The 113,845-nt window shown below is 50.6% G+C and carries 101 protein-coding genes, 7 tRNA genes and 1 pseudogene; 55 read left to right on the forward strand and 54 right to left on the reverse strand.

What is annotated here, in order from left to right; translation table 11 throughout:
• From ACR0QV_RS01975 to ACR0QV_RS02005, 7 genes are all read left to right on the forward strand, one after another.
• Window positions 1-1,069: hypothetical protein (locus ACR0QV_RS01975; protein WP_432634323.1), on the forward strand; the 1,069-nt coding region annotated here is incomplete at its 5' end.
• 97 nt (window positions 1,070-1,166) lie between these two features.
• Window positions 1,167-1,865, forward strand: coding sequence for a lipoyl protein ligase domain-containing protein (locus tag ACR0QV_RS01980; RefSeq protein WP_432634324.1), 699 nt, complete (start codon window positions 1,167-1,169; stop codon window positions 1,863-1,865).
• Window positions 1,865-2,557 carry a M50 family metallopeptidase gene (locus ACR0QV_RS01985; RefSeq protein WP_432634325.1) on the forward strand — a complete coding sequence of 231 codons (693 nt, stop codon included), beginning with the start codon at window positions 1,865-1,867 and terminating at the stop codon, window positions 2,555-2,557. The genes ACR0QV_RS01980 and ACR0QV_RS01985 overlap by 1 nt, the downstream gene beginning before the upstream one ends.
• Window position 2,558: 1 nt before the next feature.
• The gene (locus ACR0QV_RS01990) at window positions 2,559-4,865 is read left to right on the forward strand and encodes an AsmA family protein (protein ID WP_432634326.1); all 2,307 of its coding nucleotides are present in this window, start codon (window positions 2,559-2,561) and stop codon (window positions 4,863-4,865) included.
• Window positions 4,852-5,433, forward strand: a complete 582-nt coding sequence (locus tag ACR0QV_RS01995; RefSeq protein WP_428052949.1) for a phosphoribosyltransferase family protein — start codon at window positions 4,852-4,854, stop codon at window positions 5,431-5,433. Before ACR0QV_RS01990 ends, ACR0QV_RS01995 begins: the two co-directional genes overlap by 14 nt.
• Window position 5,434: 1 nt before the next feature.
• Window positions 5,435-6,607, forward strand: coding sequence for a class I SAM-dependent rRNA methyltransferase (locus tag ACR0QV_RS02000; protein WP_428061162.1), 1,173 nt, complete (start codon window positions 5,435-5,437; stop codon window positions 6,605-6,607).
• A gap of 265 nt (window positions 6,608-6,872) precedes the next feature.
• Window positions 6,873-7,346, forward strand: a complete 474-nt coding sequence (locus tag ACR0QV_RS02005) for a type IV pilin protein (RefSeq protein WP_432634327.1) — start codon at window positions 6,873-6,875, stop codon at window positions 7,344-7,346.
• Between the two features lie 181 nt (window positions 7,347-7,527).
• Here ACR0QV_RS02005 and ACR0QV_RS02010 read toward each other — a convergent pair.
• Window positions 7,528-7,599, reverse strand: a tRNA-Phe gene (locus ACR0QV_RS02010).
• 256 nt (window positions 7,600-7,855) lie between these two features.
• On the opposite strand from ACR0QV_RS02010, the gene ACR0QV_RS02015 reads away from it, so the two are divergent.
• From ACR0QV_RS02015 to ACR0QV_RS02040, 6 genes are all read left to right on the forward strand, one after another.
• On the forward strand, window positions 7,856-8,062 hold the full coding sequence (locus ACR0QV_RS02015) for a 4Fe-4S dicluster domain-containing protein (RefSeq protein ID WP_428052955.1): 207 nt from the start codon (window positions 7,856-7,858) through the stop codon (window positions 8,060-8,062).
• A 21-nt stretch (window positions 8,063-8,083) separates the two neighbouring features.
• Window positions 8,084-9,247, forward strand: a complete 1,164-nt coding sequence (vorB, locus tag ACR0QV_RS02020) for a 3-methyl-2-oxobutanoate dehydrogenase subunit VorB (RefSeq protein WP_432634328.1) — start codon at window positions 8,084-8,086, stop codon at window positions 9,245-9,247.
• Between the two features lie 4 nt (window positions 9,248-9,251).
• The gene (locus ACR0QV_RS02025) at window positions 9,252-9,995 is read left to right on the forward strand and encodes a thiamine pyrophosphate-dependent enzyme (RefSeq protein WP_432634329.1); all 744 of its coding nucleotides are present in this window, start codon (window positions 9,252-9,254) and stop codon (window positions 9,993-9,995) included.
• Window positions 9,995-10,531, forward strand: coding sequence for a 2-oxoacid:acceptor oxidoreductase family protein (locus ACR0QV_RS02030; protein ID WP_428052961.1), 537 nt, complete (start codon window positions 9,995-9,997; stop codon window positions 10,529-10,531). Before ACR0QV_RS02025 ends, ACR0QV_RS02030 begins: the two co-directional genes overlap by 1 nt.
• Window positions 10,532-10,623: 92 nt before the next feature.
• Entirely contained in the window at window positions 10,624-10,953 is a 330-nt protein-coding gene (locus ACR0QV_RS02035) for a hypothetical protein (RefSeq protein ID WP_432634330.1), read from the forward strand.
• 134 nt (window positions 10,954-11,087) lie between these two features.
• Window positions 11,088-11,738, forward strand: a complete 651-nt coding sequence (locus ACR0QV_RS02040) for a type IV pilin protein (RefSeq protein WP_432634331.1) — start codon at window positions 11,088-11,090, stop codon at window positions 11,736-11,738.
• Window positions 11,739-11,912: 174 nt separating this feature from the next.
• On the opposite strand, the gene ACR0QV_RS02045 is transcribed toward ACR0QV_RS02040, so the two are convergent.
• Entirely contained in the window at window positions 11,913-13,115 is a 1,203-nt protein-coding gene (locus tag ACR0QV_RS02045; protein WP_432634332.1) for a spinster family MFS transporter, read from the reverse strand.
• An 86-nt stretch (window positions 13,116-13,201) separates the two neighbouring features.
• Between ACR0QV_RS02045 and ACR0QV_RS02050 the strand changes: the two genes are divergently transcribed.
• The gene (locus ACR0QV_RS02050) at window positions 13,202-13,645 is read left to right on the forward strand and encodes a type IV pilin protein (protein ID WP_432634333.1); all 444 of its coding nucleotides are present in this window, start codon (window positions 13,202-13,204) and stop codon (window positions 13,643-13,645) included.
• A 48-nt stretch (window positions 13,646-13,693) separates the two neighbouring features.
• On the opposite strand, the gene ACR0QV_RS02055 is transcribed toward ACR0QV_RS02050, so the two are convergent.
• From ACR0QV_RS02055 to ACR0QV_RS02065, 3 genes are all read right to left on the reverse strand, one after another.
• The gene (locus ACR0QV_RS02055; RefSeq protein WP_432634334.1) at window positions 13,694-14,152 is read right to left on the reverse strand and encodes a tRNA (cytidine(34)-2'-O)-methyltransferase; all 459 of its coding nucleotides are present in this window, start codon (window positions 14,150-14,152) and stop codon (window positions 13,694-13,696) included.
• 105 nt (window positions 14,153-14,257) lie between these two features.
• The gene (gene glgP / locus ACR0QV_RS02060; RefSeq protein ID WP_432634335.1) at window positions 14,258-16,813 is read right to left on the reverse strand and encodes an alpha-glucan family phosphorylase; all 2,556 of its coding nucleotides are present in this window, start codon (window positions 16,811-16,813) and stop codon (window positions 14,258-14,260) included.
• A 105-nt stretch (window positions 16,814-16,918) separates the two neighbouring features.
• Window positions 16,919-17,983 (reverse strand): DUF1646 family protein, encoded by a 1,065-nt coding sequence (locus tag ACR0QV_RS02065; protein ID WP_432634336.1) that lies wholly within the window; start codon window positions 17,981-17,983, stop codon window positions 16,919-16,921.
• A gap of 102 nt (window positions 17,984-18,085) precedes the next feature.
• Between ACR0QV_RS02065 and ACR0QV_RS02070 the strand changes: the two genes are divergently transcribed.
• The 4 genes from ACR0QV_RS02070 to ACR0QV_RS02085 all read left to right on the forward strand — a co-directional run bounded on the left by ACR0QV_RS02070 (window position 18,086) and on the right by ACR0QV_RS02085 (window position 23,089).
• Window positions 18,086-18,159 (forward strand) — tRNA-Glu (locus tag ACR0QV_RS02070).
• Window positions 18,160-18,273: 114 nt separating this feature from the next.
• Window positions 18,274-19,347: a redox-regulated ATPase YchF gene (gene ychF / locus ACR0QV_RS02075; protein ID WP_428052972.1), complete on the forward strand. Its 1,074-nt coding sequence runs from the start codon at window positions 18,274-18,276 to the stop codon at window positions 19,345-19,347.
• Window positions 19,340-20,560, forward strand: a complete 1,221-nt coding sequence (gene rlmD / locus ACR0QV_RS02080) for a 23S rRNA (uracil(1939)-C(5))-methyltransferase RlmD (RefSeq protein WP_432634337.1) — start codon at window positions 19,340-19,342, stop codon at window positions 20,558-20,560. Before ychF ends, rlmD begins: the two co-directional genes overlap by 8 nt.
• 15 nt (window positions 20,561-20,575) lie before the next feature.
• Entirely contained in the window at window positions 20,576-23,089 is a 2,514-nt protein-coding gene (locus ACR0QV_RS02085) for an ATP-dependent helicase (RefSeq protein WP_432634338.1), read from the forward strand.
• Window positions 23,090-23,877: 788 nt separating this feature from the next.
• Here ACR0QV_RS02085 and ACR0QV_RS02090 read toward each other — a convergent pair.
• Window positions 23,878-24,246, reverse strand: coding sequence for a hypothetical protein (locus ACR0QV_RS02090; RefSeq protein ID WP_177748435.1), 369 nt, complete (start codon window positions 24,244-24,246; stop codon window positions 23,878-23,880).
• 92 nt (window positions 24,247-24,338) lie between these two features.
• On the opposite strand from ACR0QV_RS02090, the gene gatC reads away from it, so the two are divergent.
• The 4 genes from gatC (at window position 24,339) to ACR0QV_RS02110 (ending at window position 27,646) form a co-directional block, all read left to right on the forward strand.
• Window positions 24,339-24,620, forward strand: a complete 282-nt coding sequence (gatC, locus tag ACR0QV_RS02095) for an Asp-tRNA(Asn)/Glu-tRNA(Gln) amidotransferase subunit GatC (RefSeq protein WP_432634339.1) — start codon at window positions 24,339-24,341, stop codon at window positions 24,618-24,620.
• A gap of 4 nt (window positions 24,621-24,624) precedes the next feature.
• Window positions 24,625-26,037 carry an Asp-tRNA(Asn)/Glu-tRNA(Gln) amidotransferase subunit GatA gene (gene gatA / locus ACR0QV_RS02100; protein WP_432634485.1) on the forward strand — a complete coding sequence of 471 codons (1,413 nt, stop codon included), beginning with the start codon at window positions 24,625-24,627 and terminating at the stop codon, window positions 26,035-26,037.
• Complete coding sequence (locus ACR0QV_RS02105; RefSeq protein WP_177748439.1) at window positions 26,034-26,477, forward strand: NUDIX domain-containing protein; 444 nt, start codon at window positions 26,034-26,036, stop codon at window positions 26,475-26,477. Before gatA ends, ACR0QV_RS02105 begins: the two co-directional genes overlap by 4 nt.
• A 500-nt stretch (window positions 26,478-26,977) precedes the next feature.
• Window positions 26,978-27,646 (forward strand): type IV pilin protein, encoded by a 669-nt coding sequence (locus ACR0QV_RS02110; protein ID WP_432634340.1) that lies wholly within the window; start codon window positions 26,978-26,980, stop codon window positions 27,644-27,646.
• A gap of 77 nt (window positions 27,647-27,723) precedes the next feature.
• Here the strand turns inward: ACR0QV_RS02110 and ACR0QV_RS02115 are convergent, their stop codons facing one another.
• The 5 genes and pseudogenes from ACR0QV_RS02115 to ACR0QV_RS02135 form a co-directional block, all read right to left on the reverse strand.
• Complete coding sequence (locus ACR0QV_RS02115) at window positions 27,724-29,109, reverse strand: peptide MFS transporter (RefSeq protein ID WP_432634341.1); 1,386 nt, start codon at window positions 29,107-29,109, stop codon at window positions 27,724-27,726.
• Between the two features lie 71 nt (window positions 29,110-29,180).
• Complete coding sequence (locus ACR0QV_RS02120; protein ID WP_432634342.1) at window positions 29,181-29,504, reverse strand: hypothetical protein; 324 nt, start codon at window positions 29,502-29,504, stop codon at window positions 29,181-29,183.
• The gene (locus ACR0QV_RS02125) at window positions 29,501-30,955 is read right to left on the reverse strand and encodes a RelA/SpoT family protein (protein ID WP_428053004.1); all 1,455 of its coding nucleotides are present in this window, start codon (window positions 30,953-30,955) and stop codon (window positions 29,501-29,503) included. Before ACR0QV_RS02125 ends, ACR0QV_RS02120 begins: the two co-directional genes overlap by 4 nt.
• Window positions 30,956-30,959: 4 nt before the next feature.
• Window positions 30,960-32,105 (reverse strand): annotated as a pseudogene (gene lpxB, locus ACR0QV_RS02130) (lipid-A-disaccharide synthase); the annotation flags it as partial.
• A gap of 8 nt (window positions 32,106-32,113) precedes the next feature.
• Window positions 32,114-33,178, reverse strand: coding sequence for a Gfo/Idh/MocA family oxidoreductase (locus ACR0QV_RS02135; protein WP_428053002.1), 1,065 nt, complete (start codon window positions 33,176-33,178; stop codon window positions 32,114-32,116).
• A 111-nt stretch (window positions 33,179-33,289) separates the two neighbouring features.
• On the opposite strand from ACR0QV_RS02135, the gene ACR0QV_RS02140 reads away from it, so the two are divergent.
• The 4 genes from ACR0QV_RS02140 (at window position 33,290) to ACR0QV_RS02155 (ending at window position 36,636) form a co-directional block, all read left to right on the forward strand.
• Window positions 33,290-33,748 (forward strand): nucleoside-diphosphate kinase, encoded by a 459-nt coding sequence (locus ACR0QV_RS02140; protein WP_087289197.1) that lies wholly within the window; start codon window positions 33,290-33,292, stop codon window positions 33,746-33,748.
• A complete protein-coding gene (locus tag ACR0QV_RS02145) occupies window positions 33,749-34,600 on the forward strand; it encodes an alpha/beta hydrolase (RefSeq protein WP_432634343.1) in 852 nt (283 codons plus the stop codon). It abuts the gene before it with no gap.
• A 13-nt stretch (window positions 34,601-34,613) separates the two neighbouring features.
• On the forward strand, window positions 34,614-35,561 hold the full coding sequence (locus tag ACR0QV_RS02150; RefSeq protein WP_432634344.1) for a glycoside hydrolase family 3 N-terminal domain-containing protein: 948 nt from the start codon (window positions 34,614-34,616) through the stop codon (window positions 35,559-35,561).
• 550 nt (window positions 35,562-36,111) lie between these two features.
• Window positions 36,112-36,636: a type IV pilin protein gene (locus ACR0QV_RS02155; RefSeq protein WP_432634345.1), complete on the forward strand. Its 525-nt coding sequence runs from the start codon at window positions 36,112-36,114 to the stop codon at window positions 36,634-36,636.
• A 60-nt stretch (window positions 36,637-36,696) separates the two neighbouring features.
• Here the strand turns inward: ACR0QV_RS02155 and ACR0QV_RS02160 are convergent, their stop codons facing one another.
• Window positions 36,697-37,047: a YtxH domain-containing protein gene (locus tag ACR0QV_RS02160; RefSeq protein WP_432634346.1), complete on the reverse strand. Its 351-nt coding sequence runs from the start codon at window positions 37,045-37,047 to the stop codon at window positions 36,697-36,699.
• A 135-nt stretch (window positions 37,048-37,182) separates the two neighbouring features.
• On the opposite strand from ACR0QV_RS02160, the gene gltA reads away from it, so the two are divergent.
• Together gltA and ACR0QV_RS02170 are read left to right on the forward strand one after the other, a co-directional pair.
• Window positions 37,183-38,571: an NADPH-dependent glutamate synthase gene (gltA, locus tag ACR0QV_RS02165; protein ID WP_432634347.1), complete on the forward strand. Its 1,389-nt coding sequence runs from the start codon at window positions 37,183-37,185 to the stop codon at window positions 38,569-38,571.
• A gap of 1 nt (window position 38,572) precedes the next feature.
• Complete coding sequence (locus ACR0QV_RS02170; RefSeq protein ID WP_432634348.1) at window positions 38,573-39,427, forward strand: sulfide/dihydroorotate dehydrogenase-like FAD/NAD-binding protein; 855 nt, start codon at window positions 38,573-38,575, stop codon at window positions 39,425-39,427.
• Between the two features lie 112 nt (window positions 39,428-39,539).
• On the opposite strand, the gene ACR0QV_RS02175 is transcribed toward ACR0QV_RS02170, so the two are convergent.
• Window positions 39,540-40,865, reverse strand: coding sequence for a PhoH family protein (locus ACR0QV_RS02175; RefSeq protein WP_432634349.1), 1,326 nt, complete (start codon window positions 40,863-40,865; stop codon window positions 39,540-39,542).
• A gap of 124 nt (window positions 40,866-40,989) precedes the next feature.
• On the opposite strand from ACR0QV_RS02175, the gene ACR0QV_RS02180 reads away from it, so the two are divergent.
• Window positions 40,990-43,359, forward strand: coding sequence for a DUF3536 domain-containing protein (locus ACR0QV_RS02180; protein ID WP_432634350.1), 2,370 nt, complete (start codon window positions 40,990-40,992; stop codon window positions 43,357-43,359).
• 66 nt (window positions 43,360-43,425) lie between these two features.
• On the opposite strand, the gene ACR0QV_RS02185 is transcribed toward ACR0QV_RS02180, so the two are convergent.
• The 3 genes from ACR0QV_RS02185 to ACR0QV_RS02195 are packed head-to-tail and all read right to left on the reverse strand — an operon-like array spanning window position 43,426 to window position 45,941.
• Window positions 43,426-44,046, reverse strand: a complete 621-nt coding sequence (locus ACR0QV_RS02185; protein ID WP_432634351.1) for a tetratricopeptide repeat protein — start codon at window positions 44,044-44,046, stop codon at window positions 43,426-43,428.
• Between the two features lie 7 nt (window positions 44,047-44,053).
• The gene (locus ACR0QV_RS02190) at window positions 44,054-44,722 is read right to left on the reverse strand and encodes an ABC transporter ATP-binding protein (protein ID WP_432634352.1); all 669 of its coding nucleotides are present in this window, start codon (window positions 44,720-44,722) and stop codon (window positions 44,054-44,056) included.
• A gap of 1 nt (window position 44,723) precedes the next feature.
• Window positions 44,724-45,941 (reverse strand): ABC transporter permease, encoded by a 1,218-nt coding sequence (locus ACR0QV_RS02195; protein WP_432634353.1) that lies wholly within the window; start codon window positions 45,939-45,941, stop codon window positions 44,724-44,726.
• 525 nt (window positions 45,942-46,466) lie between these two features.
• Here ACR0QV_RS02195 and ACR0QV_RS02200 point away from each other — a divergent pair.
• The gene (locus ACR0QV_RS02200) at window positions 46,467-47,159 is read left to right on the forward strand and encodes a type IV pilin protein (protein ID WP_432634354.1); all 693 of its coding nucleotides are present in this window, start codon (window positions 46,467-46,469) and stop codon (window positions 47,157-47,159) included.
• 58 nt (window positions 47,160-47,217) lie between these two features.
• Here the strand turns inward: ACR0QV_RS02200 and lysS are convergent, their stop codons facing one another.
• Complete coding sequence (gene lysS, locus ACR0QV_RS02205) at window positions 47,218-48,759, reverse strand: lysine--tRNA ligase (RefSeq protein WP_432634355.1); 1,542 nt, start codon at window positions 48,757-48,759, stop codon at window positions 47,218-47,220.
• 84 nt (window positions 48,760-48,843) lie between these two features.
• On the opposite strand from lysS, the gene ACR0QV_RS02210 reads away from it, so the two are divergent.
• The gene (locus ACR0QV_RS02210) at window positions 48,844-49,464 is read left to right on the forward strand and encodes an ankyrin repeat domain-containing protein (RefSeq protein ID WP_432634356.1); all 621 of its coding nucleotides are present in this window, start codon (window positions 48,844-48,846) and stop codon (window positions 49,462-49,464) included.
• Between the two features lie 241 nt (window positions 49,465-49,705).
• On the opposite strand, the gene ACR0QV_RS02215 is transcribed toward ACR0QV_RS02210, so the two are convergent.
• Window positions 49,706-49,779, reverse strand: a tRNA-Gln gene (locus ACR0QV_RS02215).
• Between the two features lie 97 nt (window positions 49,780-49,876).
• On the opposite strand from ACR0QV_RS02215, the gene ACR0QV_RS02220 reads away from it, so the two are divergent.
• The 10 genes from ACR0QV_RS02220 (at window position 49,877) to ACR0QV_RS02265 (ending at window position 59,054) form a co-directional block, all read left to right on the forward strand.
• Window positions 49,877-49,950: transfer RNA gene (locus ACR0QV_RS02220), tRNA-Ile, on the forward strand.
• 373 nt (window positions 49,951-50,323) lie between these two features.
• Window positions 50,324-51,358: a hypothetical protein gene (locus ACR0QV_RS02225; RefSeq protein ID WP_432634357.1), complete on the forward strand. Its 1,035-nt coding sequence runs from the start codon at window positions 50,324-50,326 to the stop codon at window positions 51,356-51,358.
• Between the two features lie 60 nt (window positions 51,359-51,418).
• Window positions 51,419-51,491: transfer RNA gene (locus tag ACR0QV_RS02230), tRNA-Pro, on the forward strand.
• Between the two features lie 13 nt (window positions 51,492-51,504).
• Window positions 51,505-52,455 carry a C39 family peptidase gene (locus ACR0QV_RS02235; protein WP_432634358.1) on the forward strand — a complete coding sequence of 317 codons (951 nt, stop codon included), beginning with the start codon at window positions 51,505-51,507 and terminating at the stop codon, window positions 52,453-52,455.
• On the forward strand, window positions 52,452-54,182 hold the full coding sequence (locus tag ACR0QV_RS02240; RefSeq protein WP_432634359.1) for an ABC transporter substrate-binding protein: 1,731 nt from the start codon (window positions 52,452-52,454) through the stop codon (window positions 54,180-54,182). The genes ACR0QV_RS02235 and ACR0QV_RS02240 overlap by 4 nt, the downstream gene beginning before the upstream one ends.
• 601 nt (window positions 54,183-54,783) lie before the next feature.
• Window positions 54,784-55,518, forward strand: coding sequence for a type IV pilin protein (locus tag ACR0QV_RS02245; protein WP_432634360.1), 735 nt, complete (start codon window positions 54,784-54,786; stop codon window positions 55,516-55,518).
• A gap of 45 nt (window positions 55,519-55,563) precedes the next feature.
• Window positions 55,564-55,637: transfer RNA gene (locus tag ACR0QV_RS02250), tRNA-Met, on the forward strand.
• 100 nt (window positions 55,638-55,737) lie between these two features.
• Window positions 55,738-56,748, forward strand: a complete 1,011-nt coding sequence (locus ACR0QV_RS02255) for a glycosyltransferase (RefSeq protein ID WP_432634361.1) — start codon at window positions 55,738-55,740, stop codon at window positions 56,746-56,748.
• A gap of 63 nt (window positions 56,749-56,811) precedes the next feature.
• A complete protein-coding gene (locus ACR0QV_RS02260) occupies window positions 56,812-57,879 on the forward strand; it encodes a glycosyltransferase family 4 protein (protein ID WP_432634362.1) in 1,068 nt (355 codons plus the stop codon).
• Complete coding sequence (locus ACR0QV_RS02265; protein ID WP_432634363.1) at window positions 57,876-59,054, forward strand: glycosyltransferase family 9 protein; 1,179 nt, start codon at window positions 57,876-57,878, stop codon at window positions 59,052-59,054. Before ACR0QV_RS02260 ends, ACR0QV_RS02265 begins: the two co-directional genes overlap by 4 nt.
• Here the strand turns inward: ACR0QV_RS02265 and ACR0QV_RS02270 are convergent.
• Window positions 59,051-60,565 carry a lipid II flippase MurJ gene (locus tag ACR0QV_RS02270; RefSeq protein ID WP_432634364.1) on the reverse strand — a complete coding sequence of 505 codons (1,515 nt, stop codon included), beginning with the start codon at window positions 60,563-60,565 and terminating at the stop codon, window positions 59,051-59,053. The genes ACR0QV_RS02265 and ACR0QV_RS02270 overlap by 4 nt on opposite strands.
• A 33-nt stretch (window positions 60,566-60,598) precedes the next feature.
• On the opposite strand from ACR0QV_RS02270, the gene gatB reads away from it, so the two are divergent.
• From gatB to ACR0QV_RS02290, 4 genes are all read left to right on the forward strand, one after another.
• Window positions 60,599-62,044: an Asp-tRNA(Asn)/Glu-tRNA(Gln) amidotransferase subunit GatB gene (gene gatB / locus ACR0QV_RS02275; RefSeq protein WP_432634365.1), complete on the forward strand. Its 1,446-nt coding sequence runs from the start codon at window positions 60,599-60,601 to the stop codon at window positions 62,042-62,044.
• A gap of 306 nt (window positions 62,045-62,350) precedes the next feature.
• The gene (locus ACR0QV_RS02280) at window positions 62,351-62,860 is read left to right on the forward strand and encodes an OmpA family protein (protein ID WP_428053674.1); all 510 of its coding nucleotides are present in this window, start codon (window positions 62,351-62,353) and stop codon (window positions 62,858-62,860) included.
• A 33-nt stretch (window positions 62,861-62,893) separates the two neighbouring features.
• Window positions 62,894-63,598 carry a tetratricopeptide repeat protein gene (locus ACR0QV_RS02285; RefSeq protein ID WP_432634366.1) on the forward strand — a complete coding sequence of 235 codons (705 nt, stop codon included), beginning with the start codon at window positions 62,894-62,896 and terminating at the stop codon, window positions 63,596-63,598.
• A 29-nt stretch (window positions 63,599-63,627) separates the two neighbouring features.
• Entirely contained in the window at window positions 63,628-64,926 is a 1,299-nt protein-coding gene (locus tag ACR0QV_RS02290) for a hypothetical protein (RefSeq protein WP_432634367.1), read from the forward strand.
• A gap of 223 nt (window positions 64,927-65,149) precedes the next feature.
• Here the strand turns inward: ACR0QV_RS02290 and ACR0QV_RS02295 are convergent, their stop codons facing one another.
• The 13 genes from ACR0QV_RS02295 to tpiA all read right to left on the reverse strand — a co-directional run bounded on the left by ACR0QV_RS02295 (window position 65,150) and on the right by tpiA (window position 81,621).
• Complete coding sequence (locus ACR0QV_RS02295; protein ID WP_432634368.1) at window positions 65,150-65,968, reverse strand: RDD family protein; 819 nt, start codon at window positions 65,966-65,968, stop codon at window positions 65,150-65,152.
• Between the two features lie 62 nt (window positions 65,969-66,030).
• Window positions 66,031-66,600 (reverse strand): thymidine kinase, encoded by a 570-nt coding sequence (locus tag ACR0QV_RS02300; RefSeq protein ID WP_432634369.1) that lies wholly within the window; start codon window positions 66,598-66,600, stop codon window positions 66,031-66,033.
• A 3-nt stretch (window positions 66,601-66,603) separates the two neighbouring features.
• Entirely contained in the window at window positions 66,604-68,802 is a 2,199-nt protein-coding gene (gene lptC, locus ACR0QV_RS02305; RefSeq protein ID WP_432634370.1) for an LPS export ABC transporter periplasmic protein LptC, read from the reverse strand.
• Complete coding sequence (locus ACR0QV_RS02310) at window positions 68,799-69,770, reverse strand: ROK family protein (protein WP_432634371.1); 972 nt, start codon at window positions 69,768-69,770, stop codon at window positions 68,799-68,801. The genes lptC and ACR0QV_RS02310 overlap by 4 nt, the downstream gene beginning before the upstream one ends.
• The gene (gene xerA, locus ACR0QV_RS02315; RefSeq protein WP_428053688.1) at window positions 69,767-70,654 is read right to left on the reverse strand and encodes a site-specific tyrosine recombinase/integron integrase; all 888 of its coding nucleotides are present in this window, start codon (window positions 70,652-70,654) and stop codon (window positions 69,767-69,769) included. The genes ACR0QV_RS02310 and xerA overlap by 4 nt, the downstream gene beginning before the upstream one ends.
• Window positions 70,655-70,667: 13 nt before the next feature.
• Window positions 70,668-72,953, reverse strand: coding sequence for a type I DNA topoisomerase (gene topA, locus ACR0QV_RS02320; protein WP_432634372.1), 2,286 nt, complete (start codon window positions 72,951-72,953; stop codon window positions 70,668-70,670).
• A 21-nt stretch (window positions 72,954-72,974) separates the two neighbouring features.
• Window positions 72,975-74,111, reverse strand: a complete 1,137-nt coding sequence (dprA, locus tag ACR0QV_RS02325; RefSeq protein WP_432634373.1) for a DNA-processing protein DprA — start codon at window positions 74,109-74,111, stop codon at window positions 72,975-72,977.
• 1 nt (window position 74,112) lies between these two features.
• A complete protein-coding gene (locus ACR0QV_RS02330; protein WP_432634374.1) occupies window positions 74,113-75,651 on the reverse strand; it encodes a YifB family Mg chelatase-like AAA ATPase in 1,539 nt (512 codons plus the stop codon).
• Window positions 75,652-75,653: 2 nt separating this feature from the next.
• Window positions 75,654-76,760 (reverse strand): hypothetical protein, encoded by a 1,107-nt coding sequence (locus tag ACR0QV_RS02335; RefSeq protein ID WP_432634375.1) that lies wholly within the window; start codon window positions 76,758-76,760, stop codon window positions 75,654-75,656.
• The gene (locus ACR0QV_RS02340; RefSeq protein ID WP_432634376.1) at window positions 76,760-77,209 is read right to left on the reverse strand and encodes a hypothetical protein; all 450 of its coding nucleotides are present in this window, start codon (window positions 77,207-77,209) and stop codon (window positions 76,760-76,762) included. The genes ACR0QV_RS02335 and ACR0QV_RS02340 overlap by 1 nt, the downstream gene beginning before the upstream one ends.
• A gap of 2 nt (window positions 77,210-77,211) precedes the next feature.
• Entirely contained in the window at window positions 77,212-80,202 is a 2,991-nt protein-coding gene (locus ACR0QV_RS02345; protein WP_432634377.1) for a DnaA ATPase domain-containing protein, read from the reverse strand.
• Window positions 80,199-80,843: a deoxyribose-phosphate aldolase gene (gene deoC, locus ACR0QV_RS02350; protein ID WP_432634378.1), complete on the reverse strand. Its 645-nt coding sequence runs from the start codon at window positions 80,841-80,843 to the stop codon at window positions 80,199-80,201. The genes ACR0QV_RS02345 and deoC overlap by 4 nt, the downstream gene beginning before the upstream one ends.
• A 19-nt stretch (window positions 80,844-80,862) precedes the next feature.
• Complete coding sequence (tpiA, locus tag ACR0QV_RS02355) at window positions 80,863-81,621, reverse strand: triose-phosphate isomerase (RefSeq protein WP_428053704.1); 759 nt, start codon at window positions 81,619-81,621, stop codon at window positions 80,863-80,865.
• Window positions 81,622-82,141: 520 nt separating this feature from the next.
• Between tpiA and ACR0QV_RS02360 the strand changes: the two genes are divergently transcribed.
• Window positions 82,142-82,933: a type IV pilin protein gene (locus tag ACR0QV_RS02360; protein ID WP_432634379.1), complete on the forward strand. Its 792-nt coding sequence runs from the start codon at window positions 82,142-82,144 to the stop codon at window positions 82,931-82,933.
• A gap of 3 nt (window positions 82,934-82,936) precedes the next feature.
• Here ACR0QV_RS02360 and ACR0QV_RS02365 read toward each other — a convergent pair whose 3' ends face one another.
• The 10 genes from ACR0QV_RS02365 to ACR0QV_RS02410 all read right to left on the reverse strand — a co-directional run bounded on the left by ACR0QV_RS02365 (window position 82,937) and on the right by ACR0QV_RS02410 (window position 92,129).
• The gene (locus tag ACR0QV_RS02365) at window positions 82,937-83,761 is read right to left on the reverse strand and encodes an LpxI family protein (protein WP_432634380.1); all 825 of its coding nucleotides are present in this window, start codon (window positions 83,759-83,761) and stop codon (window positions 82,937-82,939) included.
• Window positions 83,754-84,548 (reverse strand): acyl-ACP--UDP-N-acetylglucosamine O-acyltransferase, encoded by a 795-nt coding sequence (lpxA, locus tag ACR0QV_RS02370; protein WP_432634381.1) that lies wholly within the window; start codon window positions 84,546-84,548, stop codon window positions 83,754-83,756. The genes ACR0QV_RS02365 and lpxA overlap by 8 nt, the downstream gene beginning before the upstream one ends.
• Entirely contained in the window at window positions 84,541-85,032 is a 492-nt protein-coding gene (fabZ, locus tag ACR0QV_RS02375) for a 3-hydroxyacyl-ACP dehydratase FabZ (RefSeq protein WP_432634382.1), read from the reverse strand. The genes lpxA and fabZ overlap by 8 nt, the downstream gene beginning before the upstream one ends.
• Complete coding sequence (lpxC, locus tag ACR0QV_RS02380; RefSeq protein ID WP_432634383.1) at window positions 85,029-85,853, reverse strand: UDP-3-O-acyl-N-acetylglucosamine deacetylase; 825 nt, start codon at window positions 85,851-85,853, stop codon at window positions 85,029-85,031. The genes fabZ and lpxC overlap by 4 nt, the downstream gene beginning before the upstream one ends.
• A 1-nt stretch (window position 85,854) precedes the next feature.
• Window positions 85,855-86,931 carry a UDP-3-O-(3-hydroxymyristoyl)glucosamine N-acyltransferase gene (lpxD, locus tag ACR0QV_RS02385; protein ID WP_432634384.1) on the reverse strand — a complete coding sequence of 359 codons (1,077 nt, stop codon included), beginning with the start codon at window positions 86,929-86,931 and terminating at the stop codon, window positions 85,855-85,857.
• Window positions 86,932-86,943: 12 nt separating this feature from the next.
• Window positions 86,944-87,933: a hypothetical protein gene (locus ACR0QV_RS02390; RefSeq protein ID WP_432634385.1), complete on the reverse strand. Its 990-nt coding sequence runs from the start codon at window positions 87,931-87,933 to the stop codon at window positions 86,944-86,946.
• Between the two features lie 7 nt (window positions 87,934-87,940).
• The gene (gene bamA, locus ACR0QV_RS02395; RefSeq protein ID WP_432634386.1) at window positions 87,941-90,307 is read right to left on the reverse strand and encodes an outer membrane protein assembly factor BamA; all 2,367 of its coding nucleotides are present in this window, start codon (window positions 90,305-90,307) and stop codon (window positions 87,941-87,943) included.
• A gap of 78 nt (window positions 90,308-90,385) precedes the next feature.
• Window positions 90,386-90,580, reverse strand: a complete 195-nt coding sequence (rpmB, locus tag ACR0QV_RS02400; protein ID WP_177748535.1) for a 50S ribosomal protein L28 — start codon at window positions 90,578-90,580, stop codon at window positions 90,386-90,388.
• Between the two features lie 72 nt (window positions 90,581-90,652).
• Window positions 90,653-91,588 carry a TerC family protein gene (locus tag ACR0QV_RS02405; protein WP_432634387.1) on the reverse strand — a complete coding sequence of 312 codons (936 nt, stop codon included), beginning with the start codon at window positions 91,586-91,588 and terminating at the stop codon, window positions 90,653-90,655.
• A 468-nt stretch (window positions 91,589-92,056) separates the two neighbouring features.
• A tRNA-Thr gene (locus ACR0QV_RS02410) sits at window positions 92,057-92,129 on the reverse strand.
• An 80-nt stretch (window positions 92,130-92,209) separates the two neighbouring features.
• On the opposite strand from ACR0QV_RS02410, the gene ACR0QV_RS02415 reads away from it, so the two are divergent.
• Complete coding sequence (locus ACR0QV_RS02415) at window positions 92,210-93,916, forward strand: metallopeptidase TldD-related protein (protein ID WP_432634388.1); 1,707 nt, start codon at window positions 92,210-92,212, stop codon at window positions 93,914-93,916.
• On the forward strand, window positions 93,913-95,526 hold the full coding sequence (locus ACR0QV_RS02420; RefSeq protein WP_432634389.1) for a metallopeptidase TldD-related protein: 1,614 nt from the start codon (window positions 93,913-93,915) through the stop codon (window positions 95,524-95,526). The genes ACR0QV_RS02415 and ACR0QV_RS02420 overlap by 4 nt, the downstream gene beginning before the upstream one ends.
• A 141-nt stretch (window positions 95,527-95,667) precedes the next feature.
• Here ACR0QV_RS02420 and ACR0QV_RS02425 read toward each other — a convergent pair whose 3' ends face one another.
• From ACR0QV_RS02425 to ACR0QV_RS02460, 8 genes are all read right to left on the reverse strand, one after another.
• On the reverse strand, window positions 95,668-96,663 hold the full coding sequence (locus ACR0QV_RS02425; RefSeq protein WP_432634390.1) for a tetratricopeptide repeat protein: 996 nt from the start codon (window positions 96,661-96,663) through the stop codon (window positions 95,668-95,670).
• Window positions 96,635-97,594, reverse strand: a complete 960-nt coding sequence (locus ACR0QV_RS02430) for a patatin-like phospholipase family protein (protein WP_432634391.1) — start codon at window positions 97,592-97,594, stop codon at window positions 96,635-96,637. The genes ACR0QV_RS02425 and ACR0QV_RS02430 overlap by 29 nt, the downstream gene beginning before the upstream one ends.
• Complete coding sequence (locus tag ACR0QV_RS02435) at window positions 97,591-98,892, reverse strand: TolC family protein (RefSeq protein WP_432634392.1); 1,302 nt, start codon at window positions 98,890-98,892, stop codon at window positions 97,591-97,593. The genes ACR0QV_RS02430 and ACR0QV_RS02435 overlap by 4 nt, the downstream gene beginning before the upstream one ends.
• Window positions 98,893-98,904: 12 nt before the next feature.
• On the reverse strand, window positions 98,905-99,357 hold the full coding sequence (locus ACR0QV_RS02440; protein WP_432634393.1) for a HAMP domain-containing protein: 453 nt from the start codon (window positions 99,355-99,357) through the stop codon (window positions 98,905-98,907).
• Between the two features lie 8 nt (window positions 99,358-99,365).
• A complete protein-coding gene (locus tag ACR0QV_RS02445; protein ID WP_432634394.1) occupies window positions 99,366-100,097 on the reverse strand; it encodes a hypothetical protein in 732 nt (243 codons plus the stop codon).
• Between the two features lie 9 nt (window positions 100,098-100,106).
• The gene (locus ACR0QV_RS02450) at window positions 100,107-100,667 is read right to left on the reverse strand and encodes a hypothetical protein (protein ID WP_432634395.1); all 561 of its coding nucleotides are present in this window, start codon (window positions 100,665-100,667) and stop codon (window positions 100,107-100,109) included.
• Window positions 100,668-100,824: 157 nt separating this feature from the next.
• Window positions 100,825-102,825 (reverse strand): hypothetical protein, encoded by a 2,001-nt coding sequence (locus ACR0QV_RS02455; protein ID WP_432634396.1) that lies wholly within the window; start codon window positions 102,823-102,825, stop codon window positions 100,825-100,827.
• Window positions 102,826-102,927: 102 nt separating this feature from the next.
• Complete coding sequence (locus ACR0QV_RS02460) at window positions 102,928-103,689, reverse strand: trypsin-like peptidase domain-containing protein (protein WP_432634397.1); 762 nt, start codon at window positions 103,687-103,689, stop codon at window positions 102,928-102,930.
• Window positions 103,690-103,780: 91 nt separating this feature from the next.
• On the opposite strand from ACR0QV_RS02460, the gene ACR0QV_RS02465 reads away from it, so the two are divergent.
• A complete protein-coding gene (locus ACR0QV_RS02465) occupies window positions 103,781-104,254 on the forward strand; it encodes a GreA/GreB family elongation factor (RefSeq protein WP_428053744.1) in 474 nt (157 codons plus the stop codon).
• Window positions 104,255-104,357: 103 nt separating this feature from the next.
• Here the strand turns inward: ACR0QV_RS02465 and ACR0QV_RS02470 are convergent, their stop codons facing one another.
• The 3 genes from ACR0QV_RS02470 to ACR0QV_RS02480 all read right to left on the reverse strand — a co-directional run bounded on the left by ACR0QV_RS02470 (window position 104,358) and on the right by ACR0QV_RS02480 (window position 108,228).
• A complete protein-coding gene (locus ACR0QV_RS02470) occupies window positions 104,358-105,590 on the reverse strand; it encodes a hypothetical protein (protein ID WP_432634398.1) in 1,233 nt (410 codons plus the stop codon).
• Window positions 105,591-105,725: 135 nt separating this feature from the next.
• On the reverse strand, window positions 105,726-107,351 hold the full coding sequence (locus ACR0QV_RS02475; RefSeq protein ID WP_428053747.1) for a glycoside hydrolase family 57 protein: 1,626 nt from the start codon (window positions 107,349-107,351) through the stop codon (window positions 105,726-105,728).
• A gap of 1 nt (window position 107,352) precedes the next feature.
• Window positions 107,353-108,228: a DUF4912 domain-containing protein gene (locus tag ACR0QV_RS02480; RefSeq protein WP_432634399.1), complete on the reverse strand. Its 876-nt coding sequence runs from the start codon at window positions 108,226-108,228 to the stop codon at window positions 107,353-107,355.
• 120 nt (window positions 108,229-108,348) lie between these two features.
• Between ACR0QV_RS02480 and ACR0QV_RS02485 the strand changes: the two genes are divergently transcribed.
• Window positions 108,349-108,615 (forward strand): hypothetical protein, encoded by a 267-nt coding sequence (locus ACR0QV_RS02485; RefSeq protein ID WP_432634400.1) that lies wholly within the window; start codon window positions 108,349-108,351, stop codon window positions 108,613-108,615.
• 43 nt (window positions 108,616-108,658) lie between these two features.
• Here ACR0QV_RS02485 and ACR0QV_RS02490 read toward each other — a convergent pair whose 3' ends face one another.
• Window positions 108,659-109,561, reverse strand: a complete 903-nt coding sequence (locus tag ACR0QV_RS02490; RefSeq protein WP_432634401.1) for a DMT family transporter — start codon at window positions 109,559-109,561, stop codon at window positions 108,659-108,661.
• 94 nt (window positions 109,562-109,655) lie between these two features.
• Between ACR0QV_RS02490 and ACR0QV_RS02495 the strand changes: the two genes are divergently transcribed.
• From ACR0QV_RS02495 to ACR0QV_RS02515, 5 genes are read left to right on the forward strand one after another with little or no spacing between them, the layout of a single operon-like run.
• Window positions 109,656-110,543, forward strand: coding sequence for a metal ABC transporter solute-binding protein, Zn/Mn family (locus ACR0QV_RS02495; RefSeq protein WP_432634402.1), 888 nt, complete (start codon window positions 109,656-109,658; stop codon window positions 110,541-110,543).
• A complete protein-coding gene (locus tag ACR0QV_RS02500) occupies window positions 110,531-111,319 on the forward strand; it encodes a metal ABC transporter ATP-binding protein (RefSeq protein WP_432634403.1) in 789 nt (262 codons plus the stop codon). The genes ACR0QV_RS02495 and ACR0QV_RS02500 overlap by 13 nt, the downstream gene beginning before the upstream one ends.
• Window positions 111,319-112,134, forward strand: coding sequence for a metal ABC transporter permease (locus ACR0QV_RS02505; RefSeq protein ID WP_432634404.1), 816 nt, complete (start codon window positions 111,319-111,321; stop codon window positions 112,132-112,134). Before ACR0QV_RS02500 ends, ACR0QV_RS02505 begins: the two co-directional genes overlap by 1 nt.
• Complete coding sequence (gene nth / locus ACR0QV_RS02510; RefSeq protein WP_432634405.1) at window positions 112,124-112,771, forward strand: endonuclease III; 648 nt, start codon at window positions 112,124-112,126, stop codon at window positions 112,769-112,771. Before ACR0QV_RS02505 ends, nth begins: the two co-directional genes overlap by 11 nt.
• Window positions 112,768-113,823 carry a glycosyltransferase family 9 protein gene (locus tag ACR0QV_RS02515; protein ID WP_432634406.1) on the forward strand — a complete coding sequence of 352 codons (1,056 nt, stop codon included), beginning with the start codon at window positions 112,768-112,770 and terminating at the stop codon, window positions 113,821-113,823. The genes nth and ACR0QV_RS02515 overlap by 4 nt, the downstream gene beginning before the upstream one ends.
• The last annotated feature ends 22 nt before the right edge of the window (window positions 113,824-113,845 follow it).

Here is a 113,845-nt window from a genome sequence, read left to right on the forward strand (position 1 = left end):
GGCAGACTCCACGCACGTAACCAGTGCGCCGATACTTAACTTTTGTAATACCCGCTCCAATGTGGGGAATATTGTAATCAAAGGTGCCAATGCTTACTTAAAACAAGTCAACATCCAAAACGGAACCGCGTTAGGCAGTACGAATACGCCCGAATACCGTTTGAGTGAAAAATTAACGGTTGAAAACGGCGGTACAGTAACGGCAGGGCGTATAATGGCGAACAACGTAACCTTTAAGGATACGAATTACCACAAAAGCCAAGTAACTAACGCTATTTATGGAAACGACATCGCGGTAATGGGCGGAAAGACGGACAATATGGAAATTTCCGGCACCGCTAAAATAAACAAAAGCGCGCAGAACGCTGCGAACCTTGGGGAAGAACTGTGGTGGGATAACCAATACGCAAGCGATTACGATTCGTCCGGGAACAAAAAGACAAACGGCAAAACTTACACCTCGTTTTTACTCAAAAGCAAAACAGCGGTTACGCCGGATTCTTATAAATTTAAGGCCGTAATTAAAGATGTACAAGCGGCCAAGATTTGTGGTATGAAATATGGGTCAGATACTTGTGGCGGACATCGTGCAAATAATGTGGGAACGGATGTGTATATATATGCCGATGATATACAGCAGGAATACGATTTAAAATATCATAATTGCGATATGTGCCAATGGGGTAAGCCCCGGGATGTGTGGCAGGGACAAATTAGTATATATAAGACGACCTATACCCACCAATATGGAAGCACCGCGTGCCCGGCAGGCTACACAAATGACCAAATTTGTGAAAATAAGTGTGATTCTTCTAAAAATACTTGCTCGTTTCAATGTGTAAAAGAAGCTGCAAAAATAGACGGATGTGGTAAAAAAATGGACCAAAGAATGTGTATGTGCCCTTGTGGTTTAAACAAAGGTGAGGCGGCCTGTATGGCGGTTTTGGATTTGACCCAATATTGTGATCTGTCTGGAAAGGATGAGTGGAAAACAACCTATATGTACCAATATGTTTACGAGCCTCTTTTGGGCGGCACGGGGCAGATTTTAACCTGCGTAGCCGAATAAGTAGTTTTTGAATAGAAAGCCTCCGCATTATGCGGAGGTTTTTTTTAATATGTTTCCGTGCACCAAAGGGAGCCTTGGAACTGGTAAAATATATCATATGAATTTACTTTTGTCCGCCCCGGCGTTAAACGTGTATGAACAAATGGCGTTAGACGAGAGCCTTGTGCGCACCCGCCCGGAGGAAATCACCCTGCGCTTTTACCGCTGGACGGACGGTCCCGCCGTTACGTTTGGTTATTCCCAATTCGTGCGTGAGGTGCAAAAAACGCTCACGGAGCGTTCCTTTTTGGGCCCGTATGCCCGGCGGCCTACGGGGGGCGGTGTGGTGTTTCACGGGGACGATTTAACCTTTTCCTTGGTGTTTACGTCCGCCGACCGCCCTAGCGAAATTTATAAAAAGTTTCACCATTTTATTTTAGCGGAACTCGCGGCGCGCGGGGTAAGCAGTTTGCCGTTTGATAAGGCCTTGCCCGCTTCCGCCTATGCTCCCAGCGTGAACCATACGGCAAACGCCTGCTTTATAAACCCGGTGGAAAACGATTTGCTGGCCGCGGACGGTCATAAAATTTTGGGCGGAGCCATCCGCCGCTTTGGGCAAACGGTGCTGTACCAAGGTTCCCTGCAAGTGACGGACGGACGCACCAATCCCTTATACAAAAATGCCGTCATCGGCGCGGTGCGTGCCTTTTTAGGGACGGATTTGCGCCCGTGCGGGGCCTCCGCCGCCTTAATTTCCGCGGCGCGCCGCTTGGCTAACGCCCAGTATAAAACACCTGCCTGGACGGAGAAATTTTAATGCTTTGGCGCCCGGTAAAATTTTTATTTGCGCTTGTTTTGCTCCCCACCGCGTTTTTTACGCTCGTGGAAACAGGCAAAATTTTCTGCTCCGTGCTGGGCCATATCGGCGCGGCGGTCAGTTTTATTTTGGGGATTTTGATTTATTGCGGGATTCATTACGGGTATTACAATTTTTCCCGCCCGTATGTCTTTGGGCACGAAATGACCCACGCCCTCGCCGCGCTTGTGTGCGGGTACCGCATTAAGGACGTATCCGTCGGGCAGGACAGTGGATATGTAAAAATGGACAACTGCAACGCCTTTGTGGTGCTGGCTCCGTATTTTGTGCCGCTGTATGTGATTGCGGCGGCCCTTATTTATGCCATAACGGATTTGTTTGTAGATTTAACGCCCTACCGCCAAGTGTTTTTGTTTGTTATCGGCTTTTTAACCGCGTTTCACTTTGTGCAAACCTTTAAAACCTTGTTTGAGGCCGACCAGCCCGATTTAAAAATAGCGGGCGGAAAAGTGTTTTCCGGCGTGATGATTACGCTGGCAAACTTGGTGGTGTTGGCGGTGGTGTTAAAGGCAATGTTCCCGGAAGCGGTACTGCTTACGGAGGCCGGGAAAAATATCTTGGCCGGAACCGTCAATGTCTGGCGAATTATAGTAAACTATATAATAGAGAAGGCTGTAAACTCCGGCAAATAATATGGGTAAGCATAAAAAAACTACAAAAAAGAAAGGATTTTTCCATTGGCTGTGGCGGTTTTTTAAATCGTGCTGCATTTTAAGTTTGCGCACGGTGCTGTTTACCGCTATGTTTTTGATGCTTATCTGCGCCGGGCTGTGGCTGCTTTTTTTAAAAACCTTTAACGCCCAGCACATCAGCGAAATTATCACGGACGAATTGCAACGCCGCCTGGACCGTCCGGTCGTCATTTCCTCACTTGATTTAAAGTTTATTAATACGCTTGAATTAAAGGGCTTTGCCGTGCTGGATACGGACGGACAACCGGGGCGTGCGCTTGTGTCGGCGGACTCGGTAACCCTGCGCTTTAATTTGCTCCCGCTTTTAAACCAACAGTTAATTATTGACGAAGTGTCCTTGAACGCGCCGCGCTTTAACGTGGTGCGCAAAGCGGACGGCACATATAATATGCCGCAAATCCGCGTGCCGGAGGAACGCTCCGTCTATACCAGCGAACTGACGGGCAAAAAGTTTACGGTAAGCGTAGAGGACTGGACGGTCAAAAACGGTGTGGTAAGTTACAAGGATTTGGCGGCCGGGCTTTCCCACGCGGTGTATGGGCTCAACTTGCATTTTGAGCGGCTTCGCTTTAACGAACTTTCGCGCTTTTCGGCGGAAATGGTGCTGCGCAATAAGTGGGGGGATAACATTTCCGATATGGAAATTAAGGGCACGGGGCACGTCAATTTTGCGGATTTTGAGTGGAAGAATTTTGCCCTGCGCAGTTTGCGTACACAAGTGTATTTGTTCCAAAAGCCTGTGGATATTCTGCTGGATTTGGATAATTTAAGAACGCCCTATTTTAATATAAAAGCCTCTATTCCCGCGTTTGAAGATAAGGATTTATCCCTCTTCCACGCTGAAAAGGGCCGTTTTTCCCTTCCAAAATCCACCCTTACGGCTAAGGGCGTGCTGACAAACGATTACCGCCTGTTAAAATTAACCCAACTGACGGCTAACGCGGCGGACGTAAAACTGACCGCTTCCGGCACGGTGGATTTTGAAAAAGCCCCCTTTGCGGCCGATTTGCAGGCGTCCACCAATTTCTTTAATTTAGCCGGAAAAGAAAAATATTATCCGTTTATCGCCAAATATAAACTAACGGGCCAAGGTTCCTTATCGGGCCGCCTGACGCATACGGACGGCAAGTACGCGCTCCCGCTCGTTACCGCACAGGTAAAGGACGCTTCGGCCTTGCTCTACGGCTTTAAGGCCGATGATGTTACCGGCGAGTTCCAGGCTAAAAAAGACTTTGCCGATTTGTACGCCGCCACAACGGCGGGTAAGGTAACGGTGGCCCGCTCGGTATTTGATAAAGTGAATTTAAGCGCCAGTTGGCGCAAGGGCAATCTGTACGCCAATATCGCTTCGTGCGAGTTAAACGGCGTGCCGTTTAAAATGAATTTGTCTGTTAAAAATTTGAAAAGCGCCCGCCGCAAAATCCGTACCTCTATTTATTGGAAACACTTAGACCCGATGGCGTTTATAGAAACGGTGCGCGACTTTGTAACCGTGATTAGCCCGCTTACCAAAAACGGCGGCAAATTTAAGGCCCCGGTGGACGGGCAACTGGCGTGGCTGCGCAACTTCCGCGACCGCCTGCCCGGCTTTATGCCTAACTTTGCGGGCACGCTGACGGCGGATACTTTTTCCACGCAAGTTTTGTCCGGCAACCGTTTTAGCGCGGAGTTTGATTTTACGGGCTTTAAGGCCGGGATGAAGCAACTGACCGGCCCCTTACACGCGCGGTTGGAGGGCGGCGTCATCCACCAAATGGAAAAATGGGCCGAGGAACAGCAAGCGCTTAATATTACGTTCCAGCCGTTTTTAATTATGCACCGTATGGAGCGCGCAGGAAGTTTTAAGGTGGGCCAAGTGCTTAAAGACGTGCCGTTTACCGATATGGCCGCTTCGGTGGAGTTTAACAAAGGGCCGATGACGATTAACAATGCCTATACGGTGGGGCCCACGCTTTCGGCCGCGGTCAGCGGGTGGACTAACTGGGTGGACGAAAATTTTGATATCATAATATGGACGATGTTTACCAATACCTCGCGTTCCGGGGCATTGGCTGAAAACTTGACGGACGAATCGGGCAACCCGGCACTGGCGTTTCGGGTGTCGTCGTCAATGTTAAAGCCCAAACTGGAAATGCTGCGCGCCAAAAAAACGGGCAACACCATACGCGCCGCCCAGGAAAAGGGCGTGCCGACAGATTTTAGTGCCGCAACTAAATTTATCCAAGGAGATTTTAATGCCAAGAAATAATATGGACGTACTGTGCCTGTTGCAAGAACACGGCGCCATTTTAGAAGGACATTTCGTAATGCCGTCGGGGTTCCACAGCCAGACGTATATTCAAACCTCGCTGTTAATGCAGCACCCCAATTTGGCGCAAAAGATTGCGGGGGCGCTGTCGGATAAATTTACCAAACACGCCGACGTCATTATGGCGCTTACGCCGTCAGATTCCGTCTTGGCGCAGGAAGTGGCCCGCGCCCGCGGCGTGCGTGCTATTTTCGCCTCGCGCGACGATAACGGCGAAATGATTTTAAAGCATAACTTTACCGTAAAAGAGGGCGAAAACGTGCTCATCGTGGACGATGTGGCCGTTTCCGGCCGCAAAATCAATAAGGCCATTGACTTGGTGGGCAAACTGGGTGGAAACGTAATCGGCGTGGGCGTGATTGTGGACCGCTCTATGGGGTATTTGCCCTTGTCCGTGCCGCTTCGCTCTCTTTTGTCTTACCCGATGCAAACCTTTACGGCTAAGGAATGCCCGCTGTGCGCGGCCAAATTGCCGGTTACGCCGGTGGAAGAGGTTTCCAAAAACTAATATGACTGAAATTAAATTAAAAGCAAAAGAAGAAAGACGGCTCCTCGCGGGCCATTGGTGGGTGTTTTCCAACGAAATTGACGGCTTGGATACATCTATTGAACCGGGCTCCTTGGTGCGCGTCATCAGCCACGAGGGCAAACAGGTGGGGATTGGCTGTTTTAACCCGCATAGTTTAATTGCCGTGCGCCTGCTGATGAAGGGCGAGGGGGAACTGCCGGAAGATTTTGTATTTGAAAATTTAGACAACGCCTATGCGTACCGCAAGGAAATCGGCGTGCGCAAATATGGCCGTATGTGCTATGGCGAGGCCGACAATATGCCGGGCCTGGTGATTGACCGCTACGGCGACGTGTTGGTAATGGACGTATTGACGGCGGGTATGGAAAAATTGAAGCCCGAAATTACCAAAGCCGTACAAAAGATTTTTAAGCCCAAAGGCATTTATTACAAGAACGACAGCGCCTTCCGCGCGTTGGAAGGGCTGACTAATACGCCCGAAATCATCGGCGAAGTGCCGGAAACCGTGGAAATTGAAGAAAACGGCGTGAAGTATATTGTGCCTATCCGCGGCGGACAAAAGACGGGTTTTTATTTTGACCAGCGCGAAAACCGCGAATTTTTAAAACCGTATTTTAAAGATAAACTGGTCTTGGATTTATATTCCTACATTGGGTCCTTTGGCATTACGGCCGCCTTGGCCGGGGCCAACCAAGTGTGGGGGTGCGATTCTTCCGCCGCGGCGGTAGAATTTGCCAAAAATAACGCGGAGTTAAACGGCGTGTCCGACCGCGTGGTCTTCCACCGCGACGATGCCGAACGCTTGCTCTCGGCGATGAAGAAAGGCGAATTGCCCGACCAGCCCGATATGGTGCTGTTGGACCCGCCCGCCTTTGTCAAAAGCCGCAAGGCGCTTCCGCAGGCCGTGGGGCTTTATGTAAAACTCGTTAAAATGGCCTTAGAGGGCATTAAAACGGGCGGCTACTTGGCGTTTTCCACCTGTTCGCACCACATTTCGCGCGAACTGTTTGTGGATATTATCCGCCAAGGCGTGAGCAAATCGGGCCGCAAGGCGGTGCTGGTGGAACTGCGCGGACAAGCCAAGGACCACCCGGTGCTTATCGGTATGCCGGAAACGGAATACCTGCACTTTGCGCTGATTCAGTTGCGCTAGGAGGAAAGTTTTAAGCAGTAAAAATTTAATCTGTTTTTGGAACCATAGCAGATATGGTGTGTAACCGCTCAGGCGGTACGCAAAGAGGCCAAAAACAGTCGTTTTAGGCCCAAAAATAAAAGGACTAATTACCCTTTTGCTTTTGGGCCGAGTGTTTGCCGTCCTTTGGGCGGCAAACCACGGCTGTTGTGTGGGGCTACCTCTTTGCGGCTCCGTGCAATCAGCCGTTTTTTATGTGCGGAGCCTGGTAAAAAGGAGCGTTCAGATGAACAAGCAAACAGGCTTCACGTTAATAGAATTGTTGGTAGTAGTGCTAATTATCGGTATTTTGGCGGCGGTGGCCCTGCCACAGTATGAAAAGGCTGTAACCAAGGTTCGCTTTACCGAAGCAATTATCAATTTAAAAGCCATAAAACAAGCCAAGGATGTGTATATGTTGTCCGGAGGAGATGTCTATAATCCAGATTGGGATGAATTGGATATTTCCGTACCAACAGAAACTGAAAATTTTGAGTTCTATGCCTTTGACCCTTGGAATGGATATTGCGGGCCCACTGCCGCCTATAAGAAAGAGAAGGTTTGTTTGTGTTACTATGAAGCCACCCCCAATCAAGGCGGTTGCAATGGCACATTGGTCCTGTCGCAAAATCATTCTGAACATTTTGCTGATAAGCCTGCTAGTTTTGACTATGCCAAATTGTTAAATATTCCAGAAAATGATGAGTGTGCGTGTTATTAATGATAGTTGTCTTATTCAGTTGTCATCCCCGAGGGTTTTAGTCGGGGATCTGTCGTGCCGTAAGGGAACGCCAATATCAAACAACAGATTCCCGACTACGGCACTCGGGAATGACAATTAGAATTCGGAACTCTTATAATAAAAAACCCCGCTTTTGGCGGGGTTTTTAACAAAAGGAAAATGCCGAGGGACAGGATCGAACTGTCGACACCCGGTTTTTCAGACCGGTGCTCTACCACTGAGCTACCTCGGCATTACCTAAATATAATACAAAATTTAAGCCGCTTCGGCAATCTTTTTGCACGCTCCGACGAGAAAATATCTTTTTGTGCTACAAATCCAACCGCTTTTTGGCGGCATTTAGGCAACTTTTGCAAACAAATTCGTTTTTTTGCCGTTAAATTATTGTAGCAAAATTAGGGACGTTTATTATTGCGTTTACGCTGGTAAAAGTCATATACTTTATATATGGGTTTTTCCGGTTCTACCCCCGGACCCACAGGAGAATTATGCCAAGAATTGAAGTGGACGCCAACAGATGCAAAGCCTGTTATTTGTGCGTCAGCGCTTGCCCGAAGAAATGCTTGGGCAAAGCCAAAACCATTAGCAAAAAAGGGTATTTCCCTGCCGTTATGGAGCGTCCGCAGGACTGCATCGGCTGCAAAATGTGCTATATGATGTGCCCCGATATTGCCATTACGGTAATTAAAGAATAACGATTTGAGGATTTTTTACCTATGACCGAAAAAACATTAAGAAAAGGCAACGAAGCCTTGGCCGAAGGCGCTATCCGCGCGGGCTGCCGCTTCTTTGCCGGTTACCCGATTACCCCTCAAAACGAAGTGCCGGAATTTATGTCCGCCAATATGGCCGACGCCGGCGGTTCGTTTGTTCAGGCCGAAAGCGAAGTGGCCGCTATCAATATGGTGTACGGTGCCGCTTCCACCGGCACCCGCAGTATGACGTCTTCTTCCTCTCCGGGCGTAAGTTTGAAGCAGGAAGGTATTACCTATTTGGCCAGCGCGGATTTGCCTTGCCTTATCGTAAACGTAATGCGCGGCGGCCCGGGCTTGGGCAGTATTGCAGGTGCGCAGGGGGATTATTTCCAGGCCACCCGCGGCGGCGGTAACGGGGATTACCATATTATTGTTTTGGCCCCGAACTCCGTAGAAGAGTTGGGCAACTTCCCGAAACTGGGTTTTGAACTTGCCGAAAAATACCGTATGCCCTGTATGATTTTGGCCGACGGTATTTTGGGCCAGATGATGGAAAGTATGGCCTTTAATTTTGACCCCATTGACCCCAATAAACTGGGCAAGTTTGACTGGGCCGTGGATATCAACAAAAACGGCAAAAAGAAAAACAACGTCTTTTCCTACAAGGGCGATAATTTGATTGCCGATGTAGTGGAACGCGCTAAACGCTACGGCTTAATTGAACAGACCGAAGCCCGCTGGGAAGAACGCGACGCCGAAGACTGCGATGTGCTGTTGGTGGCGTACGGTTTGTCCTCCCGCGCGTGCTTGGAAGCCGTCAACAAGGCCAAAGAAGAAGGCTTGAAAGTGGGTCTCTTCCGCCCGATTACGTTGTGGCCGTTCCCGTCCAAACGCTTGGCGGAACTGGCCTCTAAGGCCAAGGCCGTGGTGTGCGTGGAACAGAGTTTAGGCCAGTTGGTGCAGGACGTAAAACTGGCCGTAAACGGCAAAACGCCCGTTTATTTAAACGCTTATCCCGCGGGCGGCCAGCCGGACGGTTCCACTATTTTGACCGCCGTGCGCTCCGCGCTTACGGGCAAGAAAGACGGCTTGTTTGATTTGCAGGAACACGCCGCCGGGTTTACCTACAACTGCCAGCGTGATACCACCCTGGGTATGCAGGGCGACCTGAAAGGAGGCAAATAGATTTATGACCATTTTAGCCAAAAAACCCGCCAGTTTAACTGACTTGCCGATGCACTATTGTCCCGGTTGCGGCCACGGCATCGTGCACCGCTTAATGGGTGAAGTGTTTGACGAACTCAACATTGCAGACCGTGTAATCGGCGTAGCCCCGGTGGGCTGTGCCGTGTTTGCGGATTCCTACTTTGCTTGCGATATGGTGCAGGGCGCGCACGGACGCGGCCCGGCGATTGCCACGGGCGTAAAACGCTCCAAACCGCAGGCGATTGTGTTTTCCTATCAGGGCGACGGCGACCTGGCTTCTATCGGTATGGCCGAAATTGTACACGCCGCCGTACGCAGCGAAAACATTACCGTCATTTTTATCAATAACGCCATTTACGGTATGACGGGCGGCCAAATGGCCCCGACCACCTTGGTCGGCCAAGTGGCTACTACCGCCCCCAAAGGCCGCGACCCCAAATTGCAGGGCTGGCCGATTAATATGTGCGAAATGCTCGCGCAGATTACGGGCTCCAAATACTTGGCCCGCGTGGCGGTGGACTGCCCGCAGAACGTAATGAAGGCTAAACAAGCGATTAAGAAAGCGTTTGAAAACCAAGTAAACGGGGTGGGATTCTCTATGGTGGAAGTGCTTTCCCAATGCCCGACCAACTGGCACGCCAGCGTGCCGCAGGCGTTGGAATTTGTGCGTACCAAAATGATGCCGCAATACCCGTTGGGCGTATTTAAAGACGAGGGGGCGAAATAATGTATCAAGGTATCAGAATCGCCGGATTTGGCGGACAGGGTGTTATTTCCGCCGGAATTTTGCTCGCGCAGGCGGGCGTGGAGAACAAAAAGAACGCCAGTTGGCTTCCGTCCTACGGGCCGGAAATGCGCGGCGGTACGGCTAACTGCTCCGTGGTAGTGTCGGACGGAGAGGTTTACACGCCGATTGTGTCCGCGCCGGATACGGTTATCGTAATGAACGAGCCGTCCTTGCCTAAATTTGAGCCCTTGCTCAAAAAAGGCGGGCTGATGATTATCAACAGTTCGCTGATTAATTCCCGCCCCACCCGCACGGATATCAAAGTGGTGTGCGTGCCGTGCAATAAAATTGCCGAAGAGTTGGGGATGGACCGCATTGCTAACCTCGTGGCGTTGGGCGCTTTTATCAAACTGACGGGCGCGGTTACGCTGGAAAGCGTGGCGCACGCAATGAAGAAGGTTTATAAGCGCGCCAAGCCGGAAATGCTGGAACTGAACAAAAAGGCCTTGCAGGCCGGTTTTGATGCGGTAAACTAACTAGAAGAGTTAGCGTTTTTAAGGAGAGGGGCCAAACATTACGTTTGGCCCCTTTTCTATTTATAATTTTTCCCGCCGGGCGTGGAGATTTGTTGTTATTTAAAGGTCATCCTGAATTTAGTTCAGGATCTACCGATTGGGTTGTTGTTTGTTGTCGTTGGACCTTAACGACAACTACCCAAGATGTAGATACTGAAAACCCTGCGGGCCGCCAGTTCAGAATGACCCCCAGTTTTTATAACGGCCTTTTTGTCGTCATCCCGGAAGGTTTTTATCCGGGATCTCGTCGTTTCGTAAGGGGGGACAACAACGGCAAAAACAGATTCCCGACTACAACTTTCGGGAATGACGACCTTTCCTCTTTGTCATCCCCGAGAGTTTCTGTCGGGGATCTGTCGTTGCTTTTCCGTCGTTCTCTGTAAAGGGGTTGTTTCGTTTTTTTTTTTTGTTAAAATTTTGATAAATTGCGGTGGGTGTACCCGGATGTATCCGCCGTATAAAAATGCGTATAAAAGGCCGTTTTGCTCAAATATAAAGGCCTTAACAAGGAGAAGAAATGAAAGGATTTATGAATAGGTTGTTGCCTTTGTCGTCATCCTGGAAAGTCGTAGTCCAGGATCCGTTGTTATTAATAAAGTGGAAAACGACAGATACTGGACAAAAACCTTCCAGTATGACGCTTAATTTTATAAACGCCAGATCCCGGATAACAGCCTTCCGGGATGACGGCTTAACAGCACCCAGCCATAGAATCACAATGGCAGGTTTTACCCTTATAGAACTCCTTGTCGTCGTCCTCATTATCGGCATTTTGGCGGCGGTAGCCCTGCCGCAATACACTAAAGCGGTGGAAAAGAGCCGCGCGGCCAATGTGATTCCTTTGGCAAAGAGCATTAAAGAAGCCGAAGAAGTGTATTATATGGCTAATGGTTCCTATACAAACAATATGGAAGATTTAGATATTTCTGCTACCCCGCCGGACGGGTTTAATATGACGCTTATGCTGGCGGGTGATAACAAAGTGGAATTTGCCCGCCAATCAAGCGAATATCCTTATGTGATTGTGCAAAGTTTTTCAAACCGCGGCGACCGGGGCGATAGCACCTACTGCGCGGCGTTGGCAACGTCTGCAAAAGCCAATAATCTTTGTGCGTCTTACGGGGCAAATTGCTTTGGAAATGACACATATAAACGCTATTGTTTTTAACTAAAAAGGGAAGACGCAATGTCTTCCCTTAATGGCCTAATACATAAGTATTCTTTGGTTTGGTGCATCAACCGGGCGGCTGCGGCGCCAACCACAGCAACCTTATCCCCCTGCTGCTTTGGTTCCCCTTACATCTACTGATAGTATAAGGGGAATTTTCAAATTTTCCTATGGTTAAAAAGGGTTAGTTTCCCGTCGTTCGTACGAGGCCGCAAACCAAGTAAATAAAATCCCGGGCACGGCGGCCAAACAGCATAGCAGCACCGCGGCTTTTAGCCCCCACTCGTCGGACGCTTGCCCGATAAGCACCGGGGATAACGCGTCGCCCAGCGCGTGAATAATAAAAATATTCACGGCAAACGCCATAGAGCGCACCGGGGCTCGCGTGGCCGATACCAAGGCCGCCGCCACCGGGCCTGTGGGCAGAAATAAGCAAATAATACTCAGCCCAAAGCAAACCAGCGCCCAAGCGGCGGATTGGGTTTGTATGCCAATCCATGCCGGAGTCAGTACCCCCGCTAACGCCAGGCCGATTACCCAAAAGTAGGCCTTGGGCGAAAAGTTCAATAATTTGTCGGCACTTTTCCCGCCTAAATAGGTCCCCGCCGCCCCGCAAACTACTACCAGCGCGCCAAAAATCACGCCCGCTTTCGCCACGTCCATTTGCAAATAACGGTGCAAATAAGTGGGCATCCAGGCAGACAAGCCGCCGATAATAAATGTAATCATTGCGTGCGCCAAACAAATAAACAAAAAGGGCTTGTTTTTAAGTAAGGCCAAATAGTCTTTAAAATGCGGAATTTCGGCAGGCTTTTGGGATAAGCGGCGGTTGTCCTGTAATTGGGTAAGTGCCAAAAGCCCCAAAAATACGCCCGGCACGCCCGCCAGCATAAAGGCGGCTCTCCACCCCCAATGCTGGCCGATAAGCCCGCCTAACAGGTAGCCAAGTGCACTCCCGGCCGGAAGTGCAAGGCCAAAGCAGGCCAAGGCGGTGGCGCGTTTTGCTTTGGGGAAATGCTCAGCCAAAAACGGCTGGGCTAGCGTCGTAAAGCCTGCTTCCCCTACGCCTATCATCCCGCGCGTAAAAAGCAGGGAAATATAGCCCTTGGCGGCGGAACAGGCCAAGGTAGCCGCACTCCAAATAAGGGCGCTGGCGCCAATCCATTTTTGGCGCGGGGTCCGGTCCGCAAAATAGCCCACAAACGGGGCATAGCACATATACACCAGCATAAAGGCAGAAGCCAAGGCCCCCAAATGCACATCGTCTAAATGCAGTTCCGCCTGCAAGAGGGGAAAAACGGAATAAAGCACCTGCCTGTCTATATAATTAAACAGGTTGAGCAAAAAGAGAATCCAAAATAATTTTTTCGCGTTCATAGTGCTTTAAGTATTTTATAAAATATATACTATTAAAAGCCGGAGCAAATTTATATAATAAACTATCTTTGTTAAAGGGGAATTTTATGAAGAAAGGTTTTACGCTTATTGAACTATTGATTGTAATGGTGATTGTGGGTATTTTGGTAACGGTCAGCCTGCCCAAGTACCGCGCGTCTATGGAGCGTGGGCGCTCTATGGAAGGCATAAACAATGTGCGCGCTATTAGCGATGCCGTAAATGCCAAATATGTAATGAACGGCAATTCGTATTCGTTGGACGGGTTGGTTAATGGCAGCAACTATGTAACCGGGGTAGATATGACTAAGAGTGTTAATTTTACTACGCCCAAAATGACGCTTTCCGGCGATACGGTAACTATTACCACCACACGCACGGGCAGTTATACGCTTACGGCCACCAACCAAAACGGCGAACTGGTAAGCATTGAGTGTACGGGCGATGCGGAAACCTGCCAAAATATCGGTATGGATAAAAACGCTTCCGGCAGATATTTCTTATCTTTGTAATTGGTAAAAAGCATAAAAAAGCCCGCCTGCTGGCGGGTTTTTTTATGTCTAGTTCAAACGGTTTTGGCGCAAGGCTTCAAAAAGCACGATAGCCGCAGAGGACGACAAGTTAAGCGAACGCACGGGGCCCGTCATCGGGATAGTAAACAAACGGTCCTTGTAGCGTTCGTAGAACTCCTTGGGCAGCCCGCACGATTCCGCGCCGAAAATAAGAAAGGCATCGGGCGGAAAAGAGGCATCCCAATAGGATTTTTTGCCCTTGGTGGAAAGAAAAAACATTTTTTCTTCCGCGGGTTTTTCGGCTTCCAAAAAATTTTCCCACGTTTCGTAGCGGCGGTAATCCAAGTTCGGCCAATAGTCCAGGCCCGAGCGGCGGATTTCCTTGGAAGCGATTTTAAAGCCGAGTTTCCCTACCAGGTGCAGACGCGTATTGGTGGCTACGCACGAGCGGCCAATGTTGCCGGTATTAAAAGGAATTTCGGGGTTTACAAGTACAATGTTTAACATAATTTTTATTGTGTCATTGCCGGTCCACGCCGGCAATGACAGATTAATTAAACGAACACTATAAAAAACGGCCGGAAGAATCCGGCCGTTTTTGTAAGGGTTTCCTTAATCTTCCCAGCGGATAAAGAGCGGCGTTAGTACGCTGGGGATATTTGCATTGGCAGGCAGTACGCGCAAGGCATAGTCCTGGCGGCCGCTGTTAAGCGGAGACATAGACACTTCGTACGTGTAAGCGTCGCCGTCTTTTCCGGTGCAGGTCATATCAATAGCGTCTTCTTTGACGATATCGCCAAGCGTTCCGCGCTGGCCCAAGTAGAGTTCTACCTGGATGTCTTCCGGCGCCAAGCCGCCCAACACTACACGGGCTTTAAAGTTCACTTTATCACCCATTAAAATAGCGTTTTCGGGTTGCGGGGTAACATCGGTTACGCCTACGCGGTACCAGTTATCCGCAATTTTTTTGCGCCACGCGGCTACGGCTTCGGCTTTGCCGGGTTCGTTTAAAATCAGTCCGTAGTTGTTGGCGGGCACATAGAAGCGTTCGTAATATTCCTTTACCATACGGTTCGTATTAAAGAACGGGGCAATATGCTTGACCGATTCCTTCATTAACGAAACCCACGGCAGAGAATAGGCGGAGCCGACTTCTTTGGCGTAGTAAGCGGGGGCAATATCCTGCTCAATTAAGTTGTAGAGCGATTCAGATTCCACGGTGTCGCGTTCTTCGTCGGATTTGTACGTTTCCGGGCCACCAATGGACCAGCCGAAATCACACGGTCCAACCTCGTCCCACCAGCCGTCTAAAATAGACAGGGCAAGTGCGCCGTTTAAGGCGGCCTTCATACCGCTGGTGCCGCTGGCTTCCATCGGGCGGATCGGGTTGTTGAGCCACACGTCCACCCCCTGTACCATATAGCGGGCGACGTTCATATTGTAGTCTTCCACGAATACGATTTTGCCTTTAAAGCGCGGGTCGTTTTGCGTAAGGCCGACAATCAATTTGATAAATTCTTTACCAGCCGTATCCGCCGGGTGCGCTTTACCCGCGAATACGAATTGCACGGGGCGCTGCGGATTGTTGATAATTTTATCCAAGCGGTTCAAATCTTTAAACAGCAAGGTCGCGCGTTTGTAAGTGGCAAAGCGTCGGGCGAAACCAATCGTCAGCACATCGGGGCGCAGTACGCTGGAAGCCTTTTTAACAGCCATTACGTCAAAGCCCTGGCGGGTGAGTTGGCGTTTAAGGCGGCCGCGGACCATATCAATCAGTTTATTTTTGCGCGCGGTGTGCACGTCCCACAATTCGCCGTCGGGGATGTTTGTTACATTTTCCCAGGCTTGCGTATCGGACGGATCCACTTCGCCGGTTTGGTTGTTGCCGAACAGGTACTTGCGGTACAGTTCGTTGAGTTCGTGCGAAATCCAAGAAGCGCTGTGGATACCGTTGGTAATGCTGGTTATCGGCACTTCGCTGATGGGCAGTTCGGGCCAGAGGTTGCGCCACATTTCGCGGCTTACCTTGCCGTGCAGTTTGGCTACGCCGTTGCAGAAGGCGGCCAAACGCAGGGCGACTACCGTCATACAATAGGTAGAGGAGTCGGGCGTTTCTTTACCCAAGGCCAAAAATTCATCCCAAGAGATGCCCATTTCTCTGGCGTAAAAGTCCATATATTTGCGCACGAGGGCGGGGTCAAAGTGTTCGTTACCCGCGATAACCGGGGTGTGCGTGGTGAAGACGGAGGACGCCCACACAATTTCGCGCGCTTGGGCAAAGGTCAAATGCTTTTCGCGCATAATATCAATAATGCGTTGGAAGAGCAAGAACGCGCTGTGTCCTTCGTTAATGTGGTAAACGGTCGGTTTAATGCCCATAGCATCCAAGGCTTTTACGCCGCCGATACCGAGGACAACTTCTTGGCGGATGCGGTTTTCGCGGTCGCCGCCGTAGAGTTTTTCGGTAATGGCGCGCTGGGCGGGGGTGTTTTCCTGCAAGTTGGTATCCAACAAATAAAGCGAGGTGCGGCCCACAGGTACGCGCCAAATGCAGGCTTTAATGTTTTCGTTGCCCAGTTGGATATCTACGGTAACGTCTTTTCCATCCTTGGTTACGCGTTCCACCGGCATATGGGCCCAGTCGTTATCCGGGTATTCTTCGTTCTGCCAGCCTTCACGGTTTAAGACCTGCTGTACATAACCTTGTTTGTAGAACAAGCCTACGCCGATAATCGGCATACCGAGGTCGCTGGCGGATTTCATATGGTCGCCCGCGAGCATACCCAGGCCGCCGGAGTAAATCGGCAAGCCCTCGCCAATACCGTATTCCATAGAGAAATAGGCGGTTAAAAGGTTTCCGTTTTCGTGGCGGTGTTCTTTGTACCAGGTGTGCGGATTGTTTTTATAGTTGTAGTAAGAGGTTTTGACGGCATTTAAATTGTCTAAAAACGCTTGGTCTTTGCTTAATTCTTCAAAGCGTTTCTGCGGTACGCAGCCCAAAAACCATTTCGGGTTGCGTTTGGCGGTAATCCACAGTTTGGGATCTACTTGCACAAAAAGCAAGATAGCGCGCCAATTCCAGGTAAACCACATATCATTGGCCAACTCTTCCAAAAACTTAATGTTTTCGGGCAGGTTGGGCTGTACGTTAAAAGAATGGATTTTCATTACGTTCTCCCCTTGTTATTTCAATATACAGAAATTATATAAAATTAAGGTACAAAAAGGCCGCCTTTCCCAGCGGATTGGCGGCCTTGGTAAAACTAGTTGTTTTTACAGCACTACATTTAAGATGATAAAGCAGGCAATCATCAAGGCCGCGCCCAAGGCTACGGCGTGTTTGGCCCACTCTTTGCTCTTAATGCCCAACTTGGACGCGCAGATAATGTTGGGAATATTGCCCGGGATTAACATCCCGCCCGAGATAATCAAACTCATCAGCAGGAACGTAAGCGTGCGGGTGCTGATGTCCGGCGTTACCTCAATGGCGGCCAAGGTGGCGTTATCCAATACGGCGGAAAGCGCGTTAATCCAGTAGAGCCAGTTGGCGGATAAGTGCGAAATGGTCTGCATCGCAAGCGGTTTTAAACCGTCGCCCAAAAACACCAAGGCCATTACGAACAAATATACTTTGGCCGCGCGGACGACAATACTTTTAATGGTGTGGCCGTCGCCCTCGCTATTTTCGGCGGCTTTGGGGCCCGGAGCCTTTTGGATGACTTCGGCACGGATAGAACTGGCCATACCGGCCATTAATACAACACCGCCAAAGACGTACCAGCCCAAGTGTTCCAATAGGAACCAAAAGTCCGCAAAGTGCGGCGCGCCTTTTAATTTGGAAAGCACCACGGTACCCAACGGTTCCCCAATAGAGGTAAGCACCGCGCCCATACCGATGGCAAAGCACGAAAATACCACCAGGCGTGTGCGGCCCTTGCGTTCCAAGGGAAGCATTACGGTAACTTCCGCCAAGATAAGCGCCGCGATGATAGCGGTAATAATGCTGGACGTGAGGCCAAGTAAAAAGACGATTAAAAACAGCGTCCAGCGCAGGCCGATCGTTTTAACGGCCTTGTGCGTGAGTTTTTGCAAATGTACGTTAAATTTGCGGAAGAGCAGTCCCGCAATTAAAACGGCCAGTGTAATTTTGATTGGGTCTTCCAGCGCAGTCAAAACCAAGTGCCCGCTCCACATTTTGGAAACGGAAACCGCTACAATCCCGCACAGGAACAAAAACGCTTCCAGGTTTTCTTCCACCTTGTGTACGGTAAGCGGCAAGAAGAGAACAACGGCAATAAGCAGCGACAGTAAAGTTGTCTGCCATACGGCTAATTCCATAACAGCCCCCTATAAAGGTAAGATGAAATTATTATATAAAAAAAGCGGAACTTGCGGGGGTGCTTACGCACCGGGGCAAAATATGATAAAATTATCTTACAGGTCCCGTTCGTCTAGCGGTCCAGGACGCCGCCCTCTCAAGGCGGAGATCACGAGTTCGAATCTCGTACGGGACGTTTTCTCCTTTTAACCCCGCATCCGGCGGGGTTTTTTATGCCGTCCCTAGGCCTAGCCTAAAATGCTAAAATATAAATAATCATCCGTTTTATTACATTTAAGGAGTCTTTACTATGGAAATCGGTATCGTCGGTCTGCCTAACGTAGGCAAATCTACCCTTTTTAACGCGCTTACCTGCGCGGGTGCGGAAGCGAGCAACTATCCGTTCTGCACCATTGAACCCAACGTGGGCATTGTGCCTATCCCGGATAAACGGTTAGACAAGTTGTTTGAAATGTTCAAACCGCCCAAGAAAACCGCCGCTTTTATTAAATTTGTAGATATTGCCGGTATCGTAAAGGGCGCGAGCCAAGGCGAAGGGCTGGGAAACAAATTTTTAGCCAACATCCGCGAAGTGGACGCCATTATCCACGTGGTGCGCTTGTTTGAAGACGAAAACGTAACGCACGTGATGAACTCCGTGGACCCCTTGCGCGATATTGAGGTGATCAATACCGAACTGATGCTTGCCGATTTGGAAACGGCCACCAAGGTTTGCGACCGCTTGGGCTCCAACGCCAAGAGCGGCAAGAAAGACGCCGTAGCTGCTTGGGAGCGGATGAAGGAAATCAAGGCCGCACTGGAAAACGGCAAACCCGTCAGTTCCTTGCACTTGGAGCCGGAAGAACTGAAAGATTACCAATTTTTAACCGCCAAACCTGTGCTGTATGTGGGCAACAATTCGGAAAAACGCAACGTGGAAAACGCCGAAAAAGTAGCCAAATACGCCAAGGAAAACGGCGCGGGCTTTGTGGAACTGTCCGTAAAGTTTGAAGCCGATATTGCCGAATTTAGCGAAGAAGAAAAACACGCCTTTTTGGCTGAAACGGGCAACGATTACACCGGCCTTGAAAAAATCGTGCGCGAGGGGATGAAACTCTTGAACCTGTGCACCTATTTTACGGCGGGCAGCGAAGTGGAAGTGCGCAGTTGGCTTATCCCCGTGGGTTGCACGGCGCCGCAAGCGGCGGGCAAAATTCACAGCGATTTTGAAAAAGGCTTCATCCGCGCCGACGTTTACACCTTTGACGATTTAGCCAAGTTCGGCAGCGAAAAAGCCCTGCGCGAACACGGTTTAATCCGTTCCGAAGGCAAAGACTATATTGTAAAGGACGGCGACGTCTGCCTGTTTAAAATCAATGCCTAATATTTCGTGCAAACATTTCGGTAAATGCGGCGGATGCGCCCTTTTGAACTTGCCCTATGCGGAGCAAGTGGCCAAAAAACAGTCCAAACTGCAAGAAACCTTAAAGGATTTTTGGCAAGGGGAAATCCCGGTAACGGTAACGGACGAACCCATTAATTTCCGCAACAAGGTGGAACTCGGTTTTTGCCACCAGGTTAAATGGCGCGACGATTACGATAAAAAGGCTCCCGCCAACAAAACCCGCCCGCTGGAATTTGAAAGCGCGCTCGGTTTTAAATTAAGGGGCCGCTGGGACCGTGCGGTGGATATTGAAGAGTGCTGTTTGTTTAACGATAAACTGATAGCCCTTTTGGACGCTATCCGTGCGTGGGCCAAGGCCGAAAATTTGGAATATTATGACCAGCGCAAACATACGGGCGTTCTGCGCCATTTAATGGTGCGCGAGGGCAAAAACACCGGGGAAGAAATTGTTGTATTGTTTGTAACGGACGATTTTAACGAAAAAACCTTTGTGCAGGCCGTGGAGTCCGTGCTTCCCAACGCCAACATTATGGCCGCTGTCAATAACGGCCTGGCCGATACGGCCGCGCCCGAATCCCTGCGCGTGCTGAAAGGGAAAGATTTTATTTTAGAGCGCATTTTTTTAACCAATGAAAAGGGCCAAAAGGAGCGCGAAGTGGTGTTTAAACTTTCGCCCCAGTCGTTCTTTCAAACCAATACCAAAACCGCGCAAAAAATGTACTCCCGTGTGCGTGCGGTCGTCAAAAAAATTGCCCCCAAACGCATTTACGACTTGTATGGCGGCGCGGGCAGTTTTTCGCTGTCGTGTGCGGACTTGTGCGAAAAAAGTATTTGCGTGGAAAGTGTGGCCCCTGCCGTATATAACGGGATTGAAAATGCCAAAATTAACGGCGTTTCCAATGTGCAGTTCTTCTGCTCCAAGGTGGAAGATTTTGTAAAAGAGCAACCCATTGAACGCAAGGACGCGCTTATCATTTTGGACCCGCCCCGCGGCGGGATGCACCCCAAGGCCGCCAAGGCGGTGGCCGAGTCGGGCGTGGAAAATGTACTCTACATTTCCTGCAACCCGGTTACGCTGGCAAACGATTTAAAAATTCTTACCCAGCATTACGAAATTCTGCACGTGGAAGCCTTTGACTTTTTCCCGCACAGCGAGCACATTGAAACCTTCGTGCAAATGAAGTTGAAATAATTTAGAAGGACCTTTATGACTTTGGAAGAATCGTTAAAATCCCTAAACCCCCAGCAGTTGGATGCCGTCAATTACGACGCCGGCCCGTGCCTGATTGTGGCCGGGGCCGGAACGGGTAAAACCAAAACCTTAACCACCAAAATTGCCAAGTTGATTGCGGACGGTTATCACCCGGCCCGCATTTTGGCGGTAACGTTTACCAACAAGGCCGCGCAGGAAATGCGCGAGCGTGTGGAAGCGTTGGTGCCCGGGGCGGGGAAAAAGGTTTGGATTCATACCTTCCACTCCTTTGGCGTGCGTATTTTGCGCCAAAACGCGCAGGCGCTTGGCTTGTCGCGCGATTTTGCCATTTACGACGATTCCGATCAAAAGAAAGTAGTCAGCCTGATTTTGGAGCAAATGGGCATTAAAGACCCCAAAAAAGAAATCAGCCAAATTGTCAGTTTGATTTCCCGCGCCAAGGACGATATGGTCTCGCCCGAAACGATGATGCAAAGCGCAACAGCCAGCGGGCTGGATTTTAAAATCCGCGCGGCCGAGGTCTATCGCCGCTACGAGCAGAAACTCAAAGAAGCGGGCGCGCTGGACTTTGGCGACCTCTTGGTCAAAACGGTGGTTTTACTGCGCGACCACGAGGATATCCGCAATTACTATCAGGAATTTTTTGAATATATTTTGGTGGACGAATACCAGGACACCAACCATACCCAGTATTTAATTACCAAAATGCTGGCCGCCAAACGCCGCAAACTGTGCGTGGTGGGGGACCCGGACCAGAGCATTTACTCTTGGCGTGGTGCCAACATCCGCAACATTTTGGAATTTGAAAAAGACTTTAAAGACGTAAAAACCATTACTTTGGAGCAGAATTACCGCTCTACCAAGGTTATTTTGGAAGCCTCCAACCGTTTGATTACCAAGAATAAAAAGCGTAAGGAAAAGAACCTCTTTACCGATAAATCCCAGGGCGACCCGATTGAAGTGCGCGAACTTTTAACCGAGGGCGACGAAGCCCGCTGGGTCAGCCAAAACATCAAGGCGTTGGTGGACGAAGGGGCGAGTTTAAAGGAAATAGCCGTCTTCTACCGTACAAACGCCCAGAGCCGCAGTTTTGAAGACTCCTTCCGCCGCTACCAAATTCCGTACCGCTTGGTGGGTACGGTCCGCTTCTATGACCGTAAAGAAATTAAAGACATTATGTGCTACGCGCGCATTTTGATTAACCCCGCCGACAACGTAAGCCTCTTGCGCATTATCAATACGCCTGCCCGCGGGCTGGGCAAAGTGGCGCAGGACCGCTTTATGGCGTACGCGGAGGAGAACCACCTTTCGCTGTATGACGCCCTCAAAAATGCGGCCTATGTGCCGGGCATCAGCGCAATGGCCTTAAAGGCCGCCTTGCGCTTGGTGCAACTGTTTGAAAATTGGCGCGGCGATATGTTACTGACGGACCCGGCGGATATCTTTCACAAAATTTTGGTGGAATCGGGCTATATGGACGCCGTCAAGGCCGAAATGGAGAAGGACCCCGAAGCCGAATCCCGCTTGCAGAACTTGGACGCGCTTATCAACGCTGTAAAGGAATACGAGGACCGTTGCCGCAAGGGCGAAAAGGAGCCGTCGGTGTCGGACTTTTTGCAGGAAATTTCCCTCTTGTCCGGCGAGGACGATTCCAACGCGGGCGAGGGCGGAGCCGTAACGCTGATGACGGTGCACTTGGCCAAGGGGTTGGAATTTAACAATGTGTTTGTAACCGGGCTGGAAGAAAACCTGTTCCCCATTTGCAAGGATAATGAGGACGAACTGGAAGAAGAACGCCGCCTGTGCTATGTGGCAATGACGCGCGCGCGCGAAAAACTCTTTTTGACGTATGCACAATCGCGCCGCAAATTCGGTCAGCGGCAGGACAACTTGCCCTCGCGCTTTTTGTTTGAAAGCGGACTTTTGGACGAAAGCGAAGTGCGCGAAAGCACCCAACCCCGCTATACGGATTATCACTCCAAGTACGGCTTGTACGGTGCGGGTGCGGGCGGTTCGTATTCGGGCGGCAATTACGGCGGGGGATATTCCCGCGGCCGCAATAATTTCGGCGGCAATAACCGCTACCAAAATTTTGAAGGCTACGCCAGCAAGAGCCGCTTCCAAAAACGCTACGACGAGGACGGCTACGAAATTGAGGATAACGATTTGGATTACGAATCGTCTTCCTACAATTCTACGCCTAGTTTGGGTTCGCTCTACTCCCGCCCGATGCCTACCCCGTCGGCGGAGCCGCGGCAGTTTCCCAAGGGGCGCGCGTATCCGTTCCCGGTGGCCAGCCAACAGGCGGCCCCTGCTAAACCGGCTGAGCCGGCCCCCAAAAATGCGGACGGTGTGGCGATTGGCGGACTTGTGAAGCACGGCGTCTTCGGGCAAGGAAAAATTGTCCAAGTGGCCGGGTCGGGCGACAGTGCCAAAATTACGGTACTGTTTGGCAATGGTGTACGGCGTACGTTTATGCTGAAATTTGCCCCGCTGGAACTGTTGTAATTTCGTAATTTGGATAGAACAAGGCCGCCAGGGTGTATTCCCCTAGCGGCCTTTGCGTTTTATAGTAGGTGTTTTGGTCCCGTGCGTGTGGGCTGGTATTATTGTGTTATTATCTAACATGGTCATTCTGGAAGGTTTGCCGGCGCGGAGCGTTCCAGTATCTGTTGTTTTCCTCTTTTTTATAACGACAGATCCTGGATTACGACTTTCCAGGATGACGACAACCACCAACTACCCAAGCAGTAGATTCTGAAAACCCTGCGGGCCGCCAGTTCAGTATAACGGCAACAATAACGACAGATCCCCGACTAAAACCCTCGGGGATGACGACTAAACGATGTAGTTTTTATTGTTGGAGTTTTATTGGTTGGTGGCATTACAAAAAGAGTGTGGCTCTATTAATCAAAGGGGCTCGGACAATCTGCCGTCTGCAAGGCGCGGCGCGTAGTGTGTCGTCATCCCGTAGTGTTTTTATACGGGATCTCGTTGTTATTATTGTCATTCCCGAGTGTCGTAGTCGGGAATCTGTTTTTGCCGTGGTTGTTCCCTTACGCAAAGACAGATCCCCGAACCCTGAGGGTCGCAAATTCCCCGGGGACGGCACAACAACACAATAAAACAAGGTTGTTATAAAATTAGGAGGTCATCCTGAACTTGTTTCAGGATCTACCGATTGTGTCGTTGCTTTTTTATCGTTCTTTTTAAAGGGGTTGTTTCGTTTTTTTGTTAAAAATTTGTTTGCGTTGGATACAAAAAGCCCCGGGCAGGCCCGGGGCGTATAGCATAAATTAGGCAGAAGCCAAAATGGCTGTCAGCAAGGCAAGCAATGTCCCGCCGAAAAACAGCACTAAGAGTAGCGGCACGACGGCAATCCCTACCGTCAGCCACCCAAACAGTCCTGCCCACCAAGCCACGCGCCGGGCTTCGTCCGGCAGATTCGTGCGGGCCAAATCCTGCGCGCGTAAGGATAAAATCATCCCGGCAATCGCCAGCGGAATCGTAAAAAAGCCCGTAAAGCACGAAATAATAACCGCAATGACCGAAAGCGTAAAATGGCTGTTAATGCAGTTTGCGCCATTTAAATTGCATTTGCAGTCATCCGCGTTGCGTTTATCCGGCGTGCAAACAGGTTTATTTTCCTGCGTTTGGTTTTCCATAAATTTCCCCCTTGCCGCCAACCGGGCATAATGCCTAGCCAAACGGCTAAATTATTATATAAAATATATTTTTAAAGGGAGCCCTATATTTTATGGAAATAACTAAAAAAGATGTAGCCTTGGCCGCCAAACTTGCCAAAATGCAAGTAAGCGAACAAGAAGCCGCCATTTATCAAGAACAATTAGAAGCCCTGTTTAAATGGGTGAAGGAACTTTCCGCCGTGAATACGGATTCGGTCAAATTGACCAACGCCAACCACTCGGCGCATATCCGCCGCGACGAACCCGTCAGCGACTTAGACCGTGCCGCCGCCCTGCGCCGGGAATTTGGCGCGCTGGAAGACGACTGCGCAAAAGTAAAGAAGGTGCTTTAATATGATGACCGCTTTGGAAATTGTAAACGCTGTTGAAACGGGTGCAAAGACCGCTGAACAAATTACCCGGGAATCCTTGGCGAAAATTGCCGAGTTGAACCCCAAAATTAATGCTTTGGTAGAAGTTTTTGAGCAGGATGCCCTCGCACAAGCCAAGGCCGTGGACGCCAAAAAGGCCCGCGGCGAAAAACTGGGCCCGCTGGCCGGGGTGCCCGTGGCGATTAAAGATAATATCCTTTACAAAGGCCACAAGGCTACCTGCTGTTCCAAAATGTTGGAAAATTATGTGGCTTCCTACACCTCTGCGGTGGTGGAAAAATTATTGGCCGCCGACGCCGTGATTATCGGCCGCGCCAATATGGACGAATTTGCTATGGGCAGCAGTAACCAAACCTCCGTGTACGGGCCTGTAAAAAACCCCGTGAATTTGGAGTGCGTGCCCGGTGGTTCCTCCGGCGGTTCTGCCGCGGCGGTGGCGGCGGGTATGGTGCCTGTTGCCTTGGGTACCGATACGGGCGGTTCCGTGCGCCAACCGGCGGGTTTCTGCGGTGTCGTGGGTATTAAGCCTGGTTATGGCCGCATTTCTCGCTATGGTATTATTGCGTTTGCGTCCAGCGCCGACCAAGTGGGCGTATTGGCCCAAACGGTAGCCGATTCTGCCCGCGTGCTGGAAGTGTTATCCGGCAAAGACGTGCACGATTCTACCTCTTTGGACGCCGAGGTCCCCGCGTATGAAAAACTGTTTACGGACGGTTTAAAGGGCGTAAAAGTGGGCCTGCCCAAAGGCTTTTTGGACGGGTTAAATGCGGACATTAAAGAAAAAATGGACGCGGCCGCCAAACGTTTGCAAGAATTGGGCGCGGAATTGGTGGAAGTGGAAGTTCCGCACGCCAAATACGCGGCGCCTTGCTACTACATTATCACCAGCGCGGAAGCCAGTTCCAACCTTGGCCGCTTTGACGGTATCCGCTACGGGTACGCCGATAAACAAGCCCAAGATTTAAACGCCTATTACGAAGGTTCCCGCAAACCCTTCGGCTTGGAAGTAAAAAAACGCATTATTATCGGCACTTACGCGCTGACCTCCGGCCGCTACGAAGAGTGCTTTGTAAAGGCGATGAAGGTGCGCGAACTTATCCGCGAAGATTTTAGAAAAGCATTTGAAAAGGTGGATATTTTGCTGACGCCTACCTCACCCACCACAGCCTTTAAACTGGGGGCGCACGACGAGGACCCGTTGGCTCTGTATCTGGCGGATCTGTACACCTGCCAGGGCAATATCGGCGGTTTGGCGGGCATCAGCGTGCCGTTTGGCAAGGATAAAAACGGCCTGCCTATCGGCGTGCAGTTCTACGGGCCGATTTTGCAGGAAGAAAAGATTTTAAACGCGGCGTATAACTTAGAGAAGGGATTATGATTGTTTCCGAATTTTCGTGCGGCGGCGTGATTTTGGACGGGCGGAAGGTGTTGCTTGTCCAAGTCAAAAATATGAAAGGCAAAAAGATTTGGACGTTCCCCAAAGGACACATTGAACAAGGGGAAACGCCACGTCAGGCCGCGCTGCGCGAAGTGCTGGAAGAAACGGGCTATAAGGCCGTTATCGTCCGGCCAATGATTCGGGTGAAGTACGCGTTTACTTTTCAGGGAAATTACGTCAAAAAGATGGTCCAATGGTATTTGATGAAAAAACTGGGGCGCATTGGCAAGCACGATGCTTCCGAGATTATTTCAATCCGTTGGGTATCTCTTTTAAAGGCGCGCGAATTGGTGCAGTATCCGAGCGATATCCGCTTGGTGGATATGCTTCTGGCCAGTTTGCACATTGAGCCCTCCGAGGAACCGGAAACCGAAGAATAGGGGCTGTTTTAGTTAAATAACGGGCGGAGCGCAAAACGTTTGTTTAGGTTTTGCGTTCCGCTTTTTTATGGGCGCGTTTGTGTACGGTGCGCAAGGTGCCGGGCTTTTAATAAAGGGGTCATCCCGGAAGGTTTTTATCCGAGATCTTGTTGTTATTGTTGTCATTCCCGAGTGTCGTAGTCGGGAATCTGTTGTTTGTCGTTCCCTTTTTTATCACGACGGATCCCCGACTAAATTCCTCGGGGATGACGGCAACAAATATTGTTTTTATTGTTGCCATTTCGTTGGTTTGCAACATTACAAAAAGAGTGTGGCTCCATTAGTCAAAAGGGGGAAAAAGATAAGCCGTCCGCAGGACTTACTGTAAAGGGGTTGTTTCGTTTTTTTTTTTGTTAAAATTTTGATAAATTGCGGTGGTCGTACCCGGATGTATCCGCCGTATAAAAATGCGTATAAAAGGCCGTTTTGCTCAAATATAAAGGCCTTAACAAGGAGAAAAAATGAAAGGATTTATTACTATTAGCCGTGCGGCCACTGATGCTAGTGGCGTCATTCTGGAAAGTTGTAGTCCAGAATCTGTTGTTGCGAAACGGCGAGATTCCGTACAGAAACCTTACGGAATGACGTCTGTTTGGGGTGGCCGCACGGCTAATTATTTTTGCGCAGTTAGCCGTGGTTTTACACTTATTGAACTATTAGTCGTCGTGCTTATTATCGGTATTTTGGCGGCGGTGGCCGTTCCCCAATACCAAACGGCAGTGGATAAGGCGCGGTATAGCAAAATTATCCCTATGACCCGCGCTTTAAAGGACGCTACGGAAGTGTATTATATGGCAAACGGTACCTATAATTTTCAAATTGGGGATATTGATATCAGCGGTCCGGCGGGGTGCCAGTTCCCGGCAGGAGATAATATTGTATTGTGCGAGGACTCTTGGTATGATATTTTAAATCAAGCACAAAACGTAATGGGATTTATGGGGGCGCGTTACTCAACTATTACCGAACAAAACGCCTATCGGATTTGGTTGGACAACAATAACAATGGGAAACCGGCGGGGCAACGGGAGTGCGTGGCCTATGACGGAACAGAACGGGCGCACCGCTTGTGTAAGGCAATGGGGGGCGTGCGGGTTAGCGAGTGGTCCAAAGATTATATTTTGCCGTAGCCGTTTGCGAACTGTCGCCAGTATGGCATAAAAAACCCCCGCCCAAAAGAGCGGGGGGTTGATATCGTAATCAAAGATTAATGCACGCCGTGCATCCATTTTTTGATTTTGCCCGTCATAATCCACATAATTACACCGAACAAGGCAGACAAGACCGCCGGAACGGAGAACAAGGTGGAAAGGCTCCACGATTCGTAGTAACTGGCCAGCCAGCCGGCAAGCAGGTTACCAAAGAAACTGGCCGTCAACCATACGCCCATAAACAGGGACATAAATTTAAGCGGCGCGAGTTTGCTTACCATAGAAAGCCCCACCGGGGACAAGCACAGTTCGCCCATCGTGCAGAACATATAGACCAAAATCAGCCAAATCGCGCTGACCGGACCGTTGGCTTGGTACAAGGACGCGCCTACCGCAATAGCGGCAAAGCCGATACCTTGCAGGAACAAACCCCAGCCGAATTTGCACGGAATAGAGGGGTCTTTCGTTCCCATTTTAAGCCACAGTTTGGCGTAAATCGGGGCCAAGAGCACCACGAAAATGGGGTTCACAGCCTGGAAATAAGACGCTTTAAGCGTAATTTCCCCAATGAACGGCAACACCGGGTGCAGGTTGGTGGCTTCTTTGGCAAAGAAGTTCAAGGAAGTCCCGGCCTGTTCAAAGAACGCAAAGAAGAAAATAGCGAAGAATACAAAGGTGAAAATCGCTTTGATTCTGTCCCACTCGTCCTGCGTAAGAGGCTTTTGGGCGGCTTCGGCCTTGGCTTTTTCTTCGGGGTCTTCGTCTTGGATGTTTTTAGTTACGGGGTGCAAGCCGATGTGGCCCAAGTATTTGTTTTGGGAAACCAAATACCAAATAAGGCCGATGACCATACCGATACCGGCAGCCATAAAACCGTATTTCCATTTATAGGCTTCCAACGCGTTAAACGGGTCGGTAGGTTCGCCCAAGAAACCGCAGATGAACGGCGCAAAGAACGCACCTACGTTAATGCCCATATAGAAAATGGTAAAACCACCGTCTCTTCTGACGTCGTTGGGTTCGTACAGTTCACCCACAATAGAGGAGATGTTCGGTTTAAAGAAACCGTTTCCGATAATAATCAGCGTTAAACCCGTGCCCAGTGCAAGAACCGGGTTAATGAGTTCATAAGACGCCAGCGTAAATTGACCCATAGCCATTAAAATAGCACCAATGGTAATAGAGTGGCGTTTGCCGATATAACGATCCGCCAGGTATCCGCCCAAAATGGGGGTTAAATACACCAGGGCCGTAAACATACCGTAAATTTTGCTGGAAGTCGCTTTGGTAAATCCAATTACGGTACTAATCATAAAGAGCGACAGAAGAGCTCTCATTCCATAGTAGTTAAAACGTTCCCACATTTCAACCATAAACAACATATACAGCGCTTTCGGTTGACCGTGTTTGGTAACGTTATGCTTTACTTCATTGTCTGTCATTTATTTCTCCTTGTTTAATTAAAAGGGTACTCTATATTGTACAAAAATATAGGCACACCAGAGAGGGAATATTATAAGGTTGGCAGTCCGCCGTTAAGTAATAGTTGCGTGGCGTCTTGCATTAACAGGAACGCGTGGTAAAAGGCCACCGCCAAATATACGCCCACAAGTAGGAGCAGCAAGGTGTATATCCATTTGGCGGGTGTGGAGATGATTTTGGAAAGCCACACCAGCGGCAGGGCAAACGGTCCCAATACAAGGGCTGCCAGAATTATCCCGGAGTGGGAATAAAAAAATCCGCGCCCGGGCTTTAAACTGCGCCCGCAAAAGCGGCAGTAATTGTCCTTTTCGTCCACCGCGTTGTGGCAATGCGGGCAGGTTTTTACCTCGTTCACAGTTCCACCCCTTTGCTGCGCAGGTAACGTTTGATGTGGCTGCGGGCCCCGGCGGTTTTGGCAAATTCCAGCCAATCGCGCTTGGGCGCGCCGTTCTTGCGCGTGATAATTTCGCACACATCGCCCGTTTTAAAGGCGTAGTCCATACGCACCATACGGTTATTTACCTTGGCGCCTACATAGTGGTCGCCAATGTCGGTATGAATCGCGTAGGCGAAATCAATGGGCGTGGAGCCCTCCGGCAGGGATTTTACGTCCGCGCGCGGCGTAAACACAAAGATTTGCTGTAAGTTTACGTCCGTTTTGAACCCTTCCAAAAATTCGCGCGGGGCGGTTAAATCCTGTTGCCACTCAATCCAGCGGCGGATCCAGTTAATCTTTTCGTCAAAGTTTTTGTCGGGCTTTACGTTGCCCATTTTGTAGCGCCAATGCGCCGCGATACCGTATTCGCAGGTGCGGTGCATTTCCTCGGTGCGGATTTGAATTTCAATAATATCACCCGTGGGGGACAAAACCGTCGTGTGGATACTTTGGTACATATTGGCCTTTGGCGTGGCGATGTAATCGGTAAACGTGCCCGCAATCGGTTTAAAAACGCTGTGCACCAAGCCTAGGGCGCGGTAGCAGTCCTGCAAGGTTTTGGTAATAATGCGCACGCCCAAGGAGTCCTGAATTTCGGCAAAGGTACAATGGTGCTTTTGCATTTTGCGGTAAATGGAATAGTAGTTCTTGGCACGGGCCAAAATACGGAAGTCCAAATTGTCGGCTTTGAGGGCAGGTTCCAATTGCTTTTTAAAGGCTTCCAGCGCGGCCTGACGGTCGGCGGTGCGGGCTTCCACTTGTGCTTTAATGTCGGCATATTCCTGCGGGTGGAGATATTTAAAGGACAAGTCCTCTAAATCCGTTTTAATGGTGAACATCCCCAACCGCTGGGCCAGCGGGGCATAGAGTGAAATGGTTTCATAAGCCTTAAACTGCTGGCGGTCCGGCGGCATAAAATCAAGCGTGCGCATATTGTGGGTGCGGTCCGCGAGTTTGATTAAAATAACGCGCACATCCTCGGCCACGGCGATGAGCATTTTGCGCCAGTTTTCTACGGTTTCCTCGTCGGTGGAGGAAAATTTTAAGTCGCTTATTTTGGTTACGCCTTGCACCATATGGGCGATTTCCGGGTTGAACTCCCGGCGCAGGTCGTCCAAGGTTACGGAGGTATCCTCTACCGTGTCGTGCAGGAGCCCTGCACAAATGGTGTCGGCGTCCAAGTTAAAATCCATTAGAATATTGGCGACGTGGCAACAATGCGTAAAATACGGCTCGCCGCTTTCGCGCTTTTGCTTTTCGTGTGCCTTTTCGGCAAAGTGATACGCCTTTTCAATCAAGGAAGTGTCTTGATTGGGGTTGTATTCTTTAAACTTACGGAGCAAGGCCGGTAAATCGGGAGCGTTTTGCATAAGGTTACTCGTGTTTTAAATCGTTTAAAATTTCCGCCGCGGCACGTTTGGCTACGCCGGGTTCGCCCAAAGACGCGCGCAGTTTGAGCAAGTCCTCGCGCATTGCGGTCAGTTTGGCCGGGTTTTGGAACATTGCCATTGTTTCCGCCGCCAAAGAGTTGGGCGTGGCGTCCTGCTGGATGAGTTCCTTGACCAGTGCGCGGCGCGCAAGCAGGTTGACGAGCGAAATATACGGCACTTTAATCACGCGTTTGGCAATTTCGTACGTCGGCCAGAAGAGTTTGTACGCCACTACCATAGGAATACCGAGCAAAGCGTTTTCCAAGGTGGCGGTGCCGGAGCAGGCCAGCAAAAAGTCCATTTCCGAGCGTTTGGCGTAATGGTTGTCTTTTACAAAATGGAAATTGTCGTGCGGTTTTTCACCGATTAAATCCAAGAACACCTTTTCGTCGGCGTCCGGCAATAAAAACATATACGCCTGCGTATGGGGGAATTCCTTTAACACTTGTTTAAAGGTTTGGTAGAAAACAGGCGTTAAGCGCTTGATTTCGCCCATACGGCTGCCGGGCAGCATACCCAGTTTCCAGGCGTGGTTTTTATGGTCGGTTACGTTGAAATTTTTGTCCTTGGGGGCGGGCAAATAGTCTAACAAGGGATTGCCCAAAAATACGGCGTTTCCGCCAAATTGTTTGTGAAATTCCGGCTCAAAGGGGTAAATGACGAACATTTTTTTCGTCAGGTTCGCCAGTTGTTTGGCGCGGTATTGGCGGCTGGCCCATACCTGCGGCGTTACATAATAGTAGGCCGGGATGTTGCGGTGCTTGGCCATACCCAATACTTGGTGGTTAAAGCCGTAAAAGTCCACTACGATAAGCGCCACCGGGTTTTGCGTTTCCATATAGTCGCGGATTTGGTTTAAAAGTTTAATCCAAAGCGGCATTTTTTTAAGCGGTTCAATAAATCCGCTTGCGCCTTGGCTGGCCAAATCAAACATAAAGGTATCGCTGGCGGACGCTAATTGTTTGCCCCCAATCGCCGTAACGCGCACATCGGGGTCGGCTTCTTTTAAAGCGCGCACCAAGGCGGCGGCGTGGATATCGCCGGATACATCCCCCGCCACGATGAGAATATTTTTAGAAATGGGGGTAATGGTGGACATTATTTTTCGTCTCCTTTAAATTGGCCCAAGGTTTCGTCCAATACGGCTTGGGCGGCGCGGGCAACGGTGCTGATGGCCTGCAACGGTTTGGGCGTATGCAGGTGGCCCGTTTTCGGAATATCAAAACGGTTCATTTTTTCGCAAATTTGCAACGCCAGTTCTAGGGCTTTGGTGCCCTTTTCGCCGCTGGGGGCAGGCGTTCGGGCCGTTTTGATGCAGTCAATAAAGTGTAAAATTTCGGCGGTAATGGGCAACTGCTTTTCCACCTTGGGGTAATTGACCGTCAAATCGTTCATATTATTAATGACGGGTTTGTCCTTGCTGTAAGTTTTTACGCGGGCGTTCATAAAGTCCACAGACACATATCCGCTTGGCTGGAAGAGGTGCATAAAGCGGGCGCGTTCAAAACTGGCGCGGCTGGCGGTTACATCGGCCACGGCACCGTTGGCAAAGTGCAGGCGGACGTTGGCGATGTCCTCGTGCGGAGAAAATACGCTAAGCCCCACTGCGTCCACGTGAACAACCTCGCTGGGGACAATGGTATAGAGTAAATCAATATCGTGAATCATCAGGTCCAGCACTACGCTAATGTTGGCCATACGCCCGTCGTACGGTCCTTGGCGGGTAATGGTGATAAAGCGCGGGTCTTTGATGTATTTTACGGCTTCCACTACGGCGGGGTTAAAGCGTTCCACGTGTCCAACCTGTAAAACCAGGTGGTGGCGTTTGGCGGCTTGGATTAAGTCGCGCGCTTCTTCCATTGTTACCGCAATCGGTTTTTCTACAAGCGTATGCACGCCGTGTTCCAAAAAGTACATACCGATTTGGTGGTGTAACTGCGTAGGAGCCGCCACAATGACGGCGTCCACTTGCCCGACGAGTTCCTCGGGCTTCGTGTAAGGGGTGCAGTTGTGCGCCCACGCGAGTTTTTGCGCGCGCATTACGTCCGGGTCGCACACGCCCACCAGCGTAACCCCTTTCATTTTAGCAAGGGTGCGGGTGTGGAAAGTTCCGATTTTGCCGGCGCCGATAACGCCGAATTTAATAGGTTTATCTTGGACCATAGATCTTTTCTCCGTTATTATCTATTATACCTAATGTGCCCTTGTATTGGGCAAAATCCTTTGCGCGCGCAAAAAAGTTGACAGGCGTTTTAATCTTGGTATAATGTGAATATGAGATATATGGAAAGAACGCTTGTTCTAATTAAACCTGATGCTATTGAAAAACGCATTAGCGGTCTTATCTTGGACCGCCTTGATCACCTCGGCCTGCAAATGACCGGGGCCAAAGTAGTTTCGCTTACGGAAGAATTGGCCCGCGCGCACTACAAAAATTTGGAAGGCAAACCCTTCTTGGAAGAAGTTATCCAATATATGATGGGTGAATTTAACAATGTGCCGAACCATAAAATTTACGCCTTCGTTTTCCAGGGCGAAAACGCTATTGCCAAAGTCCGCCAGGAAATCGGCAGCACGAACCCCGAAAAGGCCGCCCCGTGGACGATCCGCGGCAGTTTCGGCCGCTTTATCGGCGATGTAATGCAGAACTGCGTACACGCCTCCGGCTCGCCGGAAGATGCGGAAAAGGAAATTGCGCTTTGGTTTAAACCCGAAGAGGTGCTGGACCGCTAAATGTTTGTCCGTTTACTTAAAATTGCCGCGCCGGCCTTGGTGCTGGCGTGTTCTTTAACGCCGCTTTTCGGAGCGGAAACGGAAGAAAAGACGGTTTCTTTGTCCACGCAGGACGGTTGGGCGCTTTCCGCCGTGTACCGTCCTGCTTCTTCGCAGGATAAAACCGTTGTCTTGCTGCACGATTTAAATAAAAAGAAAGAAGATTTTTCCTCTTTTAAGGCCGACCTGGCCCGCGCGGGGTTCGGCTATTTGGCGTTGGATTTGCGCGGCTACGGCCAAAGCACGGGCGGCGGCGAAGCCAAAACCTTTGCCAAGGAAGGGGTGGATAACCAATTTAATAAAATGACCCGCGACGTGGACGCCGCGATGAAATTTTTGCAGAAGAAAGGCGTTACCCCTACGGAAACGGTGCTGTTGGGCACAGGCCTTGGCGCCAATGTGGCGGCTAAAAGCGCAAGTTTCTGGCCGGACGTGTCCGCCTTGGCCCTCATCAGCCCGACTACGAATAACCGCGACGTTCTTTCCATACCTGCGATGCGGTTATATAAGGGTGATGTGCTGATTGCCGCGGGTGCGGCCGACAAAAAAATGTTTTTGGAAGCCAGTGTGATCCGCAATGTATCGTTTTTAAGCGCGGGCGAAGGAAAAGTAACCTTTTTAACCGCGTATGATTTAACGTCGCACGAAATGTTGGACAAATATTTGCGCCCGTCGCTTATTCAATGGCTCAAAACGCCGCATAAGCCCGAGGTGCTGCCGGACCCCAAACTCACGCCGGACCCGATTCCGTCGGACGGCGCGTTGGTGGCTCCTTCGCAGACCGAAGATGCGCTGGTTCCGTCCGTACTTTGATTAGGAGTCTTTTGTGAAACCCGCCCGTATTGTTTTTCCCGGTTTTTGGTTTGGAGAAAGCGACTTAAAACAAGCCGAAGAATTGGCGCGCCGCGGCGTGGGGGGCTTTTGCCTCTACGGGGCGACCGCGCGGGAAGCCTACGACTTTACGCGGCGTATGCGCGACGTTTCACCCTACGACCATTTGCTCTTTTGTGCGGACATTGACGAGGAATTAAATGAAATTATTACCGATGCCCCCGCCCTGCCGCCTAATGGTTCGTTGAACCGTTTTCCCTCGCCGCAGGACGGCGCATACCGCAAGGGGAACCTCTTGGCGCGTATGGCGCGCAGTTTGGGGATTGATTGGGTACTGGCCCCGGTGGTGGATTTGGGGTATGCTTCCCCGGCGTTTGCCGATGTGCCGCTGACGGTTACCCATTTGGCGGGCGATTTTATCGCGGGGCTTTCCAACGGCGGAGCCTTAAACTGCGTAAAATATTTCCCCGGGGTTTCCGGGGTTTTAAAGACCTTGGCGCAAATGGAAGATGCCGAATTTGTACCTTATAAACATATCTTCCGCCGCGCAGATGCCATTATGCCCTCGGATATGACGTTCCCCAATATTGATAACGACAACCAGGCGATGCTGTCGGATAAAATGATTAAGGGGCTTCTTAAAAAGCGGCTTAATTACAAGGGTTGTGTGGTAAGTTTCCCGCTGTTTAAGGGGCGGCTTCGCTACGAGGATGCGAGCGTAATCAAAATGTTGCATTGCGGTATTGAGGATATTTTGGCTCCCAAGGATGCTTCGTCCGTGATTGACGCGATTGAGCGCGAAGTGGATAAGGGTTTTTTAATGGACGAGATTATTCACGCCGTTTCCAACCACGAAATGTTTATCAGCAAAGTTTTTATGGGCCCGGAACCGATGGACTACAAGGAAGCCTTTGATATGGCCCGCAGTACCTTTGGAAAATAAAAAAGTTTGTTATTTTCTCAGTCCCCGTACAATTTTTATATGAGGGCTGTGTTTTGTAAGGACAAAACAACTACGAATAACAGATTCCCGCGCGGTTCCACGCCGGCTAAATTAGGAAATGACGACTTTCTGAAAAAGGAGGTCATCCTGAACTTGTTTCAGGATCTACTGCTTGGGTAGTGGCTGTTATCTAAAAGGTCATACTGGAAGGTTTGGCGGCGCGGAGTGTTCCTGTATCTGTTGTTTTCCACTTTTAGAGTAACGACAGATCCTGGACTACGACTTTCCAGGATGACGGCAACGACTAGCGACACAATCGGTAGATTCTGAAAACCCTGCGGGTCACCAGTTCAGGACGACGACCTTATTTTGTTGGGTTTCTTGCCGTCATCCCGGAAGGTTTTTATCCGGGATCTGTCGTTGCTTTTCCGTCGTTTTTTTGTTAAAATTTTAATAAATTGCAGTAGATGTACCCGGATGTGCCCGCCGTATAAAAACGTGTATAAAAGGCCGTTTTGCTCAAATATAAAGGCCTTAACAAGGAGAAAAAATGAAAGGATTTAGTAATGTTGTCCGCCCGGCACCCTCAGGTTTTACACTAATAGAATTATTAGTCGTCGTTCTTATTATCGGTATTTTGTCTGCCGTTGCACTGCCGCAATATACCAGAGCGGTGGAAAAAAGCCGCGCAAGCGAAGCCCGCGCTAATGTGAAGGCTATGTACGATGCCGTGGATATTGCCCGTTTAGCCGGGGCTAGTATTGATGGTATGACTTTTGATCAATTAGATATTACTTTTACTGGGGAATCTGGTGGGGGTAATACTAGTTCGTTAAGTACGAAAAATTTCAATTATATGTTATACGGAGGTTGGTGTCCCAACGGAACTTCGCACGCGGTGAGAGCCACTCGCTTAAATTCGCCTTCCTTTTATTATGAAATTTCTTACTGCCGGGAAACGGGATTAAGATGTGGTGATAAGGGCAATGGCGAGTGCAAGGGGATTGGCTTTTATCAAACAAGTGGTACCTGTTTATCAGGTAATATGGTAAATGGTATGTGTTTTACCGAATAATAACTATTCAAGACAAAAAATCCCCGGAGTTTTGCTCTGGGGATTTTTATCGGTTCAAAATTACTCTTCGTCTTTTTTGAACTTGGCGGCAATTTCGTCTTTGCGGCGGTTAAATTCTTTTACCACTTTGTTTTTGCCTTCTTCCAGTTTTTCGCGTGCTTCTTCGGCACGGTCGGAAAATTTGTGGCGGAAATCTTCTGCGCGGTCTTTAATTTTTTCTTTCAGTTCGCCCGCGTGTTCCAACACATATTCCTTTTGTTCTTCGTAGGTATCGTCCGCCCAGCGTTTAAGTTTGCGGCGGGTAACTTCACCCTTGGCCGGCGCTAGCAACACTCCGGCGGCGGCGCCTACCAGCGCACCCAGCAAGAAAGCGGCAATCCCCGCTCCGGCACATTCGCATTTATGGCACATAACTTCCCCCTCCTTTTGCTTTGCTATAATGTTATATATATTGTACAACAATTAGTAGGAACTGCAATTCCTATACATAGTATAGCCGTAAATTTAGTTTTTGTCAGACCTATTTTTAATTAGTTGGAGGTAACTATGCCAAATCCGTCCGCTCCCCGTCAAAACGGGAAACAACTGGCCCCCGAAGTGCGCAAACGCAACTTTGAAGAAGTGGCCCAAATTTTTACCAAAGAAGAAGCCCAGGCCGAGGCCAACCGCTGCCTGCATTGCAAAAATGCCCGCTGTCAGGCCAACTGCCCGGTGGGGGTGCAAATCCCGGACTTTATCGCCCTGTTAAAGGACGGAAAAGTGGGTGAAGCCGCCAGCAAAATTATGGAAACAAGCCTCTTGCCCGCCATTTGTGGACGCGTCTGCCCGCAGGAAAAACATTGCGAGGGCAACTGCATTTTAAAGGAACGCTTTGGCTCGGTGAATATCGGTATGTTGGAACGCTACACCGCCGATACCGCCCGCAACGAGGGGTTATTAAAGGCCCCGCAAACGGCCAAGCCGACGGGCAAAAAGGTGGCTTGTATCGGTTCGGGCCCGTCCTCTATCGCGGCCGCGGCGGAATTGGCGCGCGCCGGGCACGACGTAACCGTTTTTGAAGCGTTGCACGCCTTTGGCGGGGTGCTCCGCTACGGAATTCCGTCCTTCCGCTTGCCGCGCGAAGTGATTGACCACGAAATTGAAACCGTTAAATCTATGGGTGTTAAATTTGTAACGGACGTGCTCGTGGGCGCGACTGAAAAAATTGCTGACTTGCTTAAAGATTTTGATGCCGTATATGTGGGTAGCGGCGCGGGTCTGCCGACACTGACGGGTATCCCCGGCGAAAACGCCGTGGGCGTATATAGCGCAAATGAATTTTTAACCCGCATTAACTTAATGCAGGCGTTTAAATTCCCGCAAACGGATACGCCTATCCAAGTGGGCAAACACGTCGTGGTGTTGGGCGGCGGGAACAGCGCAATGGACGCGGCCCGCTGTGCAATGCGCCTGGGCCCGGATACGGTTACCATTGCTTACCGCAGAAGCGCGGCCGAAATGCCTGCGCGCGCGGCCGAGGTGGAACACGCCAAGGAAGAGGGCGTTCAGTTTGAATATTTGGTAACCCCCAAAGAGGTGTTAGCGGATGAAAAAGGCCGCGTAACGGGCCTTAAATGCACCCGCAACCAGTTGGGCGAACCCGACGCCAGAGGCCGCCGCCGGCCGGTGGAAATCCCGGGCTCGGAGTTTGTAATGCCTGTGGATACGATTATTGTGGCTATCGGACAAAAGCCGAACCCGATTATCGCCAAAACCACGCCGGAACTTAAAACCACGGAGCGCGGCGTTTTGGTGTTGGACGAAGAGGGCAAAACCACTATGCCGGGCGTATATGCCGGGGGCGATATTATCCGCGGCGGCGCCACGGTACTCTTGGCGATGAAGGACGGCATTGAGGCCGCCAAACGCATTAACGCCTACTTGGAGGGGAAATAGTATGGAAGAAAATACCATTTTAATTAAAGAAAATTTAAGCGACGTGGTGGCGAAGTTCGTCATCTATAAACCGCTGATTGCCAAGGCCGCCAAGGCAGGGCAGTTCGTCATTTTGCGCGGGCGCGAGGGTGGCGAACGCGTGCCGGTTACGCTCGTAGATTGGGATAAAGAAAAGGGAACTATTACCGTGATTATCCAAGCCATCGGCAAGACGACGAGTTTGTTTAACTCCTTAAACCAAGGCGATAAGTTTTTGAACGTGGCCGGCCCGCTGGGTACGCCCGTGGAAATCAAAAATTACGGTACCGTAGCCGTTGTAGGCGGCGGGGTGGGTATTGCCGAGGTGTATCCCATTGCGCGCGCGTTTAAAGAGGCTGGCAACCGCGTAATTGCCGTGTTGGGCGCGCGTACCAAGGATTTGCTTATCTTGGAAAAAGAAATGAGCGCCTTGTGTGATAAAACCGTCAGCACCACGGACGACGGCTCCTTCGGTATGAAAGGTATGGTTACCGACGCTATCCAAAAATTGCACGACGAGGGCGAAAAAATTAACGCAGGCTTTATTATCGGGCCGATTCCGATGATGAAGTTTACCTCTCGCTTAATGGATAAACTGGATATGAACCCGCACGCCAGCCTGAACCCGATTATGTTGGACGGCACGGGGATGTGCGGCTGTTGCCGCGTAACCGTAGAGGGCAAGGTGCGCTTTGCGTGTGTGGAAGGGCCGATGTTCCCGTCTAAAACCATTGATTTTGACGAACTCATCCGCCGCACCGCCGAGTACCGCCCGCAGGAAGCGCAAAGTTTGGAACTTTATAAAAAGGACCACATTTGCAAGTGCGGTCTGCACTAATAGCAAGTTGATTTAAAAACGCCCCGGGTAATATAAAAGCCCGGGGCGTTCCATATAATGGTGCCATAAAAACCCCCGGTTTTTGGCCGGGGGTTTTTCACTTCTGACAGCCTTAAAGCAATTTGGAAGCCAAATCCGCCAGGTGGCTGCGTTCCGTCTTGGTAAACGTAATGTGCCCGTGGCTCTTTTGGCCTTTCAAGCGGTCCACCAAATAGGTAAGCCCGTTGGATTCCACATCCAAGTACGGCGTATCAATTTGGTACGGGTCGCCCGTAACCACAACCTTGGTACCTTCGCCCGCGCGGGTTAAAATGGTCTTCATCTCGTGCGGCGTCAGGTTCTGGGCGTCGTCCACAATCATATACTGGCCCGGGAGCGAGCGGCCGCGCATATGCGTAACGGAGGCAATTTCAATCTTTCCGCTGTCCAACAGGTAATGGGCTTTTTCTTCGCCCTCGTCCGGGTTGCGGCGGTCCGCCAAGAAAGCGAGGTTATCGTAAATGGCGCCCATCCACGCTTCCAGTTTTTCCTCCTTGGTGCCGGGTAAGAAGCCGATGTCCTTGCCGACCGGGACGATAGAGCGGCACACCACCAAGCGGCGGTAGGCGTTTTCGTCCATTGTGCGCTGTAAGCCCGTGGCCAGCGTGATAAGCGTTTTACCCGTGCCCGCCGTACCGACGAGGGTTACAATGTCCAAACTGTCGTCTAACAACAGTTCCATTGCAAAGCGCTGTTCTTTGTTTAGCGGCTTAATGCCCCAAGCCGTCGGTTCCTGGGCGGAAAGCGGGCGCAGTACAAATTCCCCGCTGTTGGCCACGCGCCCGATAGCGGATTTCTTGCTCCCGTCGGACGCTTTTAAAATAATAAACTCGTTAGGATAATAAACCGTCGGGTCCACCGGGAGTTTTTTATCGCGGTAGAACGCGTCAATCTGTTCCGCCGGAACTTCCAGTTCCGCTACGCCCGTATAAAGTTCGTCCACATTTACTTTGTCGGACGTGTAGTCCTGCGACGCCAGGCCCAAGGCTTCGGCTTTCAGGCGCATATTGATATCCTTGGTTACCACAATTACGGGTGCGGCGTTCTTGCGGTAAGCGCCTTCCTTTTTGCTTAACGTATAGGCAATGTTTAAAATGGAGTTATCCGCCTTGTTAAACGCCAAGGACTGCGGCAAAATGTTGGGTTTATCCAACTCAATTTTGAGGATTCCGCCCTTGTCCAGTTTTACGCCTTCGTTCAGCCGCCCGTGGGCGCGCATTTCATCCAGCGTGCGGGACACCATACGCGCGTTTTTGCCGCGGGTGTCGCCCTCGCTTTTAAAGGCGTCCAACTCTTCAATGACGGCCATAGGGATAATAATGTCGTTATCCTCAAAGGCGTGCAGGCAGTTTACATCGTGCAGAAGCACATTGGTATCTAGTATGAATGTTTTTTTCATAAGCCCCTCTTGTAGTGGCCCGTTGTAGGACGGGTTAATTATAGTATAGCCTTTCTTTCGCCGTAGTCAAGGGCTTTTCTCGTCGGTCGGAGCAAAAAATGTATATTTTGGCTAAAATATATATATGAAATATCTTTGCATACACGGACACTTTTACCAGCCGCCGCGCGAAAACGCGTGGCTGGAAGAAATAGAAATTCAGGACAGCGCCGCCCCGTACCACGATTGGAACAGCCGCATTTGCGCGGAGTGCTACGCGCCGAACGCCTTGGCGCGCGTGCTGGACGGCAATAAAGATTTAATAGATTTAACCAACAATTATTCCCGCATTAGTTTTAACTTCGGGCCGACCTTGCTCTCTTGGATGGAAAAGGAAGAACCGCAGGTGTATCAGGCGGTGCAGGAGGCCGACCGTATCAGCCGCAAACGCTTTGGCGGGCACGGCAGTGCGATTGCCCAAGTGTATAACCATATGATTTTGCCGCTTGCCAACGCACACGACAAAGTAACCCAGGTGCGCTGGGGCATTGTGGATTTTGAAAAACGCTTTGGCCGCAAGCCCGAGGCTATTTGGCTGGCGGAAACGGCCTGCAATACCGAAACCTTGGAAGTTTTGGCCGCCGAGGGGATGAAGTTTGTTATTTTGGCCCCCGGACAATGTGCCCGCGTGCGCAAAATCGGCGAAAGCAAATGGCAGGAAGTCGGCTCCCGCGTGGATCCCAAGCGGGCATACCGCTGTAATTTGCCCAGCGGAAAAAGCATTGCGCTGTTCTTTTATGACGGGCCCGTGTCGCAGGGAATTGCGTTTTCGGATACCTTATCTTCGGGCGAAAAATTTGCCGCCCGCTTATTGGGCACTTATAACGCCGGGGACGAAGCGCAGTTAATGCACATCGCCACCGACGGCGAAACGTATGGGCATCACCAGAAATTTGCCGAAATGGCCCTTGCCTACTGCCTTAAAAAGGTGGAGGAAACGCCGGGCGTGGAACTGACGGTTTACGGAGAGTTTTTGGAAAAATATCCGCCGCAGTACGAGGCGCAAATTGTGGAAAATACCTCGTGGAGTTGCTTCCACGGCGTGGAACGCTGGCGCGCAGACTGCGGGTGCAATTCGGGGATGAAGCCCGGCTGGAACCAGAAATGGCGCGGGCCGCTTCGCGACGCTTTGGACTATGTGCGCGACGAAATGGTAAAAACCTTTGAAACTGTGGGTGCTCAGTATTTTAAAGACCCGTGGGCTGCGCGTAATGATTATATTGATTTGATTTTGGACCGCTCCTTGGATGCCCAGCACCGCTTTTTCTTAAAGTACGCCATGGAAAAGGCGTGGCGGGACCGCCCGACGGCATTAATGCTGCTTGAAATGCAGCGCAATGCAATGCTGATGTACACCAGTTGCGGATGGTTCTTTGACGAAATTAGCGGCATTGAAACCGTGCAGATTATGCAGTATGCCGCGCGCGCCATTGAACTTAACCGTGTGATTACGGGCGTGGATTTGGAGCCGGCCTTTATGGATAAATTGGCATTGGCGCCTAGTAATTTAAAGGAACTTAAAAACGGACGCGTGGTGTATGAGCGGTATGTAAAACCGCAGGCAATGCCGATTGAAAAAATTGCATTGGAATTTGTGGTGTCTGCCTTGGCGGACGAAACGGCGAACCCCAAGCGCGCCTACGAGTGCGATGTGTTAAATTATACGCCTATCCGTTTGTCGGTGCCCGGAGTTCACTTGTCCTACGGGGATATTACGCTTAAATCCCGCACGACGCTGTTGGAGCGCAAAATGCACTTTGCCGTTTTTCAGCGCGGTTCGGCGGAGTTTGTCTGCGCGGCGGGCGAAGCGGGCAAAATGGACCGCAACGCGGTTTTTGCCCAAATGGAGCGGTTGTTTAAAGACGGAAAGTACGACGAGTGCGCTGAATTTATCCGCCAATCGTTTGAAAAAACCTATCCGCTTATTTCTATGTTCCAGGATGTCCGGCGCAAGGTGGTGGACCTCGTTTTGCGTAAAATGGATGAGCAAATGGACGCCAAATTTACCGAAGTGTTTGAACGCCAATATCCGGTAGTGCGCGGCCTGCAACTCATTGGCGCGCCGATTCCCAAGCCGTTTTTGCGCGTGGCGGAGTTTGTGCTGTCGGCCGATTTAAAGGCCGAGTTCCGCGCCGCCAATGTAAATGTAAACGCGGTAGAGGAATTAATGGAAGACGTAAAAACCCTGGGGTTGGACGTTTCGCGCGGCCCGGTGCGGGATGCGGTAACCGAAAAGTTGACCTTCTTGGCGTTTTCGTTTGCGCGCAACCCGGCCGATAAAGCCTGTGCGCTCAAACTGGTGGAATTTTTAAACTACGCGGAAATCTTCGGCTTTGAGCCGGACACGGTCAAAGCGCAGGAGTTCGTGTTCTTTGGCTTAAAGGCCCTAGGGGCGGAAGCCAAAACCAAGGATATTTTGCGTGCCTTGGCGCGTAAGTTAAAAATTGCCCTGTAAGTTTTTGGGACAGTAAAAAAGGCCCCGCGCATTGTTTGCGCGGGGCCGTTTTGCATTAAGCCAAAATTACATCGGGTCGCGTTTTAAGGGGAGTTTTTCCATAGCGGCTAATTTCTTTTTAGCCAGCGGTTCCCCTTGTTGTACGGCCATTAAATAATAGTGCAGGGCTTGGCTCGGGTCCTTTTCCACTCCTACGCCGCGCTCGTACAAATCGCCTACTAAGGTTTGGGCCAAGGGACTTTTGTCCTCGGCTGCGGCCTTCATTAATTCAAAACCTTTTTTTTCGTCCTTTTGCGTGCCGATACCGTGCAGATAGCAAATAGCCCAGTTTACGCGCCCCTCAAAATCGCCCGCTTCCGCGGCGGCTTTATACCATTGAAAGGTTTTGCCCAAATTTTGCGGGCAGCCGTGCCCGGCGTTATACAACCCCGCCAGCGCCGTCATCGCGCGCGTATGGCCGTTTTTTGCCGCCGTATCAAACCAATTAAAGGCTTGGCGGTAGTCTTGAATTACCTTTTTGCCTTGGTAATACATTAGGCCCATTTGGTATTGGGCTTCCGGGTCGCCCTGGGAAGCCTTTTGCAGGGTTTGCTTAAAGGGATTATGGGCGTATTGGCGCAGAAAAAATAAAGCCAGCGCCAAAATAAAAATAATCGTTAGCCCTGTGCGCGTTTCAATCAGTTCCATAACGCTCCTATTTGGTTTTTACCAATTTGCGGTTGGTTAAAGTATAGACTTCGTCCGCATAGTCGGCGGCGCGGACGTCGTGCGTAACCATTAAAATAGTAAGGCCTTTATCCTTACTCATTTTGGCAAAATCTTGGAAGACCTGTTCCTTGCGGGCCGCATCCAGGTTGCCGGTGGGTTCGTCCGCCAGCAAAAGGGCGGGCTCGTTGCGAAGCGCGCGCGCAATACTGGCGCGCTGTTTTTCGCCGCCCGACAAGTCCGCGGGCAGTTTGTGGCTGATAGCGCCTAAACCCAAATTTTCCAAAAGTGCTTGGGCCTTTTTCGGGTCCGGCTTGCCGCGCATTAAGGCGGGCATATCCACATTTTCCAAGAGGGAAAATTCGGGCAGTAACCCGTCAAACTGAAAGACAAACCCCATTTTTTTAAGGCGCAAGGTCGAGCGGGCGGCTTCGCTTTTAAGCGCGGTGATTTCTTCGCCGTCCACAAAAATCTTGCCCGAGGTTGGCTTGTCTAGCATAGCAATTAAGTTTAAAAGCGTGCTTTTGCCCGAACCGCTGGGCCCTAATAGAACGGTAAATTTGCCGCGTTTAATGGTAAGCGACACATCCTCCAATACGCAGAGGTCCTCTTCGTCGCCTTGTCCGTAAATTTTAGTTAAATGTTCAAGCGTAATCATGTCATCCGTACCGTATCGCGTCCGTGGGGTGTACGCGCGAAGCCTTTACCGCCGGGTACAAACCCGCCACGAAGCAAATTAAATAACTGCCGCCCACCACGGCTACAATGTCCCATAATTGCATCCGCACGGGGACCTTGGTTAAATAGTAAATGTCTCCGGGGAGTTCCACAATATTAAAGGTGGCAATAATCCAGCAAAGCAGGCACGCCAAAAGCAGCCCCAGTACAATGCCCAGCGTGGCAATAACCATTGCTTCCCACATAAATACTTTGCGGATGAGTTGGGGGCTTGCGCCCATTGCACGCATAATGCCAATATCGCGCAGTTTTTCGGTGCCCAGCAAAATGAGGTTGCCCGCAATATTAAGCGAGGCCACGCCGATAATCAAAAATAAAATGATAAACATCATTGCTTTTTCCAGTTTTAAGGCGGCGTAAAGCGTGCTGTTTAACTGGGCGAAGGTTTTGACGGAGTAGCCATACCCCACCACGGGGCGGATTTGCTCGGCGGCTTTTTCGGCATCGTTAATATTGTGCAGGCGCACGGCTAGGCCGGTGGTGCCCTGTTTGAGCCCAAAGAAATCGCTGGCGTGGCCTAGCGTGGTGTAAGCGATGGTATTGTCAAACTCGTAATACCCGGTGCGCAACAGGCCGCTAATGCGGAATTTCTTCATTTTGGGGAACATCCCCGCCGAAGTGGAAATAGATTGGGGGGAAATGAGTACGACGTCGTCGCCGATGTCGGCCCCCAAATTGGCGGCCAGTTCCGTGCCCAGCACCAAGGGGGGCGGGGCACCTTCGCCCCAATCGGGCGTAAAGGAGCCGTCCACCAGCGAGTCCGCCAAGTTATTAATCTTTTTTTCCTGTTCCGGGTCCAACCCGCGGACGATTAAGCCCACACTTTGCCCGGCATAGGTAATAATGCCCTGCCCGTAAATGTGCGGAGCGGCGGCCTCTACCAAGGGCAATTTTTCCAAGGCGGCAATTTTCTTTTGATAGGTTTCTTTGCTCATACGGCCAAAGATAAGGATATGGCTTTGCGCGCCGATGACTTTGTCTTTGATATCGGTTTGAAAGCCGTTCATAACGGATAAAGTGGTGATGAGTGCGGCCACCCCCACGCTTACGCCTGCCACGCCGATAAGCGTGGTGATAAAGGCGAAGAGCCCTTGGCGGCGTGTTAAGTAGCGCACGGCGATAAAACGTTCAAATTTCATAGTTGTATTTTACCTTATTTAAAGGGCCCTTTGGGAAAATGGGGCTATGACCCTGTGGGGCGGAACATTTGCGGTTGCCTTTTCGTCTGTTTGCAACATTGCAAAAACAGTGTGGCTTTATTAATTAAAGGGTCGCGGACAAGTGGCGGCGCGCAGCGTGCCGTCATCCCGGAGTGTTTTTATCCGGGATCTGTTGTTTTGTAAGAGAACAACAATGACAAAAACAGATTCCCGACTACAACTTTCGGGAATGACGACAACCACCAACTACCCAAGCGGTAGGTCCTGAAACGAGTTCAGGACGACATACTTATTTTGCTGTGCAGTCTTGTTGTCATCCCCGAGTGTTTCTGTCGGGGATCTGTCGTTGCCGTTTTGCCCGTTCTCTGTAAAGGGGTTGTTTCGTTTTTTTTTTTGTTAAAATTTTGATAAATCGCACTTGGTGTACCCGGATGTATCCGCTGTATAAAAACGCGTATAAAAGGCCGTTTTGCTCAAATATAAAGGCCTTAACGAGGAGAAAAAATGAAAGGATTTATTGATGTTAGCCGTGCGGCCACCCCAAACAGACGTCATTCCGTAAGGTTTCTGTACGGAATCTCGTCGTTTCGCAACAACAGATTCCCGACTACAACACTCGGGAATGACGACACCATAATACCTGTCCGCACGGCACCTGCAGGTTTTACCCTTATTGAACTCTTGGTAGTCGTGCTCATCATTGGCATTTTGGCGGCGGTGGCCTTGCCGCAATACAATAAAGCGGTGCAGAAAAGCAGAAATTCGCAACTAAAAACGGTCATTGCCACGATTGCCAAAGCGCAAGAGGTATATGTTATGGCTAATGGGCATATTGCGGCTTCGTTTGGCGAGTTGGACGTGGATTTGCCTTTGGCGGCCCCAGCCGTTTCGGCCGGGATCGGCAATACCTGTAATTTAATTACTGCCGGAGCGGATTCTATCCGCCAGGGGAAGGATTTTTATGTTGTGCTAAATAATGATAGAAGCACCGATTCAACGGGTTCCATAGCTGCGGTGTGGACGGCGGGACAGTATAAGTGCAATGGGTTTATTTATCGGTTAGCAACAACAGAAATGCTTTGCGTGGAAGCCCGCAACGGTACATCCAATATTACCGCAGGCACCTTTTGTGAAAATATTGAAAGTGCCAAATACGTAAGGGACGGACGAGGTTGGCAACAGTACACCTTGCCTTAATAAAAAAACTCCCCGCGCTTGTGTTCTTGGCGCGGGGAGTTTAACATACAAAACAACTTTATTTCTTTTCTTCTTCTTTTTTCTCGTTCTCGTTTTCGTCCAACTTTTTAAGCGTGGGGAACAAGATAATCTCGCGGATAGAGTCTTGGCCGGTAAGCATCATAATGATACGGTCAATACCAATACCCATACCGCCGGTGGGCGGCATACCGCTTTCCATTGCTTCAATGTAGTCGGCATCCAAAATATCGGCGTTGTTGGCGTCTTCGCCTTTGGCTACGGCCTTGGCGGCGGCTTGGTCTTTCAAGCGCTGCAACTGGTCCGCCGGGTCGTTCAACTCGGTGTAAGCGTTACCGAGTTCTTGCCCGTTTACAAACACCTCAAAGCGTTCCACCAGTTCCGGGTCGCCCGGTTTGGTCTTGGAGAACGGGCTTACCGCCGTGGGGTATTCCATAGCAATAACCGGGTTGTGGTAGTCGGCCAACAATTTGCCTTCAAACAGTTCGTCAAAAATGGAGGAATCGCTGTCGTTGGGACCGAATTTTACGCCTTGTTCGCGGGCGACTTCTTCCAGTTTGGCACGGTTAAAGTGGCGGCCGTTTAATACTTCGTGAATATCGTGGCCGAATTTTTCCTTCCACGCCACCGGGATATAGAGGCGTTTAAAGGGCGGTCTTAAATCCACGTCATAGCCGCGGAAATGAATCGTCTCCGCACCGATAGCCTTGGCGGCGTTGCCCAAAATTTCGTCAAACAAATCCGCCATCGTGTTTACGTCCCCATACGCCTGATAGAGTTCCATCATCGTAAATTCGGGGTTGTGGGTCGTATCAATACCCTCGTTGCGGAACATATGGCCGATTTCGTAAATCTTATCCATACCGCCGATGATTAAGCGTTTGTGGTACAGTTCCAACGCAATGCGCATAAAAAGCGGCATCTTTAAGGCGTTGTGGTACGTTTCAAACGGGCGGGCAATCGCGCCGCCGGAATCGGGGTTCAAAATCGGGGTATCTACTTCCAAAAAGCCCTTTTCGTCCAAGGTTTTGCGGATAGACGAAATGATTTTAGCGCGTTTAATAAAAATTTCTTTTACGTCCTCATTGGCGATTAAATCCAAGTGGCGTTTGCGGAAGCGGACTTCGGTATCCTGCAAGCCGTGGTATTTTTCCGGCATCGGGCGGATAGCCTTGGAAAGGAGCGTAAGTTTGGTTACTTTAATGGTTTTTTCGCCCGTTTTGGTAACAAACACGTGCCCGGTTACGGACACAAAATCACCCACCGCAATATGCTTTTTAAAGAACGCGTAGGCTTCGTCGCCCAAGTTGTCTTTGGCGATGTAGAGTTGCACGCGGCCCGAAAAGTCGCGCAGGTGCGCAAAGGCGGCCTTGCCCATTAAGCGCAGTTGCATTAATCTGCCGGCGGTAACGGCTTCGGCCCCTTCGGGGGAGTCCTTGGCTTGCTGGCAGGAAATCTGTTTTTCACAGCGGTTGGGGTAAGGGGTTACACCCAGTTGGCGGATTTCTTCTACTTCCGCATAGCGCCGGGCGATGATTTCGTCCAGCGAATTGTTATGCTGTTGCGTATGTTCGGTTGACATCTGTAAAACCTCTGTATTTTATATTACCTATATTTTAGCAAATTGGAGGGGGTAATAATGATACAATAATCAACGGAGGATTTTATGAAACGGAACACAATTTTATTAATTTTAGTGATTGGTGCGCTGATTAGCGGCGGGTTGTATTACCGTTACCACGGCGAGGAAACCGACGAACGCGGCGCCACCAAATTAATGCAGGCGCTGGAACACGAGGAGCAATTAACTAAGGAAACCGCGCGCTTAATCAAACGCAGTGATGATGTAAACGAACGGGATTTGGCCGGGCAAACCGCGCTGTTTTATGCGGCGCGCCACGCCAAGGACCCGCAAGCCGTGCGCAATTTAATGGCGGCGGGTGCGGATGCGTACATTACGGATAACGAAGGTCGTACCGCACTAATGAACGCGGCGCAATATAACGAGTCTGTGGCGGTGGTAGAGGAACTGGTCAAAAACGCTTCGCATGTTAATTTGCAGGATAAAGCGGGCGAAACGGCGCTGTTGCTGGCGGCCCAAAACAATACGGCGGACGTGATAAAGGTGTTGCTTCGCGCCAAGGCCAACCCGGACCTTGCCGGGCCGGACGGCAAAACGCCCGCGCAGGAACTGGCCGAAAACAAGAAATTGACGGATGAGGAAAAGGCTGATTACCGCCAAGCAATGTTGGTGCTTTCCATTTTACAACCGCAACATTTAGAGTAAAAAAGAGAAAAAAATAACCGCCTTAAAAAAGGCGGTTTAAAAATCTGGTTCCGGTGGAAACTCGGCCACAAGTCCGCTTGCTGACGCGCGCGGCTCGCGGCCCCGCCTCGCGGTATTCGCCTTTGCCTAACGGCAAAACTCATACATCGCTGCGGCTTTCTCGTCCTAACGCGGGCAAAGCAGTTTGCCCGCTCTCCCGGAACAAAAAAATAACCGCCTTAAAAAAGGCGGTTTAAAAATCTGGTTCCGGGACTAGGACTCGAACCTAGAATTAATGCTCCAGAGGCATCCGTGTTACCATTACACCATCCCGGATTAACATAAATATTTTAGCACATTTTAATAAAACGGTGCAATTTTTTCTTATTATCCCGCCCGGCGCTTTAATTTGTTATAATAAAAAATAGATTTAGCGCCTATAGCTCAATCGGTTAGAGCAACCGACTCATAATCGGTGGGTTCCAGGTTCAAGTCCTGGTGGGCGCAGTATTCAAAAGCCTACGCGCAAGCGTGGGCTTTTTTGCGCCCAAGCACACCAACTGCTTGGTGTGCGTCCAGACTTGAAAGGCGGAGCGATGTTTTTGTTTGAAGCGAGGAACGCTGAAAGGCAAAAACCGCGAGCCCGGCCTGCAAGAAAATTCCGTTAGGAATTTTACTGGAAGGCAAGTCCTGGTGGGCGCAGTATTCAAAAGCCTACGCGTAAGCGTGGGCTTTTTTGTGCCCAAGCACACCAACTGCTTGGTGTGCGTCCAGACTTGAAAGGCAAATTATCCCACTGCTCTGCCCGCGTTAGGACGGGAAAACACGCGCACCCCACAGGGGGGATGACATTTTGCGCTTTTTCTGCTACCATACGGGTATGAACCTGTTTTTGCGCGCGATGTGTGTTTTATCCCTTTCTCTTTTTGCGTCCGGTCCGCTGGCGGCGCAAAGCGTGCGCGCGTTTGTGCCCCGAAATATCAAAACATCCTTTAAAGTACAGGTGCCGCGGGCCGTTAAGGTTCCCTCTTTTGCTTCCGTATCTGCCGTACAAGTAATTCCAATGCGCCCGGACGTACAAAAGGCTTTAGCTTCTTGTGTATTAACTCCGGGGATAAAGGCGCGCTTGTCTGCGTTCCATATTAAGGACTTACCAGGTGGCATAACGGAAGTATCGCTCCCTAAAAAATCGCTTTTATTAACCGATACCCACGCCGGCGCCCGTGCCGTGGCTATGGTGCAAAAACATAAAAAATTGTCCAAACCGCAGGCGCTTGTTTGGCTTGCCGAGCACCCCCAAGAGGCCGCACTTATTTACGGGCTTCCGCGCTTTACGGGAAAAGCGTATGTCATCCGCGATTTAAAAACCGTCCAATGGCAGGAAAACCCGTGGGAAGAAACCGCCGCCCTGCGCAATACGCCGTACCCGGCTCCGCGCTATGCGTTTGATTTACTGCGCGGGATGCGTTTGTCCGCGGACGGGAAAGATTTGCGCAATATTTTTAAAAACGGGCTGGATGTAAACAAAGCCTATGACTATCAAACCGCTTGGCCGGTGCTTCACTTTTCCCAAAACCCGGATTTTGCCGTTCGCTTTGCAATGAGCGAGGAAAAGCCCATTTCCATTATGCTTCACGTCGGCGGACTGCTCCCGCCGAACTACCGCACGCAAAAATTGCATATACAGGAATTTACTACGCCTAAAAGTATTCCCACTAAGCAAATTATGCAAATAAGTGCGTTTTTAAAGGTGGGGAAAAAACCTTGCTGGGGCCAGTTGGATTTGCTCCCTAGTGGGAATTTTTTATTCCGCCCGTATGATATTTCTCTTACAAAGGATCCGTCATTTGTGGAGCGCGATTCGCCCTTGCACGAAGTCCTCCCGCAAGACCGTATTCCGCGCAGTTCCAAATAAAACACGCTGGCTTATTTTTTTATAGGGTTTTTAGCCTAAAATTGGTACAATATACACGTTCGGGGCATGGCTCAAGTGGTAGAGCGCCCGCTTTGGGAGCGGGAGGTTCCCGGTTCAAGTCCGGGTGCCCCGATAAAGGTTTTTATATGGCCCAACAGCATTCCTGTATCTTCAATCTTTTGCACACTCCTGCCGATATAGCGGACAAAACGGTAACAGACGGTATCCAAACCGTGGTTTCTCACGTGTTCAAAACGCCGTTTCCCTTTTCATCTTTTGTTTTGTCTGCCGGGTTTCGCTCTCCGGCGGACGGTTGGCTGTTATTGGAAGCGCAGGTGTGCGTAAAGGAAAAATGGAGCGGATTTTATAAGTTGGGGCTTTTGTCCGGCAAAATGAAGAGCAGTTTCCCTGCGCAAGAGGACGCCTTCGGCCGCGTGGCGACGGATGAACTGGTTTTGTCGGCCCCGGCGGAAGCATACCGCTACCGTTTAAAGTTGTTTGGCGGGGCGGAAGTAACCTCGCTGGCGGTAACGGCAGTAAGCGCTTCTTTTGCGTATGACGAAAAAAGCGCCGCCCGTTTGCCCGCAGGTTCGTTTGAACACGAAGTAACCCCGATTTCCCAAATGGAGCAAACCCACCCGGACCGCCGCCGCATTTGCAGCCCCACTTCGCTTTGTATGGCGTTAAATGCGTTAGGTATTAAAACCGCCTTAAAGGATTTTTTGGAAGAGGTTTTTGACCAAACAGCGGGCATTTTTGGCAACTGGGTTTTTAATGTGGCCGCGGCATCGGCCCGCGGGGCGGAGTCGTATGTGCGGCGTTTTAGCGCATTAAGCGAACTCAAAAATTTTGTAACGGAAGACTCCTTGGTGGTGGCCAGTACCAGTTACAACCGCGGGGAACTTACGGGGGCGGCCATAGAGCATACGCCTGGGCACTTGGTGTTAATCCGGGGGTGGAAGGACGGAAAAATTTTAGTGGCGGACCCGGCTGCTTTAAAAAAAGATTTAGTTTTGCGCGCCTACGACGCGCGGGAATTTGCAAAAGCGTGGCTGTGTAATAAAAAAGGCGCCGCGTATGTGGTGAGGAAAAAATGAAGAAATGTTTATTGTTTTTGTGTGCCGTGTTGTTGTTTTCGGCCTGCGCCAAACAAGATATGAAGGATACCTTGGTGGTGGCGCACAAAGGGGAAATGGAATCCCTGGACCCGGTTTATTCCTATGACGGGGTAACCCACGGGCTGTTAATTAACGTGTATGATACCCTTTTAAAGTTTGACGGCTCCTCGCTGACCGATTTGCTCCCGTCCGTTTCTACGGCGGTGCCCAGCAAGGAAAACGGCCTCATTTCCGCCGACGGCCTCACTTATACTTTTCCTATCCGCAAAGGAATTAAATTCCAAGGCGGGGAAGAATTGACACCCGAGGATGTGCGTTATTCGTTGTTGCGCTTTCTGTTGTCCGATGTGTCCGGCGGACCGTCCAGTTTGCTGTTGGAACCGATTTTGGGTGTATCCTCTACGCGCAACGATAAGGGCGAAATTGTCGTCAATTTTAAGGACGCCGCCAACGCCGTCCGCGTGGACGGGGATAACGTGGTGGTAACGCTCAAACGGCCGTTTGCACCGTTCCTCTCTATTATTGCGCGGTGGAGTTACATCGTCAGCAAGGATTGGGCGGTTTCGCACGGCGCGTGGGACGGCACGGAAGAAACGTGGAAGCAGTTTAACAACTTTGCCAAAGATTCCTCTCCGTTCTTTGCGGTTGCCAACGGTTCGGGCCCGTTTAGTGTGGCGCGCTGGGATATTGCCGCCAAACGCTTGACCTTGGCCGCGAACGAAAATTATTTTGAGGGTGCGCCTAAATTAAAATTTATCCATATGCTGACGGTGGATGAACCCTCTACCCTGCGCCTAATGTTGGAAACGGGCGATGCGGACGTGGCGGAAATTTCCACCAAGTTTGCGGCGCAAATTAAGGGAAACCCCGAGGTAACCTTGTATGATAATTTGCCCCGCCTGCGCACGGACCCGGTCATCTTTTTTACGCTTGATATCAATATGCAGGCCAACCCGGATGTAGGTTCCGGCAAGTTGGACGGGCAGGGGATTCCGGCCGATTTCTTTGCCGATAAAAACTTGCGCCAAGCCTTTGAATACGCCTTTGATTATGATTCCTTTTTAAAGGAATCTATGGAAGGCCGCGGCGAGCGCGCTATCGGCCCGGCCCCGGCGGGTTTGGTAAAATACGACAAAGATTTTAAACAATATCCCTTTGATTTAAAAAAGGCCGAGGAACTTTTTAAAAAGGCTTGGGGCGGCCAAGTGTGGGAAAAGGGCTTTAAATTTACCATTACCTACAATACCAGCGGCGATATGCGCCAAATTGCGAGTGAAATTTTAAAACGCAATGTGGAAAGTTTAAACCCCAAATTCCAAATTGACTTGCGCGGTGTAACGTGGCCGTCGTTCTTGGAAAAAACTGCCAAACGCCAAATGCCGATGTGGGCGCGCGGCTGGGTGGCCGATTACGCCGATGCGCACAATTTCTATTTCCCGTTCTTGCACAGCCAAGGGCGTTATGCGCTTTCGCAGGGATACAAAAATCCGCAGGTGGACGCGCTGATTGAGCGGGCCGTGTCGGAAACCAACTTTGCTAAACGCAGTGCGTTATATAAGCAAGTGCATAACTTAATGCACGAGGACGCAATGCAGATTTACACTGTCCACCCCACGGGCCTGTGGGCAATGCGTAAAAATGTGAAGGGCTTTACGGATAACCCGGTGTATATGGGTATTTATTTCTACCCGATGTTTAAAGAATAATTGCGACGGAATTTGTGATTGCGCGCGGGGCAAGGATTTGCATTTCCTTGCCCCGCGCGCTTTTTTAAAAGGAACAGCCTGCCCGCCAGTTCAGAATGACCCCAATTTTTATAACGGTCTTTGTTGCCATTTCGTTTGTTTGCGACATTGCAAACATAGAGTGGCTCCCCTAATCAAATGAGCGCGGACAATCTGCCGCCTGCAAGGTGCGGCGCGCAGCGTGTCGTCATCCCGGAGTGTTTTTATCCGGGATCTGTCGTTGGGTGTTGCCGTTGCCGTCATTCCCGAGAGTTGTAGTCGGGAATCTGCTGTTTGTCGTTTTCCCTTTTAATAACGACAGATCCCCGACTAAATTCCTCGGGGATGACAAGGGAAAAGGCCTCTTATTAAAAAGCGGTCATCCTGAATTTAGTTCAGGATCTACCGATTGGGTCTTTCGTTGTAGTCTTTTTGGCTGTTGTTCATAAAGGGGTTGTTCCGTTTTTTTTTTTTGTTAAAATTTTGATAAATTGCGGTGGGTGTACCCGGATGTATCCGCTGTATAAAAACGCGTATAAAAGACCGTTTTGCTCAAATATAAAGGCCTAAACAAGGAGAAAAAATGAAAGGATTTATCAATAGGTTGTTGCCTTTGTTGTCATTCCAGGGCCCGCATACAATCGGGAACCTGGAATCCAGGAATAAAATAAGGAGTTTTTCTAATAAACAGACTGGATCCCGGGTCCACGCCCGGGATGACAACTACCACGACAGATCCCGTAACCCTGCGGGCCGCCAATTCCTCGGGGATGACAACAACATTGCTAGGGAAGGCCGCGCGGCAACAGCAGGTTTTACCTTAATTGAACTCTTAGTAGTCGTTCTCATTATTGGCATATTGGCCGCGGTGGCGTTGCCCGAGTATCAGGTAGCCGTGTTAAAAAGCCGTCTGTCCAGCGCGATGCCCACCGTCAAAACCATTGCCAATGCGGCCGAGGTGTATTATTTAGCCAATGGCGAGTATGCTTCTGATGATATTACGCTACTTGATATTTCGGATGTAAACGGGTGCAGGCAAGCAGGTAACGGACAATTAAATTGCGGAAATATTTGGTATGATTACAATGCTGGGGAATATTGGCATAATACCAATAAAGAAGACCGTATTGACGGGAGAGTCTATTTAAATGGGCAAGATACTATTCAATATTCGCAGTATTTAGATCATAGTCCTACTTACGCGGGCGAGCGCCATTGTATGGTTAGAGATACTTCTTCCTCTTTGGCGCACCGTGTATGCAAGAGTATGGGCGGTACGTTAATTGGAGGCAGCAGTACGGAATATCGTCTGCCGTAGCCGACAACAATTTGCATTTCCTGTCCCAAAGTGTTATAATAACATTGCGGGGTAGAGAAGCCTGGTATCTCGCAAGGCCCATAACCTTGAGATCACTGGTTCAAATCCAGTCCCCGCAATGTTTTCTATGATTACCGCCCTTACAGGGCGGTTTTTTTATGCCCGTTTTTTATGTACAATAGAAAAGAATTGCATAAGGGTTTATGTTAGGAGGATGAAATGAACGTATGTATTTTTATTGGTGGAAATAAACACTTTACCGCCACTCGCCTGGGGGTAAAACTGGGCGAGGAATTACAGCAAAAAGGCTTTCAGGTTACGCTGGCTTGTGTAAAGGGTAAATTAAAAGCCGCCACGTCTTTGCCTGTTTACGAATATACGGCAACAGCCAAACCCAAAACCTTGGCGGGTGCGCTTAAAAAAGAACACGCCGATTTTGTGATTTCGTTTATGAATTTGCCTGGCTGTGCGGCTGCGCAGGAAATGGGTTTGCCGTTTGCCTATGCCGAAAACGAAGGCTTTAAAGAGGATAAACCGTCCAAAGACAAAAAGACCTTACTCAAAAAGGCCAAACAGGTATTTGTGATTAAAACTTCGGATAAGCCGCTTAATAAAAAGGCTTACACCGGCCTGAAAGTGCAGGAAGTTACCAACCCTGCCGTGTGGGTGGAGCACTATAATTACAACAAGCCCGCCTGCTTTAAAAAGGAAAATAACATCGTGGCCGTGGGCAAATTAGCCAAGGAAAGCGGCTTTGATAACCTGCTTAAAACTTGGGCGCGTTTGGCCCCGGCGCATACAACTTGGCACTTAACTATTGTGGGCGACGGCACCAGCAAGGCCGCCTTGCAAAAATTTATTGCTAAAAATCACTTGCAAGCCAGTACCGAAATTGTGCCCGCGCAAACCGATGTGTATAGCCTGTTGCGCAACGCCGATATCTTTGCGTACCCGGCCTTGAACCCGGCGGAAGCCGATATTCTGCTGGATGCTATGGCCAGCAAATTGCCGTGCGTGGCGTGCGAATCCACTCCCGTTACGGCGTTGGTGGCCAACGGCATTAACGGCCTTATTGTAAACGCGGGTGAAGAAGAACCGTTCACCATTGCCTTGGATGAGTTAATGGTAAACTGGGGCAAGCGTGTGGGCTTGGCGGTGGAAGCCAGCAAATTAAAAGACAAATATCCGTTTGAAGATTTTGTCCGTGCGTTTGCGCAGTTGCTTTATTAATTATGGCCCGGCAAATTTTTAGGCCGGGCTTTTTATACGGAGTTTACCTTGCGGATTACTTGTGTGATAGGAACCTTAGGCGGTGGCGGAGCGGAGCGCGTAATGACGTATTTATGCGCGGGGCTTGCCGCGCGCGGGCACCGGGTAACCCTACTTACATTGGATGATTCCGTGCCGGATTTTTACCAAACGCCCGCTTCTGTGGGGCGCGTGCGGGAGCATTTGGGCGCGTTTAAAGAGTCTGGCTTTTGGGGCGGTTTTCCGCGCTTGTACCGTTTAATGCGCGCAGTAGCGGATACACGCCCGGACGTGGTTATCAGTTTTATGACCATTAGCGTACTGGCCGCCTGCTGGCTTTTGCGCGTGCCGTATATTTACGCTGACCACTTGGACGTGCGGCACTTGGAATATTCGCGCAAATGGCAGGTTTTGCGCAACTTTTTGTTGGCGCGCGCCAGCCGCGTAACGGTGCTGTCCGAGCGGGACCGCAAGTTCTTGGCGATGTATTTCCCAAAGTGGCGCGTAAGCGTGGTTTATAATCCAGCAATGCCCGCGGACCCGCAAACCTATCCGCGCCCCGCCTTTTTTGCGCCCGACAAAAAATATGTGCTGGCTGTGGGGCGGCTCGTCAAACAAAAGGGCTTTGACCGCTTGTTGCAGGCTTGGCGGCGCGTGTGCGACGATTTCCCAAATTGGCGTTTGTGCTTGATTGGGGCCGGGCCGGACGAAGCGGAATTAAAGGGCTTGGCCGATACGCTAGATATTCAAGCCAGCGTGCAATTTGTACCGCCCGTAAAAGGCTTGGCGGCTGTTTACCGGCACGCGGATTTGTATGCAATGTCCTCGCGCGCGGAGGGCTTTCCAATGGTACTGCTGGAAGCAATGGCGGCGGGATTGCCGGCGGTTAGTTTTGCCTGCACGGGGCCGGATGTGATTATCCATAACGGCACAGACGGCTTTTTGGTCAAGCAAAACCATACCGACCAACTGGCCGCCAAACTGGCCGAATTAATGGCGGATACCGAAAAGCGCAAACGCTTTGGCGCACAGGCGCGGGCTGTGGTGGAGCGGTTTTCGCTTGATAACTATTTAAACGCCTATGAAAATTTATGTAAGGATGCTGTAAAATGAATTTTGACGAGCCGCATATTAAAATCAGCCTGTTGGATTTAAAGCAAACGCTTGGCCTGCGCGGGCGGGATAGCCGTTTGGTGCGCTGGGCGATGAAGTGGAGCCAAGAAAAAAAGAATTTCCTTTCTAAATTGCGCCACGGGGGCCGCACGGTTCAGCCGGGTGAAAAATTGCGCGTACTGTTTTGGCTGGCCGGCGGATTAGGAGACGGAGCGTGTGCGCGGCGGCTGGTGCTGGCGTACCGGGAGCAAATGCCCAAAGCACAGTTTTTTATTTATGCGCAACTGCCGGATGTAGCCAAAACGCTGTTTGGCGGAGATGATAACACCACTATTTTGGCGGACGGCAAAATTCATTGGGCGGATTACGATTTGGTTGTTCAGGTTTGTTTGACGGCTAAATTTTTGCACGCGGACGCTGCGCGTATCGCGCGATTAGAGCCCACCTTTCTCCCAGCATTTGAGCGCGCGCAGGAAGCCCAAAACAACTTGGGCGAACTATTAGATGACCCGTTTTTAACCGAGGCCGCCTTGGGCCGTTGGCTGTATGCTTGGGGCGGGCGGCGGTTTGATTTACTGTCCTATACGGGCGGGCTTACCTTGCCGCACGACGAAACGCGTCGTTTGAAAACGGAGCCTAAAATTTTGGAAAAATACGGCTTATCCGGCGTGCCTTATATTACCTTTCACGACGGAACGAGTTCCGCGCAAACGGTGGGGGATAAACGCCCCACGCGCGCTTGGCCGGCGGTGCGCTGGTGCGAGTTCTTCCGTTTGTTTAAGCGGCAATTCCCGCAAATTAAACTCGTGCAACTGGGGGGCAAAAACAGCCCGGTTTATGAGGAAGCCGATTTTAATTTAGTGGGCAAAACGCCGCTTTCGGATGTGCCGTCCCTTTTACAAGGGGCCAAGGCGCATATTGATACGGAGAGCGGGCTCGTGCACCTGGCGCAGTATTTAGACGTAAAAAGCGTGGTTATCTTCGGCCCGACGGACCAAGAGTTTTTTGGATATGCTAAAAATATCAATTTAGCGGCGGGGCCGTGCGGCGGTTGTATGTGGAGCACAGCGGATTGGATGTTTGTTTGCCCGCTGGGGCATAAAACGGCCCCGTGTACCGAAGCCGTCCGCGCGCAAGACGCCTTAAAAGCACTCAAAAAAATATTAGTGCGTTAAAAGCGGTTTTTAAACTGGCGCGTAAACAGTGCCCAGTCGCCGCTTTTGCGGGCCAAAAACCAAAGCGCCCCAAGAAAGATAATCCCGCCGAAAAGAAGTGTAAAAAACCCATTGGTGCGTGGCCCGAAAAACGCATATAAGGCCGAGGGGAAAAGCGCCAAAATGTTTACGGCCACTAACCGTGCCGCCGTCCGCAGGGAATACACATATTCCACTTGCGGAAAATGCTTTTTAAAGAGTAAATAATTAATATACAAACTCACCGCACAGCACCCCGCCTGCGTGTACGGGTACGCATACGCGCCGAACGCGCTCATTGTAAACGGTACCAATACGATAAATAAGATAATTCCCGCCAGCGCATAGGGCAGGCTTTCCTTTACCTTCCGGCCCGCCGCCACCACATTGTTTTGCATTAAAATAGGTCCCATAAACCACATCATTGCCATTAGCGGGCGCAAAAAGTTAGCCGCGCCGTGTACATCTTGCGGGGTAAAGTTTCCGCGCTCAAAAAAGAGCGAAATGATTTCCGGCGCGTAAAAACAAGTAAATACCGATAGCGGCGTAAGTAAAAAAAGCACAAAATGCTGGGTGGTTAAAAAATCCCGGTTTAATTGGTTCCAAGCATTTTGGGCGGCGCTTTCAGTTAATTGGATTTTGGAAACATTGGTAACGCGGAGCGTAAAAATTTCAGTCGGCGAGTCGGACAGTTGCCGCGCATAGTTAAGCGCGCTGACCATCCCGGCGGAAAGTCCGCTGAGTAAATAAAGCGGAAGCACGCTGCTGACGATATTCGCCAGTTCAATGGCTTGGTTGCTAACGAGGTTTGCCGTCAATTTTTTGTGCCAGCCTGCGCCGTGCACGCCAAAGGACCAGTTGAGTTCTTTTTTTAGTGCGCATAAAAAGACGATTGCCTGTACCGCATTGGCCGCCAAAAAGCCGTATATCATACTGACTACGCCACAGGTGCGCCCAAAACACAGCAGGCAAATAAAGGGCAGCAGGGCGTTTAGCGGGGTAAACACGGCGGTGGTAAAGCGGCGGTACATTTCCAACACGGCGGTTAAATAGGCGACTAGCAGTTGCAAACCAAATAACAAAAAGCCAAGCGAAATCAGTCCGCGCTCTGCCGTCAGTTGGGCAAGGTCAAAACGGGATAAAAGTTTTCCTAGCGCCACCGGGCAGAAAAACCCCGCCGCCGTCAGCACAGCCGCCAGTAAAATATAGAAATATAAGAATCTGTTTAAAAGGGCCCGCCCGCCGTTTGGGGTTTTGGCGTCCTGCGCCATTGCCTCCGGGATGATGACGGCGGCGTTCATCCGCTGTAAAAATGTTAGTCCAAATCCCATTATCATAATGAGGTAAAAATATACGTCGGTTGTCTTACCCGCGCCGAAATAAAGGGCAATTAAAAGCGCATTGGCAAACGACACCAGTTTCCACGCCAGCGTGGCCCCCACGGCCAGCGCGGCGCCGAAAGAATAGGAAGTGGGCTTAAAAAGATGAACCATATTTGATATTATAATAATTTAGGAGATATTATCGTGAATACTGAATTTGAACCTGTTATCGGGTTGGAAATACACGTCCAACTCGGAAGCAAAACCAAGTTGTTTTGTTCTTGCCCCAACGGCGTGGGCGATGATACCAAGCCCAACACCGCCATTTGCCCCGTTTGCGCCGGACATCCGGGCGTACTGCCCGTACTGACCGAAGGGGCCCTGGAACTTGCGGTACGCGCGGGGCTTTCTATGAATTGCCAAACGAACGAATATTCCTCGTTCTCGCGCAAACATTATTTCTACCCGGATTTGCCCAAGGGCTACCAGATTACCCAAAACGAAGAGCCGATTAACGGCGCGGGCTATATTGAAATTACGTTCGGCCCCAAAGAAAATTTGCAAAAAAAGCGCATTGGTATTCACCACGCGCACTTGGAAGAGGACGCCGCTAAATCCTCCCACTTTGCAGACCACTCTTTGGTGGACTACAACCGCGCGGGCTGCCCGTTGTTGGAAATTGTGTCTATGCCCGATTTGCGCTCGCCCGATGAAGCCTATGCCTATTTGACCGAAATCAAACGCTTAATGCGCTGGGTAGGCGCTTCCAACTGCGATATGGAAAAGGGCGAATTGCGCGTGGACGTGAACATTTCCTTGCGCCCCAAAGGGCAGGAGAAATTCGGCACGCGCGCGGAAATCAAAAATTTAAACTCGTTTAAAGCCGTCAGAGACGCGCTTAACTACGAAATCAACCGCCAGACGGAAATTTTAAACGCGGGCGAACAGGTAAAGCAGGAAACCCGCCTGTGGGATAAAGAAGAACTGGTTACCAAGCCGATGCGCTCCAAAGAGGACGCATTGGATTACCGCTATTTCCCGGAGCCGGATTTGCCGCCCGTGGTGTTAAAACACGACTGGCTGGAAAATGTAAAGGCCCATATGCCCGAATTGCCGGGTGCCAAGGAAGCACGCTTTATGAAAGCCGGCTTGTCCGCTTACGATGCGGGCGTGCTGACGAGTTCGCGCGAAATTGCCGCCTATTTTGAAGAAGTGGTAAAGGGCGGGAAAGTGTCTTTAAAGACGGCCTCTAACTGGATTCAAACCGACCTGTTGGGCGTGTTAAACGCCGAAAAGAAGGAAATCCAAGATTCACCTATTCCGGCCGCCCGCTTGGCGGAATTGCTGGAATTGGTGGAAAGCGGTAAAATCAACCGCAAACAGGGCCGCGAGGTGTTTGACGAAATTTGGAAGACGGGCGAAGCCCCTGCCGCCGTGGTGCAAAAACGCGGTATGGTGCAGGTGAGCGACGAGGGCCAGTTGGAAGCCTGGGCCAAGGCCGCCATTGAGGCCAACCCCAAGGCCGTGGCCGATTATAAAAAAGGCAACAAGGCCGCCATCGGCGCGCTGGTGGGTGGCGTAATGAAACTCAGCAAAGGAAAAGCCAACCCGCGCATTATCAGCCAGTTGTTAGGCAAGTTGCTCGCGTAAGGAGCCGCCCAGCAAAGTTTAAAAAGCCGGCCTCTTTTGGGGCCGGCTTTTTGTGTGGTGTTATTGCCACATGCCTTTGGAATTTGGGGCATTTGTATTTATAAAGTAATTTCTTGTAACAATAAATCCTGGGGCACTGGGCTTCCAGTTCAACTAACCCAAAACAGGGCGTGCCAAACAGCGCATAAAACGCTACCATAAAAACACACATAAAGGCAGCGCGTAAGAGGGGAATTCTATTTGACCCGGGGGGTTAAAAGTTGCTATCATTTATGTGTAGAAGTAAATACCTATTAGGAGAAAGAAATGAAAAACTTACTCAAAGTTGTTTTGGTTCTGGCCTTGGCCGCTGGCTTGACTGCCTGCAAAAAGAACGTAAAAGATGACGCCAACGCCGACCTGACTGCCGGTGCCGGTACCGAAATGGTAATTGAAGAAACCGAAACGGTAACGGAAGTTCCCGCCCAGGAAGTTTCTTTGGGTGTGGTGCATTTCGCTTTGGACAAATACAGCCTGTCCTCCGATGCCCGCAAAATTGTAGAAGCCAACGTGAAGGCCATTAAAGCCGCCGCGTCTGCCGCTTCCTACCAAGTAACCGTAGAAGGTAACTGCGACGACAGAGGCACCATCGCTTACAACATCGCCCTCGGCCAAAAACGCGCCGACGAAGTGAAAGCGTATTACGTGCGCCTCGGTATTCCGGCCGCTAACATTACCACCGTATCTTACGGCGAAGAAAAACCGGTCTGCTACGAAGCCACCCAGTCCTGCTGGGCGCAAAACCGCAGAGCCGATACGTTGCTTAAAGTCAACTAATCGCTTGTTTTGAATAAGGAGCCCGGACCCAAAATGAAAAATGTTACTAAACTACTTTTTATGGCAGGTTCGGGCTTTTTGTTGTCCGGCTGCATCGCCAGCGAGCGGGATATGAGTACGCTCAAATTGCAGTTGCAAGAACTTAACGCTACGATTGTGCAAATGCAATCCAACCAAGCCGAACTTGCCGGAAAAATGGACGAACTCAACAGCAATTTGTCCGCTTCCAACGAAAATTTGGCCCAGGTAGATGAGCAAATTAACAAATTGTCCGCCAAGTTGGACGATTTGTCCGTTTCTGTCCGTACGGCTCCCGCCGCCGCGGCCCAAGCGGAAAATGCACAAGCCGCCCAGCCAGCCGCCTTGTTGCCCTCGGATTTGTTTGCCGAAGCCAAAAGCCACTTGGATAAAGGCGCTTACGAGCCCGCCGCAATGGGCTTTAAACTCTACATTTCCAAATACCCGGACAGCGAAAACGTGGAACAAGCCTATATGTATATGGGCGATGCGTACATTGCCGCGGGGCAAACCAAGCCCGGGGCGGTTGCTTACGCCACCTTGCTGCAAAAATTTCCGAAAAGCAAATTAATTCCGTCGGCGCGGTTGAAATACGCGCTGTCCATTGTGCCCCTTGGCAAAAAAGACGAAGCCAAACGCTATTTGTCCTCCGTTGTGCAGGATTTCCCGGCTTCGCCCGAGGCTAAAAAAGCCAAAGCCGAGTTGGCCAAAATCAAATAAACGCGTGTAACGCGCGGTTCCTTTTTATTATGAAAAAACTGTTTTCCCTTTTACTTATTGCAGGGGTTCTTATCTCTTTTGCGGGGCGCGTAATGGCGGCCCAGCCCAAGACGGATGTGTATATCGGCATTACCTCGGTGGGGGATAAACGCCTGCCCGCTATCGGTATGCCGCCCTTCCGCTATACGGACGAAAAGGCCCAGCCCGCCGCCGTGCTGGTGCACGACGTAATGCGCGCGGATTTGCTGTTTGCCCGCTATTTTGACGTTACCGAGGACGGCCCGGCCTTTAACTCCCAGCATTTAAGCCAGCAGTTAAACCAATGGGGCGCGGCTCACGCCAGTTATTTGCTGGCGGGCGATATCACTTATGCGGCCCCGTACTTTACAATTAAAATTTACGTTTACGATATTTCTACCCGCACGTCCGTTTTTGCCAAGGCGTTCAAAGGAACCGAAAGCAGCCTGCGCAGACTGGCGCATATCGCTTCGGACCAGATTGTCTCTGCTTTAATGGGCAAACGCGGCATTGCCGATACCAAAATTGCTTTTGCCAATAACTCCACCCGCCACAAAGAAATTTATGTAGTGGATTACGACGGCGAAAACTTGCAGAAATTAACCAACGATAAGAGTATTGCCATTTTGCCTCGCTGGTCCAAGGACGGCAAAATCTTCTACACCACTTATAAATATAAAAACCCGGATATCTTTGCGATTGACTTGCGCGCAGGGAAAATCGCCCCGGTGATTATCCGCGGCGGCTTGTCGCTTATCGGCGGCGTTTCGCCTGACGGCAAGGCCTTGGCCTTTACCAGTTCCGGCGGCACAAACCCGAGCATTTACATTTATAACTTGGAAACGCACGCCAAAACCCGCATTACCAATAAGGCCTCGGTGGACGGTTCCCCGTCCTATTCTCCCGACGGCAAGTATATTACTTTTGTGTCCAACCGCGCGGGCAACCCGCAAATTTATGTAATGGAACTCGCCACCGGCGAAACCCGTCCGCTGACGAAAACCTTTAACTGGTCCGACAGCCCCCAATGGTCTCCCACCGGGGAGTGGATTGTGTTCACGGGGCGTGAATCGCCCTATCACCCGATGGATATCTTTTTGGTGGATTTAACGGGTACGCAAATCCGCCGCTTGACCACCGATGCGGGCTCCAATGAGGACCCGACTTGGTCGCCGGACGGCCGCTTTATCGCGTTCACCACCACGCGCAACGGCAAACGCCAGTTGTATATGATGGATATGGACGGCAGCGCGCCGCACCTGCTCGCGGACTTAAAGGGCGACTCCTTTACACCGCATTGGAGTTTTTAATTTAGTTGGAATATATAAAACCCCCCGGGGCTTTGTGGCTCCGGGGGATTTTTATGCGCAATTTGGGTACAAAATGAGGGGTGTTATGGGGGGCAGCGCTCCAGCCCTCTGGTGCGTCCGCCCAATAGTGTATTTATCCTGGATTTCATTGGGATTGAAAAGTGCCCATAAAAAACCGCCCCCAGCAAAAATGCCAGGGGCGGTGTGCTATATTAAATACTTGTTATTTGCAGACGGAAAGCCCCGTTTCCTCGCAATCGGCGTTGGGGTATTCCTCGCAGCAAGCCTCTTTGGAGCCCTTGGGCAAAAAGATAGTATAGGCGTCATCGTTGACTTCAAAGGAGGCTCTCAAACCGTCCTCGTCTTTGGAGTACCAGATGTCGTTGATATCCATATCTTCCATTTCAGCATTGTCGTCAATAGCCTGCATCATAATAACGGCCTGACCAGCCTTGGTGGCAGGATTTTCCTGTGCAAGCGCACCGACGAGCAACAACGCGCCCAAGCCCAAAATTAAGAACAGGCTGATAATAGCCAACCACCACGGGTGGGACGGGGTATCGGGCAGTTCGTCCCCGGGTTGAAAGTCCGCGCGGACGACATACGTTTCCGCAATGTAATCGTGTAAGGCGCGTTTGCGGTTGGTAAGCCCGGCCATTACATACCCGATGTAAACGGTAACATAGGACAGAATTTTGGCAAAGGTGCGGCCCGTCGCGCGGCCAAAGCCGATGCGCCCGCCGTCTTTACCGATTACCTTAATGCCCATAATGCGTTTGCCGAAGGTGGCCTGTTTGGCGCCGCTTTCCAGCAAGGCAAAGTAAAGCCAGTACGAAATAGCGCCCAATACTTGCCACAAAATGTAAATGGCAACCATTACCGCCAGCGTTCCGGCGGTGGTGTCTTCGGTGGCTTGGCTGAGTTTTACGCCCTGCCAAATCATCAGCGGTACGCAAATGATGGCTGGCGGAATAGCCACTAAAATAGCGTCAATCACAAAAGCGACGGCGCGTTTCCAAAACCCGATATACGGTGCGTTCATAGTTTTTTCTCCTTTTTATGCGGGCCGTGCGTTTTAAAATGCGTTTAACGGCCCCAAATCACTTATTTGCGCGGCTTTTTGTAGCAGCGGCGGCAACGGGCCTGATAGGCGTCTGTCGTGCCTACTACAATGCGCTTTTTGTCTTTGCTGATACGTTGCGTAAAACTGGCCGGGTTGCCGCATTTGGTGCAAACCGCCAAGTTTTTGGTAACGTATTCAGCCTGGGCCAAGAGGGCGGCGGTTACTTCAAACGGTTCGGCGCGGTAGTCGGTATCTAACCCGGCTACAATCACGCGTTTGCCGGCCTTGGCCAGTTTGTTGCATACTTCTACAATACCAAAATCAAAGAAATTAATCTCGTCTATGGCGATAACTTGCGTGTCTTTGTCCACCAGCGGCAAAATTTCGGCGGACGATTTTACACACGTGGCCGCCACCTTGTTTTGGTTGTGGCTCGTAATGCTGTCAATGCCGTAGCGCGTGTCAATCTTGGAATTAAACAACTGCACCTTTTGCCGGGCGATAAGCGCAATGCGCACGCGGCGGATGAGTTCTTCCGTCTTGCCGGAGAACATACACCCGCAGATTACTTCTATCCAACCTTGTTTGTGATATATTAACGGATTAGCCATTTTTTAATCTCTTAAATCTCCTTGTCCGCGCCACGGATACCAATAGGTATCTTCGGGCAGTTGGGCTTGGGCGCGTTTATCGCCCCCGCACAAAATGTTAATGCGGAACGCAAACGATAAGTTTTGGTTGCGGTCGCGCACGGTAAATTCCAGGCGCGCGTCGTGGAAATCGCGCGAAACGCGCACCAGTTTATTAAAGCCTATTAAACTCCCGCGGAACAGTACCGCGTCTATCCCCAGGTCCGCAAACCATTTGCCGCTGGCGGGGCGGATACCCCAAGTGGTGGTAACGGTGTAGCGGTCGGAATTGGTTTCGTACTTGGAACCGGGGTCAATATAGTCGGCAAAGTTGTTGAGCCCTAAGCCGATTAACTGGTTTTTATAGACAAAGTTGGACTGGGCGATAAAACTGACGTTCTTTTCCTCCAAGTCGTACTGGTCCTGCACAAAGAAACTGACCGCGCCGTCGGGCGAGTTATATCCCCACTCCAACAGGAAAGGCTCCACGCGGGATTTTAAGTGCTTCCAGTTTTGCTCGTAGCCGAAGCCGTCCTTTAAACTGTATGTATAGTCCGAAAGGTCAAAGCCCGTTTTAAAGCGGACATAGGTGTTAAAGGTCGGGCGGTAATAGTTGGTTAAATACAGGCGGTTCTTTTCAATGCCTTTGTCGGGCGAAACCTGGTCCGAGGTAATGGTACCCGTGGAAAGGCGTTTGGTAAATTGGTAGCCAAAGTCCGTAGAGCCCAAAAAGGTATGCGTCTGCATATTGAGTTCCGTGCCGATACGGCCTACCCAGGCGTCCTTGCCGTCCTTATATTGGCTGTCGGCAAAGGTAACGGTTTGGTCGTAAAACACCTGCGGCGTAAACGTCAGCCCGCGGGAAAGGCGCAGGGACTTTTCGGTCGTCCACTTGGCGTGGGCTTGGCGTTGATACGGGCCTTCCTCGTTGGGAATACCGTTTTTGTATTGCAAGGTAGAGGTATTGTTAAAATCCATTTCCAGGCGGTGCGCGGCCTTTAACAGCGGGTCGTTAAACGGCAGCAGCGCGTATTTGATTTCCGGCAACACACGCTTTTCCGCCATAAATTCCTTTTTGTTCCAGTCAAAAATATCCTTTTGCTGGTAACTCACGCGCAAGGTGGAGCGGCGGGTTTGGCGCGCCAAGGAGAAGTTGGTCTCTTGGTCCGGCATAAAAATATACGGGTTGCCGCGGAAGAAGGTGTCATAAAAATACGGGTCGGACACCATACGGAACTGCGTTTGAAATTGGTACAGCGCGCCGGTGGGGTTATTGAAATGGTCGGACGAGTCGTACATTTCCCACCAGTAGCCGCCCTGCACGCCCCAGCGTTTCGTGCTGGCGAGGTCTATTTCGTCGTTATCGGCTTTGTCGTTAATGTAATACACTTCGCCGCTTCCGCGCAGGGTGTCGGATTGCACGGCGGTCAGTTCGCCGCCAAAGCCAAACGAGGATTTGGTATAGTAGTCCAAATTCAGTTTAGGGCGCAGTTGCAAAAAGGGCTGGAAGACGGTGGACGTCATAATACCAAAGCCCGTTTTGTTGCTTTGGGTAAATTCTACATAAGTGGTCCACGGTTTTTGGGAATCCAGCGAACGCCAAAATACGGGCAGATAAAATACCGGGAAGCCGTCCAAGCGAAGTACAGCGTTGGTGCCGAACACGCGCTTTTGCGGCGAAACGGTCAATTTGCCGACGGAAAGCGTATAGTGCGGGGCGGCTTTATCACAGCAGGTTACGGTGGCCCCGCGCAGGGTTTGCTTGCCGTTTTGCGAGGACATTTCCTTGGCGGATAAAATGCGCAGGGGGGGATATTCGGTGGAAATATTTTCCGCCGTAAAATCTTTCGTGGTGTAATTAACGGAAATATTATTCCCTTCCAATACGCCGCCCAATCCGTCTTCCACCTTCATCGGGCCGACGGACGTAATTTGCGTGTTGGCTTGGTCCAGCGAAATATTTTCGCCCGTTACGGTGCGTTTTTTGCCGTCTTGGGTCTTTTGGATGACGGTTACGTTGCCCGAAAGATTTACTTTTTTGTCATTGGGTTCCACGGTGGCTTTGTCAGCCGTGAAATAGACGAAGGCGTCGCTGTCGGGCGCGGGCAAAACATTGTCCGAGCCCCATCCGGGCACGACGAAACACAAACAAGCCAGCAAGAACAAAGGAGAAAAGCGTTTCATTGTAAATTTTCTTTTTGGGCGCGGTAAATGGCGTACATTGCCGCCCCTACTCCGCCGATGTTGGGGTTTTGCGAAACAAGCAGTTTCAAGCGTTTAAACGGCGTTTTGAACGGCTGTGCGTCCAATACGCGTTTGACGGCGGGCATAAAATATTTAGCCGCGCCGGACACGCCGCCCGTCAGCACAATGGTATCTACGTCTAGCACGAGCATAAAGTTGGAAAGGCCCACACCCAAGTAATACCCGGTATCTTCCCACACCTTTAAAGCGGCCTTACAGCCTTTTTCGGCGGCGCGGGAGACGATTTCTATTTTAAAATCCGCCTCTTCTTTAACCATTTGGGCCAAAATGGAATCGGGATAGTCCACTATTGCGTCATAGACCCGGCGTTTAATGCCAATCGTGCCGACAAACGCTTCCAAACACCCGCGCGCTCCGCACCCGCATAAGGGGCCGGTGGTTAAATCGGCAATTTTTGTGTGTCCGATTTCGCCCGCGGTACCGTTGGAGCCTTGGTAAAGTTCTTTATTGATAATCATCCCGCCGCCTACACCCGTGCCCAGCGTAACTACGAGGACATTGGTGCCTTGGCGTTTTAAATCGGCTTCATATACGCCCCAAGCGGCCAAGGTGGCGTCGTTGGCGATAACGGGGCGGATACCCGTATGCTTAAACAGTTGTTCCGCCATTGGCCAGTCGGTAACGTCTTTAAATTTTAAGTTGGGGTTATAGCGCAGAACGCCGTTTTGGTTGTCCACATCTCCCGGAGCGCCCACGGCCACGGCTACGCGCTGGTCTGCAAATTCCTTTTGGATAGCGTTGATAAAATCGCCGATTTGCGCAATAAAGCCCTTGGAACCCTTGGAATAATCCGTTTCAATTTTTTCTTTGCGGAAGATTTCCCCGTGTTCGTTCATTACAAATAATTTAACAAAGGTTCCGCCGATATCTACGCCTACGCCAATCATAAATTCTCCTTACTTTCCGGGTGAGCGTGGTTATACACGCTTTTTAATTTTTCAAGCGATACGTGGGTGTAAACCTGCGTAGCCGCCAAACTTTTGTGTCCTAACATCTCTTGTAAACTTCTTAAATCACAGCCGTTATTCAGCAAATGGGTGGCAAACGAGTGCCTTAAACTGTGCGGGGTAACCTTGCGCGCCAAGTGCGAACGGATGGCCGTATTTTTAAAAATGTACGCCAAACCGTCCCCCGTCAGCGGTTTGCCATTTTTGTTTAAAAAGAGCGCATCATCCGGCTGGGGGTTCTTGCGCTGGGCCAAATAGATTTTTAAGGCGTTTAACGCTTCATCCGTTACAGGCACCAAACGCTCCTTGGACCCTTTACCAAACACTTTTACCAAGCCGTTAAAATAGTCCACATCCTTTATGCGCAGGCCCGTTACCTCGCTGCGGCGCAGACCGCTGGAATACATCAGTTCAAAAAGGGCCTTGTCCCGCGCGGCAAAATGTTTGCTGTGGGCGGCGGTGTCTAACAGACGGTCCGTCTCCGCCACGGATAAAAATTTGGGCAAAATCTTTTGCCGTTTGGGGGCGGGCAGCAGTTTGAACGGGTTGCGCTCCAACTTGTCCTCCGCCAGCAAAAACGCCGCAAAACTGCGCAAGGAAGCAATCTTGCGCAAAATAGTATTGCGCGCGGGATCCTCGTGCGTTTGCAGGGCGGCTAAAAAAGAACGGATATTGGCGGAAGTAAAATATTTTAAATCGTTTTGCTTCCGCGCCTTAAAAAAGGCCAAAAACTCCTGCAAGTCCGCGTGGTATGCACGGATAGTGTGGAACGAAAAATTTTTGTTTTCCAAGCGCTTTAAAAACGCGTTAATCCACTCTTCCATATTTTGTTGCCCGTTATTTGGTTTGGGCCGTCTTGGCCGCGTGGGCGGCCTTAATCTGCGCGATTTCCTCGGGCGTTACCGTTACAATCGTTTTGCATTTGGGATAGCCGGAGCAGCCCAAAAATTCCCCGCGTTTAGAGGTGCGCAATACCATCGGCTTGCCGCATTTTTCGCACAGGCGGTCCGTAACAATCGGGCCCGTGGAAGCCACCTTGTGCCCTTCGGCGTCCAAGGAATATGTATTTTTGCACTTGGGGTAAGCCGAGCAGGCCAAAAATTTGCCTCTTCTGCCGGTGCGGATAACCATCGGCGCGCCGCATTTGTCGCAGACTTCATCGGTTTTTTCGGGTTGGACCTTTTCGCCGGAACTCGTCAAATTGATTTTGCCCTTGCACTCCGGGTCGCTGCAAACGAGATACTCGCCGAAGCGGCTTCTCTTTTTAAGCATCATTTTGCCGCAAATCGGGCATTTTTCGTCCGTTTCCTTGGCGGCGGGGCGTTGCATCCCCTTGTCGGCTTCGGCCAGTTCTTGCTTAAAATTGCCGTAGAAGTCAGAGAGCAAATTGACCCACTTTTGGCTGCCTTCGGCCACTTTATCTAATTGTTCCTCTACACCTGCGGTATAGGAAAGGTCCATAATTTCCTTAAAGAAATCCTTTAAACTGTCCGTAACCGTAATGCCCAGGTCCGTGGCGACCAATTTACTGGTTTTGGGTTGGCGCGCAATGTATTTGCGGTCCAAAATCGTTTTAATGGTCGGCGCGTAAGTGGACGGGCGGCCGATGCCGTGCTTTTCAAGCGTTTTAATCAAACTGGCTTCGTTATAGCACGGGGGCGGGGTGGTTTTGTGGTCCTTGGTTTTGATATCTAACAGTTTCAGTTCGTCGCCCTCGGCAAGTACCGGCAGTAAAGCACTGGCGTTTGCGTCGTCGTTGGATGCGTCGTCATCCTGGTCTTTATAAATGGATAAGTAGCCCGGAAATTTGACCGTGCGTCCGCTGGCGCGGAGCATACATTGTTTTTCCTCGCCCGAAGCAATATCAATAGAAACCGTATTGAAAACGGCGTCAGCCATTTGGCTGGCCACAAAGCGAAGCCAAATCAGTTCATACAGTTTGTACTGGTCGGAGGTTAAATAGGGCTTCATTGCCTGTGGCGTGCGGCGCACGTCGGTGGGGTGGATAGCCTCGTGGGCTTCCTGCGCGCCCATTACTTTGCTTTTGTAAACAGGCTGTTTGGCGGGCACAAAGGCCGGGCCGTATTTCTCGCCGATGAACTTTTTGGTTTGCTCCTGCAACAGTTTGGATACGTTGAAGGAGTCCGTTCTCATATAGGTAATAAGACCGATGGTCTGGCCGGAAATTTCAATACCTTCGTAAAGGTGCTGGGCCGTCATCATCGTTTTTTGGGAAGGAAAACCCAATTTGTTGTACGCATCCTGCTGCATAGAACTGGTAATAAAGGGCGGTTTCGGCTTTTGCTTTACTTCCTTCTTTTCCACCTTGGCTACCACATTGGGGCCCTTTCTTAACAGGTCCGAAAGCGGAGCCAGTTTTTCCGGCTTGTCAAAAACGGTGGTTTTAACTTTATAATCTTCGGCAAACAGTTTATAAGTGGTGGTTTGCTCCACATTTTTGCCCTGCCATTTGGTTACACGCGCCCAAAAGGACGGTGCGGCGTTGGGCTTTTCAAACTGGGCGCCGATGGTCCAGTATTCCTGTTCTTTAAATTCGGCGATTTCCTTGGCACGTTCGGCCAGCAACCGCACGGCTACGGACTGCACGCGCCCCGCGGACAAACCGGAGGTAATCTTCTTCCACAAGAGGGGGGATAATTTATAGCCTACAATGCGGTCCAAAATGCGGCGCGCCTGCTGGGCGTTGACGAGGTTGTCGTCAATTTTGCGGGCGTGCGCAAAGGATTCCTTAATGGCCGAGGGCGTAATTTCGTGAAAGAAGATACGCTGATAGCGGTCTTTGGGGAGTTTTAACAGTTCTACCAAGTGCCACGCGATGGCTTCGCCCTCGCGGTCAGGGTCGGTAGCAAGGTAAATTTCGCTGGCGTTTTTGGCCGCGGCGGTCAGTTCGGCAATCAGCCGTTTGGCGCGCTCCACTGGTACGTAAGTGGGGTTAAAGCCGTGTTCAATATCTACGCCGATATCTTTGGAGGGCAAATCGCGCACGTGCCCAAAGGAACTGCGCACAATAAAATCGTTTCCTAAAATTTTGCTGATGGTTTTCTGTTTTGTGGGAGACTCCACAATAACCAATTTTTTACCTTTTACATTGGTGCTTGCCATAATTCACTTCCTTATAAAGTGTTAAAATTTGCTCTTGCTGTACAGGCCGTTTTCGCAGGCCAAAAATCCTTTTACTTCCAAATCAAATAAAAGTGAGGCCGCTTCGGGCACGTCGGCGTTAATTGCCTCGGCTATCTGGTCCAAACTGGCCTGTCCGCCGCCTACGGCGGCCATTACTTCGCGCTGCCGGGGCGTCAATTCTTCCTCCGGCTTTTGGGGCGTGTCGTCCTTCTTTTCAAAGAAGCGGCTGTCCAACCCAAAGCGCAGTTGCTGTGGTATATAGTCTAGTATATCTACAACAGAGGTTACAACCCCTGCCCCGTCTTTTATTAGGTTATTTGGGCCGCCAGACTGCGGGCTGTCTATGGGGCCGGGCACGGCTAAAACATCCTTGCCCATTTCTAAGGCGAGTTTGGCGGTAATCAGCGCGCCGGACTTTATTTCGCCCTCTACCACCACAACGGGCTGTGATAGGGCGGCAATAATGCGGTTTCGGCGCGGAAAATGAAAAGCGTTTGGCGGGCGGTTAAACGGCAGTTCGCTGATGACGGCCCCGCCGTGCTCCAAAATGGCCTTTTCCAAGGCGCAGTTTTCGGGCGGATAACAACGCCCTACCCCGGTGCCGATAACGGCTACCGTCGGCTTTTTTAGGCGAACAGCCGCGGCGTGGCACTCGCTGTCCACCCCACGGGCCAGCCCGCTGACAACGGTTACCCCGCAGGCGGTCAAATCGCCCGCCAGTTTGGCGGCGGCGCGGCGGCCGTAAGGGGTAATTTTGCGTGTGCCCACCATACCCACGCAGGCTTGCGTGGGCGGGGGGAGTTTGCCCAGTACATAGATAACGACCGGGGCTTCCTTAATATTTTTTAAAGATTGCGGGTATTCCTCGTCTTCCGGCAGATAAATGTGTCCGCCCAAAGCGGCGGTTTTATCCCACTCCTCTTGCGGGTCCAGCGCAAAGGCGGCCTGCAACAGGTGGTTGGCGGTAGAGAGGTTTAAATTGGCTTCTTTGGATAAGGTTTGCGCGTCTTGGCGCAGGATTTCCTCCGCCGAGCCGAAGATTTCAATCAGTCGTTCCAGCCAGTCGGCCCGGAAGAACAAAAAAGCGTTTAAGCGGATTCTTGCCAGCCGTTCGGCGGCGGAAACGGACGGATTCATATTAAATGTCGGCTACTCCTTTGCGGTCCAGCGGGCGGTATTGCATTACTTCCACCAAATGTTTGACTTCAATATTGTCTTTTCCGTCCAAATCGGCAATGGTGCGAGCGGTTTTTAAAATTTTGTCCAAACTGCGGGCGCTTAACCCAAACTTACGCATAGCGGTTTCCAAAATGGCATCCGCCCCGGCAGGAAGCGGGCAAAAGTCCTTAATTTCCTTAGGCGTCATAAAGGCGTTGGCCGTGGTGGCGGAGTTAGCAAAGCGTTTGCGTTGGATTTCGCGCGCCTTTAACACGCGTTCGCGGATTTGGGCCGAGGTTTCGCCCTCACTCTTTTTGTTCCAATCGGAATATTTAACGGGGTTCAAATTAACGGTTAAATCAATACGGTCCAGTAACGGGCCCGAAATGCGCGACTTATAGCGGTTTACTTGCATTGGCGAACAGGTGCAGGGCTTTATCGGGTCGCCCAAGTGTCCGCAGGGGCAGGGGTTCATCGCGGCAATTAACGTAAATCGGGCCGGATAGGAAACCGTTTCTTTGGCGCGGGAAATGGTTACGCGGCCATTTTCCAAGGGTTCGCGCAGGACTTCTAAGGACGAGCGGGAAAATTCCGCAAATTCGTCCAAAAAAAGCACACCGTTGTGCGCCAAGGACACTTCGCCCGGGCGCGGCGTGGAGCCCCCGCCGATAAGGGCCACATCCGAAATGGTATGGTGCGGGTCCCGGAACGGGCGGCGGGTCAACAGGCGGCTCTTGCCCATTAAGTTGCAAATGGAGTAAATTTTGGTAATTTCCAACGATTCTTCCTGCGTAAGCGGCGGCAAAATGCCCGGGAAGCGTTTGGCCAGCATACTTTTGCCCGTGCCCGGCAGCCCAATCATCAGTACATTGTGCCCGCCCGCGGCGGCAATTTCCAAGGCGCGCTTGGCGAGGGCTTGGCCCTTTACTTCGCTAAAATCCAATTCCTGTACGGGGGCTTCTTCCTCTTGGGGCACATAGGCCAATTTAACGTCCTGTAAGGTCAATTTACCTTCCAGGTATTCGGCTAAATCTTTTAGCGTGTGCGGCGTGATAAACGGCGCGCCGGACACTTGCCCTTCCAGTACGTTTTGCGGGGGAATAACGGCGGTTTTGCCCAGTTTCTTGCAGGAAATGAGCATCGGCAGAACGCCGGCGCAGGGGCGCAGAGAACCGTCCAAGGCCAGTTCGCCTAAAACGAGTAAATCCTTTATTTTGGCGGCGGCTTCGGGCGAAAGTTGCTCGCTGGCGGCCAAGATACCCAAGGCTATGGGTAAATCAAACTGAGTGCCGCTTTTGCGCAGTTCCGCGGGGCTTAAATTAACGGTAATACGCTTGGTGGGGAAATCAAACCCGCTGTTGCGCACGGCGGCCACCACGCGTTCCTTGCTTTCGCGCACCTCGGCATCGGGCAGACCGACTACGGCCAAGGTAGGCATACCGGGCGCGATATCCACTTCCACGGATACCGCAAAGCCTTCTATTCCCTTAATGGCTCCGGTGCATACATTGGCCAGCATAATCAGTTAAAACTCAACACGATGGCGTTGGGAGTAATGGTAACCACCGTAAAATTAATATTATATTTACGGATAATTTTGGCGGTTAATTCTTCCGGCGTGCCAATATTAGCCGAAACTTCAAACTGCGCCGCGGAATTGGCGTAGCGTACCAAGTTGTAGTCCTCAATTTCGCGCAGGTCCTTTAAAATGTCCTGTACCTGTTTCAAGCGTTCAATGTTGCCCACGTCTTTGACGGTTAAATTAAACACCTTAGCGGAATTGATAGCCGAATTAATGGGTTCAACCAAGCGTTTGGCGGCGGCTTCGCACGCGGCGGAAATAGATTTTTGCGCCGCAATGTCGGCCAGCGGGTCCAAGCCGCTTAATTGGTCGGCACCTTCGGCCACTACGGCATAGTTGTTGGTGGCAAAGGTTTTAATGGCCGCGCGGGCACGGTAGGATTTAAAGGGCGAAGCGGCTCCGGGCAGAGCGGCAATGGGGTTGGTTTCCACATCCGCCACAATCACAAAGCGCGCGCCTTCGGTGCGGGCCTTGTCAATAACAGAGTTGGGGTTTTCAATATTGTTTTGGCTCAAATTATCGCCGTTGATTAAGGCAAAGGGCTGGTTCTTTAAGGCGCGGTAAATGGCCTGTTTGCAATCCTGTTTGAGGGAAATATCTTCTCCCACCATTTCGCGGGACGTAACCAAAATGTTGGTCTTTTTGGCAAAAGCGTCGGCTTCGGACTGTTTTATAATATCGCCGATGTCCTTTACCAGCACCATCGCTTTGATTTTGGTGTAATATTCATCGCCCTTGCGGTAGGATTTGGTAACGTGGCTGCGGCGGATGAAGCCGGCGGTTTTGGAGACGATTTTATCCTCTACCAACTGCGCTTGGTCCACTGTGGTAGCCGACGAAATAAATACGCCCGCCACCTTTTCCACGGCAGATTTTTGGGCGGCTAAAATGCCGTCCTTCTTCATTTGTCTTAAATTGTTTTCGTTATAAGGAACCAAGGATTCGGCTTCCACATATTCGCCTTCCCCTTTCGGCCCGATACGAAGCGACCCGCACGCCGATACGACAAAAGTGCAGGCCAACAGCAGAAATAAAAGTTTCTTCATTATTTTTTACCCTCCGGGTCCAAACCCGCCGCTTTCAGGCGTGCTCTGTCCAAGCGCATAATGACGGCACAACCGCCGTCTTCCATATATTCGCTGGAAATGAGTTCCATTTGGCGGATAACGCCCTCGGCGGACGAGTCAATCGTACTGCCGACGGATACGGCGTCCACCACCTGCACATTGGATTCCAAATTGGCACCGTACAATACTTCCGTAGCCCGCTGGTAAGCGTGGGCAATGGCGGCCTCGCGGCTCATAATTCGCCGCTGGGAATCGCTCGTGTGGTTGGGATTGGCGGCCCCAAATCCGCGCACCCACAGATAATTATTATCTAACAGGGTATCGTTAAAGGACGGGGCAATCGCGCCGTTTTTGACGGCGGATTTCATTGTGCCCGCACAGGCACACGCAAAAAGCGCGGCGGTGCAAAGCGCTAAAAGTTTCTTCATAATTACCTCAACAATTCGGAAATTACCTTTACATAAGTGCTGGGGGCTTTGGTATCTTCGTAATTGATAATCCCACAGCGGATGAGCATAATTTCCAACATATGCGTAAGAATATCGTAGAAATTCTCGCGCACGGACGGGTCGCACACTTGGAGCGACGGGCCCAAAATAACGGCGCCTTTTAACTTTTTGTTGTCGCACAGGTTGGCAATTTTAAAGGCGGAGGAAATGATGTTTTCCGTGGCGTACGAAGAGCGCACGGCAATATCAAATCCGCCCGAAATGCCCAGTTCCTTGGCGCGTTGTTCCAGGCAGAATACCATCCAATTCATCAAATGGGAACTGTTCTGCGGGTAGAAGAAGCCAATGCGGCCCCACTCGCCGTTGCCCACCGTAGAAAGGGTGGTAATGCTTTCCGGGTCGCGGGTTAAAATTTCGCTGGTGGCGTCTTCGCCGTTGGTAGCCAACAATTTTTCAAAAATGGCCGCCTGGGAGCGTTCCGTTTCCGGCAGGTTGGGGAAAATCAGGTTTTCCAACACTTTTAAGCGGCGGATACTGCGGGTAACGGTGCCCAGCGTCATATGCGCACCGCCGAAAAATTCGGTTACTTGGGTATCGTTTAAATCCACGCCGTTTTCGGTAAGCATTTTTTTGACGATTTTTAAATGCGCAGAACCGCCCGCGGGCTTTAATTCCGAAATCCAGCCGGAGTCCAAACGGAAGCGGATTAATTCTTCCAGTTTTTCCAAACTTTCCGGCGGATATTTGGACGTGATGACAATTTGCTTCTGCTCGCGCAGGAATTTATTAAGCAAATTGGAAATATGCACGCGGTTTTGCTCGTTAATGGCCAGCAAGTGGATGTCGTCAATAAGGAGCACCTTTACGCTGTCCATAAACTTATCAAATTTTTCAATGTTGCCTTCCATTACATAGCGCTGAATCCCGCGCGAAAGGCGCACGCCGTTCGTCAAAAAGATATTTTCCTGGCCGAACTTTTTGGAAAATGCATATGCCATTGCGTTTAAGAAGTGCGTTTTGCCCGTCCCGGTGGCTCCGTGCAACACCAAGGGATTGTACAGTTTGCCCGGGTTTTCAATGACGGAAATAGCCGTCGCGTGAGCAAAGCGGTTGACGGACATTACCATATTTTCAAGCGTGTAAGTGGGCACTAACGGTACTTCCAAGGGCCAGTTGTGCTTTTTGATTTCCGAGAGCGGAATTTCAATGGAGTGGTCAATGGTTTTCGTCTTTTCTAAAATCGTTTTGCCTTCCGCCGGGGCCGGCATAGCCGGTTTGGGCTGTTGGACAGGCTGGGGCCGTTGCGGTTGCTGGACGGGCGGCACCGCCGGAGCGGCGTGTACCGGGGCGGGAGCCTGCGGCGGCACGGGCGTATGCGCCGGAGCGGGAGCCGTTGGCTCGGGTGTTAATTTGCGTCTAATGCGAAAAGTGGTTTTTTCTGCGTTGTTTTCTTCCATAATAGATTCCCCCGGTTTGACCGGAACAAAAGGTTTTTGAACGGCCGGCGCGACGGGCTGAGCCGGGCGCGGGGCCTGCGGTTGGACGGGAGCCGCCGGGTGCACTTTGGGCGCGGCGGGCGGCAATGTTTGGTGGAACGACTTTTCGTACTGGTTGTGCATTAATTCGGTGTTAATAGTCGTTTCCAAATGAAAGGTTTTGTCCAACGAGTCAATTTTTTGTCCGCGGATAGTAATTTCCGGCAAATCGCCGCTTTCTTGCGGCTCTGCCTGTTCAATCACGGGCGCGTGCGGTACGGTATTAAGCAAATGCTCCTCTTCGGGGATTTGCCCGTGTACCGGTTCTGCCAGTTCCACCGAGGCTTCCTCGGGCGCCGGCCCTAAATTGAGGGGCTCGTCGTCCTCCGGGCGGACGGTGGATTTTTCTATGTTTTCAAAGGGGTCCGCCACAGACGCGTGGTCTGCGGGTTTGTCTAATAAATCAAAGGGGTCTTGCACGGTATCCTCTTTTACTGCTTCTTGCGCGGGCTTTTCCAAAACAGGCTCTGCGGTAATTTCCGCCGCAGATTGAACCGGTTCGGCAACAATTTCCGGCAAGGGTTGTTTGTCCGTAGCGGCTTCCAAGGTTTCTTGCTGTTCTGCCACCGGGCGTACCGCCGCTTGGAGCGGTATATCTATGTCCGCCTGCACTTCGGGCGCGGCGACCGTTTTGGCTTCCACGGCCGGGATAGGCGGCACGGTGTTGGCGTGTTTTACAAACCCTGTATCCTTTTGGGAAATTTGCCCGGTAACTTTGTTTAAATCGTCTAAATCAATAATGCAGGTTTGGTCCTTTATCTTTTGTTCAAAGACGTTAAAGGATTCTTCCAAACTGTCTTTGCCGTCAGCCAGCACATTAATTTTTTGTTCGCGCTGTTGTTGGTTGTTTTTAACCAGTTTTTGGTTTTCCAGGTCCAAGAACATATCGTACTTGGTTTCCGCCGAAAAGATATCCTCTAAGGGCATATTGTCCAGCATAGTGCCTTCCATATCCTTAATGAGCATATCTTTGTCGTTAATGGTCAGCGGGGCCTGTTCCTCGGCGTTTTTTTCGTCCTTTACAGAGGGCTCCGCAATCGGTTCGGTCTGTGGCGGTATCGGCGCGGCGGGCGGATTAGGCTTAAAGAAACTATCTTCCGAAGCCACCTGCCCTACGGACCCGGCCAGGTCCGCTTTCCCATTAAAAAGAGGGTCGCCCAACGCGCCGTCCGGCGCGAATTGGTTTACCTTGTTAATTTGGGCCACGCCTTCCTCGGTGGCCGTACGGATTTTGGACAAGGTGTCCTCATCCAAATCCATAGGCAGTTCAAAGGAAAAATTAAACGGTGGCAGGGCCGCGGTGGGCGCAGAAGCGTAACCCGCCAATTTTTTGGCGAGCAACTGCGCATCACGGTCTGTGCCGTCCGTTACCAAGGTGTAGCGGAGGCCTTGCGTGGCTGGGTCGGTACGGGAAAGAATATCCCAGTTGGTAATCATTTGCCCTCTACAATTTTTACACCGCTGCTGGCGCCAATGCGGGTAGCCCCGGCGGCGACCATAGCGTCAAAATCTTCGCGCGTGCGTACCCCGCCGGACGCTTTTACCTGCATATGGGCGGGAATAGATTTCTTCATCAAAGCGACATCCGCCGCCGTAGCGCCGCCGCCCGTAAAACCCGTGGAGGTTTTGACGAAGTCGGCCCCGGCTTGGGCGGAAATTTCGCACGCTTTTACTTTTTCGGTGTCCGTCAGTTGCGAGGTTTCAATAATTACCTTTAAAATGTGGCCCTTGCAGGCTTCGCGGACGGACTGGATGTCTTGCAAAACGGTATCGTAATCTTTGTCCTTCAAGGCGCCAATGTTGATAACCATATCAATTTCGTCGGCGCCGTTTTTGATAGCGTCTTGGGTTTCGTATGTCTTGACGGCTGTGGTATTGGCCCCCAACGGAAAGCCGATAACGGTGCACACTTTCACATCCGACCCGGCCAAGAGTTCTTTGGCGTAAGACACCCAGAACGGGTTAATGCAAACGCTGCAAAAGCCATATTTGCGCGCTTCGTCGCAAATACGGAGAATATCCTCTTTTCCGGCAATCGGTTTTAAAATAGTGTGATCAATCAGTTTAGCCAAGTTCATACGAAACCCCTTTTAAATATTATTTATTGTAGTTGATAATGCGGGCGAATTTTTCCGCGACCAAAGACTGGCCGCCCACCAAGGCGCCGTCCACATCTTGTTTGGCCATAATTTCGTCCACATTGGTATCTTTTACGCTGCCGCCGTACAAAATGCGGGTAGCACCGGCAAACGCGGCGGAATAGGCTTTGCCCAAATACGCGCGGATAGCGGCGTGCACTTCTTGCGCTTGGTCCGGCGTGGCGGTTTTGCCCGTGCCGATAGCCCAAACGGGTTCATAGGCGATGATAAGGCCCTTTAATTGTTCTTCGGTAAAGCCCTTCAAGCCGTTTTTGAGTTGTTCTTCAATGACGGAAAGAGTTTTGCCGGCTTCGCGTTGTTCCAAGGTTTCACCCACGCAGAAGATAACGGTCAAGCCGTGGCGCAAGGCGGCGGCTACTTTTTTGTTCAAAATTTCATCGGTATCGCCGAAAACGCTTCTGCGTTCGCTGTGGCCGATTAAGGTGTGGGTAGCGCCCGCGTCTTTGGCTTGTACGGGGGAAACGGCGCTCGTAAAGGCGCCTTTATCTTCCCAATGTACGTCTTGGGCGGCTACTTGGATTTCGGAACCTTTGGCGAGTTCCGCCACTTTGGCGAGCGACGTGTAAGACGGCGCAACGATAATTTCAACGTGGTTTTTATTCCCGGCTTTGGTAAGAGCAGTAATAAGGGCGGTAGATTCCGCGAGCGTATTGTGCATCTTCCAGTTTCCGGCAATGATAGGTGTTCTTTCGGTCATTTTAATTCCTCTTTAAATACAAAATAGAACGCTCTCCCGCGCGGGGAGAGAAACTTCCTATTAAATACTATCATAAAGAAAGCGAAATGAAAAGGGGCGGCGGAATTTTAAAGAAAACTAATGAAAGGAACGGAAATTTTGGGGGTATTTGAAACAAGTTCAGAATGTCCCCTGATTTTTATAACAACCTTTTTGCCGTCATCCCGGAAGGTTTGGCGGCCCGCTAGGGTTCCGGGATCTGTCGTTGGGTGTTGCCGTTGCCGTCACCCTGAATTTATTTCAGGGTCCAGCCGAGCCTTGACTCTCTTTCGCTGGATTCTGAAACAAGTTCAGAATGACGGCAAAAAATGTAGTTTTTGTCATTGCTTTTCTGTCGTTCTCTGTAAAGGGGTTGTTTCGTTTTTTTTTTTTGTTAAAATTTTGATAAATCGCGGTGATCGTATCCGGATGTATCCGTCGTATAAAAACGCGTATAAAAGGCCGTTTTGCTCAAATATAAAGGCCTAAACAAGGAGAAAAAATGAAAGGATTTACCTCTGTTTTGTCATTCCCGAGTGTAGTAGTCGGGAATCTGTTTTTATTCAAAAAGGCAACGGCAACAACGGATCCCCGACTAAATTCCTCGGGGATGACAGCAACGGCAAACGACAGATCCCGTATAAAGACACTACGGGATGACGGATTAACAACAAGTGGCCGCATGACAACCCCAAACAGACGTCATTCCGTAAGGTTTCTATACGGAATCTCGTCGTTTCGTAACAACAGATTCTGGACTACGACTTTCCAGAATGACGCCCCTAGCATTAGTGGCTACACGGCAACCAGTGGTTTTACCTTAATTGAACTACTGGTTGTTGTACTTATTATTGGCATTTTAGCCGCGGTGGCATTGCCCCAATACACCAAGGCGGTGGATAAAGCGCATTATACTCAGTTACAAGCCGTAGTAAAACCTTTTGCCAATGCTATGGAAGTCTATTATTTGGCCAATGGGAATTATCCTTCTAGAATAGATGAAACCGATTTAACCTTGCCCCAAGGGTGTTCCTTGATTGGGGATAATACAGTAGCCGTTTGCGGGGAATTTTTTATAGATATGTTTAATGGTGCAGAACGAAATATAGTAGGTATTTATACCCCCGGTAATACTACTTGGGGTAATTGGACTACTTCGGTACGCTTTATCCAATGGCTGGACTATGCGCCGGCATACGCCGGGAAAAGCGAGTGTTCCTCTACTGGCACGCGTTTTGCTACTTTTTGTGCTTCGTTGGGCGCCAAAACAGAAAACGGGCGGTATTGGCTGTAAGGCCTATACCGCCATTAGGCAGATTTTGTATTTGTCGGCTAATGCAATGACGTCCTCTAAATCCAAAACCAAGGTCTTTTCGGCTTCAAAGGCCAATACGGAAATACCCGCCTTGTGCAGGCTTTCCAAGGTGCCTTTGCCGATGACGGGCAGGTCAAAGCGGTTGTCTTGGTTGGGGCGGGCTACTTTCACTACGGCTACGGCCGATTTTTTTTCGGCGGATTCGCGGTACAGGTCGCCCGCACGTAAAATACAGCGGTCCGTGCCCTCCATACCTTCTACGGCAATAACGGCGTTTTGGCTGACCACGCAGGTAAGCCCAATGTCTAACGCCGCAATGGCCTTGGCCACTTTATAACCAAAGCCCACCGCTTGCTGTTCCTCGGCGGTCGGCTTTCGGGACGATAAAACACCCTTTTGGGGCATAAAATCCTCTAAAAATAGGGCGGAGTGTTCAAATTCAATACCGTCCTTTTTAAATTCGTCCATTACGCGGGAAAGAATATTTTTAGTTTGCATATTCTTTAAGGACGCCAAAAACTTGGCTCCGCGCAAATCCGGCATTAAATTGGTAAAAATAGAGGTGTGCTGCACACGCCCGGCCATAATCACGCGGGTTACGCCGTGCTCTTTAAAGAAACGGATTCCCGCGCCCAACTGTCCCAGGCGGAAGGCCTGGAACACTTTGGCGCAGTTTTTATAATCGTCTTCTTTGGCGTTGCCCTTGGCACCGGCTACATAGACTTCGTACCCCTTTGCCGTTGCCTTTTGGGCAATGTAAACGGGCATTTTGCCTTCGCCGGCGATAAGGCCTATTTTATTAGTCATCGTCGTGCAGTTTGGTTTTGGCCGTAGCCACGCCGCGGGGGGAAGTTTTGCAGAAATCAATCATATGCTGAACTTCCTTGCAGGGGTGAGTGGCTTCCAGTTCCGCCATAGCGTCTTGCAGGCGTTTGCCGCTTCTAAAAAGGGTTTTATAGGCGCGTTTGATTTCCATAATGGTTTCACGCGTCAGTCCGCCGCGGCGCATACCAACCAGGTTCAGCCCGACTAAGCGCGCACGTTGGCCTTGGGCAATACAATAGGGCGGAATATCCAGCGGAAGCATTGCACCGCCGGAGAGCATAGCCATTGTGCCCACGCGGACAAATTGGTGAATCCCCACCATACCGGACATTACCACGCGGTCCTCTACTTGGACGTGCCCCGCAATGCCCGTGCTGTTGGCTACAATAATATGGTCGCCCAAGCGGCAATCGTGCGCCACGTGGGAGTTGGCCATTAACAGACAATAGTTGCCAATGGTAGTGGGTTTTTCCAAATTGGTGGAGCGGTGAATTGTTACGCACTCGCGGATTTGGTTGCCATTACCCATTTGTACGCGGGTGGGTTCGTCTTTATAAGACAAATCCTGCGGCTTTACGCCGATAAAGGCGCTGGCGATAATATCGTTTCCGTCGCCCATAGTGGTATTTTCAATTACGCAGAACGGGCCGATTTTGTTGTTTTTACCGATAATAACACCCTTGCCGATGACGGTATAGGGGCCGATAAGGGTAGAGGGGTCAATTTTAGCGGACGGGTCAATAATTGCCGTAGGGTGTATGTTAGACATTGGGAACTTCTCCTAAAATAAAATTAAGGGTGGCCTGCGTGCACAGTTTACCGTTGACGTAGGCTTCTGCATAGATTTTGGAAATTTTGCCCAAACGCAGAATTTCAATCGGCATTTCCAGCGTGTCGCCGGGTTGCACCATCCCGCGGAATTTGGCATTTTCAATGCTTAAAAAGAGCGGCAGGCCGCCTTTCCCTTGCGTAATGTAGCCCATAATGGCACCGCCAAACGCTTGGGACATACTTTCCACTACTAACACGCCCGGCATAACCGGCTTGGCGGGAAAGTGCCCTTTAAAATAGTATTCGTCCGGGCGCACAAAGCGCTTGCCCAGGTATTTCTTTTTTTCTTCCAATACTTTTACTTCGTCCACAAGCAGGAAGGGCTCGCGGTGGGGAATATTCTTTTTAATATGTTCCAAGTCGTAGGTGGCTACGGCGGGAAGTGTTAAAAAGTCCTTTAAACTAGCGGATTTAACGCTCATTTGTCCTCCGAATTGGCCAAGAGAATCTTGGCAAAAATTACATTGTGTTTGTGCCCGCCGCAAGTGCAGGTGATTTTAAGCGGCGGCAGTTTGCGCCCGGTTAAGCACAGGTCGCCCACCATATCCAAAATTTTGTGGCGGACGAGTTCGTCCGGGTAGCGCAGTTCGTTGATAAATTTATCTTTACCAACGATGACGGCATTTTCCAAATTGCCGCCTTTGGCCAGGCCGTGCGCCTTTAAAAAGGCCAGTTCTTCTTCAAAGCCGAACGTGCGCGCGCGGGCAATTTCCTTTAAATAATTGTCCGGCGTAAATTCCAAGGTAAATTCCTGGTGGCTGACGAGCGGGTGTTTGTGCAAAAACACAAAGGTAAAGGTTAATTTGTCCGCGGGTTCGGCCGAGTAGGCAATCCGGCCGCTCGTGTAAGTGATTTTTTGCTTGATGTTAAGCAAAGGCTGTTCGCCCGGCAGGTCCTTTAAGCCCGCCTTTAAAAGAGCCTCTACATACACGTCGCTCGCACCGTCGGTTACCGGCGGTTCCGGGCCGTCCATTTCTACGGTAACGTCCGTAAGCCCCAAGGCGTGCAAGGCGGACATTACGTGCTCTACCGTCCAAACCTCGGCGGTATCATTTTTTAAATTGGTGCCGCGCAGGGTGGAACTGACATTTTGCGCCAAAGCGGCAATGGGTTTTGCGCCGGGAATATCGGTGCGTAAAAAGGTAATGCCGTTGTCGGCGGGCTTAAACGTAAGCGTAGCGGGTACTCCCGTGTGCAAGCCGTTGCCCTTTACTACGGCGGGGGTAGAAATGGTTTTTCTCATATTATAATCCTAACAATTTTTTTAGTTTACCGAAAAACGATAAGTTTTTGGCCTCCTCCAACTGCTTTTTGAAGGCTCTAAATTCTTTGTGCATTTCGGGCAGTTTGCGCAGCATTGCCTGCTGTTTAAAGGCTTCGCGCTGGGGCATAGCCGGATAGCCGAAATACGTCTGCCCGGCGGGGATAGACGTCATTACGCCGGACTGCGCGCCGACTTGGGCGCGGTCGCCGATGGACATATGTCCGGCGAGGCCCACTTGGCCCGCCAAAATGACCCCGTTGCCGATCTCCGTCGTGCCGGCTACGCCGACTTGGGCGCACATAATACTGCTCATCCCCACGTGCACATTGTGCCCGATTTGGACGAGGTTATCAATTTTGGTATTGTCGCCAATGACGGTGCTGGAAATCTTTGCGCGGTCAATACAGGTGTTGGACTGTACTTCTACATCGTTGCCCAAAACCACATTGCCGATTTGTGGGATTTTTTGGTGGCGGCCGTCGTGGAACGTGAAGCCGAAGCCGTCCGAACCGATTTTCGCCCCGGCCTGCAAAATAACATAATCTTTCAGCACACACTCCTCGCGGATGACAACCTGCGGATAAATGTAGCAGTTCTTGCCGATAGTTACGTTTTTGCCGATATAGCATTGTGGGAAAATGACGGTATTGTCGCCGATTTGCGCGCCGTCTTCAATTACGGTATAAGCGCCTACGGACACATTGGCACCCAATTTAGCCGACGGGCTGATAACGGCGGTGGGGTGGATGCCGGGCGTATGTTTTTGTTTTTGCGCATCGGCGTATTTCATTAAAAGGATAAAGGCCCACTCGGGGTTTTTGGCGTACAAGAGCGCGCCTTGAAAGGGAATTTCCTGCCCCTTGGCGCTTTCGGGCACGATAAGGGCGGAGGCTTTTAAATCTTTCAGCAGGTCCGCTTTTTCCAAAGACGTTAAATAACAAATGCCGCCTTCGTGCGCTTCTTCCAGCGAGCAAAGGGCGGTAACGGCGGTATCCGGCTTGGAGGCATCCTGCGCCCCGGTAATTTTAGCCACCTCGGCTACGGTTAATTGCAACATATTTAAAAACCTCTACTTTCCGCGTTTGCGGTATTTTTTTGCCTTTTTCAGGCGGGAGATAAAATCCTTAGTTACGTTTACCGGGCGGTCCCCATACAGGATTTCGTCTTTGCGGACGACCGCGCCGATGTTGCGCTTTTTGGCGAAGGATTTTATTTCCGTGTAAATGTCTTGCAAAATGGCGTTTACTTCTTTTTTTTCCAACTTCAAAATTTCTTCGCGCGTGGTATATTTATAATTATCAATAAAAAAGCCGCGCTCTGCAATGATTTTTTTGTTGGCGGCAATGCGCGCCGTCAAATCGTCCAGTTCAGCAGGCGTGTTTAAGGGGCTTGTGGACAAAATTTCCGCACCCGAAAAGGTCAGGCGGTTTAACAAATTGCCCAATACCAAGGAGTCCGCGCTTTCCTGGATTTGCGGCTTTAATTCCGTGGGCTCCACCACAATCCGCTCGTAAAACGGTTTCAACTCACGCAACTGCGCCGATAAGCGGTCGTTTTCGGCGGTTAGAACATCAATTAATTGCCGTGCGCCTTGGACTTCGTCTTCTTTGGATAAAATTTTTAAGCGGATTTGCTCTTTAACGGCAATGGTGCGCGGGTGTTCGTTAAAGGCTTCGTCAATATCAATAAACGCTACCGTTAAGCATTTTTGTGCGGCTTGGGGCTGCTCCTCGTCCGGCGCGTCTTTTTCGGGCGGGGGAAGCGGGGCTTCTTTGTCGGCGGCGGCCGCCATTTGCTCGGCATCCATTGTCAGTTCGGGGTCATTGGTGCCCGTGTGCGTGTCGGCTTGGGCAAAGGCTTCGCTCTTGGTTTCTTCCGGCAGGACGATTTTGTCCGTGGCCGGTGTTTGGGGGGCTGTTTCTTGGGCGGATTTGGCCAAAATAGAGGCTACCGCGGCGGCTTCTTTATCCGTCAATGCGGGTTCGCTCTCCGGCGCGTTTTGCGCTTGGAGAACTCCCGCCAGACAAGAAACCGTCAAAAACAGCCAAACTTTCTTCATACACCCCTTACATCATATTGGAAATATTGAAATAGAAATGCGACCTGTCCTGGTTCGGGCCGTGGTTCAAACCGTAGCCCCAGTCTATGCGGATAGGCAACGACGGTGTGGTAAAGCGCAAGCCTACACCCACGCCCGCCTTAAACTGATTGGGGTCCGGCCCCAAGGAAAAGTCCAAATCGCTAAATTTGTTCCACGAGTTACCCAGGTCAAAGAAGAAGGCAAACTGAGCCATATTTCTCCGGCCTTCGCGCGCAATCGGGAAGCGCAATTCGGCGTTCATTACATAATACATATCGCCGCCGTATTCGGGGCCGATTTCGCCCGCGCGTTCGTATCCGCGAATCGTATCCGCGCCGCCCAAGAAGAATTTTTCATACGGCGGTACTTCCGAGGTGCGCCCGTAGGCCTGCACGGAGCCGAATTTGTTGGACAGCACAAATACAATCGGGTAGTTGCCGCCCACATTAAGCACGGTATAGTTAAAAATGGAGCGGGCGTTTAAGTACCACAAATCCAAGTCGCCGCCAATCGGGCCGCCTGCCAAGGCAAGGCCCAAGGAATTGCGCCAGCCCTGCGTGGGGTCCCACATATTGTCGCGGGTATCTACGGCAAAATCCGCGCTGATAGTGGAAAGATTGGTTTTGCCTTTTTCCAAATAACTGTCGTCGCCGGGGTTGGATTGCGGCGGTTGGAAGCGTTGGTCAATATCGTAAATATCAATGTTTTCAAACGAGTAGCCAAAGGACAGTTGGTAAATGTCGTCGTTAAAGCGCGGGCCGACTTTCACGCGTCCGCCGATGCGTTTTTCCGTATAGGCTTGGTTCTCGTCAGAGAACGAGCGGTAACGGCGCGTGTTAAACAAATCAACTCCTAACGAAGTCGGTTTGTCGTAAATCCACGGGGTGGACCAACTGAGGGTGTAGTCCAAAATGTCTTTACCGAACATTGTGCGCAAAGATAACCGCTGAGCGCGGCCAAACAGGTTCATATGGTTGATAGACAGTTCCCCGTATAAGCCGTCCATAGAACTCATCGCGAGCCCGGCCGTAAACATACCCGGGCGGCCCTCTACGACGTTAAACCCCAGGTCCACCTTTTGCGGGTCGGCGGTGGGTTGCAAATCTACCTGTACGTCGTTAATAAAGCCCAAGTTCATAATTTTGGTCTGGCTGCGTTTGATTTTGGCGTTATCGTACAAGTCGCCGGGGTGGATAGAAAGTTCACGCGTAAAGACGTATTTTTTCGTGTTTTCGTAGCCGGTAACATCTACGTTGTCAATGTAAAAAATACGGCCCTCGGCAATGTCAAAGGTCAAATTGAGTTTGCCGTTTTCAATGTGTTTGACGGGGTTTACGCGCGCCTGCAAATAGCCTTTGTCGGCGTATTGCTCTTGGATGGCGGTAATCGTATCGTCAAAATCCTTTTGGTTGTAGAGGTGTCCCTCGCGGAAGAAGACTTGTTTTTTAAGTTCTTCGGGGGTGAAGACGTTATTGCCTTCAAACGAAACCGTGCCGAAATCCACCTTTTCGCCCTCGGTTAAATCGTAGGAAATGGTGGCTTCGGTCTTGTCGTCGTTCAGTTGCACGTTGGGTTCGGAAAGATTAAATTCGCTGTACCCTTTGTTGCGGCCGAAGAGCATCATTTTTATCCAGTCGCGCTGTAAATTTTGCGGTTTAAACACCTTGCCGGGGCGGTTGGAGGCCTTTTTTAAGATTTTTTCCGTCGGCAGTTCTCCTGCGCCGTTAATGGTAACGTCCTTTACGCGCACGCGCTCGCCCTCGTTAATGATGAGTTTTACATACACAACGCCCAATTTTTCGTCGGTGGTTAGTTCGTAGGTAATCTGTGTGTTGACATAGCCTTTTTCGGCGTATTTGGCTTTAATGCGGTCCAAATCCGCCTGCAATTTGGCCTCGTTAAAGGGGTCTTTGAGTTTGAGTGTCATCGCCTGCGTAATGGCGCCTTTGCCCAGGTGTTTGCGCCCGTCGTAGGTCAAGCGGTCAAAAATTGGTTTTTCCTTGACGATGTAGGTCAAGCGGTGGCAGGGATAAACTTCGGAGCCATCTTTTGCCTTGCGGGTGCCGGAAACGGGGGAAATGTCTATTTCCACGCTGTCAAACGCGCCCAAGGCGGAAATGTCGCGGATATCGTCGGACACGGTAAAGCGTTCGTACAGTTCGCCCTTTTTGGCGTGCCCGGTTTTGGTAATGGTTTTTTTGCGGATATTTTTTAAACCGTCTGCGTCTATGCTGCAAATCATCCACGGGCCGTTGGGGTCTATTTCTTGGGTTTGGGCATCTTCCGCGCGCGCGTACGAAAAAGCCGTCAATGCGGTGAGTAACAAAACTGCCCAGCGTTTGGAAAATGTCATTTGGTCCTCGGGTCTGTTTTTTAATAAAAAAGCCCGCACTCATAGGAAAGCACGGGCTGGTTTTTCCAAAAAATTGGATTATTTGGTAGGTCTTTTCGCCAAACCGCTTTTGATGCAGCCAGTGCAAACATAGGCAGTTTGCGTTTTGCCTTCTAGCACTACTTTCTGCTTTTGGAGGTTCGGTTTAAAACTTCTTTTGGTTCTCATATTGGAGTGGCTGTAAGAACCGCCGGAAACCGGGGTTTTGCCACACACTGCACATTTATACGCCATAGGTTCCTTCCTTGATAACTGAATTAAATTTCGCTCTTATATTCTAGTAAATAAAGGCCGCTGTGTCTAGTCCTACGCCTCTTTGGGCGGGAATATTTTGCTGGCTAAAATAGACACCGCCAAAATCCCCACGATAACGCCTAACGAGGCCACAATCGGAATCGGGAAGAAATGCGACAGCAACATTTTTACGCCTACAAAGAATAAGATAACGGAAATGCCGTATTTGAGGTACGGGAATTTGCCCGCCATACCGGAAAGCAAAAAGTACAGCGAGCGCAAGCCGATAATGGCAAAAATGTTGGACGAATACACCAAAAAGGTATCCTGCGTGATAGACAAAACTGCCGGGATAGAGTCCACCGCAAAAATCAGGTCGGACATTTCAATCACCATTACCGCCGCCAGCAAAGGGGTGGCCATACGCTTGGCGTTTTCCAGCACGAAGAAGTTTTCCCCGTGGTAGTCGGTTTTAATGGGCATTACCTTTTTAAGGAGTTTTAAAATAAAGGACTGGCTGGGGTCAAAATCGTCGTCTTCCTTTTGCAAAAGCATTTTAGCCGCCGTAAAGATAAGCAGCGCGCCGAAGACGTAAATCGTCCACGAAAAGAGCGAGATTAACTGTACGCCCAAGAAGATAAACATAAAGCGTAGCACCACCGCCCCCAAAATACCCCACAATAGGGCCTTGGGCTGTAATTCGTGCGGAATAGCAAAGTAGCCGAAAATCATAATAAACACGAACATATTATCTACGGACAAGGAATATTCCAGCACATAGCCCGTGTAAAATTCCAGCGCGTGGCGCGGCCCTTCCACCAGCCAAATCGCCCCACCAAAAAGAAGCGCAAGCGACACCCACGCACACACCATTAGGGCGGCTTCCTTCATATTCACCTTGCCGTGGTGCTTGTTCAGCACGGCCAAATCAATGAACAACGCCGCCAGGACGATTACCCAAAAGGCAATCCACATAGCAACGGATACGGTAGTAGTTACAGGTTCCATTATTTCTCCGGTATTATAGTAAGAATAATAAAAATTATAGCAATTTATGGGGGCGTGATTATGCCAGGATAGGTGGGAAAAAGGCCGTTTTGTGGCGTTTCCTAATAGGGCTCATTCTGAACTGCCGCCCTTACCACTAGGCGGCACACCGTAATGTTTTTGTACGGGGTCCATTAATAGGTTTCAGAATCTACCTTTTGGGTAGTGGTTGTTTTGGCTGTTGTCTTGCGGGTATCTAAAAAATAAAGGCTTGCTTTCTCGGCCTAATTGGAAAAAAGACAAAAAAAGAAGCCGAGAATGGGGGTCCCCTGCGGTCATTTTGCTGACGCAAAATGCCTCCGGGCCGGCCCTCGCGGTTTTTGCCTTTCGGGCTAGCCTATGCGGCCAGCACCTCAAACAAAAACATCGCTCCGGGCTTCGCCTCCCAACGCAAGCAAAGCAGTTTGCTTGCTTTCTCGGAAAAAAAGAAGCCGAGAATGGGAGTCGAACCCACAACCTACGGTTTACAAAACCGTTGCTCTGCCAGTTGAGCTATCTCGGCGTTTTACGGATAATATATCTTATCATTTTTTTTGCTGGGCTCCAACCCGTATATGATAAAATAAACGCATAGGAGAATTTATGAAAAAAATAATCGTGATGTCCCTTTTTCTGTTATTTGGGCTCTCTGTCTTTGCCCAGAATAACTGCAAAATTGCTGACGAACTCCCCATTAAATTGATGTCAGCCGAAATAAAACGCGGGTTTAAAACCTTTAAAAAGCAAAATCCGCCCTTGTATTACTTGTCTTACCAGTATTATACCAACGACTGGTCAAATATATTGGTATCCGAGGGGGGCGTAGCGCGGGAAACCTATGACCAGCAGGACGCCCGTGTAACCGTATTTCCCCGCGTCGGTTCGCCTGCGCTAGATAATACTCGGCGTTTAACTAGGGGTAGTTCAATAGATGACAGTCTCACGACGGAAGATATGCCCGCGGCCGAGGGAGACGGAAAGGCTTTTTCTACCGCATTGTGGCGGGCGACGGACACGGCTATAAAAAAAGCCCAGGAAGACTTGGACAGCGTAAAGGCCGAAAAATTAACCGCCCCTAAACGCTTTGACGATTCTCCCGATTTTGCCTATCCGCCTGTGGAACATTTTTGCCACACGACGGAATTTGCCACCTTTGACTACGATAAAATCAAAGCGATGTTGCTCAAAGCCTCTACGTTGACCAAGGGGAAAAAATTCATTTTGGACTCAGACTTTTCCTTTGAACGCGAAGTGGGTTACCGCTATTTTGTAGATTCCCGCGGTACACAGTTAAAAACCCCGTACCAAGAGGTCCGATTGTCATACAATGTGGCGGGCAAAACGGAGAACGGGCAAGAGGTATCCCGTTATGAATCCTACGACGTGTTACGCCCCGAAGAACTGCCGAGCGAGGAAAAATTGTTAGCCGATGTTCGCAAATCCATTGACGAATTGGAGCAACTGGTTAATGCCACCGAGGGCGAACCCTTGGAAGCGCCTACCCTTTTAAAGGGCCGCGCAATGGCGGTTTTCGTACACGAGGTATTGGGACACCGTATGGAAGGACACCGCCAAAAAATGGAGGATTTCGGACGCACTTTTACGGATAAAATCGGCCAGCAGGTGGTTTCCCCCATTTTAACGATTATGGATGATGCAACCTTGGCTTATTTTAACGGCGAACCGATGCGCGGTTTTTACGAGTACGACGAAGAGGGCGTAAAGGCCCGTCCGGTTACGTTGGTGGAAAAAGGGGTGCTTAAAAACTTTTTAATGAGCACCAGTCCGATTAAAAATTTCCAAACTTCCAACGGACACGGACGTGGCGACCATTTCACGCGTCCGGTGTCCCGTATGGCTGTTACGCGCGCCATTGCCGAAGAGACCGTTCCCTACGAGGAACTGGAACAAAAGTTCTTGCAGGAAATCAAACGCCAAAACAAGCCCTACGGCTTTATGATTGAAGATTTATCCGGCGGTTTTACAATGACGTCTACATATAGTCCCCAAGCCTTTAAATTGGAGCCGACCTTGATGTACCGCGTTTATCCCGACGGACGCAAAGAGGTTGTCCGCGGGCTGGATATGGTGGGTACGCCGCAGGTAAGTTTTAATAAAGTGTTGGCTGCTGCTGATGATTATGAAGTCTTTAACGGTAATTGCGGGGCCGAATCCGGTTGGGTGCCGGTGTCCAGCATTGCCCCCAGTGTGCTGTTAGAATCTATGGAAATGGAAAAGAAGAGTAAGAGCACGGAAAAGCCGCCGCTGCTTCCTCCGCCTTATTCTTTGGAAACAGGAGCCGCCAAATGAAGAAATTTTTACTTTTTGCCCTTTTAGTGCTTTCCCTGCCCGTAGGGGCTGAAAAGTTGCCGGATAATATATATTTCCGCGCAATGCAGGACGAAATGAAACGCACCGTAAAGGAATTGCGCACGAAAGAAAAGGATGGACAGAAGCCCTTTTATGTGGTCTATAAATTGACTACGGATTTGGGCAGGTATAGCGTTTCGGCCTCTATGGGAAGCCCGTTACGTGCTTTCTTTTTCGGCAATTTTGTGTCGGCTAATGTGCTAGTGGATGTAGGGTCCCGCCAGCACGATAGTTTAGGTTTTGAGCGCCCCAATAACTGGTGGGAGTCTTATGCCCCGACGAATACAAACATTATGCCTAACGGATATGACGGTATCCGCCAGAGTTTATGGGAAGCCACCAATGCGGAGTTTGTCAAAGTAAACGAAGTGTATAAAGAGAAACAAGCCTATAAACGCAAAAAGAACTTGTTAAACGAAAAAACGCCCGACTTTGCTCCGGCCGCGCAGGCTTCGTATGTGGAGGAGATTAAACCGTGGCCAGCCCCGGATATGCAGGTTTGGCAGGACGTGGTGAATAACTTGTCTGCACAAGGGAAGGATTTGCCGTATGTGGAAAAGTTAGAGGTAGAGGCCCAATTTTACCAAACGGGGACCTATTATCTAAACAGCGACGGTGGGTTTTACCAAACCTTTTATCCGACGGGCAGTATCTTTTGGACCGCTGTTTTGCGCACCAAGGACGGATACAAGGATACGGAAAGTGCGTTTTTGCCCTTATCATCTTGGAACGTTGCGGATAATGAAAAGCGGTTGCAGGAAAAAACGGATAAGTTTTTAGCGAAAATTAAACAGCATTACCAAGCGCAAAAAGGCACGGCCTATCTGGGCCCGGTGCTGTTTACAAAAGAGGCCGCCAGTGATTTTATGGGCCTTTTAATTCGGGGCGTTGAAAAGAATAAGCCGTTGCTTTCCTCTGCGTATGAGGACGACCCCGAAGCGGGAGAACTGCGCAATAAAGTAGGTATGCGCGTAATATCCCCGGTGGTGGATGTGTACGACAGACCGCACTTGCGCGAGTTTAAGGGTCGCAGACTTCCTAACTTTGCCCCAGTGGACGACGAGGGGGTGGCTTCACAGGATTTGACTCTTGTCTCTGGTGGAAAACTGGTGCAACTGCCTTCTTCCCGCCGCTCCGTTAAAAAAGGGGAAAAGAGCAACGGCCACGCTTTCTTCCGCTATGCCTATCCCCGCGAAATGCTGACAACGGCGGTGGTGGAGCCAAAGAACCCTTTGAGCCAAAAAGAACTGGAAGAAAAATTGCTTTCCCGCTGCAAAGAGTTGGAACTGGACTACTGCTATATTGTTCCGAATATGAGAGGAAAGGACGCAATGGTAGAGCGTATCTATACGGCGGACGGACACAAGGAGCCGGTAACCGGGCTGGAAGTTTCCAACCTGACGACCCGTGCCCTGCGGGATATTTTAGCCGCCGGGGACGACAGCGATTTGTATTCAAATGTAATTGTTCCCTCACTTCTTGTGGATGAAATAGAACTCTTGCCCAGCGACCGCCGCCCAGACAGAAAGCCGTTTATTGCCCGTCCGTAACGCGTGAATTACATTAGGCGTTAAAGCATCCCCCGGCATTATACCGCCGGGGGATTTCTTTTTCAAAATAGTAGTCATTCCCGAAAGTTGTAGTCGGGAATCTGTTGTTATTTCATCAAGTGGTGTTAGCCCGTGGAATTTTTATAAGGGATTATCCGCCAGCAGTTTTCCGGCTACACGCCCGATAAAGGTTTCCGGGTTTTGTTCTTGCACGGCTTGCATATGGCGGCGGGCGGTTTTCGGGTCGCCCAAGTGAAACTCGTCCATTGCCAAAATAAACAAAGCCAGTTGATTTTTTGGCGATATTTTTAGTATTTCTTTGGCCGTTTGGATAGATTCTTGGTATTGTCCTGCCTCATTTTGCCACAAAGCCTTGTTGGCAAGTAAATCTTTGCGCTGGGGGGCGAGCAGCAGGGCGGCGTTGATGTCCTCTAACGCTTTTTGGTAGCGTTTTAAGCCACGGGCGGCTTTGGCGCTTACCAGCCAAAAATCAGGCGAAGTATTGTCTTGCATAAGGGCCATTGTAATATGGATAAAGGCATCTTGGTAGTTGCTTTGGCTCAAAAAGGTGTTGGCGTAGCGGGCGCGGTACTGGGGTTCGGCCTGTGGGTTTAAGGCAAAGAACTGGTCGTAATAGTACCGGGCTTTGGAGTAAAAACCTAAGGTGGTGTAGTTGGCGGCCTGCCCGGCAAGCGCTTCTAAATTATCCGGCTCCTCTTGCAAAACTTGGTTGTACAGGTCCATAGAGCGGTTTATCAGTTCCGTGCGCTGGTAGAGGCTGGCGGCGGCTAACAGCAAGGGAACATTTTTCGGGTGGAACTCCAACGCTTCCAAATAAATATCCAGCGCTTTACTTAAATTGCCCAGTTGTTCGTAACTTTTGCCCAATAAGCGGTAGGCGCGGGCTTCGCGGCGTTTGACGTTTTTGGTTTTGTAAATATATTCGGAAAGTTCCTCAATGGCCTTGGTATAGTGTCCTTCGTTATATAAGTCGCGGGCGCGGATATAATCCTGCCGGTCTCCGCGCGGAGCCATCCCTAAAAAACCTGTCTGCGCGGTGGAACAGCCGCCCAAGCACAGGGCGGCAAGTACAAAAGATAATAAAATTTTACGGTTTAAGTACATAAGGCAACGCAAAAAGCAGGATGTCCTCCTGCATTTCTCCCATATGGCGGTTGGCTTCCTGTAAGCCTACTTCGCCCGCTTTGTGTAATTTATTAAGTTCTAAGGTCCCTACATCTAATACCCGGTTGGTAAGGACAAAATTGGCTTTGTGGGCGGATTCCTCAATCATTGCGGCTCCGCGCACATCCCCTACGCGCAGTAAGTAGGCGGCGATAGACTTGGGCGTGTCGGAATAAAAATCAGGTGGCGTGATAGAGGCAATAATGTAATCCGCCCCCATAGATTTAACGGACTCTACGGGCAGGTAATCCACCACGGCTCCGTCCACCAGTTCGCGGTGGCGGTATTGCACCGGGGCAAATACGCCCGGCAGGTTCATACTAGCGCGCACAGCAATAGCCAGCGGGCCCGAATCAAATACCACGCGTTCCCCGGTTTTAACGTCCATTGCCGCGCAGGAAAACGGGATTTGCGTATCCTCAAATTGCATATCGCCAATTTGTTCGTGGAAAAACTTAACCAGGTTGGAAGAGGTGGGCAAGCGTTTAGCAAATAACAGGCGGAAGAGGCCCATTACGTTAAAGTCGGACGTGATTTTGTCCATTGTCATATGTTCGCCGACCGTCCACAGTTTTTCCGTGGGGAGCCCCGCCGCATAGAGCGAGCCCACCACCGAACCCATAGACGTACCCGAAATCATATCCACGGGCACTTGGGCGTTGTTGAGGGCTTCTAGCACCCCAACGTGGGCAAAACCACGCACGCCCCCTGCCGATAAGGCTACGCCGATTTTTGGGCGTTCGCTCTTGGGTAGAGCCGTAAATTTATCCCACAAAAAATGGCGCAAAATATCGTCGTCCGTTTCGCGCTCTATGGCAAGGGCCGGCCACGCGGCCAGCAGGCATAAGAGCAAAGCGGCGGAGCGCTTTAAGAGGCAACTCATTGTAAGTCCTGGCCGATAGCCCACTCCAAATCGGCCTTGGCGGACAGATTTTCTTTAACCGCCTGCAAGTAGCGCTGGGCCGTTTGCAGGTACGCCTGTAAGGCTTCCAAGGATTCCGCTCCGTTTTTGGGTTGGCGCTGGGCTTGCTTTAAGAGCGCGTCCATTTCGCGGTAGGCGGTTTGGCGGTCTAATACTTCTTGCTGCCAGAAGGACATTTGTTCAAAGTTTTCGGCTACTTGCACGCGGATAGTGTCTTCTATGGCGGCGCGGCTTAAAGAACTTTTTTGCTGTTGGGCCTTCTTTTCGGTAACTTGCGTAGAAAAATTGTACGAAAGCGGCAGACGGACCGCCAAGGAAATTTGCCTGTTTTGGTCCTCCAAGGTGTTGGCCCCCAGTTTTTCGTAAGAAGCGTTTAAAATAACATCCGGATAGCGGCGGGATAAAGCCAAATCAATAGCAATGTCATCGGTTTCCAAGGCGTAAATGGCGGCCTTTAACTCGGGGCGGAACTCCATTGCCCACAAGGTTAAGTGCGGCAAATCCCAATCGGTTTTAACGGGGGAGAAGTCTCCGCGGATGGTAATGCGGGCATTGAGTTCCTTATTTAGGCTCACGAGCATTGCCAAATTCGCCTTTTTTAAATCGTTTTCGGCCTGTTTTTGCGCGCTTTGCAGTTGGGATAAGGCGTTTTGCATACGCATTTTGGCCCAAATGCTGTTGGACGCGGACGAAGCGTTCCATTTTTGTGCCAATTCCCAAACGTGTTGGGTAAGTTGGGCGTTTTGTTGGGCATATAAAAGGCCCGCAAAGGATTTTTTAATATCCAACACCACCGCATTTTTGACGGATTCGTAGCGGCTTTGTACTTGTTTTAAATTGGCTTGCGCAAAACGCAGGGTACTGCGGATACGCCCGCCGGAATAGAGGTATTGTGTGGCGGTAATGCCTACGCCGTAGAACTGGTCCTTGTCGCCGTAATAACCATTGCCGGGCAGAAAGCGGTTGGCTACGGCATCGGGCAGGACCATAGGATAGTCCAAATCGTACCAAGTGGCCGTGCCTTGCAAGGAAAACTGCGGCAAATAGCGGAATTTGGCTTCGGTTACCTTTTGCTCGGCGATGATAATTTCCTGCTTGGCCGCCAAGAACTTGGAGTTATTTTCCAAGCCCAAGCGGATAGCGTTTTCCAACGTCAGGTTATCGTTTACCAAACTGGAAAACGTCAGACCGTATTCCTTTTGTGCAAAAGCGGCCTGAGCCAAAAGGCAAAGGGCCGCCAGCATTAAGATTTTCTTCATACTACCCCCGGGTTAGTGCTGCTTATTTTTATTGATTTCCGCTTCTACGCGGTCCATCATTTTGTTAAATTCGTCTTGTAATTCGGTAAATTGGTCGCCTTGGCGCAAGCGCACCCGCTGGGAAAAATCCCCTTTGGCAATTTCCTTGCAGGTTTGCTCAATGCGGTAAACGGGCCCGGCCATTTTGTGCGATAAAATAGCGGAAATGATAATCACCAGCAGTAAATAAATGGCAATTTTATAGGCAAAACTGGCCGCCAGAGGGATAAATTGGTCGTACAGCGGCTGCATTAGAACGGGGTACTTGTCAAACAGTTTGTCCAGCGTGGCCGTCAGTTCAAACGTCATAATCGCAAGCCCGCACAATACGCTTAAAATAATAAGCATCATATAGCGGATTTGCAGATTCTTTTTGATAAAAATCGTGCGACGTTTAAACTGAGGCTGTTGCGGAGCGGTGTTCATAAAATCCCCTAAAAGGTGGTTACGTAGCGCAACTGCAAAATGCGCTCGCTTTCATCCCCGCGGCCAATGCGGCGTACAGCCGCGTCCAACGCCAAGGAGGGGTGCAAGTAAAAGCGCGCGCCCAAGTTCAAGCGGGAGTCGCGGATATTGCGCAGGTTGTCCCACTCGGCCATTAAGCCCACTTGGTCAGCCAGTTTATAAAACGTGCCCATAAACCAGTAGAGTTCGTCCCACTCAAAGTCGGAAAAGTTAAGCCCCGCGGTGGCGTTTAAACCGGGCACGATGATTTCGCGCGTAAAGGTCAAATAGCCGCCCTTGCGGTCGTCTAAGAATTTTTTGGTTTTGGCATAGTTGCGGTGGCTGTCGTAGCCGTAACCGTAGCGGCGGCCGTCGTAGCCGATGGCAATGGCGGGCAGGTACAAATTGCCGTCATAAATCTTCCATTTTACTTGGAAATCCGGGTCTAGCACACGCACGGAAGAGGACGAGCCCAACAGTTCGTGCGCCGCAATGCTAAGACCAATGTTAATGCGGGGATAAACGCCGAAATCAATCGTTTCCATTACGGTTCCGTGGTCATAGGCGCGCGTTAAAAAAGAGGCCTGATAGCGGTCAAACACCTCGGCGGTGGGAACATCCAAAATCAAGGTTTCCAAGGAAATAGGGTCCCCTTGGGCGGCCCGGGCAAAAAGCGGGGCAAATAAGCAAATGGCGAGTACGGCAAGTTTTTTTAGTTTCATAGTTATCCTCTAAAATAAGAAAGTGCGGACGTCTTTAATTTCGGGCTGCGTGATAAAGCGCACATTGTGCAAGTATGCCCCTTCGCGCGCGGGCATAAAGTCGTTCTTGTCGCGCGGAAATTCCAAATCAATAATGCCCTTATCCATACGGGCCGTACTGCTGACGACGGCCTTGTGCCAGCGGTCGGTCTTTTCTTGGTCGTATGGGGCGGACGGGTTCCAATAGTTGCGCAAGACTACCGTCCCCTTGGTAACGGCGCCGCCTTCCAGCGGTTCGGTTTTTAAAATAACGTCCTTTGTAAATAATACTTTACCCTTGCACGGGCCGTTTACAAAGGTAACTTTGTAATACGGGTCCTTTTCCGTGGGGCGTTTGTTAAGCGTAGCCAGCGAGTAAAGGGCGTAGGGCTTCATAATATTTTGGCAAGCCGCAAAAACGTGCGTATTGAGCAAGCGTTCATAATCTTGTTTGTCGTCGGTGCGGTTATAGGGGGATTCTTTTTTGTGGCGGCATCCGGCCACGGCAAAGGCTACACAGCAGATGAGCAAAAGACTTACTAATTTTTTCATAAATCGGGCTCCTAATAAATAAGTTCGCCCGCGTACGGGCGCGCGTGAAACCAATATAACAAATTATACCCGTTTTTTATGGGAAAATAAACCAAAATCCGCTAAACAAAGGCAAATAAAAAAGCCCCCGGTAAAAAAGGGGACTTTTTAAGAACGGTTATTTGCGGCCGGAGCGCGTTTGGCTGGCCCGGGCGGCGCTTTTTTGGTTGAAGTCCTTTTTTTGTTTTTCTGCGGCTTCACGCATTTCCTGTGCGGCGGCGCTGACGGCAGGCTCCAAAATCTCCTGCGAGGTTTCCTTGCTCATTTGTTGGAGGACCCCTTTGCCGAATTTAACCGCGCGGATTAAGTCGCCCGTCAGTTCGGAGGAGGACTGCGCCACGGTTCCCTTTTCCAAAATATCGCCGCTTGCATTGTACCCGAAATAGGGCGGCAGGTCGGACGAGCCCAGCACTTGGCTGACGGCTTGCCCGTCGGCGGCGGAGGTAATGTACATTACGCTAAGGTCTTTGGGCGGTAAGCCTTTGTTGACGGCTTCGCTGGATGCTTGGCGGTTCTTTTCCTGCACTTGTACAAGGTCCTTATCCGAGTACACAATGTAGGGCGGCGCGGCGCGCTGGACCTGCTGTTGCAGTGCTTTGATTTCTCGCGGGTCGGCGTTTGCGCCCATTTCTTGTATTTTGGCTTCAATAAATTGCTGTTTAATTTGGTTATATTTGCCCAGCGGGTCGCCTTTAAACGTCAAATTGGCGGCTTGAACGATGTTTGTTAAATCTTGGGTGTTTTGTACGCTGTTGGCTACCCAGAAGCAGTTGCCCTCTCCGCATTGGTTGTTTTTAACCATAAAGGCGTAAATTTCCTTGGTCTGCTCCTGCAAGGACTGGTCTTGTTGGTTATCCGATGGCGTGGCCGGGTAGGAATCCGCTTCGGCATTTACTTGTCCCGCCACAAAGGTAACCGGCAGGGGCGGCAGGGCAAAGCCCGTTTCTTGATAGAAATTTTGGGCGTTTTGCGCGCGTGCATTGGCTACCTGTTGGGCCGTTTTTTGCGGGCTTGCATCCGGGTCGCAAGTGGTTTGTATAGAGGCCGGAGCAGGCGAATTATCATTGCAGGAGCCGTTTCCGATAATATTAGCCACTTGGTCCACGGGTTGTTTGCCCGCGGCATCGGCGGCAATAAGGTCATTTACTTGTGCGATAATTTCGTCCTTGTGTTTGGCGTAGAAATCCTTGATAAATTGGGCCTTTTGCTCTTTTTCATCCGGTGTTTTGGGGTTTGGGTACAGCGCATCCGCCGTATCGTCGGCCAGTTTGGCTAAGGCTTCGTCCGGCATTAAGAACGAAATCGCGCGAATCATATCGTTTTGCGTAGGTTGAGGAGCGGCACCGCTGGCTCCGGCGCCGGAAGCGGGTCCTTCAAAATCCGCCATTTGCGCGCGGGCAAAACCGGGGGCGTATTTCCCGCCGTTTCCGCGGGCAATTTTATCAGACGAAGCCAGCAGAGCGGCTTCGCTTTCGTCCTGCCAAATATCGGGGTTGGCGGAGGTTTGTTTGGCATCGTTAAAGCCGAAGAATTTAGTAATAGGGCTAAACAGACGTGCCAATTTGGAATCTGGCACTTGGGTTTCCTTGCTGGTGGAGTCGGCCGCCGGGGTAAAGCGCGCGGCGCGTTCTTGGCGGATGTAGCGGTCATAGGCGTTTTCCTGCGTGTTAATTTCGTGCATACCCGGTTCCATCCCCTCGGGGGCGGTTTGGCGGATGAGCACCCAGTCGCCGTCTTCGGTTTGCATAGAGGCGTCGCCGTAATTATAGCGGCCGGAGGTGGCCACGCCGTCAGCCGTTTCTTGGTTGGCGGGGGCTTTTTTAAGGGCGGCGCGGGCGTCGGCTATTTGTTCGGGTTGGGCGGCCTTGTTATCGCCGCTCTTTTGGGCGGTTTGGGCCTTTTGCCGGGCGTTAGTGCGACGGAGCAAACGCGCCATACGCTGTAGCAGCGCGGTTAAGGGGTTAGACGTAAAAATTTGCGGGGTGGCTTTTTGCGCGGCGGCGGAGGCTTGGGCGTTGGCCGGAGCGGGGGCGGTGGTTTCTAAAAAGGGTAACAGTAAAAACACGATAACCGCAACACACACGAGAAGCAATATGATTTTGCTACTGGTTTTTTTCATAACTGGCTCCATAAATAATAATATCCCGGTTTGGGCCGCGCAGAACGCGCCTTTGCCGGTTCTTACCAATAGTTTACCCGTTTGTCGGGATTTTTTCAAGGGCTATTTTGCGTGGATAAGGCGCATTAAAATGGCCCACGACTTTTTGAGGTGCGCCCAAATAGGATTGTCCGCTTGCGCCGGTTTGGCGGCTTGGGCGGCTTCTTCTTCGGCGGACGGAGGCAGGGTTAGCCCAGCGGCCTTTACCAGTTGGATAAGGTAATTGGACGGCACGGAAAAATTTAAGTTTTGGTTGCCTTCGCCCTTGTAACTGCCGAAGACGACGGAAATTACGTTGCCGTTGTGGTCAAAAACGGGGCTTCCGCTGGAACTGGGGGAAATCGGCGCGCTGATTTGGTGCCAAAGTACGCCGTCGGCCTTTTTGCGGATTTGGCTGATAAGGCCCGAAGAAATGGTGTTTTGCAGACGGCGCGGGTTGCCGATTACCGTAATGGTTTGCCCGGGCAGTACATCGTCCGACGATACGACGGTAACGTGCGGTAAATTTTTGGCGTGAATTTGTAAAAGGGCCAAATCCACATTGCCCGCTTGTGCAACAGGGACGGCTTCGCCCGATACGGCCCCGGTATTAAAGGTTAAATTGATATAAAGGGCGTCCTTGGTAACGTGGCGGGTGGTGGCCACGAGGCCGTCCGGCGTGAGGACAAAGCCCGTGCCCGTAAAAGTGGAGCCATCCGCCTTGATGACGTTGACGGCGACAATCGCCGGGGCGTTTTGCTCGGCAATGCGGACGTGGTCGTTTTGCGCCCGGGCCGGCAGCCCGAAGATAACCAGAAAAAGTAGAGCAAGCAGGGCGTTCCTCATAATTTTATTATAGCAAGAAAATGCGGGCAAGGTTGAAAACCAACTGGATAAATAGTACACTAATAGGGACGTCTGTTAAGGAGTTTATACTATGGAAGAAGCATTTTATGTAAGCCGCAAGAAATATGAGGCTTTGGTTAATGAACTGAAAGATTTGAAAAATTTAAAGGCGGAACTTTCCAACGAAATCGGGGAAGCCGCCGCGCAGGGGGACTTGAAGGAAAACGCCGAATACCACGCCGCCAAGGAAAAACAGGCGGAAACGCTGATCCGCATCCAAGAGTTGGAAATGCGTTTGCGCAACGCCCAAATTACGGATGATTTGACTGTGGATAAAAGCGAAGCCCGCATTGGCGCTACGGTAACCATCCGCGACGAAGCGGCGGGCATTGAGTTTACCTATACGTTGGTAGGCTCTATGGAGTCCAACCCCGAAAAGGGGCTCTTGTCCGTCAAGTCGCCCTTGGCCAACGGGGTGTTAGGCAAAAAAGAAGGGGAAACCTTTGAAGCCATTTTGCCGCGCGGACCGAAAAAATACAAATTGGTAAAATTGGAATACAAATAATATTTTAGTTGCCAAGTGGATAACAAAACCGCCTGAGGGAATTTCCCTTGGGCGGTTTTTTGCGGGCAAAAAGAACCCCCGGTTTTGGGCCGGGGGAGGAGAATTACAAACCTTTTACCATTTCGTTCATTGCCGATTGGAAGGGGCTGTTCCCTTTAATCAGCCAGTGCAGTAAAGCATCATACAAGGAGGCTTCTTCATCGGATACGCCGGAGTTGCCCGGGAGGCTCTGCGGGAAGCGGTGGTTCTTGTTAATAAACGCTCTCAACTGGGTTAAAGTTTCTTGTTCGGTCGGATACGCAGGGGCGTATTCGGCAAACAACGCCTTGATTTGGGACGAGAACTTGACAACCGGTTCAAAATGGTTCGCACGGTCGTCGCTCATTAAGGTTTCGGTGCGGGTAAAGAGCATCAGTTCGTTGCTGTCCGAGGTGTTCCATTTGGGCAGGCGGCCATTGGCTTTTACGAACTCTTGCAAATCGGCCAGCGTGCGGGCATAGACAATCACAGTTTCTTTGGTGTTGGGAGCCTCTTTGGCGCCTTGTACGCCGCGGGCATATTGCGTGTAAGCATCAGCCAATGCACCGCGAAGGGTGGCTTTTTCAGCCCCGGAGGCGGCGGCCGGGTCCGGCATATTGATAAAGTGCTGGATAACGCCCTTGGTTTCGTTGGCTACCAACTTGCTTTGCATCATATGGCGCAGTTTCAAGTTTACTTTATGCGGGTGCGTAAGCAAGTAGTCAAAGGCGGTATCTACAAAGGCTTCCTTGCCGCCCATATGAAGTAAATCTTCCATACCGGGGGTGCATTTTAAAACCGGGGTGTGGGACAAGGTATAATAGTTGATTAAATCTTCTACCAGCATATGTACATCGCGCGCCAACAAATCGGTGCGCAGAAAAGTGCGCAAACTTTTATTGGTAACGGTTTGGTCAATAAGGGCCAACCCCGCTTGTTGTCCTTCTTCCTTGGTAATATAATAGATAGGGTCCTTCATTAAGGTAGTAAGCAAGGTATAGGCTTGTCTGGTTTCTTGGGTGGCCTGGTGTACTTGGTTCAAAATTACTTTTTCGTCCGTCATAGCGTGCGCGTGGCCGACGGCAGGAATCGTCAAGACCGGCGTAGCGTTAAAGGCGGGTACATAAAATTTGGGCACTTTCGGCGCTTTAAATTTGACCGGAACTTTAACAACCCCTTTGGAGGCATTTCTGGTTACCCCAGCAACCACTTTTTCGGCGGTTTTGACGCCGGTGGCGATTTCTTTACCCGCGTTCTGGGCAAAGGACATAGTCGTCCCTAGGGAGACTATCATTAAAGCATACATTAGGTTTTTCATATTTATAGTTTAAGAAATATGAACCTGGGACGAAAGAGTCTTTGGACCTAATGCAGGCTGGGCCTTTGGACCTAGACCCGCCGTAGAAAAAAGAACCCGGCCTGTGGGGGCCGGGTTCCGGGACAAAAACTGCTTTTATTGGTATTTTTTGAGCACCGCTTCCTTGGCGGCCGAGGAATAGACGTTATAATCCATTTGCTGGAAGATAGAGTCCTTTTGTTCCAGGTCATAGACGTATCCTTCGTCTATGCGGTTGCCTTGGATTTGCTCGTAGAGTTCGTTAAAGCGCTTGACGTGGTCCTTGGTGCGCTTGGTGGAATACTCCTTGGCCGTACCTGTGGTCATTAAGAACGCCCAGTCGGACGATTGCATCAGCACCAGTTCGCGCGCCAGTTGGTTGAGCGCCCGGCGCAAGAGCCCTCCCGCGTTAGGGAACTTGTTAGCCAGTTCCATCATCCGTTCGGCGGCTTTAATCAAGTGGCGGTAAATCCAATCGTTGCCGCTGTTGAGCCATACATCGTGGTAGCCCTTATCGCCCCAAGAGGACATAGACGGCTGCACTACTTGGTTTTCGGGGTACATTGCCAAGTATTCGCTCGGCGTAACCAGTTTGATATCCTTTTGGTCGTAGTAAATCTTTTTGAACAGGTATTCCAAGAAATCAATACCTTCGTACCACCAGTGGCCGTAGAGTTCCGCATCGTACATAGAAACGACTAAGGGCTTGCGGTCAATAATGGTGCTTAAATATTCAATCTGTTTTTGGCGGTTGAACATAAAGTTCCCGGCGTGCTGGGCGGCTACTTCGCGCGCTTCCTGCGGGTTGTAGGCCTGTTTTTGGTTCAGGGCTACTTTGCCGGTAATTTTATGGTATTTCATACCGATATTGCGGCGGACGCCGTCGGAGTGGAGATACGGCTTAATATAGTCGTAGTCCAAGTCGTAACCGAGGTCGCGGTAAAACTCGCGGTAGCGCGGGTCGCCCGGGTAGCCGGATTCGGCGCTCCATACCTGTTGGGCCGATTCCATATCGCGGGCAAAGGCGGCTACGCCCGTCTGCGGGCAATACACGGGGGCGTAAATGCCGTATTTCGGGCGCGGCGTACCGTGCAGGACACCGTGAGATTCGGTAAAGAAGAAGCGGATGCCCTCATCGCGCAAAAATTTATCGTCGCCCGGGTTGTAGGCGCACTCGGCCAGCCAAATTCCGCGCGGGGAGCGGCCGAAGCGGCTTCTGTAATCGTTGGCGGCAATTTTAATTTGGGCGTTTACGCTTTCTTTGTGTACCATTAAGGGCAAATAGCCGTGCGTGGCGCAGCAGGTGATAATTTCCAACTTGCCCATATCCTGGAACTTTTTAAAGCCCTGTAAAACGTGCCCGTGGTAGCGGTTTTCAAACAAATCCTGATAGCGGCGGAACTTGTTGTAATACATCCGCGCTACGCCCTCAAATTCGGTGCCTTGGGTGCGGTTGATTTCCTTTTGGGAAAGTTCCACACGTTGGTTTAAATAATGGCGGAAGCGGTTGATAAGAAGCGGGTCCTCCATCATATTGCACAAGGGCGGCGTGAGCGACATTGTCAGGCGGAAATCGGTGCCTTCTTCGGTCAGGTTTTCAAATACGTTAAGCAAGGGGATATACGTTTCCACCATTGCTTCGTAGAACCAGTCTTCCTCCAAAAAGTCCGGGTATTCCGGGTGTTTGATGAACGGCAGGTGCGCGTGGAGCACCAGCGCCAAATAGCCTTTTTCTTCTCCCATATTATTTTCCTTGTTCGCGCAGGGCTTTGATGTTGATTTGGCGCGTCTTGTCGCCTTTGGCGTTGCGCGCTTTAATGGGCAAATCCACTACGCTGCCCGCCGGCAAGTGCTGGCGGATGGAGAATTTGCCTTCTTTCAGTTCAATATCCTTTCCATTAATAGACACAATGGCGTTTTTGGAGGCGGAACCGTAAATGATAATTTCGCAATCAGCATTGAGCCAAATGTCTTCATCCTCGGGCTGTACTTTATCCAAGTGCAGGGCAAACGAGGACCAGGAAGACTTGGCCGCGCCGGAGGGCGTCAGTTCCGTCAGTTTCCAGCGTTGGCCGATGACGTGCATCAGTTCGCTGGCTCCCAAGCCGATGTAATCCGCGCCGGAGAGTTTTAAGAGTTTTTGGAAGTCGCCTTCCACTACCATCCATTTGTCGTCAATAATATCGGACACTTTGCCGGGCGGCACAGGCGTGGAATTGCTGCGGGAAACCAAAATAAATTTACCGTCGGCGGTAACGTAGCCCAAATCGGCCAAGTAGGTGCGGCCGGATTGCGGGGCGTTGATGTACCAACTGCGCGCCTCAAAAATGACGGGCATATCGTAATATTGAACGGAGTTTTTGCCGTCAAAAAATTCCACCCCGGTAACGTCGTGCAAGCGGATAACGGTGCGGGCGGATTTTAAGGTGTCTTCCCCGTATTGGCTTTTAAGATAGTCTAATGTGTTTGGGGTGATTTCCCAAAACAGGAACATCCAAGCCGGGTCCTTGGGAAGTAAAAAACTTTCCGTTTTGCCGTAGCCGGACGGAATATCCGCTTCGGCGTGTATGTCTTTGGCCAAAGGTTTGACCAAGGCAGACGAAGATAAGTTCTGCGTCATAATAAATACCTCACCCTGATTATTTGTAGAGATTTTCTCCCCCATTTTATTGTAGCATTTATCAATAGGAAAAGGGGCTTTTCTGCAAGTTTTTGCTACAATAGCAAAAAAGGAGTTTTTATGAATAAAAAAGGGATGGGACTAATCGGTTTACTCTTGGCGGTAGTTATCGTAGCCGTACTGACGGCGGCGGTGCTGAAACAGTATGCCCGCCAAACGCAAAAGGTATTAAACGCGCCCGCTTTGCAACGTGTGGAGCCCGCTAAAAGCCAAAAAGGCCAAAGTGCTAATGCGCCTAAATGCAACGGGCGGCTTGTGGGCAATATTTGTGTGCCAACCGAGGTGCGCAGTTCCAGTTTGGACGCTTTTAATGAAATAAACAAATAAAAAAGCCGCCGGTTAGTAGCCGGCGGCGTTTTCAAAATAAAACTTATTTGGCTTCGGGCTCAACTTTCTTTTGGATTAAAATCAAACTGACAAAAATCAAGCACAACCCGCCGATTTCCGCTCCCGTCGGCATACGGCCAAAGGCAATCATATCGCTGGCCATTGCTACTACCGGGGTGAAATACGTTACCGAGGCCATACGCGTAGCGCCCCAGCGTTTAATCAAGGCTACCATTAACAGGAAAGCCACCGCGGAAGAAAACACACCCGCGCTGATAATGGATAAAACTACTTTTGTCGTAAAGGCCGAGGCCGGGGGAACAGGCTCTGCAAAGAAACTAATGATTAACAGCACTACCGCCGCAAAGAGATACTGGTGGAAGGTGTTGGCTTCCATTGTCATTGCGTTGCTGTCCACCATAATTTTTTTAGTGAGCACGTTGCCCAAACTGTACGACCAAGCCATAATCAAAAAGGCCACACAGCCGTAAAGCGCCAAGGGGCTGGCGTCCAACTGCGCGGCAGCAATCATCGGGCGCATAATGACGAGCAGGCCAAGCATACCAATCGTAACGCCGATGGCTCTGCGCCAGGTAAAGCGGTCCTCGCCCTTTAACAAAATGGCCCCCGCGATAAAGGACCATATCGGCACGGTCCCGTTAAAAATACCGCCAATCGTCGGCGCGACGAAGCGCTGGCCCCACGAAATAGCCGCAAACGGCAGTAAAATCAGCAATAGCCCAATCGTCCACGGGCGCCAAAGTTGCTTAATGGGGCATTTCAAATTCTTGCGCTGGATGACGTACAGCACGATGAAAAACACCAAACCCGCCAACACCCGGAAGAAGGTTCCCCAGTAGGGCGGTAATACTTCTACAAAGTTTTTAGTCGCTAAAAAAGCGGTGCCCCAACACAGGGCCAAACACAACGCCAACACATAACTCATAAAATACTCCTCCTTTTTTACATTATAGTAAATTCCGGCGCGCCGTCCGCCTTTGTGCGGGAATTCGTATAATATATGTATATAGGAAAGTAAGATGAAAAAACTGGGAATAATCGTTTTGTTTGTTATTGTGGCGGCCGGGCTGTGCTTTTGGCTGCCGAAGCCCGCGGATAAAAAATCCGACGGGAAATTGGCGGTGGTAACGTCCGGCTATGTGGCCTATACGCTTACAAGGCAACTGGCGGGGGACTTGGCGGATATCGCTATGTTACTACCCCCCAATGCCGAGCCGCACTCCTTTGAACCTACGCCCGGTGCGTTGGTGGCGGTGCGCCAAGCGGAGGTGTTTGTGTATGTTTCGGATGCTTTTGAGCCGTGGGCCAAAGACATTGCCGCCGGGGCCGGAAAAAATACCCAGGTGGTAAAGGCCGCTATCGCCGTGCCCGCAAGCGCGGACCCGCATATTTGGATGGATTTTGATAATGTGCGTATAATGGCGCAAACGATAGAAGAAGCCTTGGCGGGGCAGTGGCCCGAACAGGCGGAAACCTTGGCGCAAAATTTAGCCAAATTTAACGAACAATTAACCGCCTTGGACGAATCTTATAAAAAAGGCCTGTCCGCTTGTCAAAGCCGCGAGGTGGTACATATCGGGCACTTGGCCTTTGAACGGCTTGCAAAAAAATACGGGCTTACCTTAACTGCCTTAGCGGGTACGTCGCACGACGGGGAGCACTCGGTTCGTCGGCTGGCGGGCGTGGTGGATTTGATTAAAAAACATCGTATTGAAACTATTTTTACCGAGGAAACGCTGTCCCCGCGATTGGCGCAAACCGTGGCCGGGGAAACGGGCGCGCAGATTTTGCCGCTCTACACGGTGGAGGGCGTATCCAAGCAGGATTTTGATAACCATATTACGTATATTGATTTTATGAAGCGCAATTTGGAAAATTTGCAAAGGGGGCTTAAATGCCAAGCGTGATAGAAGCCAAAGATTTACGCTTTGCGTATGTGCGCGTGCCGGTGCTGGATAAGGTGTCCTTCACTATTAACGCGGGGGATTATGTGGGGCTGATTGGCCCCAATGGCGGGGGAAAAACTACACTCCTAAAACTTTTACTCGGACTTGAAAAAGGCGAGGGCAATATAAAACTCTTCGGTACGCCGATTAATGCGTTTAAGGATTGGCATAAAATAGGCTATTTGGCGCAAAAGAGCCCCGTGGCGCAGAGCCGTTTCCCGATTTCGGCCGAAGAAGTGGTGCTGATGGGTCTTTCCAACCACCGCGGGAGCGGGGTGTCTGTCGGCGAATTAAAGGAAGTCTATACCGCTATGCAAAAAACGCACACGCGCGAATACGCCGGACGGATTTTCGGCGATTTGTCTATCGGCCAGCAACAGCGCGTTTTGCTGGCGCGGGCGCTGGTAAGCAACCCGGAACTGCTGATTTTGGACGAACCGTCCACGGCCTTGGATGCATCGTCGCGCGAGAAATTTTTTGATTTGCTGGGCGAGTTAAACGGCAAGCACGGTGTAACCATTTTGCTCATTACGCACGATACGGGCGAGGTGGGCAAATATATTTCCAAATTTATGTATGTGGATAAAACCTTGGTGTTTTACGGTACCAAAGAAGAGTTTTGCCACTCCCGAGCGGTGGCCGAAAAAATCGGCCCCTTTGCCCAGCATACCATTGACCATTTGCATAACCACGGGCATTGCCCGCTGGGGTGCGCGTGTGGGGAGGCAAAAAAATGATGAGCGGATTTTTAACCTACGGGTTTGTTCAGCGCGGGCTGTTGGCGGGCAGTTTGGTGGCCGCGGCTTGCGCGCTTATCGGCGTATTTTTGGTGCTAAAACGCTTGTCCTTAATCGGCGACGGGATGAGCCACGTTTGCCTGACGGGCGTAGCCGTAGCCCTGTTGACCGCCACGAACCCGGTGTATATGTCGGTGCCGGTGGTGGTGTTGTCTTCCTTGGGGATTATGAAGATTACCCAAAAGTTTAAAATTTACGGCGATGCGGCTATCGGCATTGTCAGCGCGGCGGGGTTGTCGGTCGGTTTGCTGATTACGGCTCTTGCGGGTGGGTTTAACACCGATTTGCTTGGCTATTTGTTCGGCAGTATTTTAACGGTATCTTGGGATGAAGCCGTTTTATGCGGCCTTTTACTCGCCGTGGTACTGTGCGGACTACGGTTCTTTTACCGCGATTTGACTTCCGCCTGCTTTGACGAACCTTTCGCCCGTACGCGCGGTGTGCCCGTACGGCTGATTAATACGGCTTTGGTGGTAATTACCTCGGTGGCGGTGGTGCTGGCCTTTAAGGTGGTGGGAATTTTCCTCATTTCGGCGATGCTGATTATTCCGCCCGTGTCCGCCTTGTTAATTTCCCATACCTTTAAACAGGTTTTGTGGTGCGCGGCCTGCTTTGGCGTGGCGAGCGTGTGGACGGGGGTGTATTTATCCTTTTTGTTTAATATCCCCTCGGGGGCGACGATTATTTTGGTAAACTTGCTGATTTTGGCGGGTTGCTATATTTATGCCAAAACGGGGGTAAGCGATGCCCGCTAAAAAAACGGACGTGTTAGCGTTGCTGGCGGCCCTTAAAAAATTGTACCCCAAGCACGTTATCCCGCTCCACCACGGCAACGCGTGGCAGTTGCTGTGCGCCGTTATTTTGTCGGCCCAATGCACGGACGCGCGGGTGAACCAAATTACACCACATTTGTTTAAAAAATACCCTACCGTACAGGACTTGGCCGCGGCGGATTTAAAAGAGGTAGAAGAAATCATCCGCTCCGCCGGGTTTTACCACAGCAAGGCATTGTCTTTAATTGAAAGTTCCAAGCGCATTTGCGAAGTTTTTGGCGGCGAAGTACCGCAAAATATGGCCGACTTGCTTTCCCTGCGCGGGGTGGCGCGCAAAACGGCCAACGTAATGCTGGGCGATTACTTTAAAAAGCCTGCGGGAATAGTGGTGGATACGCACGTCAAGCGGCTGGCTTTCCGCTTGGGGCTTACCAAGCAGACAGACCCCGTAAAGGTAGAAAAAGATTTAACCAAAATTATCCCGTATGAATATTGGGGGTGGCTGGCGATTGCGCTTATTTTGCACGGCCGCCAAGTGTGTAACGCCCGCAAACCGCTTTGTTCCCAATGTGCGTTGGCGCACTTGTGCCCCCAAAAAGGAGTAAAACTTTCCGTATGACGTTTAGAGAGTGGAACAACCGCCGGAACAATTACCTGCGGGAGCAAAAGGGTAAATGGGCGGCCAAATTGTTGGGCCATGCGCCCTTTTCGGACGCATATAACCCGCAAAAGGTGCAAAAAATTTTACTCTTGCGCAACGATAATAAATTGGGCGATGCGTTAGTGTCGTCCGTTTTGTTGCGTTGCCTAAAAGCGTTGTTCCCGACGGCTGATATAGATATAGTGGCGGGTAAAAGCAACGCGCTTATCTTGCGGAACAATCCGGCAGTCTCTAACCTTTATTTTGCGACGGAAGGATTAGCCTCGCTAATGTCGTGCGGGTTTAAATTGCGTGGCAAACAATACGATTTGTATTTGGATTTGGACGAAAAACCGACGCTCGCGTCGCTTACCTTTTTAAAGGTTTTACAACCGCGCTGGGCCTTTGGCTTTAACCGGGAAAAATATCCGCTTTATAACCTGACGCAACCCTTGGATTTAGCCGCTTGCCATATTACGGCACGCTACGAAGCTTGTTTGCGCTATTTGGGTTATCAGGGCGCGTTTGATACATCGTATGAAATACAGGTGCCGGAAACGGCGAAAGCGGTGGCACAGCATTTTGTATCTGCCTTGCCACACGGTGGGCGGTTAATCGTGGTAAATCCGCTGGCGGCCAGCCGGCACCGCTCCTTTTCGGCGGAACAGATTTTTGGCTTGGCCGCGCTTTTCCCGAAGGATACTTTTGTGTTGTTGGGGCAAGAGCCTAAACTGAGAAAATGGTTAAATGGGCGAGCCCTTTTACCCCATATGGTTACCTTTACAGCGGGTGTTTTTGAGGCTGCTGCACTAGCCCAACAGGCCAGCGTGCTTCTTACGCCCGATACCTTTTGGGTGCATTTGGCGTGCGCCCTGCATATTCCAACGGTGGCCGTCTATCAAAATTGTAAGGAAAATATTGCCATTTGGCGGCCCTTGGATTCTGCCGTAAAAATGGTCCTGTGTGAGGGAGAACAGCACGAAATGCCCGTGCCGTTGCTTGCGCAGGCCTTGCAAGAGAAAATAAAATAATTTGCCGCCCATATATAAAAAG

This window comes from Candidatus Avelusimicrobium sp. (assembly GCF_050873505.1).
In the GTDB taxonomy this organism is placed as follows: Bacteria; Elusimicrobiota; Elusimicrobia; order Elusimicrobiales; family Elusimicrobiaceae; genus Avelusimicrobium.

Excerpts from the sequence above, each read along its gene's own strand:
- ACR0QV_RS02115 (WP_432634341.1), bottom strand. The coding sequence starts at position 29,109 with ATGACAGACAATGAAGTAAAGCATAACGTTACCAAACACGGTCAACCG.
- ACR0QV_RS02145 (WP_432634343.1), top strand. The coding sequence starts at position 33,749 with ATGTTTGTCCGTTTACTTAAAATTGCCGCGCCGGCCTTGGTGCTGGCG.
- ACR0QV_RS02495 (WP_432634402.1), top strand. The coding sequence starts at position 109,656 with ATGAAAAAACTGGGAATAATCGTTTTGTTTGTTATTGTGGCGGCCGGG.
- ACR0QV_RS02440 (WP_432634393.1), bottom strand. The coding sequence starts at position 99,357 with ATGAACACCGCTCCGCAACAGCCTCAGTTTAAACGTCGCACGATTTTT.
- ACR0QV_RS02280 (WP_428053674.1), top strand. The coding sequence starts at position 62,351 with ATGAAAAACTTACTCAAAGTTGTTTTGGTTCTGGCCTTGGCCGCTGGC.
- ACR0QV_RS01980 (WP_432634324.1), top strand. The coding sequence starts at position 1,167 with ATGAATTTACTTTTGTCCGCCCCGGCGTTAAACGTGTATGAACAAATG.
- gatC (WP_432634339.1), top strand. The coding sequence starts at position 24,339 with ATGGAAATAACTAAAAAAGATGTAGCCTTGGCCGCCAAACTTGCCAAA.
- ACR0QV_RS02180 (WP_432634350.1), top strand. The coding sequence starts at position 40,990 with ATGAAATATCTTTGCATACACGGACACTTTTACCAGCCGCCGCGCGAA.
- ACR0QV_RS02195 (WP_432634353.1), bottom strand. The coding sequence starts at position 45,941 with ATGAAATTTGAACGTTTTATCGCCGTGCGCTACTTAACACGCCGCCAA.
- tpiA (WP_428053704.1), bottom strand. The coding sequence starts at position 81,621 with ATGACCGAAAGAACACCTATCATTGCCGGAAACTGGAAGATGCACAAT.
- ACR0QV_RS02245 (WP_432634360.1), top strand. The coding sequence starts at position 54,784 with ATGAAAGGATTTATCAATAGGTTGTTGCCTTTGTTGTCATTCCAGGGC.
- ACR0QV_RS02185 (WP_432634351.1), bottom strand. The coding sequence starts at position 44,046 with ATGGAACTGATTGAAACGCGCACAGGGCTAACGATTATTTTTATTTTG.
- ACR0QV_RS02480 (WP_432634399.1), bottom strand. The coding sequence starts at position 108,228 with ATGACGCAGAACTTATCTTCGTCTGCCTTGGTCAAACCTTTGGCCAAA.
- ACR0QV_RS02125 (WP_428053004.1), bottom strand. The coding sequence starts at position 30,955 with ATGCAAAACGCTCCCGATTTACCGGCCTTGCTCCGTAAGTTTAAAGAA.
- ACR0QV_RS02160 (WP_432634346.1), bottom strand. The coding sequence starts at position 37,047 with ATGTGCCATAAATGCGAATGTGCCGGAGCGGGGATTGCCGCTTTCTTG.
- ACR0QV_RS02460 (WP_432634397.1), bottom strand. The coding sequence starts at position 103,689 with ATGAGGAACGCCCTGCTTGCTCTACTTTTTCTGGTTATCTTCGGGCTG.
- ACR0QV_RS02240 (WP_432634359.1), top strand. The coding sequence starts at position 52,452 with ATGAAGAAATGTTTATTGTTTTTGTGTGCCGTGTTGTTGTTTTCGGCC.
- ACR0QV_RS02455 (WP_432634396.1), bottom strand. The coding sequence starts at position 102,825 with ATGAAAAAAACCAGTAGCAAAATCATATTGCTTCTCGTGTGTGTTGCG.
- ACR0QV_RS02055 (WP_432634334.1), bottom strand. The coding sequence starts at position 14,152 with ATGTTAAACATTGTACTTGTAAACCCCGAAATTCCTTTTAATACCGGC.
- ACR0QV_RS02285 (WP_432634366.1), top strand. The coding sequence starts at position 62,894 with ATGAAAAATGTTACTAAACTACTTTTTATGGCAGGTTCGGGCTTTTTG.
- ACR0QV_RS02295 (WP_432634368.1), bottom strand. The coding sequence starts at position 65,968 with ATGAACGCACCGTATATCGGGTTTTGGAAACGCGCCGTCGCTTTTGTG.
- ACR0QV_RS02200 (WP_432634354.1), top strand. The coding sequence starts at position 46,467 with ATGAAAGGATTTATTGATGTTAGCCGTGCGGCCACCCCAAACAGACGT.
- ACR0QV_RS02170 (WP_432634348.1), top strand. The coding sequence starts at position 38,573 with ATGGAAGAAAATACCATTTTAATTAAAGAAAATTTAAGCGACGTGGTG.
- gatA (WP_432634485.1), top strand. The coding sequence starts at position 24,625 with ATGACCGCTTTGGAAATTGTAAACGCTGTTGAAACGGGTGCAAAGACC.
- ACR0QV_RS02430 (WP_432634391.1), bottom strand. The coding sequence starts at position 97,594 with ATGAGTTGCCTCTTAAAGCGCTCCGCCGCTTTGCTCTTATGCCTGCTG.
- ACR0QV_RS02330 (WP_432634374.1), bottom strand. The coding sequence starts at position 75,651 with ATGCTGGCCAATGTATGCACCGGAGCCATTAAGGGAATAGAAGGCTTT.
- ACR0QV_RS02015 (WP_428052955.1), top strand. The coding sequence starts at position 7,856 with ATGCCAAGAATTGAAGTGGACGCCAACAGATGCAAAGCCTGTTATTTG.
- ACR0QV_RS02175 (WP_432634349.1), bottom strand. The coding sequence starts at position 40,865 with ATGAAAAAAACATTCATACTAGATACCAATGTGCTTCTGCACGATGTA.
- ACR0QV_RS02465 (WP_428053744.1), top strand. The coding sequence starts at position 103,781 with ATGGAAGAAGCATTTTATGTAAGCCGCAAGAAATATGAGGCTTTGGTT.
- ACR0QV_RS02255 (WP_432634361.1), top strand. The coding sequence starts at position 55,738 with ATGAACGTATGTATTTTTATTGGTGGAAATAAACACTTTACCGCCACT.
- ACR0QV_RS02110 (WP_432634340.1), top strand. The coding sequence starts at position 26,978 with ATGAAAGGATTTATTACTATTAGCCGTGCGGCCACTGATGCTAGTGGC.
- ACR0QV_RS02065 (WP_432634336.1), bottom strand. The coding sequence starts at position 17,983 with ATGGAATTAGCCGTATGGCAGACAACTTTACTGTCGCTGCTTATTGCC.
- ACR0QV_RS02345 (WP_432634377.1), bottom strand. The coding sequence starts at position 80,202 with ATGATTACCAACTGGGATATTCTTTCCCGTACCGACCCAGCCACGCAA.
- rlmD (WP_432634337.1), top strand. The coding sequence starts at position 19,340 with ATGCCTAATATTTCGTGCAAACATTTCGGTAAATGCGGCGGATGCGCC.
- ACR0QV_RS02140 (WP_087289197.1), top strand. The coding sequence starts at position 33,290 with ATGAGATATATGGAAAGAACGCTTGTTCTAATTAAACCTGATGCTATT.
- ACR0QV_RS02340 (WP_432634376.1), bottom strand. The coding sequence starts at position 77,209 with ATGAAGAAACTTTTAGCGCTTTGCACCGCCGCGCTTTTTGCGTGTGCC.
- glgP (WP_432634335.1), bottom strand. The coding sequence starts at position 16,813 with ATGAAAATCCATTCTTTTAACGTACAGCCCAACCTGCCCGAAAACATT.
- ACR0QV_RS02300 (WP_432634369.1), bottom strand. The coding sequence starts at position 66,600 with ATGGCTAATCCGTTAATATATCACAAACAAGGTTGGATAGAAGTAATC.
- ACR0QV_RS02235 (WP_432634358.1), top strand. The coding sequence starts at position 51,505 with ATGGCCCAACAGCATTCCTGTATCTTCAATCTTTTGCACACTCCTGCC.
- topA (WP_432634372.1), bottom strand. The coding sequence starts at position 72,953 with ATGGCAAGCACCAATGTAAAAGGTAAAAAATTGGTTATTGTGGAGTCT.
- ACR0QV_RS02225 (WP_432634357.1), top strand. The coding sequence starts at position 50,324 with ATGAACCTGTTTTTGCGCGCGATGTGTGTTTTATCCCTTTCTCTTTTT.
- gltA (WP_432634347.1), top strand. The coding sequence starts at position 37,183 with ATGCCAAATCCGTCCGCTCCCCGTCAAAACGGGAAACAACTGGCCCCC.
- ACR0QV_RS02000 (WP_428061162.1), top strand. The coding sequence starts at position 5,435 with ATGACTGAAATTAAATTAAAAGCAAAAGAAGAAAGACGGCTCCTCGCG.
- ACR0QV_RS02470 (WP_432634398.1), bottom strand. The coding sequence starts at position 105,590 with ATGAAAAACCTAATGTATGCTTTAATGATAGTCTCCCTAGGGACGACT.
- ACR0QV_RS02360 (WP_432634379.1), top strand. The coding sequence starts at position 82,142 with ATGAAAGGATTTACCTCTGTTTTGTCATTCCCGAGTGTAGTAGTCGGG.
- ACR0QV_RS02085 (WP_432634338.1), top strand. The coding sequence starts at position 20,576 with ATGACTTTGGAAGAATCGTTAAAATCCCTAAACCCCCAGCAGTTGGAT.
- lptC (WP_432634370.1), bottom strand. The coding sequence starts at position 68,802 with ATGAAACGCTTTTCTCCTTTGTTCTTGCTGGCTTGTTTGTGTTTCGTC.
- ACR0QV_RS02025 (WP_432634329.1), top strand. The coding sequence starts at position 9,252 with ATGACCATTTTAGCCAAAAAACCCGCCAGTTTAACTGACTTGCCGATG.
- ACR0QV_RS02105 (WP_177748439.1), top strand. The coding sequence starts at position 26,034 with ATGATTGTTTCCGAATTTTCGTGCGGCGGCGTGATTTTGGACGGGCGG.
- ACR0QV_RS01985 (WP_432634325.1), top strand. The coding sequence starts at position 1,865 with ATGCTTTGGCGCCCGGTAAAATTTTTATTTGCGCTTGTTTTGCTCCCC.
- vorB (WP_432634328.1), top strand. The coding sequence starts at position 8,084 with ATGACCGAAAAAACATTAAGAAAAGGCAACGAAGCCTTGGCCGAAGGC.
- ACR0QV_RS02500 (WP_432634403.1), top strand. The coding sequence starts at position 110,531 with ATGCCAAGCGTGATAGAAGCCAAAGATTTACGCTTTGCGTATGTGCGC.
- ACR0QV_RS02515 (WP_432634406.1), top strand. The coding sequence starts at position 112,768 with ATGACGTTTAGAGAGTGGAACAACCGCCGGAACAATTACCTGCGGGAG.
- ACR0QV_RS02435 (WP_432634392.1), bottom strand. The coding sequence starts at position 98,892 with ATGAAGAAAATCTTAATGCTGGCGGCCCTTTGCCTTTTGGCTCAGGCC.
- ACR0QV_RS02210 (WP_432634356.1), top strand. The coding sequence starts at position 48,844 with ATGAAACGGAACACAATTTTATTAATTTTAGTGATTGGTGCGCTGATT.
- ACR0QV_RS02030 (WP_428052961.1), top strand. The coding sequence starts at position 9,995 with ATGTATCAAGGTATCAGAATCGCCGGATTTGGCGGACAGGGTGTTATT.
- ACR0QV_RS02390 (WP_432634385.1), bottom strand. The coding sequence starts at position 87,933 with ATGAAGAAAGTTTGGCTGTTTTTGACGGTTTCTTGTCTGGCGGGAGTT.
- deoC (WP_432634378.1), bottom strand. The coding sequence starts at position 80,843 with ATGAACTTGGCTAAACTGATTGATCACACTATTTTAAAACCGATTGCC.
- ACR0QV_RS01995 (WP_428052949.1), top strand. The coding sequence starts at position 4,852 with ATGCCAAGAAATAATATGGACGTACTGTGCCTGTTGCAAGAACACGGC.
- ACR0QV_RS02135 (WP_428053002.1), bottom strand. The coding sequence starts at position 33,178 with ATGGTCCAAGATAAACCTATTAAATTCGGCGTTATCGGCGCCGGCAAA.
- bamA (WP_432634386.1), bottom strand. The coding sequence starts at position 90,307 with ATGACATTTTCCAAACGCTGGGCAGTTTTGTTACTCACCGCATTGACG.
- ACR0QV_RS02045 (WP_432634332.1), bottom strand. The coding sequence starts at position 13,115 with ATGAACGCGAAAAAATTATTTTGGATTCTCTTTTTGCTCAACCTGTTT.
- lpxD (WP_432634384.1), bottom strand. The coding sequence starts at position 86,931 with ATGTTGCAATTAACCGTAGCCGAGGTGGCTAAAATTACCGGGGCGCAG.
- xerA (WP_428053688.1), bottom strand. The coding sequence starts at position 70,654 with ATGGAAGAGTGGATTAACGCGTTTTTAAAGCGCTTGGAAAACAAAAAT.
- ACR0QV_RS02050 (WP_432634333.1), top strand. The coding sequence starts at position 13,202 with ATGAAGAAAGGTTTTACGCTTATTGAACTATTGATTGTAATGGTGATT.
- ACR0QV_RS02270 (WP_432634364.1), bottom strand. The coding sequence starts at position 60,565 with ATGGTTCATCTTTTTAAGCCCACTTCCTATTCTTTCGGCGCCGCGCTG.
- ACR0QV_RS02490 (WP_432634401.1), bottom strand. The coding sequence starts at position 109,561 with ATGAGTTATGTGTTGGCGTTGTGTTTGGCCCTGTGTTGGGGCACCGCT.
- fabZ (WP_432634382.1), bottom strand. The coding sequence starts at position 85,032 with ATGAGCGTTAAATCCGCTAGTTTAAAGGACTTTTTAACACTTCCCGCC.
- dprA (WP_432634373.1), bottom strand. The coding sequence starts at position 74,111 with ATGAATCCGTCCGTTTCCGCCGCCGAACGGCTGGCAAGAATCCGCTTA.
- ACR0QV_RS02450 (WP_432634395.1), bottom strand. The coding sequence starts at position 100,667 with ATGAAAAAATTAGTAAGTCTTTTGCTCATCTGCTGTGTAGCCTTTGCC.
- ACR0QV_RS02335 (WP_432634375.1), bottom strand. The coding sequence starts at position 76,760 with ATGAAGAAACTTTTATTTCTGCTGTTGGCCTGCACTTTTGTCGTATCG.
- rpmB (WP_177748535.1), bottom strand. The coding sequence starts at position 90,580 with ATGGCGTATAAATGTGCAGTGTGTGGCAAAACCCCGGTTTCCGGCGGT.
- nth (WP_432634405.1), top strand. The coding sequence starts at position 112,124 with ATGCCCGCTAAAAAAACGGACGTGTTAGCGTTGCTGGCGGCCCTTAAA.
- ACR0QV_RS02405 (WP_432634387.1), bottom strand. The coding sequence starts at position 91,588 with ATGGAACCTGTAACTACTACCGTATCCGTTGCTATGTGGATTGCCTTT.
- ACR0QV_RS02155 (WP_432634345.1), top strand. The coding sequence starts at position 36,112 with ATGAAAGGATTTAGTAATGTTGTCCGCCCGGCACCCTCAGGTTTTACA.
- ACR0QV_RS02310 (WP_432634371.1), bottom strand. The coding sequence starts at position 69,770 with ATGATTGGCGTAGGCGTAGATATCGGCGGAACCTTTGTTAAATTATTT.
- lysS (WP_432634355.1), bottom strand. The coding sequence starts at position 48,759 with ATGTCAACCGAACATACGCAACAGCATAACAATTCGCTGGACGAAATC.
- ACR0QV_RS02005 (WP_432634327.1), top strand. The coding sequence starts at position 6,873 with ATGAACAAGCAAACAGGCTTCACGTTAATAGAATTGTTGGTAGTAGTG.
- ACR0QV_RS02475 (WP_428053747.1), bottom strand. The coding sequence starts at position 107,351 with ATGGGAGAAGAAAAAGGCTATTTGGCGCTGGTGCTCCACGCGCACCTG.
- ACR0QV_RS02365 (WP_432634380.1), bottom strand. The coding sequence starts at position 83,761 with ATGACTAATAAAATAGGCCTTATCGCCGGCGAAGGCAAAATGCCCGTT.
- ACR0QV_RS02190 (WP_432634352.1), bottom strand. The coding sequence starts at position 44,722 with ATGATTACGCTTGAACATTTAACTAAAATTTACGGACAAGGCGACGAA.
- ACR0QV_RS01990 (WP_432634326.1), top strand. The coding sequence starts at position 2,559 with ATGGGTAAGCATAAAAAAACTACAAAAAAGAAAGGATTTTTCCATTGG.
- ACR0QV_RS02420 (WP_432634389.1), top strand. The coding sequence starts at position 93,913 with ATGAAGAAATTTTTACTTTTTGCCCTTTTAGTGCTTTCCCTGCCCGTA.
- ACR0QV_RS02485 (WP_432634400.1), top strand. The coding sequence starts at position 108,349 with ATGAATAAAAAAGGGATGGGACTAATCGGTTTACTCTTGGCGGTAGTT.
- ACR0QV_RS02265 (WP_432634363.1), top strand. The coding sequence starts at position 57,876 with ATGAATTTTGACGAGCCGCATATTAAAATCAGCCTGTTGGATTTAAAG.
- ACR0QV_RS02415 (WP_432634388.1), top strand. The coding sequence starts at position 92,210 with ATGAAAAAAATAATCGTGATGTCCCTTTTTCTGTTATTTGGGCTCTCT.
- lpxA (WP_432634381.1), bottom strand. The coding sequence starts at position 84,548 with ATGTCTAACATACACCCTACGGCAATTATTGACCCGTCCGCTAAAATT.
- lpxC (WP_432634383.1), bottom strand. The coding sequence starts at position 85,853 with ATGAGAAAAACCATTTCTACCCCCGCCGTAGTAAAGGGCAACGGCTTG.
- ychF (WP_428052972.1), top strand. The coding sequence starts at position 18,274 with ATGGAAATCGGTATCGTCGGTCTGCCTAACGTAGGCAAATCTACCCTT.
- ACR0QV_RS02445 (WP_432634394.1), bottom strand. The coding sequence starts at position 100,097 with ATGAAACTAAAAAAACTTGCCGTACTCGCCATTTGCTTATTTGCCCCG.
- ACR0QV_RS02040 (WP_432634331.1), top strand. The coding sequence starts at position 11,088 with ATGAAAGGATTTATGAATAGGTTGTTGCCTTTGTCGTCATCCTGGAAA.
- ACR0QV_RS02505 (WP_432634404.1), top strand. The coding sequence starts at position 111,319 with ATGAGCGGATTTTTAACCTACGGGTTTGTTCAGCGCGGGCTGTTGGCG.
- ACR0QV_RS02290 (WP_432634367.1), top strand. The coding sequence starts at position 63,628 with ATGAAAAAACTGTTTTCCCTTTTACTTATTGCAGGGGTTCTTATCTCT.
- ACR0QV_RS02090 (WP_177748435.1), bottom strand. The coding sequence starts at position 24,246 with ATGGAAAACCAAACGCAGGAAAATAAACCTGTTTGCACGCCGGATAAA.